The sequence below is a fragment of the Acinetobacter kookii genome (assembly GCF_900096895.1).
Classification (GTDB): domain Bacteria; phylum Pseudomonadota; class Gammaproteobacteria; order Pseudomonadales; family Moraxellaceae; genus Acinetobacter; species Acinetobacter kookii.
The window spans coordinates 57,672-153,812 of sequence record NZ_FMYO01000007.1; the positions used below are offsets into that span (position 1 = coordinate 57,672).

A 96,141-nucleotide genomic window follows, 5' to 3' on the forward strand; every position below is an offset into this window, starting at 1 on the left:
CTTATGCCGGCTGGGCAAGGCTCGCTTAATCACGGTACCTTGTCCAATTTCCGCACTACGCAAAGGAAACTCCTGAATAAACCGGTTTACATATTTTTCACAATCGTCCGAATTGGAAAGCTCCGTATAGCTGCTATTGGTCATATGCCTATCCCTGAATTTCATGAACGTGACTGTTCTTGACATTTTTTAATCTATTGTCATCAATCATATAGATTCTTCGTCATTCAGCCTATAGTTAAGTTAATACAGTGAATACTAGGGATAGGACAATATTATTTTTGAAATTTTCTTCATAAAACAAGGTTTAAGCGCGATAAATTATTGGCTATTTTTACCCTATTCATATGAATTTTATAGGAAAAAAATTTTTTGTCACAATTATAGCAACGACTTACCGAGTCTTCTGTATACAGATATTTTTCCTCAGCATACTATTTCCTCCTGACCAGTCTTGCTATAGAAGAGGATAATCATGTCCCAAGGACAGCAGGAAAATCCTCATTGCCCCGAAAATCAAGAACATAAGCATATTGGGGACAATGAAGACAAATATTCAAATATCGGAACTGCCATTTTACCCAAGCGGCTGTGTACGCTTGACAATAAAAAATTGATCAAACAACAATTAGAGCATCCTACAACCCGTATTCCAGAGCAGTTTCAACAATATTATCTGGACTATCAAAATAAGCACCAGCGCCAATTTTTGAAATGCGTCAATCTTATTGGTCAGCTGACGTTTTTAAGTTATTTCTTTGTCGACTGGGTTTTATTACCGGACATTGGCATGCTGTCCGGTATTGCACGGCTCAGTCTTGTCATTTTTGCCTTATTGGTCAACTGGCTGGCTTTCCGCTACTGCAAGAATATTAAAGTTCTGGACAGCCTGCTGCCGGCCTCTGTTGCAGCTGCAGCTGCAATCTGGCTTGAACTGCTGTATCTGTCGCATAGTCCCTTTGTGAGTACCTATCTCTACGCCAGCATCATTTTTATTTTATTGGGCAATTTATGCGTACAGGTGTCTTTTCGTAATTCCATTTTTAGTTCCCTGCTGATTAGCGCGGTAATTTTTAATGGCGTATTCAGGTTGGTCAGCGTCCAGGAACTAATTTTATTTTCACTCATTTACGCGCCGGTTTTATTGCTCAGCATGTATATCAGCTGGAATAACACCTTGAATTCTAAACGTAATTTTTTGCGGGTGTTACTCAACGACTGGAACTATTACACCTTAACTGAAATGGCGCATACAGATGAACTGACCCAGCTGTATAACCGCCGACAATTTTTGCAGCTGGCCGAACAGAACATACAGCAATGGCCCAAATATAATTTAACCTGTCTATTGATGTTTGATATCGATTTTTTTAAGAATATTAATGATACCTATGGCCACGATGTGGGGGATGAAGTGCTACGGGTACTGGCTGATATTACCCGCCGGGAAATGCGTCATAGCGATGTACTGGCCCGTTTTGGCGGTGAAGAATTTATTGCTTTGCTGCCCGATACTACACTGGAAGATGCGATGAACATTGCCAACCGTTTATGCCGAAAAATTGAAAGCCATCAAATTTGTGTGAAAGATAAGTGCTTCTTTAATTTCAGTGTGTCGATTGGGGTATCGCAACTGCAGCCGAATCAAAGTGATTTAAACCTACTGATTAAAAATGCCGATATTGCACTCTATCAAGCCAAGAAAAATGGACGCAATCAGGTGGCGATTTATACGCATGAATAATTAAAAATTATCTTCATCGAAACGGTCTTGGTCTATTTTATAAATATGAAAACTGCGCTCGACTTACATACTCAAGCCGAATTTAGTGGCTCAAAATATTTATTCCTATTCTTCAAAGATTAATTTTTTAAAATATAAAAAAGAGCGCCTAAGCGCTCTTTTTTATTTGAATAATTCTAGATTCCTAAACTGCCGCGCGCAGAGCGCTTGGCGTAATTTAGGCAGGAAGCAGTGCTTCCTGAAACCCTGAGAGGTGAAATAACAAAGCACTGCTTTGTCACCTCGCAAGACTTTCAGCTATGCTGAAAGTTACTCCCATTCAATCGTAGCTGGTGGTTTAGATGACACGTCATAAACTACACGTGAAACATCTTTAATTTCGTTCATGATACGCGTTGAAATCTTGTCTACCAGTTCATATGGAAGATGCGCAAAACGTGCAGTCATAAAGTCCACAGTTTCAACGGCACGAAGTGCAATCACCCATGCATAACGACGGCCATCACCTACCACACCTACCGATTTAACCGGCTGGAATACAGCAAAGGCTTGCGCAGTTTTGTCATACCAACCGCTGGCACGAAGTTCTTGCATGAAGATGTCATCCGCCAGACGAAGAATGTCGGCATATTCTTTTTTCACTTCACCCAAAATGCGCACGCCCAAACCTGGACCCGGGAACGGATGACGATAAAGCATCTCGTGCGGTAAACCTAAAGTGGTACCTAAACGGCGTACTTCATCTTTAAACAGGTCACGGATTGGCTCAACCAGTTCAAAGGCTAAATCATCTGGTAAACCGCCCACATTGTGGTGTGATTTAATTACGTGTGCCTTACCGTTTTTAGTTGCAGCTGATTCAATCACGTCCGGGTAAATTGTGCCTTGTGCAAGGAAATTTACGCCATCAAGTTTACGTGCTTCTTCAGCAAACACTTCAATGAATTCACGACCAATGATTTTACGTTTTTTCTCAGGGTCAACTTCACCTGCGAGAGCGGACAAGAAACGGTTTTCAGCATCGGCACGAATTACACGGATACCCATGTTTTTCGCAAACATATCCATCACTTGCTCGCCTTCGTTCAAACGAAGTAAGCCATTATCTACGAATACGCAAGTCAATTGATCGCCAATGGCTTTATGAAGAAGCGCAGCAACTACAGATGAATCTACGCCACCTGAAAGACCAAGCAATACTTTTTGATCGCCAATCTGTTCACGTAACTGTTCAACACGCAGGTCGATGATGTTTTCCGAGTTCCAAAGATTACGGCAACCACAAATGCTGTGTACAAAGTTAGACAATAACTCGGCACCTTTTGCAGTATGGGTCACTTCCGGGTGGAACTGCACGCCATAGAAACGGCGTTTTTCATCGCTTACTGCTGCAAATGGACAGCTTGGTGTACTGGCAGTCACCTGGAAACCTTCCGGAATTGCACTCACTTTATCACCATGGCTCATCCAAACATTGAGTTTGTTTTCACCATCGTCTAAATTGCCCAGAAGCTGGTCACGAACCAAAACGTCTACCGCAGCATAACCAAACTCATGCACGGTACCTGGCTCTACTTTACCACCAAGCTGTTCGGACATGGTTTGCAAGCCGTAGCAAATACCCAATACAGGTACGCCCAGGTTGAATACAATTTCAGGTGCACGTGGACTACCTTCTTCATGAACACTTTCCGGACCACCCGACAAGATGATACCGTTTGGTTTAAATGCGCGAATGTCTTCTTCAGACATGTCATAGGCATACATTTCAGAATATACGCCAGCTTCACGTACACGACGTGCAATCAGCTGACTGTATTGAGAACCGAAATCCAGAATCAGGATGCGGTCTTCAGTGATTTGAGTATTGGTAGTCATGACAAACAACTATGCAAGGCAAACGAAATAAGCGCTGCATTCTATCATTTTTCGGCGCATTAAGCACACTATTCGCACAAGGCTTTCAATTCGTTGATTGCATTATATTTCTGGCACAACAAGGCACCCGTCAGATGCCTTATTTATATTGCCATTTTTCTATTTTCACGATTTAGATATCCTTCAATTTCATCATGATGGATATCGACCTCATCTGTTTAGACCTTGTCGTATGCTCTCTAGGACTTTGGTGATTAAGTCAAATTTTGCAGCTTAGTTCTGATTATACCAAAGCCATTTATCCTTTGGATTTACCAGTTTTGCTATTTTAACAACATCGATGTTGGTGGATTGATCACTTTGAGTATCCACTTCACCCATGACCTTCACCTGATCACCGGCCTTTAAGCCCATCGGTTTCCAAAAATCATCATCGACATCAATGTCAATTGAACCGGAACCATCTTTGAGCTCAAAATGATCGCCCCGTATTCGTTTGACAATAACACCGGATAAGGTCACTGCAGTTTCATCCGCCAGCTGTTTTGCTTCTGCAATCGTGACCGTATTTTGGGCAGCTTCATTCACAATCATCTGATCACTTTTACCCGCCCAGGAGGCTGTAGAAAACATAACACCAGAGATAAAAATGACCCATAACATTTGCTTCATGATTGACTCCACTTTGCTAGCTTCATCAAGCTTTATTGAAGCAAAATTCCGGCAATTTGTACGCAGCTTTTATGTAGTGTGCACAGCTTTTATGTAATTACAAAAATCTGTACAAGCAAGAATCAACCTTCAATTTTTCTCAATGCTGGCGATAGTCTCTCTAGCATGTCATCTACACTGAATTTACCTGCACCGTGCAGCATCAGGAACAATAGTCCACCGGTCATGGCAATATTTTTCATCAGGTGAATGGCATCATCCGGAGTCCCGGTGCCATGGAAAATAAAGCCGCAAATAAAGGTAAAAATGGCTAAGCCCAATGCAGCCAGGCGGGCCTGGAAACCAAACAACAAGGCCAGACCGCCGCCAGCAACGACCAGGATACTCAAAGGCAGCAGGCTGCTTGGGACACCTTTAGATTCCATATACCCGGCCGTTGCAGCATAAGCATTGATTTTCATCCAGCCAGACATCAGAAAAATATAGGCTATCAATACACGTGCAACCAAAGCGATAAAGGCATCGGTTTGCAGGCCTTGCACCAGATTTTTTATAAAAGTATTCGGATTAAACATGAGGTCACTTTTTGATTTTTGTTTTAATGACCTCTACATCCTAAGCCTGTTTTTATCAGGGTCAATAAATAATTTGTAAGATAAATCGTTGCTCAAAAAGGGAAAGATGAAAATGCAATTAATTTTCTTTTTGGTACTGACTTTCATGCCCTAGACTGCTAGGATTTCAGCACATTTTTGCTATCTGTAGCGCCATGGAACTGCTTGATTTTATCTTACACGTTGATGCCCATCTGCTCGAATTTATCACCGATTACGGCGTGTGGATTTATGCCATTCTTTTCTTGATTATTTTTGTGGAAACCGGTCTGGTGGTGATGCCATTTCTGCCGGGTGACAGCCTGCTGTTTGCGGCAGGAGCCTTAGCGGCATCCACAGGCGCAATGAATCCTTATATTCTGGTCATCTTGCTGTTTATTGCCGCAGTATTGGGCGACACGCTGAATTATCATATTGGTAAATTTATTGGACCGCGTGTCTTTGAAATTGAATCCCGTTTCATTAATAAAAAGCATTTAATGTATACGCAAAAATTCTTTGAAAAACATGGTGGTAAAACCATTATTTTTGCCCGCTTTGTTCCTTTCGCCCGTACTTTTGCCCCGTTTGTCGCCGGTGCAGGTCACATGAATTATAAATATTTCCTGAGCTTTAATATCATTGGTGCCATTTGCTGGGTCGGTTCTTTTGTAATTTTGGGCTACTTATTTGGCAATATGCCGATTGTTAAAGATAATTTTACCCATCTAATTTTTGGCATCATTATTATTAGTGTCTTGCCGGGCATTATTGGTTTTATTCGCCAGAAACTCAAAAAGGCGCATTAAAAGAAGCGAATTACAACGGGCAACATACACATAATCAGTAACATGGCCGATCCTTTATATAAGAGATCGGCTTTTATTTGCCTGGACTGTCCGGCCAAAATGGCCCGCCCAAAAAACATCCAGAACACCACCGTAGGCAACAGGACCAGACTGAACAGCGCAAATACCAAAACAAAATTGGTGGGATTGCTCCAGGTTTCAATCGGTAAAACACCGGCAGCAAATAATAAGGCTTTAGGATTTTTGAAAGTAGAAAAGAACAGTTGGCGCGGCTGAATAGAACGATGATGTTGATTATGCTTTTCTAAATCTGACGCTTTCCACAAATGGAAGGCCAGCCATACCACATAAACAGCACTGCAAACATGCAGGATATGAATAAAGTTCGGCCACACAGGACTACATAAATGAATCAGTAATGCCCACAAATTAATGGCATAAAAATAGCCGAGCAATTTTGCCGGAATAAACAGACTGGTTCTGGCAATGCCTTGTTGATGCGCCGAGCTTGCAAGTAATGCATTGGTTGGACCCGGAATCATCAATACCGCAATCACCGCCAAGACAAAAAGCCAACTCTCGATCATACATACCCGACATTACCCTTAATTAGGGGCACACCTTATATGAAACAGATGAAAAGTGACAAGTATTTCTCGATAAAAAAACATCACCTGATGCGTTTAAAGATTCCATCGAAAAACAACAACCAATTGATATTAATAATATTTACATTGAAACATTTTGCTAATATTTTATCACCTCGCTGTCGGGCACAGCACCTCAACAGCGGGATAAATTGATGAATTATTGAACTTTATTGCGAACAATAATTGGGCAGTTTTTGAATTTTGCCGCCTGAACCACAGCTTCCTGTTCACCCAATAGACGTGCCAATTCAGTGTTTTTGGTATTGGAAGATTGTCCCATATTGACTGAAACACTCGGACCAATTCCCCAGCCGCCATGACTGTCCCAACCGCCGCCCACCCCGACACCCACACCGACGCCAGTGCGTTTAGGTGCCTGCACACCATTATCGATATATTGCTGAATACGGTTATATTCACTTTGCAACTGCTGGCAATTCAGCGCTTGATACTGGGTCGGAGAAACATAACTCGGTTTCACCGTCGTTGCACAAGCACCCAATAAAACCGTACTTCCCAAAAGGAAGCCTAGATAAATCGTTTTCATGAGAAATCTCAATACTTATATATGCTCAATTTCATTGAACAACGATTGATAGGCTTGCGTCAATTTATGATCCGTTGCCAAATGGATTAAAGGCTGATTTTTAAGATGCGATTCCTTCATTAAAATGGACGGCGGCAACATGCTGTCTAATACAGGCAAGCTTTCATCCTTCAGCTGTTGCACCACTTCACGCGGTAATTTGGCCTGTGCCTGGAACTGATTCACCACAATCCCTTCAATTTCCAGACGCTCATTATGGTCATCCTGAGTTTCAATGACATTTTCAATCAGGGTCTGCAAGGCACGTTTTGAAAATACGTCACAATCAAAAGGAATCAGTACGCGACTGGCTGCAATCAGCGCCGACAAGGTAAAGAAGTTAAAAGCCGGTGGCGTATCGATATACACCCTGTCATATTGCCCTTGCAGTTGCTGCAAGGCATCCCGCAATTTATAAATCTTATGTTTCGACTCCAAGGCATGTGCCAGCGCACCCAAAGTCGGACTTGCAGGAATCACATCCAGATTTTTAAAAGGGGATTGATGCACATAGAGCTCCAGACCTTTATCCCGGTTCTTTAAAATGGAACCAATGGCATTGCTTAAAAGTCCTTTGCTTTGGGTGGCCCCCAGCACTTCTTCAAAATAGTTTTCAATATTGGGTTCCAGCGCCGGTTTATCCACGGTATAGGTCGCATCATCCCCCAATAGATATTGACTGGAATTGGCTTGTGGGTCGAGATCAATCAGCAAGGTTTTCAACCCCTGATGTGCGCTAATTGCAGCCAAATTGACGGCAATACTGGATTTGCCTACTCCACCTTTTTGATTAAAAACCACACGTACCAGCATTGGAAGCCCCCTATCATTTATAGTTATCTATGAATTGCAGTTTAACTCACACGTCTTGGATCTAGAATAATCATGTCTAACAATTAGCCAAAATTCGGCTTAATGATGACTAATCCCATAATGGCGATCAGTGCGACCACTGCAATCATTAAACCTGCACGACGCTGCACCAGTAAAATACTGTCATCTTTTTTATAGGCTTTGATCAAGGAAGAAAATAACACCAGAAACAGGATGATCTTGGCATAAAACCAGGATTGTACTTCAAAATTCTTGATCACTAATGAAGTTAGCCCGGTCAAAACAATAACCGTCATGGCAAGATGTTGCCAGGCGACCAGAAATTTTCGTGCCACCGGATTGGGCTGATTGTCCTTGACTCCAACAAATAAAGTAAAAGCACGTGCAAGGATTGCCCCAATCAATAAGGTCACAGCAATCATATGCACAATTTTTACCGTCAGCTGCATATCCATTGTTTAATCTTCCTTATTATTCTGCTTTGGGCGCATGTGCACATTCAGGACTTGGCGTGTCTTGTCCTTGCCATTCTGATGGCAAAAAAGCATGAATGGCGAGGGCATGAATACGGCTTGGCGCAAGCAAGTCCCCTGCTGCTGCATAAATTTTTTGATGACGTTGCACTAAACGCAAGCCTTGGAAAATGTCACTGACCACAATCACCTTAAAATGCGATTCTTTACCCGGGAAATAGCCGCCATGACCGGAGGATTCGTTCACCACTTCCAAATGAACCGGTGATAACTCTTGCAGGCGTTGAATCAACTGTTGTTCTAAATTCATCAAGATGCTCCCAAATAGCTTAATCTCTGGTTTCAGTATAGCGTGTTCCGATTCAATCTTCGTGTCTGTCTACCCTATCATTCCTGCATTTCAAAATAAAAATTTCTTTTTAAATCTCAATTTTGTTTATAAAAGCAACAAATTTAAGCAAAATGGTTTTATTTTATGCAATCGACATAAGTTTTTTCACAAAATTATTGACCCTATTTTTGCATAATGTATTATACACGGCATGCGGGAATAGCTCAGTTGGTAGAGCATAACCTTGCCAAGGTTGGGGTCGGGAGTTCGAGTCTCCTTTCCCGCTCAAAATTTTTTCATTTAGTTTTTTCACTTAAAAAACTTTATAGACTCCGCGGGAATAGCTCAGTTGGTAGAGCATAACCTTGCCAAGGTTGGGGTCGGGAGTTCGAGTCTCCTTTCCCGCTCCAGATTCTAAAAAGCCCTGATCGAAAGATTGGGGCTTTTTTATTGTTGATTTTAAACAATATTTTCTTTCCAAACTTATAAACTTAAAATGCTTAAAGCTAGTAAAAAGTTAAGATAGATCACTTGAAAATGGGCTTACGTGACCAAAAGTGCCCTGCAACCATCACATATAGATCAATATATTAAAGATTTTGCATAAATTTTAGTGAACATAGGCTGAGTAATTCTAAAAACTTAAAATACTTCATTCTGGCTTTTATTGAAGTCTTTTTCACTACTTTATAAAAATGGTGACCAAATTTGGTCACCAAAAATATATAATTAAAAAAAATCTTAAGTTAAAAAATTATTAATTTATGGAATAGTTTTTATTAAAAAACTTATTCTTCCTGCTTGAACTGGACTGTTCCCAGTATCCTAGACACGAGACAGCCTCATTTTGAAGCTGCCGCAAATGCTTCTGGGCTCATTCCTTAAATGACCGGCATTGTGGTAGGTATCGGGCTTTCATCATTCAATTTAGGAAGTGAGCAAATTGCGCAAGACATAGTGCAAGATCCCACCGGCCTTAAAGTATTCCACCTCATTCAAGGTATCAATACGACACAACACTTGAAAATGACTACACGTACCATCGCCATGTTGCACCTCTACATCCAGCATTTGATGCGGATGAATATCATCCGACAAGCCTGAAATTGATAGGGTTTCATGTCCGGTCAGGTTCAATATCTGCCGGTTCTGACCTTCCACAAACTGTAAAGGTAACACCCCCATGCCGACCAGATTGGAACGGTGAATCCGCTCAAAACTTTCAGCAATCACCGCTTTCACCCCCAACAGGTTGGTGCCTTTGGCCGCCCAGTCACGTGAAGAACCGGTACCATATTCTTTCCCGGCAATAATCACGAGTGGGGTTTGTTCTGCCTGATAGCGCATTGCCGCATCATAAATCGAGAGTTTTTCTGCACTTGGAATATGCAGGGTATTGCCACCCTCCTCGCCACCCAGTATTTCGTTTTTAATGCGGATATTGGCAAAGGTACCTCGCATCATCACTTCATGGTTACCACGACGGGATCCGTAAGAGTTAAAGTCTTTTACATCAACACCCTGTTGCTGCAAATATCGTCCGGCCGGACTATCTTGTTTGATATTGCCCGCCGGGGAAATATGGTCCGTCGTGACTGAATCACCTAATACCGCCAAAATCCGTGCCTGGCTGATCTGCTGAATTGGTTGTAGCGGCTGATCAATTTCTGCAAAAAAGGGAGGATGCCGGATATAGGTGGATTGTTCATCCCAAGCATAGGTTTGACTTTGGGGAATCTGGATCGCTTTCCACTTGGCATCGCCTTCAAAAACTTCCGCATATTCTTTATGGAACATCTCGGTATTCACATTTTGCAGTGCGGCATCGATTTCCGTCTGTGTCGGCCAGATATCTTTTAAATAAACCGCTTGGCCATCAAAGCCCTCACCTATCGGTTCAGTCGTGAGATCAGTTCGAATATTCCCGACCAGACCATAGGCAACCACCAAAGGTGGTGAGGCGAGCCAGTTGGTTTTCACCAGAGGATGCACCCGTCCTTCAAAGTTACGGTTTCCGGAGAGCACTGAAGCTACATTCAAATCAAAACATTGCACAGCTTCTTCAATCACTTCAGGTAAAGGTCCCGAATTACCAATACAGGTAGTGCAACCATAACCCACCAGGTTATAACCCAGCTGATTCAAATAAGGCGTCAACCCTGCTGCATGCAGATAATCGCTGACCACTTTGGAACCTGGAGCCAGTGAACTTTTCACCCAGGGTTTCCGCTGTAAACCTTTTTCGATTGCCTTTTTGGCCAATAGCCCTGCTGCCAACATGACACTGGGATTCGAGGTATTGGTACAGGAGGTAATCGCTGAAATCACTACATCACCATGCTGCAACGGATATTTTGTACCATCAATTACACAAAAAGCATTTTCATGGGGCAGGTTGGCCTGTTTCGCTTCAACCGCTGTACCTCCCCCTCCTTCATTTTCCAGACGCTCTTTTTCTTCCTTGACCGGTTTTAAGGTCAAATCCATGAAGGCATGAAAGGTTTTTGGCACTTGTGACAAGAGTACACGATCCTGCGGGCGTTTCGGACCCGCCAGACTGGCTTCTACCGTCGACATATCTAAAGCCAGCGTGTCGGTGAAGACGGGCTCATCCCCCGGATTGCGCCATAATCCTTGCAACTTGCTATAGGCCTCTACCAAGGCAATTCTTTCCGGCTGACGTCCAGTTAAACGTAAATAGGAAAGCGTCACCTCATCAACCGGGAAAAAGCCACAGGTAGCACCATATTCAGGTGCCATATTGGCAATAGTGGCACGGTCAGCCAAGGGTAAGTCGGCCAGACCATCGCCATAAAATTCGACAAATTTTCCAACTACACCTTTTTGACGCAGCATCTGGGTAATGGTCAGCACCAGATCAGTTGCTGTAATACCTTCTTTGAGTTTACCGATGAGCTTAAACCCGATCACTTCCGGAATCAGCATGGAGATCGGTTGGCCCAGCATGGCCGCTTCCGCCTCGATACCACCTACCCCCCAGCCTAACACGCCTAAGCCATTGATCATGGTAGTATGTGAATCGGTACCGACCAAGGTATCAGGAAAGGCAAAGCGCTGACCATCGACCTCATTACTCCAGACCACTTGTGCTAGATATTCCAGATTGACCTGATGGCAAATCCCGGTTCCTGGCGGCACCACGCGAAACTGATTGAGCGCAGCCTGCCCCCAACGTAGAAACTGGTAGCGCTCGCCATTGCGTTGCATCTCAATTGCGACATTCTGCTCAAAAGCTTGCGGGCTGGCAAAGTAATCGACCATAACCGAGTGATCGATGACCAAATCCACCGGTGACAGCGGATTAATTTTTTCCGGGTCACCACCGGCTTTGGCCACTGCGGCACGCATCGCGGCAAGATCAACCACTGCGGGAACACCGGTAAAATCCTGCATCAGCACCCGTGCCGGACGATACTGGATTTCCTGTTCTGAGGTTCGGTTGTTTAGCCACCCTGCCAATGCATGAATATGTTCGGTTTTCACCGTGAGCTGATCTTCAAAACGTAGTAAATTTTCTAGCAAGACTTTTAAAGATTTTGGTAGTCGGGACAGGTCACCTAACTGCACTTGCAATTTGGACAGGTTGAAAATCTGATAGTGTTCTGAACCGACGGTTAATGTTTCTAAAGTATTAAAACTATTGATATTACTATACTTAGCCATCTAGTTTCCCTCCGGCTTGATATGCTATTTTTATGATCACAGTCAACCATTCCTTTACTTACTGTATGCTAACTACACGGCGGGTTTGTTATTATTTATTATCAGATTGCGCTAGGTAGTTAAATGCAGGACTGCCAAGAAATTTTGCCAGAGAGTTGCCGACAGTTAATATCTGGCATTGACAATCTTTCTGCCAATTCCGTAAGGAGATTAAGGTAAATTGAACCGCGTATTTAACTGTATTTTCAGAGTGATTTCAGATCACTACGTAGCTAGGGCTGTTTTACAGATCGAAATGATAAAGTCATAAATTGCTTTTCAAAAAAAGAAACTAATATGTTTCTTACAGGATCTAAAAGCAATAAATGTATCTACAATAAATAAGTCTTTACTTCAGCAAATCAAAAAAAAGACTAAAATTTCTCCAATAATTTCCTTCTTATTTAAAAATTACTCTTTTTTGTACTTCGACTGATAATCTAAGCCACTAAACTTTTATTCATCATCTTCCGCAAACATTGCTTCAATTTCATTCCACTGCGGAAATTTATACTTCTTTTTATCCACTTCAAATTGCAGGCCTACCGCATTAAGTACACTTTCAAATATGCTAAATGAACCTGTAAAATGGCCATTTTCTATCTCTGAAATTGTTGTTTTATTGACGTTGGTTTTGGCCTTCCACAAATTGTAAAACGGTTTCAAGCTCAGAAATATTTTGGATTTGATCCAACGGAATACCTTTCGTTATTTTATTCGGATATTTCATAAAATGTTGGATAGTTGAAATATTGCCGCCGGAGAGAGTATCTACGGCAACTGTGATACGTATAAGTTTGAGGGCAACTTCTTTTTGCGGTAATGAGAGTCTGCAACAATCTATATTGGTTATCGATAAATTTATATCAAGAATCATGGCAAGTTGATCATGTGTTAGCCCAATTTTTTGTGCTGCAGTTAAAACAGCTTTAGCTAAGACCTTTTCGCTGTTAGTCATTTGTTCGATTACCCGCATTACAAAAGGTCTTTAGGTTCTACTACATAATTCGTACTGATGGTAGTAAAAATAGTTTTGAATGTGGTATTTGTAGTTGAATTGGGCTTTGTTGCATAAAGACTCTAAAGATAGAGCTGCCCCAAGTTACTTAAATTTAAGCGACAACTTGGGTATGAAGTTGACCTAATTCTATAAATTTATTTATGGACTGCCCCACTTTCCTTACCAAATACGATTGATCCAATATGAACACATCCAATGACCCCTTACACGGCAAAAAGCTTGCTGACATTTTAGATGAGTTGCTAGATTACTATGGCGGCTTTGAAGGCTTGAGTCGTAAAATTGAAATTAGATGCTTTTGCATAGACCCAAGTGTTAAATCATCATTACGATTCTTGCGTACCACACCTTGGGCACGTGAAAAAGTAGAAAGCTTATATTTGTACGTCTTACGCCAAAAGGCAAAACAGAAACCGTAGCCCCAGGCAACACCCCTCTCATCATAAAATTTGAACCGTACCGGGTTTGTGGGAGACTTTTATTTAACTGATGTTACGTAGTAATTGCATTTTAAGCATCTTCGCTACTACATGTTGTAGTCGATTTATAAATTACTAATAATCATTATATTAAACAATATAATGTTATTATTAATATGAAAAATCAGGATCAAAACATAGGTGACTTTTACAAACTAAAATGTCTAAAATAAAGTGACCAAAATAACATTAAATGATCTAAATTCATCAAAAATTTACCCTACTAAAAACCAAATAATACCAATTAAATCATATACTTATAATTAGTGTCATTTAATGGAATAAATCTCGGTGACCTTGCCAAGGTTGGGATCGCGAGTTCGAGTCTCCTTTCCCGCTCCAGATTCTAAAAAGCCCTGATCGAAAGATTGGGGCTTTTTTTATTTCATTGGCATACCTCATGCTATAAATCAGCAGCATTTCGCATAAACTTGTCATTATTTATGTATTTCAACTGCTTAAAGATTCAGCATAATCGTGACTTTTTAAAATAAAGTCCCCTTTTCAAGTGTTCAGGCACTGTGTATAACAATGAACCAGGAATGGAAACCGATAAGCATAGGCAAACATCGTAAAAAAACGGTAGACTATGCAACAATCAATGCAAGTAAAATGTCATTTGAGACAAAAAGAAGGTGAAGGTTGATGCCGCTCAATACCGTTGAAGAGCTCGTAGCAGATATCCGTGCAGGAAAAATGGTCATCCTGATGGATGATGAAGACCGTGAAAATGAAGGCGATCTGGTGATTGCTGCGACACACGTACGTCCTGAAGACATCAACTTCATGATCACCCACGCCCGTGGTCTGGTTTGCCTCACATTAAGCCGCGACCGCTGCCAGCAGCTCAATCTTCCGCTCATGGTCGATGCCAACGGCGCACAGCACGGGACTAACTTTACGCTTTCAATTGAGGCTGCCAACGGTATTACCACCGGTATTTCCGCCGCTGAACGTGCACATACCATTCAGACGGCCGTGGCCGCACATGCCAAGCCTGCGGACATTGTACAACCGGGGCATATCTTCCCGCTGATGGCACAGCCCGGTGGCGTATTGCACCGTGCCGGTCATACCGAAGCCGGCTGTGATCTGGCCCGTCTTGCAGGACTCGAACCTGCTTCAGTGATTTGTGAAATCATTAAAGAAGATGGCACCATGGCGCGCCGTTCTGACCTTGAAATTTTTGCTGAAAAGCATGGTTTGAAAATCGGAACGATTGCGGATCTCATTCACTACCGCATGACCAATGAGCAAACGGTTGAACGTCTGGATCAACAAACGTTAGATACCGAATACGGTACGTTTGAATTGTTCCGTTACCGTGAAATTGGTAACCCGGATATTCATTTAGCCCTGGTCAAAGGTGAGCCTAAACAGGGGGTCACTACCGTTCGCGTACATGGCTTTAGTCCGGCACGTGACTTGCTGAAAATTAACAAGCAAAATGGCGAACCGGCCTGGAATCTCGACAAAGCACTGAAAGAGATCGCATCTAGCGAGCGCGGTGTTTTGGTCTGGATTGGTCAGCGTCATTTACAGGACCTCGGTCCAGCACTGGAAAGCTTGACTACACCTAAGCCATCCAAATCCAGTGCTGCATTGTCACAGCAATACCAAACCATTGGTGTCGGTGCACAGATTTTACGTGATTTAGGGGTTGAGAAAATGAAGCTGCTCAGCTCTCCATTACGTTTTAATGCATTATCAGGTTTTAATTTAGAAGTGGTGGAATACGTCGCCGCAAATCAAACAACAGAGAAATAATCGAGGTTGCTATGGCAGTTCGCCGTATTGAAGGTATGTTACATCTCGCGAGCGAAGGCCGTTACGCGATTTTAGTGGGTCGTTTTAATAGTTTTGTTGTCGAACATCTTTTAGAAGGTGCAATTGATACATTGAAACGTCATGGTGTATCAGAGGATAATATTACCGTTGTTCATGCACCTGGCGCCTGGGAACTTCCGGTGGTGGCTAAAAAACTGGCTGCTGCTGATCGTTTTGATGCCATTATTGCGCTTGGCGCAGTGATTCGTGGCAGCACGCCTCACTTTGATTTTGTTGCTGGTGAATGTGCCAAAGGTTTAGGCGTGGTTGGCCTGGACACTGGCTTACCAGTCATTAATGGTGTATTGACTACGGATAGTATTGAACAGGCGATTGAACGCTCGGGTACAAAAGCAGGTAATAAAGGCAGTGAAGCTGCCTTGACTGCAATTGAAATGGTTAACTTGTTAAAGGCTATTTAACGCTATGTCGCAAACACTTCAAGCAACTTATGCAGCAAAACGCAAAGCACGTCGTTTTGCTGTACAAGGAATTTATGAATGGCAGATGAGCCACAATCCGGTACATGAAATTGAAGCACGTACACGTGTGGAAAATGCCATGCACAAAGTGGATCTCGGCTATTATCATGAATTGTTGACTCAAGTGGTTGCCAATCATGAAGCATTGGATGCGCTCTTAATCCCTGTGCTTGACCGCGAAATTGATGCGCTTGACGGCGTTGAACTCGCTACTCTTCGTCTGGGTGCGTATGAATTGAAAGAACATCTTGAAATTCCATATCGCGTTGTTTTGGACGAAGCAATCGAGCTGGCTAAACATTTTGGCGGTGCAGACAGCCATAAATACATCAATGGTGTATTGGATCGTTTAGCAACAACTTTACGTGCAGCAGAAAAGCAACAAACCAACTAAATAAAGTAGATTTGTTGTATGGCTGAGTTCTCGATCATTGATACTTATTTTCATCGGCAGACTTCTGCGTCGGTCGATTTAGGTGTTGGTGACGACTCAGCCTTGCTCACCCCTCCTCCTCAGCAACAACTGGTCATCTGTGCCGATACATTGGTTGCCGGACGACATTTTCCCCTAGATACCTCTCCGCATGCCATCGGCTGGAAATCTGTCGCGGTGAATCTGTCTGACATTGCTGCAATGGGTGCCAAACCGCACAGCATCTTACTGGCATTGAGCCTACCCCAAATTGATCATGACTGGCTCAAAGGCTTTAGCCAGGGTTTATATGATTGCTGCGATCAATTTGGTGTGAGTTTAATTGGTGGCGATACCACCCAAAGTCCTCATCTCACTATTTCGGTCACCGCGCTTGGCTGGATAGAAACCGGCAAAGCCATCACACGTTCAGGCGCACAAGCCGGCGATTATGTCTGTGTCTCTGGTACAGTCGGCGATGCCGCATTTGCTCTGCACAATTTAGGACATCCGCTACAAAAGCGTCTGGATTATCCAACCCCACGTTGTCAGCTCGGTCAAAAGTTAAAAGGCCTGGCATCCAGCATGATTGATGTATCTGATGGATTGGCACAAGATTTAGGCCATATCTTAAAAGCTTCAAAGGTAGGGGCAACGCTTGAATTAAATCAGCTGCCGATCAGCCCAGATTTACAAAATTTAACTCAAGAACAGCAATGGCAATATGCCCTCGCGGGTGGCGATGACTATGAGTTATGCTTTACAATAAGCCCGCAAAATTATGAAAAGCTTTTGCAACAACAATTAGATGTCAACATTAGCAAGATTGGACAAATAACCCAACAAACTGAATTAACTTTTGTGCAGAATGGCGTAGATCATTCGCTGCAATTTCATGGATATCAACACTTTGCATAAACCTGCGATTCACTTTAAAGACATGTCCTGGTACAACCGCTTTATCGTTTTTTGCGGTGTCGGATTTGGTTCCGGGCTGTTACCTAAAGCGCCGGGCACTTTTGGTTCGGCCTTTGCATTGCTGTTTATTCCTGCCTGGCTTGCAATTGGCTTTACCGCTTCCATTATTGCCATGATTTTAATGTCACTTATTGGCATTTATATTTGCGGGCAAACCGCTAAAGTCATGGGCGTACATGACGATGGCCGCATTGTTTGGGATGAATTTGCTGGACAGTCAATTACGTTTCTGCCCCTGATTTACTTTGCACAAATGAGCTGGCTTTGGGTGTTCATTGGATTTGTCCTGTTCCGCTTATTCGATGTCTGGAAACCTTGGCCTATTCGTGTCATCGACCGTCAAGTCGGTGGCGGTTTCGGCATTATGTTTGACGATATTATTGCCGGCATTTGGGCCGCAATCTGTATTCTCGTGTACCTCAACATTTCAATGGCTTAAGCCAAGTTTTTAAGGTGTATTATGTCAACTTCTGTGATTATTCTTGCTGCCGGCAAAGGAACTCGAATGCGTTCGAGCCTACCCAAAGTATTGCAGCCGCTCGCAGGACGCCCTCTACTCGGTCATGTCATTGAAACTGCTAAAAAATTAAATGCCAAAAATATTATTACCATTTTTGGACACGGCGGTAATTTAGTTCAACAAGCCTTTGCACAGGAAAATGTACAGTGGGTGGAACAAGCTGAACAGCTGGGTACAGGCCATGCGGTTAAAGTGACTTTACCGGTACTTCCTACCGATGGCGTTTCACTCATTCTTTCCGGTGATGTACCTTGCATTAGTCAAGACACCCTGGAAAAGCTGCTGGCTGTTTCACGTGAAACAGGAATTGGTCTGGTGACATTAACCCTGGCCGATGCCACCGGTTATGGCCGTATCGTACGTGAAAACAATAAAATTCAGGCCATTGTTGAGCATAAAGATGCCAGCGATGCACAGCGTCAAATCAAGGAAATCAATACCGGTATTTACTGTGTCAGCAATGCCAAACTGCATCAATGGTTACCCAAATTAAGCAACAACAATGCCCAAGGTGAATATTACCTGACGGACATTGTGGCCATGGCGATTGCCGATGGTCTTGAAGTGTCTTCTGTAGAGCCGGAACGTGCCTTTGAAGTGGAAGGCGTGAATGACCGGATTCAGCTGGCCGCTTTGGAACGTGAATTCCAGGCCTATCAGGCCAAGCTCCTGATGCAGCAAGGCGTGCATATCATTGATCCAAGCCGCTTCGACCTGCGTGGCAAGCTTACCGTCGGTCAAGATGTTCGTATTGATATCAACGTGATTATCGAAGGTAACTGTGAACTCGGCGACAATGTCGAAATTGGTGCAGGCTGTGTAATTAAGAATAGTAAAATTGCTTCAGGCACCAAGGTCCAACCCTACAGTATTTTCGACAATGCCGTGGTCGGTGAAGATACGCAAATTGGACCCTTTGCCCGTTTACGCCCAGGTGCCAAGCTGGCCAATGAAGTGCATATTGGCAACTTTGTCGAAGTGAAAAATTCCACGATTGGCCTCGGTTCCAAAGCCAATCACTTTACCTATTTAGGGGATGCCGAAGTGGGCGCAGGTTCAAATATTGGTGCCGGTACCATTACCTGCAATTATGATGGGGCCAATAAATTTAAAACCATTATTGGTGATTCAGCCTTTATCGGCTCGAACAGTTCCCTGGTTGCCCCGGTCAGTATTGGCAATGGTGCAACTGTCGGCGCTGGCTCAGTCATCACACGTGATGTAGCAGAAAATAGTTTGGCCTTTGAACGATCTAAACAAGTGGCTAAAGAAAACTATCAACGCCCCCAAAAACTGAAAAAATAAGAGGATTATAAATATGTGCGGAATTGTCGGTGGCGTTGCAGAACGTAATATTAGCAATATTTTAATTGAAGGCCTGAAGCGCCTTGAATACCGTGGCTATGATTCAGCGGGTGTTGCGCTGATCAATGGCGGTCATGTCCTGCGCGAACGCCGTGTAGGTAAAGTGATCAACTTGGAACAGGCGGTAAGTGAATCGAATATTCAAGGTTCACTGGGGATTGCACATACCCGTTGGGCAACCCATGGTAAACCGACGGAAAACAATGCCCATCCGCATGTTTCTGGTACGGTGGCTGTGGTGCATAACGGCATTATCGAAAACTATCAAGAATTGAAAGACGATCTTGAAGCCCTGGGCTATGTGTTTACTTCACAAACGGATACCGAAGTTGTCGCACATCTGGTCAATGATGCATTGAAATCAACCTCCAGCCTTCTAGAAGCGGTTCAGCAGGTTGTTCCCCAGCTCAAAGGGGCTTATGCACTGGGTATCGTGCATACCGATCATCCGAATGAACTGATTACCGTTCGTGAAGGTTCACCTCTGGTCATTGGGGTCGGAATTGGCGAGAACTTTATCAGTTCGGATCAATTGGCCCTGCTGCCAATTACTAACCGTTTTATTTACCTGGAAGAAGGTGATATTGCACGTTTAACCCGCAACAGCATTGAAGTGTTTGTGGATGGGCAATTGGTGAACCGTCCAGTAAAAGAGCTGGATGCCACCGTCAGCAATGCATCTAAAGGTGAATATAAGCACTACATGCTCAAAGAAATTTATGAGCAGCCTGAAGCGATTCAGCAAACCATTTCCCAAGCCTTGAATGGCAACGATTTGCGCGAAGATTTCTTGCAAAATGCGGTGGGCGATTTTGAAAAGATTCAACAGGTGCAAATTATTGCCTGCGGAACCAGTTACCATGCCGGCATGATTGCAAAATACTGGTTTGAGCAGCTGATTGACCTGCCTTGTCAGGTGGAAATTGCCAGCGAATTCCGTTACCGCACGCCTGTGATTGTCAATAACACACTGTATGTCTGTATTTCTCAATCCGGTGAAACTGCCGATACTTTGGCTGCACTGCGCGATACCCAAAAACGCGCTGCTGCAAAAAGTTTAAACATTACCACCATGACCATTTGTAATGTGGCTACCTCTTCAATGGTGCGTGAAACCAATTATAGCCTGTTAACCCTGGCTGGACCTGAAATTGGCGTTGCGTCAACCAAAGCATTTACCACGCAGCTTGCCGCACTCATGCTGTTGGTACTGAAGATTGGTCAAGTCAAGCAAAGCATCTCGGCTGAACAAATTACTGCCATTACCACTGATTTATGGCATACGCCTAAAGTCATCCTAGATACCCTACAGCAAGATAAAGACATTCTGCGTTTATCTGAGCTGTTTGTAGAAAAACAGCACTGCCTGTTTTTAGGCCGTGGTACCGAGTTCCCGATTGCTCTTGAAGGCGCATTAAAACTGAAAGAAATTTCATATATTCATGCCGAAGGTTATGCCGCAGGTGAACTGAAACATGGTCCATTGGCACTGGTAGACAATGACATGCCGGTGGTGATTCTGGCTCCGCAAGACGACATGCTCGACAAGCTGAAATCCAATATGGAAGAAGTTCAGGCCCGTGGTGGCGAACTGTTTGTCTTTGCCGACGAAAACAGCGGCATTAAAGGCAAAGAGCGTCAGCATGTGGTTCATGTGCCAAGCATCGCTCCGCTTCTTGCGCCAATTGTTTACAGTATTCCTGTGCAGCTGCTGTCCTACCATGTGGCTGTCTTGCGTGGAACGGATGTCGATCAGCCACGTAACCTGGCAAAATCGGTCACGGTGGAATAATAAATTTTGATATAAGGCTGGGTAACCGGCCTTTTTCTTGCAAAGGAAAGAGTAAAAAACATGACGCTGAGTTGTTTTAAAGCTTACGATATTCGTGGAAAATTGGGTGAAGAATTAAATGAAGACATTGCCTATAAAATTGGCCGGGCTTATGGACAGATCTATCAACCTAAAACAGTGGTCATCGGTTGTGACATTCGTTTGAGCAGTGAAGGCCTGAAACAGGCGACCATTCGCGGTTTAAATGATGCAGGTGTCAAGGTACTCGATTTAGGCATGACGGGAACGGAAGAAGTCTACTTCGGTGCCTTCCACCTCGATGTTCAAGGCGGCCTTGAAGTGACTGCCAGTCATAATCCGATGGATTACAACGGCATGAAACTGGTGCGTGAAAATGCACGCCCAATCAGTGCAGATACAGGCCTTAAAGAGATTCAAGTTCTAGCTGAATCTGGCATATTTAATGACGTTGCCGTAAAAGGGACGACTGAAAAATACAATATCCTGCCTGAATTTGTAGATCACCTCATGACTTACATCGACGCTTCCAAGATCACACCGATGAAACTGGTGGTAAATGCGGGTAATGGTGCAGCAGGTCATGTGATTGATGCGATTGAAGAAAAATTCAAGGTTCTGAATGTACCGGTAGAATTTATTAAAATTCATCATGAGGCTGATGGCAGCTTCCCGAATGGCATTCCCAACCCGCTGCTGGTTGAAAACCGGGATAGCACGCGTCAAGCCGTTATTGAGCATGGGGCTGACATGGGACTTGCCTGGGATGGCGACTTTGACCGTTGCTTCCTGTTTGATGAAAAAGGCCAGTTCATTGAAGGCTATTATATTGTGGGTCTATTGGCACAAGCGTTCTTGCTGAAACAGTCGGGTGAGAAAATTGTGCATGACCCGCGCCTGGTCTGGAATACCTTTGACATTGTTGAACAATACCAAGGTGAAGCGATCCAGTCTAAATCCGGTCATTCTTTCATTAAAGAAAAAATGCGCGAGCATAATGCCGTATATGGCGGAGAAATGAGTGCACACCATTATTTCCGTGACTTTGCCTATTGCGATAGCGGCATGATTCCATGGCTGTTAGCGGTGTCGGTATTGTCAGAAACCCAAAAACCGTTGTCTGCCCTGGTAGAAGAAATGATTGAAAAATTCCCATGTTCAGGCGAAATCAACTTCAAAGTGGCAGATACCCAAACGACCATTCAAAAGATTTTTGATCACTATGCCGATCAAAATCCGGTCATTGATCGAACAGACGGCGTGAGCCTGGATTTTGGCGCATGGCGTTTAAACGTACGCGCTTCCAATACCGAGCCATTACTGCGCTTAAATATTGAAAGCCGTGCAGATAGGAATCCTGAACCGATACAGGATTATGTCGATGAATTGACCCAACTGATTCAAGGCTAAAATTGCTGCTATTAAAAAAGGAGCTTGATCGAAAGCTCCTTTTTTATACCTACTGGTTGCGATAACCATTCGGATTTTGCTTTTGCCAGTTCCAGCTGTCTGCCAGCATATCTTCCAAAGTATATTGCGGTTTCCAGCCTAACTCTTGCACAGCACGGCTATTGTCTGCAAATGAAGTCGCTACATCGCCTTCACGACGCGGCTCGATGCTATAGGCGACCGGCACATGGTTGACCCGTTCAAATGTTTTCACCACTTCTAAAACCGATGAGCCCTGACCGGTTCCAATATTCCAGGCACGACAGCCTTTTGCCATAAGGCGGTTATTCAAGGCACACAAATGCGCATTCGCCAAATCCACCACATGAATATAATCGCGCACGCCCGTCCCGTCAACGGTATCGTAATCATTGCCGAAGATCGCCAGTTTTTCACGACGGCCCACTGCGACTTGAGTGACAAATGGCATCAGGTTATTCGGAATGCCTTGCGGATCTTCTCCAATACGACCACTTTTATGCGCACCGACCGGGTTGAAATAACGCAGTAAGGCAATCGACCAGCGTTCATCTGCCAGGGACAATTTCTGTAAAAGCTGTTCAACCATCAGTTTGGTATAACCATAGTTATTACTTGGCATACCTGTAGGCATGTCTTCATTTAAAGGCGAGACATTGGCCTCATCATACACGGTGGCCGATGAACTGAAGACCAGATTAAATACCCCTGCGCGCTGCATGGCCTGTACCAGTTGAATCGAGCCAGAAATATTATTGTCAAAATAAGCCAGTGGAATTTGCTGGCTTTCCCCTACCGCTTTTAGCCCGGCAAAATGAATCACCGCATCAATGTGGTGCTGCTGAAAAACCTGATCTAGAACCTGTGCATCGCGAATGTCACCCTGCACAAAAGTCAGGGTTTTTCCGCAAATCTGTTGTACACGGTTTAAAGATTCTTCCGAACTATTGCAGAGATTATCCAGCACAATCACTTCATGCGCTGAATTTAAGAGTTCCACACAAGTATGCGAGCCAATATAGCCTGCACCGCCAGTCACTAAAATTTTAGCCATGGGTTTTTCCTAATAGTATCTTTAATAAACCTTGAGTCGAGGCATCCAGCTCTGAAATGTTCTGACTTTCACCACTTAAAATCGGCAGCAGCTGATTGGCAATTTCCTTGCCTTTTTCAACCCCCCACTGGTCAAAGGGATTGATATTCCAGAGGACAGACTGCACAAACACTTTATGTTCATACATGGCAATCAGCATCCCCAGACTATAGGGTGTCAGCTCTTTAAGTAAAATGGTGCTACTGGGCTGATTGCCTGCATATTGTTTATAGACAGGTAAATCATTCAGTTCAGCCTGATCCAAGGCCTGATTGCCAAATGCCAGCAAGCGCGACTGTGCCAGACAGTTGGACAGTGCCAAATGATGCTGCTCGATCAAGGCATCGGCATTGTCTACATAAGTAAATTGCTGGGCATTATAGCGTTTTACGGGTGCAATAAAATCACAGCTGACGGCTTGTGTGCCTTGATGCAATAACTGGTAGAAAGCATGCTGGGCATTCGGTCCAACCTCACCCCACACAATCGGACAAGTATTGGTTTCAACGTGCTCCCCTGTACGTTGAATCGATTTGCCATTCGATTCCATTTCCAGTTGCTGTAAATACGAAGCAAAATATTTTAAACGGCCATCATAAGGCAAAATGGCATGGGTCTGGATATCTAGAAAGTTGGTATTCCAGGCACCCAGCAAGCCCATCAACACTGGAATATTCTTTGCAAAAGGAGCATTCCGGAAATGCTGATCCATGGCATAAGCCCCGGCCAGCAGCTGCTTGAAGCCTTCAACCCCAATGGTTAATGCAATTGGCAAGCCAATACACGACCAGAGCGAATAACGCCCACCGACCCAGTCCCATAGCAACAACTGATTTTCAGGCGCAATGCCCCATTCGGTCATTTTCTCAGGTTTGGTGGATACTCCGATAAAATGGTGCTTGAGAATATACGGATGTTGACCAAGTGCTTTTTCCAGCCACAAACGCACGGTTTGCGCATTGGATAAAGTATCAATGGTGCCAAAAGACTTGGATGAAATGATGAATAATGTCGTTTCAGGGCGTAGCTGATGCAATAATGCTGAAAGCTGGCTGCCATCTATGGTCGAGACAAAGTGTACATCTAAAGGCTTGGTGGTCTGTTTTTTAAAATCTGATAAAGCATGACTAACCATTAATGGCCCAAGATCCGACCCTCCAACACCAATATTGACCACATCCTGAATCACTTCCCCGGTTGCACCGCGAAACTGACCGGCATGAATTTTTTCCACCAGGGCATACATGCGCTGAAGTTGCTGATGAACCTGCGCTGCAACGTCAGCATGCTGTTGATCATGCGGAGGCAAACGTAATGCCCAGTGCATCACTGCACGCTGTTCGGTATAGTTAATGGCTTCACGAGAAAACAGCCGTTTAATCCAGGGCTTGAGTTCTTGTGCATGGGCCCATTCAACCAAACGGTCAAGTACAGCCTGATTGATCCGATGCTTGCTAAAATCGAAGACAATGGTCTCTAAATTTACAGAGAATTTTTGAAAACGGTCATCTTCTTCTGCAAAAAAATCGCTTAAATGCCTGTTCTCGTATTCATTTTTCAAGTTCACCAGCTTGTTTAGAACAGTATCAATCTCTTCTACTGGATAAGGTTGTGCTTGAGTCATCATTTAACGTCCTACCCCCATATAGGCAAATCCCTGCGCTTTCACATAGTCGGGATCGTAAATATTTCGACCATCCAAAATCAGCGGATGCTGCATGATTTTTAATAAAGTCGGGTAATCCGGACTCCAATATTGTTTCCAGGCAGTTAACAGGCATAAGGCATGTGCGCCGTTTACGGCTTCATACTGGTCTGTACAATAAATCAGGTCCGCACGATGTCCATAGACTTTCTCAATTTCCGCCAATGCCTGCGGATCATGCAATTTGACCGTCACGCCTTGTGCCCATAAGGCTTTCAGCATGATATGAATCGGTGACTGCTGGATACGTGCCGTATTTTCTTTAAAAGAGGCACCCCAAATTGCCACCGTTTTAGCTTTTAAATCGCCATGGTAATAATTCCACAGTTTTCTAAACAGCAGCTCTTTTTGCTGTTCATTGATTTCCCAAACCTGCGCCAACAGCTGACTTTTAGCCCCTGTCCCGGACACGGTATTGGCTAAAGTAAGAATATCATGCGAGAAGTTTTCTCCGCCAAAACCCGCACCTGGATACAGATAGGACGACCCGATCCGGCTATCCGCTGCCATGCCCTGACGCACATGCTCGATATCAATGCCCAGTTTTTCAGCCACGACAGCCAAATCGTTGATATAGCTAATGCGTGTCGCCAACATGCCTGAAATGCTAAGCTTGGTAAATTCAGCATCCAAAATGGGCATAAATAAATATTGCTGATGGCGCGGAAATAATGGACGCAATAATTCCTGGATTTTGAGTTGAACCTTGCTTTGCTCACAGCCCACAATCAACTGTTCGGCTTGAGTCATGCTGGCCAAGGCATTCCCCTCCTGAATAATATCGGGTAAATACACCCAGTCATCTTCAGGTAAATACTTTTGTAATTTGTCCGTGCCATGCAAGCCTAGCGTAGATGCATTAATCATCAGTTTAGGATGAATAATTTGACGTTGACCGATTGCTTTTAATATTTCAATGCCTAAATTTTCTTCAGTCGGATTAAAACTAAAGAAATAGGCATCGATATCCAGGGCAATATCATTCAGGTGACAGTATTTTAAAAATCCATTTTTTTCCTGTTTATCCAGTAACTGTTTGACCGCATCATCTTGGGCATAGGCGTGTTCTAAAGTGCTTTTTTTTAGAAAATCACACCAATACACCTGATGGCCACATTCGGCCAGCAATGCTGACAGGACGCCTGAATACAGGGTTTGTCCAAATACTGCAACCTTCATCGTTCTACCGCCTTATAATACAAGTTCCTGGATAAGTGCTTTAAAGTTCTCACCCAATTTAGGATGATCTACGCCATACTGTAATAGGATTTTGAGATATCGGTTCTTCTATAATTTTTTACATCACAATACATTTACCTTCTGCAGGGGATGCAGTTACCTCCTCAATGCCATATTGATCGACCAGATGATCCGGCCCAGCTTTCACCATAATTTGTGAAGCTTGAGATGGGTTAAAACTTTGAATCATTAAGCTTAGGTCATTGACCGGATCAGAATCTTTCACCAATACATCAGGCAGTAATACAGCAAAGTCATCTTCTCCAATCACATCTTTGGCACAGAGCACGGCATGTCCCAAACCCAAGGGTTGTGACTGGCGTACACTCACCATACTGACATGAGGGGGGAGAATTTCAGTAATTTCTTTGAATAAATCAAATTTCTTTTTATTTTCTAAGGTCGTTTCCAGCTCAAAATTACGATCGAAATAATTTTCAATGGAGGCTTTGGAAGAGTGTGTCACTAAGATACTTTGTTCAATGCCTGCTGCGGCAGCTTCTTTAACCCCATATTCAATGGCAGGACGATTCACCACAGTCACCATTTCCTTAGGAATGGATTTACTTGCAGACAGAAAACGTGTGCCTAGACCTGCGACTGGGAGAATAGCTTTTTTGATCATATTAACTAAGCTTAACCTAACATACTTTTGAGTCATCTTTAGGTTCATTACCCTGGAACAATGAAGGTCCTACATGCCCAGGGGCATTAATACCATCACCCCTTGTCATTACGCCCACTGTTTTCCACATAATTTTAAAGTCTATCCTAATATTATGGTTGTCTACATACCAAACATCACATTTAAAACGATCTTCATAATCCAGTTCATTACGACCGCTTACTTGTGCCAAGCCGGTCATTCCCGGTCTAACCTCTAAACGTCGAGCTTGCTCAGGAGAATAAAGCTCAACAAATTCCTTAAGCATTGGTCGTGGACCAACCACGCTCATCTCACCTTTTAAAACATTTATAAGCTGTGGCATTTCGTCTAGGCTTGTGGAACGGAGTTTTTGTCCAAAAGCAGTAATCCGTTGCTCATCTGGTAACGGATTACCTTCTTTATCAAAGGCATCCTTCATAGAACGAAACTTAATCATTTTGAAAAGTTTACCATCTTTACCAGGTCGTTCTTGATAAAAAAAGACAGGCGAGCCAAGATTTTTTCGGACTTTAAGCGCCACAAAAACAAAGATAGGCGAAAGTACTATAAGAGCGATAGATGCAATAATAAAATCTATTAGTCTTTTCATAACAAATTCTCTACGGCCTTTTTTTTAATAAAGTTCATTTATTATTGAAATAATTTTTTTCATAGCTACCGGTTCAATATAATGCTCTATTAAAGTTTGCTTTGCAGAAATATGTTTCATATTATGAAATTCATCATTAATTTTAAAAACTTGTTAGCCAACTTTTGGAGTTTCTATCATGAACTACCAATCCAAACGATGCTTCTTAACCAAAGCAGATCTTTCAGATTCCTCATTCCATTTTATTAGCCGCCTTAGAATAAATGGTAGGCTTTTATTGCAACACCAAGTTCATACACTCCTTCAGTAAGAAACATCTCAAGCATTTAAGCCTTTAGACTCCCTTCTAGAATCAATCCTACCTATAAATTTAATATGATCAGCATTCACCGTTAGCCTCTCGAATCTAAAAACTTACTCATATGCTCCTCTTCTAAAAAGTTTCAGATAATAATTTCAAGGATTCCATAATATTATGAATACCTTGCACCCGCGTATATTATCAAAAAATTAAAGATTTATTTTAAATAATGCCAAGAAAAATGCGAATGTACCAAATTATGCAATTTATCTTCCACATTATTACCCTCTACATCAACCCACTTCTGAATTACCCAATCTCTTTCATGAATCAAGAATTGATCATTTTTTGATGAATATTTGTACTATATTTTTTTTAGCGTTCATGCATAATCTATGTATGAAATACATCAGCTCAAAGATGCTTCTTTTTACTCAATTCAAGTAATACAGGAGCTTCTTATGATCAATTTTTCATTTAATACTTGAACCATCGAAGAAGCATTTTCCGACTAAAGGTAGCCACCCCTAAACTATGCTTGAAAGATATCAAGTTCATTTTTTATATAAGTAATTGAAAAATATCTAACTTTATCTAAGTGCTCTAAACTACAGCTCAATGATTGATATAACCAATCCGTGTTGCAACCCTCCCGGAAATATGAAGTTTAGTCAATTCAGCATTTAAAACAGGCATAAATAGAAACTGCTGCTGACGGGAAATAAAAGATGTAACAATTTCCTGACTTTGTTTTAAACTTCAGATGGGTTACAGACTACGATTAACGGCTCGGTTTTTGCCATACTTTGTAGCGCATTGCCTTCCTGAATCGCATCTGGCAAATCAATCCAATGATCATCAACCAGCATTTTTCGAAATTTTTCAGTTACATCCATCACCTAAGTTGAAACATGAATAATTCAGCACTATTGTAATTATTCTAAAAGATCTAGCTCTAGTGTTCTTTAGTCGGATTGAAACTGGAAAAATAAGCATCAATCTCAAGACTCAAATCAGATAAGTTACAACATTTAAGCAACCCACTTTCAGCTTTTTTCAGTAAACGATTGACTGCTGAAATAGATCCCCCTATACCTGATGTCCACATTCGAAAAGCAGTACAGACATTACACAGGCATAACGTGTTTGGCCAAATATTGTAACTTTTATATTGTGGGCTTATAGAGCAAGTTCTTGAATTAAAGCTTTAAAGTCCTCACCCAATTTAGGATGATCTACGCCATAATGTAACACGGCTTTCAAATAACCCAGTTTGCTGCCGCAATCAAAAGTTTGACCTTTCATTCGATAGGCTTCAACCACTTCTGTCTTTTGTAATTCTGCAATCGCATCGGTGAGTTGAATTTCATTGCCTGCACCTTTCGGGGTATTTTCCAATAACTGCATAATCTTGGCAGGCAGGACATAACGTCCAACCACAGAAAGATTGGAGGGTGCCGTGCCGACTGCCGGTTTTTCTACAATCCCTTGCATTTTAATACTTTCACCCTCTAAAGGTGAACTTGCAACATCGACAATACCGTATTGATCGACCATATGATCCGGCACAGCTTCCACCATAATTTGTGAAGCTTGAGATGAATTAAAACGCTGAATAATCAAACTTAGGTCATTAACCGGATCAGAATCTTTCACCAATACATCAGGCAGTAAAACAGCAAAGTCATCTTCTCCAATCACTGCTTTGGCACAAAGTACGGCATGACCTAGACCGAGTGGTTGTGGCTGACGTACGCTGATCACACTCACATGCGGGGGTAAAATCTCGGTAATTTCTTTAAGCAAATCGAATTTCTTTTTACTTTCAAGTGTGGTTTCCAGCTCAAAATTACGGTCAAAGTAATTTTCAATCGATACTTTAGATGAATGGGTCACCAGAATAATCTGTTCAATTCCTGCCGCAACAGCCTCACGTACCACATACTCAATGGCCGGACGGTCGACCACCGTGACCATTTCTTTAGGAATGGATTTACTGGCAGGCAAGAAACGTGTACCGAGGCCTGCAACCGGAAGAATAGCTTTTTTAATCATTACATCACACTTCTAAGTTTAAAAATTATTAAAATAATTCTAATCATAAAACTATTTTAAAATTCCACTAATTACGAATAAAAAGACTACATATATTGATATTATACCGACCTAATATGCGGCTTTATTAATAAAGCCTTTAAATACGGTTAAGAATATAATTGTTAAATCAAGCAATAAGCTCCAAGTCCGTATATATTCCAAATCACATTCAACGCGCTTTTCCATTTTATCCAAAGTATCCGTTTCACCTCGCCAGCCGCGTATTTGAGCCAGTCCTGTTATCCCCGGTTTGACTTTGTGACGAAGCATATAGCCTGTAATGAGTTTACGGTATTCTTCATTATGCGCAACCGCATGCGGGCGTGGTCCCACTACAGACATATTGCCCTGAATCACATTAAGGAATTGTGGCAATTCATCAAGCGAAGTACGCCGTAAAATTTTACCGACTTTGGTTACTCGTGGGTCATCTTTTACGGCTTGTTTTATTTCGGTGCCATTTTCCATAACTGTCATGGTTCTAAACTTGAACACCTTAATTGGCTGGCCATTTAAACCATAACGAATCTGACGGAAAAATACCGGTCCTTTGGAAGTTAACTTAATCGCAATCGCAATCAACAGCAGCAATGGTGAAATCAGCAGAAGAATAGCCGATGCCACAAAAATATCCTCAATCCGTTTTAATAAGGTATTGATCCCATTAATACGAGTATCGAACAGTGGAATAATCGGGATGCCATTAATATCTTCGACCCGGGAATATAATAAGTTATAGGAAAATAATTCCGGTACAATAATCGTCGAACAGGTAGTATCAGCAAGAATTTCCAAGAGTGCTTCTGTCTGTTGCAAATTGCTCTTTTCAATCACAATATAAATTTTATTAACTTTGCCCTGCTTGACCGTCTCAATCACATCATTGAGATCACCATCATACTGTGCCTCCGGGTTTTGACTAGTGGTAAAAGCGAACAGACCTAAGGACGCTGCACCAGTCCAAGCGGAACGGGTTAAATCATCATATAATTTTCTGGCTTTGGCAGACTCACCGATGACCAGTATACGGTCAGCTTTATTAAATACTTTAAAGAACAGTGCATATACCAGCCGGATCAGCATACGGAAGCCGGTCATACACAGGATGACAAAGATAAAATATTTAAATGCGATACTTAATGAGATATAAGTAAAAAATAAAAGAATCAAGTAAGAAGTAATGAGTGTTATTGTTAAATTTTTTAAACAGGAAATCAGTTCATAACCAAGATTAATGCCTCTCCAAGACCGATAGAAGTCGGTCAGGCCACCTATTAATTGAAATACACTGATTACTGTTAAAAAAGCAAGTAAAGTCCGATGATCTACAGTCAAATTATTGATTTTTGAAACGATATATATTCCCCCATATATCGCTAAAACATCGCAAGACCGCTGCAATATCGAGACATAAGATGCATTTAATCTGGACGCCATCTTAAACCTTCAAGTTAACTGACCCCTTACCCCCAAGATTGAATTATCATCTTTAATCACCTAGTAGATGAAATTCAACTCTTTATGGATTATTGTGTCATAAAATATTAATGATATTATTAAAAAAATAGGCGAAAGTAATGTCGTCTACTGAAGTATGCTTGTATTCACCCCATTGCTGCGCTGAACCATCGCCTATTAACAGGGTATGATTATAGCCTGTTTTTACTGCATTCTTACAACACAAAATATAATATTAATTACGCAATATAAGTCTTAATAAGATTTATGAATTTAATCATATTTTTGTTAAATTTTTTTTAAATTCCAATAATAGATATAAGCTGTATTTTCACTATAATGCATATTTGAACTCCCAAGCTACTCAAGTTGGCATTAATAAATTTATAAAAATTTCCGATAGATGACTACCCGATATCAATAATTTTATCTAAAGGTTCGGGAAAAAGTTTATGGCCTATTTCATGTTCCAGTTTTTCCTTATCACCCCTATTCCAGTTAGCCTTAGAACATATTTCCCACCTGAATCACTTACTGATTAATTTTCACAATCCGATTATTTTAACCACAGCAATAACAACCATCACCTTATTGTAATTAAACCATTATACTAGAAAAATATTAATACCAAGCTTCTGTCTAGTTCCGTAGTTAAAAATATAATTAATAAAGATTTACAGTTTTTAGATAGAATAAACATGATTTAAATTTTAAAATCCAGACAAGAAATATTATTAATATTTACCTAAGAATTAATTGATTAAATTATAATAAATATACTTAAAAAGCAGTTCTTATTCACACCTATGCAAAAATAAAAATATTATCAAAATTTTGAAAAGTAAATGGAAGTTAGCTTTAAGAATTACAGAATTTAAATACCTAATTTTAGTCTACACATACCTTTGTAAAGATGATATTGAGTATTTTAAAGATTCCTATAGAGAAATATAAAAAAGAAGATTATTTTCCTATATTTTTTATACATAATGCATTTAATTTCTTTCGGCCTGAATCATAAAACCATCCCCATTTATTAAAGTATTGCCATGCACTTTTTAAGTGGGCTTTGAGCAAGACTTTATTTTTATAAGATCCTTGCTCATGTAAATGAATAACTTGAACTAATGGGTAATATATATTTCCGAATTTTTCCGCACAGCGACGTGATAAATCTACATCTTCCATATACATAAAATAACGCTCATCAAATCCACCTAGCTCAAGTAAAGCTTCGGAACGGAATAACATAAAGCAACCATGTAAATAAGGAACGAACACTGGCTTTGAAAGGTCAATCTTTTTAAGTAAATAATCTTCGTCCAAATTTTCAGCATATTTTGGTGAAAAACGACGAGCAAACAAATTTAATGGCGAGGGCAAAAGCCGAGCACCGTACTGATTTTCTCCATTTTCATAAACAATTTTTGGCAAATATAAACCTGCATCATGCGTAGATGCAAAATGTACTAATTTATCAAATTCAGTAGAATCAAACACAATATCTGGATTACAAATTAAGAAAAAATCACACTGCTTTGCAAATTGACGGATTGCTAAATTATGACCTGAACCAAAGCCAATATTACCCGGAGATTTTAAGTATTTAACTTTTTTATGCTCAAATTGATGTGCCCAATCAGTGTTATCATTATCAATTAAAATTACTTTAGAGATGTTTTCAGAACCCAAAAGGCTTTCTAATGTAAGCTTAAGATCAGAATAAGAGTGTTTATATATAACCAATGATGCAATAACTTTGCTCATAGACTTCCTTTTTTTCCTTTAAGACCATCTATGATAGATATAATAAAGTAATGTATATAAGAAAATTTATTTTTTTGAGTAAAAAATAAAATAATTTGCGCTATACAATTATTAATTAGCATAGAAAAAATCCAAGCTTTACTAATATGAGGCATATTTTTCATTAAAAAAAGATTACGCACCCTATAATATCTTCGATATGGAGAATGAACGGGGCAAGTTTTACCTAATAATGTAATAGTTGACTCCCCAACACTATGATACATTACAGCTTTGTTTGAAACATAAATTTTATAACCTTTTTGTAGTGCTCTAAAACACCATTCTGTATCTACATAATCTATAAAAAAATCTTCATTCATAAAACCAACATCTTGCAAGACACTTACAGGAATCAGTGAACCTGAAGAAATAATAATACCTACTTGTACAGGTTCAGCAATTTCACTAATATCAATTTTATTAATTAAACCATTATTCTTTACAATTAATCCTGGTGCATAAAAACCAAATTCTTTATCAATAAACTGCGGCCCTATAGCAGCAATTTTTCCTCCCATACCTTCAAGTTTATTATAATCTGAGACTAAATTTTTGATGAAATGTTCGTCAATTTCACTATCTTGATCAAAAAAAAATATTTTTTTTGCGCCCAACTCTAGAGCTTTTTTAATACCAGTGTTTTGTGCCCTTGCAATTCCATAATTTTCTCTTAGTGAAACAACTTCAGCATTAATTAATAAAGCCGATAGTTCATTGATATTTTTTGAAAAATTATCAACAATCACAACGTCGGTACACGATGCCGAAAGCATTTCTGTCAGTTTTGATAAGTTTTGAAGATTAGGGTTGTATGTTACTATTACACTTATTAATTTCATAAACTTTATCTCGAAAACTTACTTAAAAAACTAAATAATAAAGGAAAGAGGATTAAGATAGTTATTGCACCAGGAGAAAATATAGGCGCCTGAAAAAGACTTGTGTACAACATAAATGAAAAATATGCTATGTATTTAATTCTCATGTCATCTTTTAAAAAATATGATCCACAAAATATATAAGAACAAAATATAATAAAAAATACAGGAGTAAAATACCCAAAATCTATATAAAAATAACTATATAAAGTTCCATAAGCATTGTAATAATTATTAGTAGCATTTGAATACAAACTAAATTCACTTAATATTTTAGGGATATATATATATGGTATTTTATCTCCATTTAATCCAAATAAAAAAAGAAAAGGTGCAATTAAACTATTAATTATGACTTCAAATGGATAACCATCTGGATTTAATCTTTTAGTATCAATCTTTTGAGAAAATATAAATATTGGCAAAATATGGTATTCAAAAAGACTTAAAAACTCATTTGATAGATCCTCAATACTTCTGTTTTTTCTTGACAATAACATAATAATTGAAGAAACAAATAATACTAATAAAAGTATAAAATATTTCTTTATAAATTTAAAAAAATTTTCACCATTCAGAACACTTTTAATAAACAATACTAGCATACAAAAATAAATATTAAATCTCCCCCCATAAGAAAGATTAAATAAAATCAATAAAATCAATATAAAGTAAAAATTGAATTTAGCTATTTTTGTATTAGAATTCGAGACATAAATCAAATAAAACCAAAGTGAAGGTACAATATAAAAATTAGTAAGTGCATTTATAATATTTGATCCATAAGCTAACCTTTGGATAGAGTCATCCTCATAGTAGTTAATTCTTAAATATTCAAAACCATTTTCAAAGCCTATACCAAATAATACAATAGTTGGCCTTACTAAGAAAAATAGCGATATAAATAACATCGAATAATCAAAAAATCTTTTAGAAGAAAAGCTTATCACATGATTAGCTTTTTTCTCAAAAACAATACTTAAGTATATGATTATAAAAAAACTTGAAAAATATATAAGAATTAAAAAAAATTCACTACCACTTGAGGGTATATATGTAAAACCTCTATACAATAAAAAACAAAAGATTTGCAAGAAAATCAAAAATAAAAATGGAGTGAATAATTTTAAATACATACAACTACCAAGATTTAATAGAAAGCAGCATTTTTAAAAATAATATTTTTAAAAATAATACTATATTTTTATTATTTCTATAACTAATTCTATTTTTAAAAAAAATATTCTGTAATCCATTATTTATTAAAAATGGATATTTTTCAAAAATATTTTTATAGGCCTCTATAGGATCACTTTGCTTAGAAATACTCATGTCACCTATATTTTGATCCACTAAAACTTTATTCAAATGAAAAATATTATTTTTTCTTCTCAATCTTAAAATAAAGTCCCAATCCTGCAATCTTTTGATTTCTTCATCAAACATTACCTCCATAGCTATACAGCTTCTTACAAATATAGTTTGTGTACTAATAAAGCTATATTTTTCGATCTTATCATAAATTTTTTCAATACTAACTTTAGCCTTAGGGACAATTATCTTTCTATTCCATCTACCTGTAGTTTTCATTGAACAAAAACATAAATCTATTTTATCGTCATTTTTCAATATATTTAGCTGCTCAAATAATTTTTCTTCATACCAAATATCATCACTATCATGAAAAGCAATATACTCCCCCTGAGCCATTAAAATACCAGTATTTCTAGCACCATTTGCCCCTTTTTTTCTTTGATTTTTAACAAATTTAATTAATGGTGAATTAAATGAATTAACCACTTCCTCTGTGTTATCAGTTGAAAAATCATCTACAATTATAATTTCCTGAGGAAGCAAAGTCTGGTCTAATACACTTTGAATAGACTCTCTAATCAAATGAGCACGATTATAGGTCGGAATAACTACACTAATTGCATTTGGTATATAATTCATTCAATTCAATCTCTCAAAATAGTTCTGCAACTTTTAATATCGGCGCTAGACTATCTTTATCTGTCAAAAGTAATTTCAACCCTTCCTCAATTGGCCATTCAATACTTAAATCTTCATCATTCCACAAAATTGATCGCTCACACTCTTTAGAATAGTAATCTGTGGTCTTATATAAAAACTGTGTATTATCTTCCAAAGCAATGAACCCGTGTGCAAAACCAGCAGGAATCCAGAATTGCTTATGATTTTCTCCACTCAATTCCACCCCGACCCATTGACCAAAAGTTTCTGAGTCTTTACGTATATCTACAGCAACATCCCAAGCACGACCTTGTACCACACGCACCAATTTCCCTTGTGCATGTGGATTTAACTGGTAATGTAAGCCACGCAAAACCCCTTTTTTAGAAAATGAATGATTGTCCTGAACAAACTGTGGGATATCCAAACCACGTTCAGCTAATGCTTTTTCAAATACGTGCTGGTTAAAACTTTCCATAAACCAACCACGATCATCACCAAATACTCGTGGCTCAAAAATTAATAAATCTTTAATCTTCGTTTCTATAACATTCATTAGACTGACTCAAACTTGAAAATACATGACAAACGAAGTGCCCATTTGGGCACTTTCACTCTATTAGGCTTTAGCTACATGCTCATCATATAGTTTCAACAAATACTGACCATAACCAGTCTTTTTAAAAAACTCACCACGCTGTTTGAGTTGTTCAGGACTAATCCAGCCATTATTAAAAGCAATTTCTTCCAAACTTGCGACTTTTAAACCTTGGCGATTTTCAATAGTTTGAACAAAATGACTTGCTTCTAATAAAGAGTCATGTGTACCTGTATCTAGCCATGCGAAACCGCGACCTAACACCTCAACATTTAAGGCATTTTTTTCAAGATAGATATTATTCACGTCGGTAATTTCTAACTCACCACGGTGTGAAGGCTGAATATTTTTTGCAATTTCAATGACATCATTGTCATAGAAATATAGCCCAGTTACTGCATAGTTTGACTTCGGCTTTTCTGGTTTTTCTTCAATGCTGAGCGCTTTACCTTCAGCATCAAAATCAACCACGCCAAAACGCTCAGGGTCATTCACATAATAACCGAATACAGTTGCACCAGTCGCCTGCTGAGTCGCACGTTTGAGCTGATCGCTGAAATGCTGACCGTAGAAAATGTTATCACCTAAAATCAGGCAAACATTATCTTTGCCTATAAACTTTTCACCTAAAATGAAAGCTTGTGCCAAACCATCTGGGGAAGGCTGAACTTTATAGGACAACTGAATTCCTAGTTCTTCACCTGTACCCAATAATTTTTCAAAATTAGGCAAATCTTCAGGTGTAGAAATAATTAAAATTTCACGAATACCCGCTAACATTAAAACCGATAAAGGATAGTAAATCATCGGTTTATCGTAAATTGGAAGCAGTTGCTTGGATGTACCCATAGTAATTGGATACAAACGTGTCCCCGAACCACCGGCTAAGATAATCCCTTTACGTTTTATTGAAGTTGTCATGTTATAAAATCTCACTAATGACTTGAGCCACGCCTTGCTGCCACTCTGGCAAACGTAGCTTAAAAGACTGTTGTAATTTTTGCGTATTTAAACGCGAATTCAGTGGTCGACATGCTGGTGTTGGATAAGCTGAAGTTGCTATTGGATTTACTTTTTGAATAGCTAAAGTCATGCCACGTTGGCGTGCTTGTTCAAAAATATAATTCGCATACTCATACCATGTAGTTTCACCAGCTGGTGCCAAATGATAATGACCATGTAATTGTTTTTGCTGATCAAGCGTTTGTAAGGTGTAATAACGTAGCGATTGTGCTGTCACATCAGCAATTAAAGCTGCACCTGTTGGTACGCCCACTTGATCCTGAATAATTCCTAGCTCTTCTTTAGTTTGAGCCAATTTTAGCATCGTCTTAATAAAGTTATGACCATGTGTGCCATAGACCCAACAAGTGCGAAAGTTAATAAACCGAACTTGACTAGTTTCTAAAGCAATTTCACCATCACGTTTGCTACGCCCATAATAATTTACAGGCTGTTTGACAGCATCTTCCGTCCAAGCACTGGTCCCTGTACCGTCAAACACATAATCGGTTGAGTAATGTATTAACAATACATTCTGCTGTTTACATAAATCAGCCAAATGCGCCACTGCTGTATGATTAATTAAATCAGCAGCATGCTGTTCAGATTCGGCTTTATCTACAGCTGTATAAGCCGTCGCATTGATCACGATATCAGGTTGAATTTGATTAAATACTTGTGCTATTGCTGAGAAGTTTGCAACATCACCACATAATCCATTTTCATTGATAGAGCGATCTAAGGCTGTGACTTCACCTAATGGTTGTAATGCACGTTGAAGCTCCCATCCAACCTGACCATTTTTACCTAGAAGTAAAATTTTCATCTGATTGATTAAGCCTGTTCCGTTTGATATTGCTGTTGAATCCAGTTTTTATATTCACCACTTTGAATATGCTCAACCCATTCTTGGTTATTCAGATACCATTCAACAGTTTTACGAAGTCCAGTATCAAAGGTTTCTTGTGGTATCCAACCCAAATCTTTTTTGATTTTACTTGCATCAATTGCATAACGTAAGTCATGTCCAGGGCGATCTGTCACATAAGTAATGAGGTTTTGATAGTGTTCAATACCTGCTGGCTTGTTGGGTGCTAATTCTTCTAGCAACTCACAAATGGCTTTGACCACATCAATATTTTTCTGTTCGTTGTGTCCACCAATATTATAGGTTTCACCCACCGCAGCTTCTGTCACGACTTTATATAAAGCACGAGCATGATCTTCTACAAATAACCAATCACGGATTTGATGACCATTACCATAAACAGGTAAGGCTTTACCCGCCAATGCATTTTGAATAATTAGAGGAATAAGCTTCTCAGGGAAATGATAAGGTCCGTAATTATTTGAGCAGTTCGTCACCACAACAGGCAATCCATAGGTACGATGCCATGCACGGACTAGATGATCTGAACTTGCCTTACTTGCTGAATAAGGTGAACTCGGCGCATAGGGGGTTGTTTCAAGGAATAAATCTTCCGTGCCTTCTAAATCACCATAAACTTCATCGGTAGAAATATGATGAAAACGGAAGGCTTGTTTCCGAGGCTCAGCCAATGTATTCCAATATTGACGAGTCGCTTCTAAAAGCTGATACGTACCAATAATATTGGTTTCAATAAAATCTGCAGGACCAGAAATTGAGCGATCTACATGTGACTCAGCAGCTAAATGCATCACTGCATCTGGCTGAAAATTTGCAAATAATTGATCTAAAGCAGAACGATCACAAATATCTGTTTGCGAAAAAGTATAACGTTCATGATGATGAATGCTTTCTAGAGATTCCAAATTGCCAGCATACGTCAGTTTATCAACATTCAAAACACTATCTTGGGTATTCTGAATAATGTGACGCACTACCGCAGAACCAATAAAACCTGCACCACCTGTAATAAGTATGTTCATATATAACCCCAAGCTTAATTGTCCCCAAACAAATCACGTGTATACACTTTAGCTTTACAGTCATCCAAATCAGTATGCATGCGATTTGCTAAAATCAAATCCGTCGTTGCTAAAAACTCATTTAACGTATTGCGCAGCTTATAGCCTTCAAATACTTGTGTATTTAATGTCGGTTCATAAACCACAACATCAATATTGTACTCTTTTAACTCCCGCATAATATCTTGAATAGCAGAATCTCTAAAATTATCTGAACCTGCTTTCATAGTTAAACGATAAACTCCCACAACATTTGGGCGTTTCTTTAAAATTTCTTTCACAATAAATTGTTTACGGGTTTTATTGGAATGAATAATTGCTTGAATTAAGTTTTGTGGAACTTCTTTATAGTTGGCCAAAAGCTGCTTGGTGTCTTTTGGCAAACAGTAACCGCCATAACCAAATGATGGATTGTTATAATGCTGACCAATGCGTGGATCTAAACCAACCCCACGTACAATATCAAAACTGTCTAATTCATGTTTGGCACAGTAAGTGTCTAATTCATTAAAGTAAGCGACTCGCATAGCCAAATAAGTATTTGAAAACAATTTAACTGCTTCCGCTTCTGTCGACTCCATACATAAGGTTGGAGCATTTTTTTCTACAGTTGCATTTAAATAAAGCTTAGCAAGGGCTTCGCCACGCTCGGACTTTTCACCTATAATAATGCGTGATGGATATAAGTTGTCATATAGTGCCTTACCTTCACGTAAAAATTCTGGCGCAAATACAATTTGTTCACTGTTTAATTTTTTCTTTAGCTGTGCGGTATAACCAACAGGAATTGTAGATTTAATAATGATCGTGGCTTTAGGATTAAACGGTATAATTTGATCAATAACACTTTCAATTGATGAGGTATCAAAATAGTTAGTTTCTGAATCATAGTTGGTTGGGGTAGCCACAATAATATAATCAGCATCTTGATACGCATAATGCGCATCAAGTGTAGCAGTCAGGTTCAAATCCGGAGATTTTAATGTTTTTTCAATATATTCATCAACAATAGGAGATAAACGCTGATTAATCAGTTCCACACGTTTTTCGTCGATATCTAAGCTGATAACTTTATGTTGAAGCGCAAAAAGTACGGCATTTGATAAACCAACGTAACCTGTACCAACTACTGTAATATTCAACATTGTTCTTCCTGGAGTTTAAATTTTAATGAGTGTTTAAAAAAAGGGAAAAAATGAATTTTAAAAATTAGTCCATTTCGATAAAAATAGTTAAATATAGTAAGTGAAAGAAATTCAATCAGTAACACACTGTATGCTGCACCCTTCAGCCCATAAAGTGAAACCATAAAATATGAAACTGGAAGTGCAGAGCATGCTACGGCTAACATTTTTTTAGAAATATAAGAGTAACTTTCTTCTTTAATCATAAAACGTGCTGCAATAGTTCCCAACCCACTACATAATGTAGAAAGCCCAAGAACAATAATTAAATAATGTGCTTCTTGATATGCAGAACCATATAAAATGTTAATAATCCATTGACCAAATTGTGCCAAAAACATTATTACAAATGATGAGACAATTATAATAGTAAGATTAAGTTTTGCAATTATATAATAGGATTGATAATCATCTTTTTCTCTATATACTTTACTCAAGACTGATGTAATAATAGAAAAATTAATAAATGACCAAGCAGTACCTAGCGTAACAGCTACTGCATAAATTCCAAGATCTTTTAGAGATGTCAGTTTTGCTAACATTAGACTGGTGATTTGTGTATAGAAACTTATAGCTAAGGTTGAAATAACTAAAGAACCACCAGCTAAAAAATAATATTTTCTATACTTACTTTGATTAGAAAACTGTGCTTTGTGATCTCGATTAAACCAATATTGCTTTAGCAAATATGGAATCAACGTGACTAATACTATAGGAATAGAAAGATATGCGTATTCCATTTCAAATACAACAATCACATATCGTACTGCTAATGCAATTGACAAACCAACCATGTTCACAATTGCATTGATATATGAGTGAAGAACAGCATTATTATAAATTGCATAAATATCTTGCGTAATAAAATATGTTGCAAATGCTGTAGCTATACCAAAAATAAGTGTTAATAGGTCTGTAAAAATATATAATCCTAATAATATTGGTAAACTCATGAGCAAAAATAAATAAAATCTTATTTTTTGAGTATTAAATAAATAATTTAATCCCGATTGATGATTCTTACTAACACGTTTAAATAGAATTTCTTGATTACCAAACCAAGTTAGAGTTTGGACAAATGTAAACAATGTGGTTGCTAATGCTATTTTTCCGAAATTAGTTGGTCCAATATATTTTGCTACATAGGAAGTGACGAAAATCAACCCAAATATTGAGATAATTTTCTCAAGCATCATCCATAGGGAATTGGACACAATTTTTCTAGAAAAAACTTCCATAACTAAAATTAGACTCTAATATTCTTGGTTAATCATTACTTAATGATTAAAGATCTATTAAACTTCTTGCATAAATCATTTTTTAATCAATCTTTATTAGCAATGAAAATTCCCTCTCTTTTTTAAGGACAGGGTTAGGGAAAGGTTTCTATGGAAAAAATCCTCATCCTAGCCTTCACCCAATGGGAGAAGGAACTTCCCAATTTAATTTCATTACTTTCTAATGATCATTTTTTGATTTATGAAAGAGGTCTATTATATGTAATAGTATTAACATAAATTATGTACAATTATAGAGGGTACAAAAAATAAAGTCCCGTTTTTTTTGAAATTTACATATTTCCCTAAAATATAATAATTTAATTCATTGATTTTAAAATATATTTATAATCATCCACATATTGAGCTAATATACTTAATAATTCAGGTATTTGATTTTGATTTACACACGTTTTTATATCATTAAAAACATGAGATATTTCATTGTAACTATAGAACTTTTCAAAAGATTTTAAAATCCGTTCATGTTCAGTCTTCTCTACATTTTCCTGATCAATCAGCAATTCTTCATACAACTTCTCACCAGGACGAAGTCCAGTAAACTGAATTTCAATATCACCCAGGCCATTTTCATCAACAGGACGGAAACCGCTTAAACGAATCATCTGTTTGGCCAAATCGACAATTTTTACCGGCTCACCCATATCCAGTAAAAATACGTCACCGCCCGTACCCATGGCCCCTGCCTGAATCACCAACTGGGCTGCTTCAGGAATGGTCATAAAGTAACGTGTCACTTCCGGATGCGTCACCGTGACCGGTCCGCCTTGTGCAATCTGCTTTTTAAACAAGGGAACCACGGAACCTGATGAGCCCAATACATTGCCAAAACGCACTATACTGATTTGTGTTTGCGGTTTTGTTGCAGCCAAACCCTGACAGTACAGTTCCGCCATCCGTTTAGATGCCCCCATGACATTGGTCGGGCGCACGGCTTTATCGGTGGAAATTAAAACAAAGGTTTCCACACCCTGATTCACCGCCGCATCAACACTGCGTGCAGTACCAATTGAAGTATTATAAATGCCTTCAAACGGATTGGCTTCTACCAATGGCACATGTTTGTAGGCTGCGGCATGATAGACCGTTTGTACCTGATACTCGGCAATAATACGTTCTAATTTGGCCTGATTGGTGACAGAACCCAGAACAGGAACAACCTGGATACCCGAATTTTGCAGCTCACGGTCAATCGAATACAGCGCAAACTCTGACATTTCAAACAGAACCAATAGCTTGGGCTGATGTTTGACAATCTGGCGACACAGTTCCGAACCAATCGAGCCGCCTGCCCCGGTCACCATCACCACCTTATTTTTAATGTTTTTTTCTAGAAGTTCCGGCTTTGGCGGTACAGGGTCACGGCCCAGCAAGTCAATAATATCCACCTCACGGATATCGGAAACCTGCACCTGCCCCCCGACCAGTTGGGTCACGCCCGGCAATTCCATGATTTTGACATCAGCCAGCTCAAAGGATTCAATCATCTCTTTTTTACGCGCCCGGCTGACCGAGGGCATGGCCAGCAAGATTTCTTCAATATGAAATTTGCCTAATTTACCCAAGGCTTTTTTCGGCGCATAAATTTTTAAACCGCTGAGGGACTGACCGTGCAGCGAGGCTTTATCATCAATAAAACAAATCGGCAGATAATCATCAGATCGATGCAAGGCAGCCGCAATCTGTTGGCCTGCAAGCCCTGCGCCATAAATGGCCACCCGCTTACGGTTCTGTTTTTTGGCAAAAGTGCGCAGCGTGGCATAACGAATCACCGCGCGGCTCCACCACATGTAAGAGAACAGCACAAAGCCGTACATGAGTGGAATACTCATGGGAATAAACGCCAAGTTAAGTTTTTTTATGGCATATAAACCCACAATCTGGATAAAGGTCGCAATGGATAAACGCAGTAAATAGTCTTCGTTAAAGGAACGGACAATGGCGCTATAAATACCCAATAAGGTAAAAACCAGAACACCAAAAACGCCGACATAGACATACCAGAAATCAAACCCCTGCATGACTGCAACGTTTGGCGTTGCCAAACGGATGGCATAGACCAGCCACATGATCACAGGCAAAACACAGATATCCATCGCCACCAACACGATTTGTTTTTGGCGACGCGGCAAAGATGCTAAATATCGGATGATGTCTTTCACTAAGGGCTCTAAATCGGTAAAAGTCAGAAAACTGAATGGCGCATATTATACGCCCATTCCGCTTTAAATATCTGCCATCACCGTCTGAATTGCAGTCACGGTTTTTTGCATGCTCTGTTCAGACAAGGTGGGGTGTACCAGGAACATCAGGCTGCTTTCACCCAAAGCTTGCGCATTGTGCAAACGCTGTTCAGGACGCCAAGGCGTATGCTCAAATGCCTTTTCCAGATACACTTCCGAACATGAACCACTAAAACACGGCACCCCCAAGGCATTGATTTCCGCCATGATGCGGTCTCGTGACCAGCCTTCAGGCAATGCATCACTATTGACTTGCACATAACACTTATAAGCCGCATGCACATAGTCACTTGACGGTTGAGCAACGGTGAAATAGGGACTATTGGCAAAGGCACTTTGAATTTTATGCATATTTTCAAGGCGTTTTACTGTCCATTCCGGCATCTGTTTCAGCTGGAGTCGTCCAATCACTGCCTGCATTTCCATCATGCGCCAGTTGGTGCCAAAGGAGTCATGCAGCCAGCGGAATCCTGGCGGATGCTGCGTGTTGTAGACACTGTCAAAGTTCTTGCCGTGGTCTTTATAGGACCACATTTTTTTCCAAAGTGTTTCATCATTGGTGGTGACCATGCCACCTTCACCGCCCGTGGTCATGATCTTGTCCTGACAGAAGGACCATGCGCCAATATGACCGATGGAACCGGCAGATTTTCCTTTATACATTGCACCATGCGCCTGGGCGCAGTCTTCAATTACATAGAGGCCTTTTTCCTCGGCCAATTGCATGATCGGGTCCATATCGCACATCCAGCCGGCCAGATGTACGCAGATAATTGCTTTAGTATTTGGTGTAAGTACCGCTTCAATGCTACGGCGTGAAATGTTTTGCGAGTCCAGTTCAACATCGGCAAAAACCGGATTGGCCCCGGCTGTCACAATTGAACTTGCAGATGCCAGGAAAGTACGTGAGGTGACAATCACATCATCACCCTGACCAATGCCCAGTGCTTTTAAAGCCAGATCCAGCGCTACGGTGCCATTCGCCACAGCCACGGCATAATCCGTTCCGGCAAATTGTGCAAATTCCTTCTCAAATTCACGACATTCCTGACCGGTCCAGTAATTCACTTTATTGGACAAAAGGACTTTTGAAACCGCATCTGCCTCTGCTTGCGTGAAACTTGGCCACGGCTCAAATGCACTGTTTAACATGGAATTTTCCTAGCTTTAAATTCTATCTGGATTCAACGATACGTGCCGGATTACCCACCACGGTAACGCCAGCCGGTACACTTTTGGTCACCACGGCGCCCATACCAACAATCGCACCACGACCGATAACCAGAGGTTGTTCAGGTGTGCCCTGCTTGATCATGGCACCCGCACCAATGTAGGCGTGGTCTTGAATATGAATATTGCCGTTGCATTTTACCCCTGGCGCAAAGGTAACGAAATCCCCAATCACGCAATCATGCTCGACATAGCTGTATAAATTGGCGTGGAAGCATTTTCCAATTTTAATATTCGAGGTAATAGTCACAAATGGACTCAGGGCTGCACCAGCTGCAATCTGGGCATCATCCATCAGCACCACATTATCTGCCATAACTGACCAGAGCTGAATACCATCCGCTTCCAGGCGATTGGCGATTTTTTCACGCACCTGGCTATTGGCAATGGCAATCAGCACCTGTTTCTGCGCAGCAGGTTCAGCCAGAAAGCTGGCATAGTTCATGGCACGATGAGCATTGACCGTGGTGATGGCAGTCTGTGCATCATCAATAAACACAATTTCAGATGGGTCCTGTTCACGGGCCAGTTGCTGCCGCGCCACCGGCATCAGGCTACGCCCACAGCCCGAAGCCCCATATATGGCATAGAGTTTAGTCATTTTTCTGTTCCCGTGTGCCGGTAAATTTTGTCATGGTTGCCTCGCCTTCGGCACTGATGTCATCCTTGGCCAGCACTTTTTTTACGGTTTTCAGCATAATTTTAAAGTCCAGCCACAGCGACTGATTTTCCACATACCAGGTATCCAGCTTGAATTTTTCTTCCCAGCTGATGGCATTACGCCCATTCACCTGTGCATGTCCGGTCATGCCGGGACGCACATTATGGCGCTTGGCCTGCTGGCTATTGTATAAAGGCAGATATTCCATTAACAGTGGCCGTGGTCCAACGATACTCATCTCACCTTTAATTACATTCCACAGTTCCGGCATTTCATCCAGACTGCTTGAACGCAGCATTTGACCAAAGGGCGTTAAACGTTCACTGTCGGGTAATGGATTTCCGTTTTCATCCACTGCATCTTTCATGCTGCGAAACTTGATCATTTCAAAGGGTTTGCCATGCAGACCCGGACGCACCTGGCGGAACAGGACCGGTGAGCCTAAGTTTTTACGCACCTTATAGGCCACAAAAAAATAGACTGGAGACAGCAGCAGCAAGGCCGTCGAAGCAATCACCACATCCAGAACACGCTTTAACATTCATTTCACTCATTATATATATTAAAGATCAGTCCAACGTCTATTCACTAATCCACCCGGATTGTTCATATGCAACACTTTTGCATAATTGCCCGCAGCGGTGGCACCTTCTGGAATATCCTTGGTGACGACACTGCCCGCGCCAATCGTTGCATTGGAGCCAATTTTAACATGGTTCACAATACAGACCTGAGGACCGATATAAACATTATCGCCGATTTCGGCAGCCTGACGCCCCCCATTCGCACCAATGGTGCTAAATTGCGACAAATTTACATTATTCCCAATGACGGTTGAAGGATTGACTACCAATGGCCCACCATGACCGATATACAAGCCATAGCCAATCTTTGTGGTGATGTGAATATCAATGCCGTATTGCTTTTTCTTGTAATAATAAATGGGATAGGCAAATTTTGCCCAAATGGATTTTGCGCTGGCGAGTCGCAACCAGACTGAAAAGTTAAAACCACGATTAAACAAATAGTTTTTTAAAAAGAGTTTAAAGCTGATCTTTCCAGTATAGCGATACAAGTCACTTTTAATGTATTTCACGATCATAAGACCATCTCTGAATTATTTATCCTGTCCACCCGATTCATCTCGGTCATGGCTTAGCAATGATCTGCATTTCTGTCAGCATATGTCGGTTTACTTGATGCACATCATATTTATTGAGTGCCATTTCACGGGAACGCTGTCCCATATAGGCAATCAGCTGGGGATCTTCAATAAAGTACTGCATGCTCTGCACCAGATCTTCGACCGATTTGACCGCCACCAGATAGCCATTTACGCCATTGCTCACCGTTTCACGGCAGCCCGGGGCATCGGTGGTAATAATGGCTCGACCCATCGCCATGGCCTCCAGGACCGTACGCGGGGTTCCTTCCCGGTAAGAAGGCAATACATAGACCGAACTTGCCGCGATGGCCGGACGTACATCACTCAGTTTACCCCAAAACTTGAGGGTATGATCCGCTACCCAGCGATCCAGCTCGGCTTGTGAAATTGCAGAAGGATTGTCATCAATCCAGCCGACCAGATGAAATTCCGTTTCAGGATATTGCGCTTTGACAATGCGTGCCGCTTCGGCATATTCACGCACGCCTTTATCACCGAGCAATCGGGCAATCAGCAAGAAAGAAGCTTTCACCTGCCCGTCTTCATTGAGCGGTAAAGGCATGAGCTCAAAATCCTGCACATTCACCCCTGAACCATTGACCACCACAGTCGGCTTGCTTGAATCAAGCAAATGCATCTGCTGGAACAGCTTTAAATCATCCGGATTCTGGAAAAACACTTTATGGGCATGTTTCAGTGCCTGGGCATACAAGCCATGCACCAGTTTTTGAAAAAAACTGCGTTTGCCCGATTCTATATTTTGAAAGGCATAACCCAGTCCGGTGATTAAGGCAAAACGCTGCGGCACCCGAGCCAGCCATGCCGCCAAAGTGCCATAAATCACCGGTTTAATGGTATAGCTCAGCACCATATCCGGCTGAATCTGGCGGATCATCTGATACAGGGTTTGCAGCAGCTTAAGATCGGCCAATGGATTGGTGCCTGCGCGCTGCATGGGGATGCCATGCACCTGATAGCCCAACTGCTGCAACTGCTTTAATTCATCGGGAAAATCCGTCAGGTCCGGTGCAAACACATGAATTTCATAACCCTGAGCATGAATCGCTTCCAACAGTTTACCCCTAAAGTTCAGGGCTGAAGGCAGATAGCTACAAATCATCAAAAACTTCATGCACCTTGTCTCCACATGTCCAGATACTGCTGACTCACGCTTTCAATACTAAAATGTTGTTCCACCCGTGCACGGCTGGCTTGTTTCAACTGTAATTTTTCCGCCTGGCTGGAATGGACATAATCCAAAATGGCATTGGCCAACGCCTCCGGATCACGTGGCGGCACAATGGCACCCAGCTCATCAACTATATATTTAGCATCGCCGACATCGGTACTGATACAGGGCAGACCGGATGCCATCGCTTCGACCAGCACATTGGGAAAGCCTTCGGTAATCGAGGTCATCAAAAAGGCATCCACCGACTGATAAAATGCCGGCATGTCGGAAACCTGATCGAGCAGATGCACTTTGTTTTTATCTAACCCGAATTGTTCAAACAGGGCTTTGACTTCGGGATTCTCTAAGCTTGCCCCACTGCCGGCAATTTTAAAAATAATCGGCTGATCTTTTAGTTTTGCAAGGGTCGTAAATAAATACGGATAACCTTTTGCCGTATGATAACGTCCGGCAAAACCAATGCTGATCGGTTGATGCAGTTCAGGATTGGGCTGGAACTTGTCCAGAAACACGCCATTGGCAATCACCTGAGCATTGCTATTTTTCAGGCCAAAGCGTTGATGCTGTTGCAAGGATGAATGCGCGCAATAAATCACGCCTTGGGGCTGCGCAGCCAGAACTTTACTCATGACCAGGGCGACTTTGGTACTCAGTGATTCTTCTTTGGGAGAGGCCAGCGAATGATGAATGCCCCAAAAAATCTCGGGTTTGGGGCTGAGACCAATGCAACTTAAACTGGTCAATACATTGGCATGGTACATCCAGCACTGCACCGTTTTTGGCGCAATCGACTTAAGCAAATGCCGCAGCTTAGCAATCGTCCCCAGTGTATTCAGCCCATTCCAGCCCAATGCATAATAGGATTGGCATTGCACCAGGGTTTCGGCATACACTTTTGATGTTTTCATCAGTGCGATAATCACATGCGCATACTGGTCGCGGGTCTGCTGAATCAGGCGTGCCAGCATCATTTCGGCCCCGCCCACTCCGGCAAAGTTGGTAATCACATGTACCATGACTGGTTTCGGCTGATTCATGCGGAGGGCTCCATCAGCTGCAGATAGCGCTGTTGCACGGTACGTTTATGGAATTGCAGACAATGTGCAGCTAATTCAGTGTCATCATACGTGACATATTCACCGAAAATTGCCTGTTGCATTGCCGCAGTCATGCCCGCCTGATCATTACATTCCACCAGCAAGCCAAATTTAGCATCCGCCAAAATTTCCTTTGGACCGCTCGGGCAATTGGTGCTCACCACTTTAATTTTCGAGGCCAAAGCCTGAATCAGCACCCCGGGCAAGCCTTCCCAATTAGAACTCAAGACAAACAGTTCCGCATATTTAAAATAGGCATAGGGATTAGGATCAAAGCCGGGCAGGTCGACCACAACGCTTAGGCTTAAGTCATGAATCAATTGCTCTAGTTCACCGCGTAATTCCCCTTCTCCCAGAATAATCAAGCGGGTTTTCGGGTGCTGTTGATACAAGGCATGGAAAGAACGAATCAAAAAACCAAAATTTTTTGCTTCGGTTAAACGCCCGACTGCCAGAATGACTTTATGTTCTGGCTGAAAGAAACGATGCTCAACCGCGACCTGCAATTTTTCAGCATAGGTCTCGTCAATCACCGGGTTATAAATGGTGACTAAATTGTTCTTGGAATAGGCATAATATTCACGAAAATCATCCAGCACGCCATTGGACACACAGACCACCTGACTGGCAGTTGGATAGGTCATTTTGACCAGGGTTTTCAGCAGCCACTTTGCCAAGCCCTGCAATTTCAAATTTTTTGAAGGGGTGGAAACCTCGCGTAAAATCAACCGGACCTGACTTTTGGCTAAACGTCTGGCCAGGGCAGCAATGATATTCGTATGGGTCTGGGTCGCCACCAGCACATCATAATCCACCGCCTGCAACAGTTTTTTCAGTGGGAAAATGGCATTGGCAACACGGCCACAGTTTAAATCAATCAATTGAATCTGCGGATCAACCTCGGGCAGGAGTTTACCTTTTACTCCGCTGATGTCACAGACCACCACATCCACTTTGCGTCCCTGCTGGACCAGGTTGTTGGCCAACTGAATCACGGTACGTTCTGCCCCACCACCCCCTAAGCTCGGCAAAAAAAACATGATTTTATTGAGCATAACAATACCTAAAAATGGAAGAAATTAATCGGTGCTTTTAGAAGCTTGCAGAGCCATTGCACGTTGCACACGCTGCTGATAATCATGGATGCCGGCCAGTTCTGAATCGCTGGCACAGCTGGCTTGAATCTTGGCAGCGTAGTCCGCAAAACTTGAAACCACCTTGGCGGGCACACCTATCGCCACACTGTTGTCCGGAATATCTTTGGTCACTACCGAACCGGCACCAATCACCACATTGGAACCAATCTTCACCCCCGGCATAACAATCGTATTGACCCCGATAAACACATGCGAACCGACCTGAATCGGGGCAAAGCGTTGATAGCGTTTGCCGTGCTGGTCTTTGACCAGACAGGTACTGCCATCATGAGTGATGAATTTCACCCCGGAAGTTACCGTAACATGATCGCCAATAGCAATCAGAAAGGGTTCCGAGCCCCAGCTTTTAATATAAATTCGGCAATGTTCACCTACGCTGACCCCTTTTTTCCGCGCATAAGCCACACTGCCTTTGGCCATAAAATAGACCAGGTCAAAGAGTGTATTGAAGACGGATTTTATCAATGCCATGCGCATGACCTTTAGAGCAGCAAAACAAAAAATGCGAGAAGTGGGCTATTTTACGCCTAAATTGGCGTCAGGCATATAATTGCGTTGCCAGGCTTATTTGATTTTTCTGGCAGGAATGCCGACATATATTCCCGGCTCGGCAAGCGTTTTGGAAACCAGACTGCACGCTCCAATTACACTGTTGTCCGGAATCTCGACGCCATCTAGAACCGTCACCCGGGCACCCAGCCAGATATTTTCCCCCAGGCTGACCCCCTGCTTGGTAATCTGGTCTTTCACCAAGATATCCGGATCATCAAATTTATGGTTACTGGCAATAATGATACTTTGCGTGCCAATACGGGTATTGTCGCCAATGCTGACTCCACCACAGCCATTGATAAATGACTTGGAATTGATGCTGACATCCTGACCAATACTGATATTGCCACCAAAACATTTGATATAACAACTTTCACCAATAAAGCTGTTGTCGGCAATGCTGAGCGTTGCGCCTGATTCCACAATCAGGCTGACCTGATCGCCGATATAGACATTTTTACCCATACGCACCTGACCTGCAATTTCAAGCGTAGTGCCTTTGCCAAAATATTTAAACCGGGTAGCAAAGGCCTGATTATAAACAACCTTGCGGCATTGTGCAGTGAACCAGTTCATGAGTTTTAAAGCTTTAAAAAACATCACTTTTTGCTACTCCACACAGAGAATAAAATGGCAAAGTTATAAAAAATCAGGGCAACCGGCACGGCAAGCAGCATATAGATCTTATCTTCTACCAGTAGATACAGGCCGAAAAATAAAACGAATTTAATCAATAACTCAATAATCTGCAATCTAAACAGCACATGGCTACTACGCTGTGCAATCAGGAAGGCAGAACTGGGCGGATTACAAAAAATGGCCCAATAGCCCAAGGCCAAAATCTGGAAATAGGTAGAGATGCCGACCCAGTCTTTGCCAAATACCCATAAATACAGCGATTCTGGCAGCACAAAAAACACGGCAAACAGCGGCAAAGACAGCAGACTCAGCAGTACACTGCTTTTCAGGGCTTCCTGACTATTTTCCAGATGTTTAAATTTGCGGATAAAGAACTGGCGAATGGTTTGCGACATTAAATTAATCGGCACCCGCAAAGTCCGCTCCACAATGGCATAAAAGCCCATCGCCTGCACACCGACAAAATGCGAGACCACATAATAAGGCAAGTTATGCGAAAAGCTGTTCAGCAAGGCATGTGGCGTATTGGAATAAATAAAATCCTGATAGTGCTTAAATGCCTGCCAACTGACCTGATAAAGCTGATTTTTTACAATATAAATCAATATAAACAGCAGCATCAGCACTGAACTGACACTGTAACTGTTGACCAGGCTGATGCTCATCAACAAGGGCAAACCCAGCTGTACCAGCACCACAATCAGGCTACGCAAAATATTCAGTCCGGCACAGAAATATTCGGCATGCGCGGCAAATTTATAGTTATAGATAGTTTGAATCAGGGTATTGGCCAACACACCGCTACAAATGGCAACCACCACAGCCGCATTAAAAATAAAACTTAAGATGATGGCACTGACCGCCACAATAGCTGTGGAGAACATCGTCCCTTCAAAGATCAGGCTTTTTTTGTCCTGCTCTTCCGCGACCAGTAAGGCTTGATCGAGACGCAAATTGGCAATGGTCGATAAAACGCTGACCACAGCCAATGCGATGCCATATTCACCAAAATCCTGCACCGAATAAAGACGCGTTAAAAAAGGAAGTGCGATAAATGTAATTATCGCACCTACCAATAAACTCGACGTGATTAAGCCAATCGACTGATATTTGGCAAAAATACGCGCAATCATGTCAGATTTTTAACGTACCAGCGCATGGCCAGCTGAATACCGGCATCAATTCGAAACTCAGGTGCATAACCCAGGGCTTGTTCAATTTTGGCAATGCTGGCTTGGGAGTGACGTACATCTCCGGCACGGAAGTCACGGTATACGGCATCTTTCGTATAGTTCACGCCATTTTCAGCCAATGCAGCCTGAATCGCACGATACAAGTCATTCAAGGTGGTACGGTCACCCACTGCGACGTTATAGACCTGATTTTTTGCGGCATCATCGGCTGTGGTCGCTGCCAGAATATTGGCTTGGACCGTATTATCGATAAAGCAGAAATCACGGCTGGTTTCGCCATCACCATTAATGAATACATCATCACCGGCAATCATGGCTGCGGTCCATTTCGGAATCACCGCCGCATAGGCTCCGTTTGGATCCTGACGCTTGCCAAAGACATTAAAGTAGCGCAAACCAATCGCTTTAAAACCATAAGTTCGGGCAAAGACTTCAGCATACAGCTCATTTACATATTTGGTGACCGCATAAGGCGAAAGTGGCTTGCCGATATTTTCTTCAACTTTAGGTAGTGCCGGATGGTCACCATAAGTTGAACTACTGGCGGCATAGGTAAAGCTAGAGACTTTGGCATCACGTGCAGCCGTCAGCATGTTCAGGAAGCCGCTGATATTGGTGGCATTAGTGGTAATCGGATCAGCAATCGAACGTGGTACTGAACCCAGAGCGGCTTCATGCAAGACATAATCCACGCCGGCACAGGCTTTTTGGCAATCTTCCAAATTACGAATATCGCCTTCATAGAAGGTGAATTTTGCCCATTGCACCGCACTGACCAATGACTGTACTTCATCTAAGTTATATTGATGACCGGTAGCGAAGTTATCCAAACCAATAACAGTTTGATCAAGTTTTAACAGTGTTTCTAACAGATTGGAGCCAATAAAACCGGCAACCCCCGTGACCAGCCACGTTTTCGGTGCTTGCTTTAACTGTTCACAAACCAGCTGATATTGACTCATGACGATACTTCCTAACACTTTTTAAATTACAAACGAAGATCAGATTCAGACTGTGCAAGTACATATTTCAAATCATATAAAACATGTTCCGCTTTGCCCAAGGCACGAATTTTCTCTACGCCCATCTCTTTAAACTGATGATGTGCCACCGCCAGAATAATGGCGTCATAGCTGTTTTCTGTTAATGTCGAAACAGGATCAATCCCATATTCATGCTCGGCCTCGGCACGATCTACCCATGGGTCATAAACATCTACATTCACGTGATATTCTTTCAGTTCATTGACGATATCAATAATGCGGGTATTACGGATATCCGGACAGTTTTCTTTAAAACTTAAGCCTAAAATCAGCACCTTGGCATCTTCCACCTGAATGCGCTTTTTCAGCATGCCTTTCACTAACTGAGTCACCACATAGGCGCCCATACCATCATTCAAACGGCGGCCAGCCAAGATGATTTCAGGGTGATAACCAATCGCTTGCGCTTTATGGGTGAGATAGTACGGATCGACCCCGATACAGTGCCCGCCGACCAGACCCGGACGAAACGGCAGGAAGTTCCATTTCGTGCCTGCAGCCTCAAGTACCGCTTCAGTATCAATCTCCATTTTATTGAAGATCAAGGCCAGCTCATTAATCAGCGCAATATTGACATCCCGCTGGGTATTTTCAATCACCTTTGCCGCTTCAGCCACTTTAATGCTGGATGCCTTATGAGTGCCGGCTTCAATAATCAGGTTATAGACCTGATCGACAAAATCCGCGACTTCAGGCGTAGAACCTGAAGTGATTTTAAGAATATTGGTCACGCGGTGCAATTTGTCACCCGGATTAATGCGCTCTGGGCTATAACCCGCAAAGAAATCCTGATTGAATTTTAGACCGGATACTTTTTCCAATTCAGGAATGCAGACTTCTTCAGTGGCTCCCGGATAAACCGTTGACTCATAAACAACAATATCGCCTTTTTTCAGAACTTTACCAATACTTTGCGAGGCTTTGACCAGTGGCGTCAGATCCGGCTGTTTATATTCATCAATCGGGGTCGGCACCGTCACAATAAAGAAGTTGCAGTCGTTTAGATCTTCTAGATTTGCAGTATAGGTTAAATGAGTAGATTGTTTTAATTCTTCAGGCGAGACCTCTAAGGTATGGTCTTGACCGCTTTTTAATTCATCAATACGCTTTTGATGAATATCGAAACCAACAACAGAAACCTGTTTTCCAAACTCTACAGCTAAGGGTAAACCGACATAACCTAGCCCAATAATTGCTATTTTCAGTTCAGAGAGTTGTAACATATAGAAGCCTATGCGATCGATGAATTCTTGATCATCGTGACGTTGTAAATAGCATTATAATATAACAGAAATTGCAGTAATTTTAATTGTAAAATATTGTCTTTATAGGAGAGATCATTCAAACGGGCAATTTATGCCAATCTTAAAATCAGGGTTGATAAACGCCAAAAACATCACACAATAAATAAATTTAATTTTCTTGCTATTTCTTATTTAAAGATAACCCAGTAGTATTTCCACACCTATACCCAACATCTTACGATTCAACAACATCTTAAACTAGGTAACAAAACATTAATGGTATAAAATATTATTGTTCAAATTTCATTTATTGGACAAGTTACGCCCATATATTAATTTCAAATTATTTTTATAAACAGGATTTCGAGTGAGTTACTACCGTTATAGCGTTATGTTTGCACTGAGTTTAGGAATGACTGGTTGTGCAATCACTTCTGGTTTACAAACTTATGATTTACCTAGTGAAGGGGTTTATCAAACGGATTTGGGCACTCAAGTCAATGTAATCAAACTCACTCAAGAATCGCTGTTTGCCGTGCAGCCGGCTGAAATTAATATTCGTCAGGATTATGCCCATTTATTTCATACTTCCCATAAAAATTATAAATTGAGTCCCGGAGATATTCTTTCCATTTATCTTTGGGCCTATCCTGAAATTACTCCACCGACCAATACAATTAATAATGAACAAGCCGTTCAGGCCAACGGTTATCAAATTGACCAAAATGGCTACATCCAGTTTCCCATGATTGGACGTTATAAAGCCGCAGGAAAGTCATTGACTCAGGTCAACCAGGAGTTACGTAGCCAACTTTCCCATTATTTAAAAACCCCGGATGTGATTGCCCGGGTATTGTCTTATCAAGGTCAACGCTTTTCCGTGCAAGGCAATGTGATGAAAGGCGGACAATTTGCGCTTAGCGATCAACCTGTCAGCGTATATACGGCTTTAGGTATGGCAGGTGGGGTGAATTCCCAGCAAGGGGATAATGCTTCTATTACGCTGGTCAGACAAGGTCGTAGCTATCAGCTCAATAGTATTGAGCTGGAAAAAGCCGGACTGTCCTTACATAACCTGCTGCTCCAACCCAATGACACTTTATATGTCAATTCACGTGAAAACCAAAAAGTTTATGTGATGGGTGAATCGGGTAAAAACCAATCTCTGCCAATGCGCGATCAGGGCATGAGTTTAAGTGATGTTTTAGGTGAAAGTTTAGGTTTAAATCCGCTGTCTGCGAGCCGAAGTAAGATTTATGTGGTTCGCAGCAATGCCGGGGATAGCTCTACAGAAGTTTATCAATTGGATTTAACCAGTATTGCCGATTTTGGTTTAGCCAATAAGTTCAAGATGCGTAGCAATGATATTGTCTATGTCGATGCTTCTGGCCTGGCGCGTTGGCAACGTATAATTAACCAGATGGTGCCTTTTTCTAGCCTAGTTAATACAGCTAATAATTTGGGCAACTAATATGAATATTCAAAATATTCTTGTGGTTTGTGTAGGCAATATCTGTCGTAGTCCGATGGCTGAATATTTTTTAAAACAGCAGTATCAGCAACTACATATTGAGTCTGCAGGTATTTCCGGTTTAACCGGTCATGCGGCGGATCCAAAAGCCACCCTTTGTATGCAGCGCCTAGGCATTGATATGAGCGCGCATATTGCCAAAAAGCTGAACGCCAATCTGATTAAAAAGGCCGATCTGATTTTAGTCATGAGCCAAAATCAGCAAAAGCATATAGAGCAGACCTGGCCTTTTGCGAAAGGAAAAACTTTTCGCTTAGGGCATTGGCAAGGCAAAAACGTTCCTGACCCTTACCAGCATGAGCAATTGGTCTTTGATGAAACCTGTCAGTTAATACAGGATTGTATTAGTGACTGGACACAACATATTTAACTTTTTGATAGCAAAATTATGAGCCAAAATACCAATACTGAAGATACCATTGACTTAAAAGAACTCTTCTTTTCACTCATAGCTCAATGGAAACTTATCGCACTCTGCATCATTTTAAGTCTGGTTTCTGCACTGTTATATTTAAGAACAACACCGGATACCTATTCAGTGGATGCCTTGGTACAAGTCGAAGAAAGTAAAGGTACCTCTGCAGCTTTATTGGGTGATTTATCAAATTTGATTGAGCAGAAGCAACCTGCTCAAACTGAAATTGAACTGCTCAAATCACGTTTAGTACTTGGCTCTGTCATTAAAAACCTAAACCTGGATTTAAAGATTTCCGGGACAGAAAACGGTTTTTTTGATCGCTTGTTAAATCCACATGATTATCAAACCCAATATCAAAATAAATCTGTGTTATTTAAGGATGATGCCCAGTCATTTGAGGTTCGCAAGTTTGAAGTTCCAGCCGACTACTTAGACAAGGATCTGCTGCTTGATTTTAATGCCAATAAATTCATTCTAACGGATGCAGAAACCCAGCAAGTGGTTTTTACTGGACTCACCAATCAAGAGAACCACCATAGTTCAGAGTTTGGAACATGGAAAGTGGCTATTTATACTCAAGATCAACTCAAAGACACTTATAATATTGAAAAAATGTCTTTACCTGCAGCAATGCTTTCAATTACAGAGAATTATTCTGTGGCTGAAAAAGGTAAATTGACTGGCATCTTGGGTCTAAATTATCAAGGTCAGGACAAAGAACATATCACCAAAGTCCTCAACTCGATTCTGGTTGCCTATAGCCATCAAAACATTGAACGCCGTTCCGCTGAAACTGCACAAACACTTAAATTTCTTGAAGAACAGTTACCGGAATTAAAGCAGCAGCTTGATGGGGCTGAACGAGAATTCAACAAATTCCGTCAACAATATAATACTGTTGATGTAACCAAAGAATCCGAACTGTATTTGACCCAGAGCATTCAGCTTGAAACCTCTAAAGCTGAACTGGAACAGAAACTGGCGGAAGCTTCTGCAAAATACACCAGTGAACATCCAGTGATGGAACAGATGAATGCTCAACTGGGCGCAATCAACAAAAAAATTGGTGAGCTGAATGGCACCTTAAAACAGTTGCCTGATTTGCAGCGCCGCTATTTGCAGCTTTACCGTGAAGTTGAAGTCAAACAGCAGCTTTATACCGCCCTGCTTAACTCATACCAGCAATTGCGTATTGCCAAAGCAGGTGAAATTGGCAATGTTCGGGTTGTGGATACTGCGGTATTACCAATTGAACCGATTAAGCCTAAAAAACTAATTGTATTAATTCTTTCTGTTTTTGTGGGTGGTTTCCTGGGAACCTTACTGGCTTTATTACGCAATATGATGCACTCTGGGATTAAAGATTCCGATCAAATTGAAAATGAACTGGATTTGCCGGTCTATGCCACTGTTCCACGTTCACCGATTCAAGAAAGTCGGATTAAGCTTCTGAAAAAGAAAAAGCACATTCCTATCTTAGCCATTAAAAATAGCGATGATATTGCGATTGAAAGCTTACGCAGTATGCGTACCGCCATTCATTTTGCTTTAAGCGAAGCCAAAAACAATATCATCATGATTTCCGGCCCTGCCCCTGAAGTGGGTAAATCTTTTATTTCAGCCAATTTAGCGACAATTTTGGCGCAAAGCAATAAACGGGTCTTAATTATTGATGGCGATATGCGTCGTGGTTATTTACACAAATATTTCAACCAGGACAATCAATCCGGTTTGGCTGAATATTTAAATGGTCAACAAGCACTTGAGAGTATTGTTAAATCCACTGAAGTTCCCCATCTGGATGTGATCACTCGTGGCAAAAGCCCAGCCAATCCTTCAGAGCTTTTAAGTTCGGCAAAATTTTCGGAACTTTTAGAGCAAATTTCACCCCGCTATGATCATGTTATTATTGATACCCCACCTGTACTGGCAGTAACAGACGGTATTATCATTTCACAATATGCGGGTGTGAATTTAGTTATTGCACGATATGCAAAATCGCAGATGAAAGAACTGGAGTTAACGGTCAATCGTTTTGAACAGGTCAATGTGAAAGTGAATGGCTTTATTCTGAATGATATTCAACGTGGCTCGGGCGCTTATGGCTATGGATATGGCTATAACTATGCTTATAGTTATAAGGCTTCGAAAAATAATGATTAAATCTGTTTCATGAATATAATTTGAAGCGTTGTAGGCTAAAAGCCAGTGGAAATCACTGGCTTTTGTTTTTTATAATTATTTTTATAAAAATAAAAAACAGATATTTTATTGTATGAGAAATGTTTTATATATTCAGACTGTTATAGAATAGTTGGGTTGATAAGAATATATTGGGTTTCTATACACCACGATTCGCTCGAAACGTGCTGGATAGAAAAGTCTGCTAAAATTAATGCAACTTTTTTAATATAAAATGATTTTGGGAAAACCTATGAGTAAAGCCTTACCCATCGCTGTCGCTGTTCTTTTAGGCGGTGCTGCACTTGTACCTGTTTATTATGCAACTCAAAACCCGGCTACTGTGACATCAAAAGCATCAAAAAATGCCTCTGCTGTTGAAAAAATCAGTTATGCGCTCGGTTATGAAGTCGCACATCAAACCCCGCCTGAACTAGACATTAACAGCTTTGTTACAGGTGTGCGTGAAGGACATGCTCGTAATAAACCGGCTTATACAGAACAAGAACTTCAACAAGCCTATCAGCAGTTCCAGAAAGAGATGCAACAGAAACAGCTGGATCAAGCCAAAACAGCTCAATCCTCAAGTGACAATTTCTTGGCTGAAAATGCGAAAAAACCGGGTGTGAAAACCACGGCTTCAGGCTTGCAGTACAAAATCACCAAAGAAGGTACCGGTAAACAGCCGACCGCAACTTCTGTTGTTACCGTTCATTACAAAGGCCAACTGGTCGATGGCAAGGTATTTGACAGCTCGATTGAACGTGGACAACCGATTGAATTCCCGCTCAATCAGGTCATTCCGGGTTGGACTGAAGGTCTACAACTGATGAAGGAAGGCGGTAAAGCTACCCTTTATATTCCTTCACAATTGGGCTACGGCGAACAAGGTGTTCCGGGCATGATTCCTGCCAATAGCACCCTGATTTTTGATGTTGAACTGATTAAAGTAAAATAAAAATTTTAAGGAGAGCTTTTGCTCTCCTTATTTATCTTGAGATAAGAAAATGAAAACATCTATAACACTCCTTTGTTTATGCATGTGTACCACGGCAAGTTTTGCAAAAACGGTGACTAATAGCAGCAGTTTAAAGGAACAGGTTGGTTACAGTTTCGGTTACTTAATGGGACGTAGCAATGCTGACTCGTTTAAAGATTTAGACTTGGAGGCTTTCATCCTGGGTCTAAAGACAGCCACGCAAGGCGGTAAATCTGCCCTGACCGATGAAGAAATGGCTCGTGTTTTGAACCAGCATAAAAAGCAGAGTGAAGCAAAACAGCTGATTGAATTAAAACAAAAGGCCGAAACCAATGCCAAAATTGGGGCGGAATTTTTAGCAGCCAATGCCAAAAAAGAAGGTGTTCAAAGCACCAAATCCGGTTTGCAATATCAGATTTTAAAACAGGGTACAGGAAAATCACCGAAGGCCAATTCCGTGGTTAAAGTCAATTATGAAGGTCGGCTCATTGATGGAACCGTGTTTGACAGTTCAATCGCCCGGAACCAGCCAGCGGAATTTCAGGTCAGCCAGGTGATTCAAGGCTGGACGGAAGGCTTACAGCTGATGAAAGAAGGGGCCAAATACCGCTTTTTCATTCCGGCACAGCTGGGCTACGGTCAAATTGGTTCCGGCGATGTGATTGAACCGAATAGCACCTTGATTTTTGATGTCGAACTGCTTGAAGTATTGCCTAAATCCAGCAAGTAATCGATCAGCCCCTGTTTCATGTAAAAATAGCGAGTGAGTTAACCTGACCCCCCCACAGTTAGGGCTGCTCGCCATTTTTAACATGGATGAAATGCATTAGACCATTTGCACTTCATGCTGGCAGAGGTCATTCTTTTAAAATCCTGCCGATCTATTTTCTCTTTTGCCACACCCTAGAAATAAGATTAACCCTATATTTATTCAACATTTAGATACATATCCTGGTTAATTAAAAGCATGTTTCAATTTATGCAGAATAGTTGCTGCCAAAACTGAACGATCTTGTACAATCATTAAAGAAAATTCATTTCTATCTTTTTAATTTAGACATTTTTTATTTATTACAAGGATCAAATCCATGGCTCTCAGCATTAAAACTCGCGAAATTCAGTACACCGCGCCAGACGGAACCCAGTTGATTGGATATTTTGCCGCACCTGAATCAGAGAAACCGCTCGCGGGCATTATTGTTGCGCCAGAATGGTGGGGACGAAACGATTACACCGAACAACGCGCGCGTGAGCTGGCCGAACATGGTTATGCTGCTTTTGCCATTGATATGTACGGGGATAAAAAAGTCACTACAGCTGTGCCTCAAGCCAGCGAATGGATGATGCAAACCTTTCAAGATCCGGAAACAATTGTGACTCGTGCGTCCGCAGGTTTGGCCACATTAGCTGCGCAAGAAGAAGTAAATGCAGATAAACTGGCAGCTATAGGCTTCTGTTATGGCGGCAAGGTGGTGCTGGATCTGGCACGTTCCGGTGCCGATTTAAAAGCGGTCGTGACCTTCCATGGCAACTTGACCCCGAAAACTCCTGCACAACCCGGACAGGTGAAAGCAGAAATTCTGGTGCTCCACGGAGAACTGGACAGCATGGTCAGCCTGGATGATGTAGCTCGCTTTAAAGAAGAGATGCATGCTGCTCAAGTCGAGCATGAAGTGATCATTTTTGAAGGCTCCAAACATGGCTTTAGCAACCCGCTTGCAGATGAGCGTGCCAAAGCCAATGGTATTGATCTGGGCTATAACGCAGCAGCTGAGCAGCAAGGCTTATCTGCCATGTATGAATTATTTAAAACGCGACTTGGTGAATAACAATGAAGGTAAAGATGGCCCTGCTATTTTTACCCATCCAGTGATGGATCATTTAGAGAGGATACAATAATGACGACAAACAATTGTGTATATTGCAATTTTGATGAATATGACATCATTGATAAGAATGATTTCGGTGTAATTTTGCCCGAGCCAAATGCTTTATCTCAAGGTCACTCGGTTATTGTTCCCCTGCGCCATGTCAGCTCTTTTTTTGATATCACCGACAAAGAACGTAAAAGTCTGATGTCCCTGCTTGAGCTTGCCCGTAATGAGTTGAAGCTACGTTATCATCCTGCCGGCTTTCATATTGGCTTTAATGATGGTGCGGTGTTTGGTCAGGCTGATGAACATCTGCATATTCACATCATTCCACGCTATGAAGGTCAGACATTGAAGCTTGATGAGCGTTGGGGCATGATCAGCGATTAAAAATGGATTGTGCGTTATCACTCAAAAAATGATGCTTCGGCATCATTTTTTTTGCTTCGGACAACGCCGCAGTACTGGGCAATTTTCGTTATACTATTCATCTATTCCCACGCTACGGTTCACATGTCACAGTTTTCTTTTGCCGATGCCCTGCTTTCCTGGTTTGACGTTCATGGCCGTCATGATTTGCCCTGGCAAATCGCGGATGATCCCTACAAGGTCTGGGTTTCTGAAATTATGTTGCAGCAAACTCAAGTGAAAACCGTGCTGCAATATTTCGAGCGTTTTATCGAACGCTTTCCGACGGTAGCAGATTTAGGACAGGCCAGTTGGGATGATGTAGCCCCGTATTGGGCAGGTCTGGGGTATTATGCCCGCGCCCGACATTTGCATAAAGCGGCGGGAATGGTGGCTGGTCGAGGTCATTTTCCAGCGACATTAGAAGAATGGATTGAACTTCCCGGAATTGGCCCATCCACTGCCGGGGCACTGATGTCCCTCGGTTTGCGTCAGTACGGCGTAATTATGGATGGCAATGTCAAACGGGTATTGGCGCGTTTCTTTGCCATTGAAGATGACCTGTCCAAACCAGTGCATGAACGTGCCATGTGGCAACTGGCAGAACAGTTGTGCCCGGTTGAGCGCAATCATGACTATACCCAGGCGATTATGGATCTGGGGGCAACCATCTGTACACCGAAAAAACCCTTGTGTTTATATTGCCCGATGCAGCAGCACTGCAAGGCCCATCAACAGGGACTGAAAACCGAGCTGCCGTTTAAAAAAGCCAAAAAACCTGTTCCGCTAAAATCAGCGCAAGTTTTGCTGATTCAGTCTGATGATCAATGGTTATGGCAACAACGCCCCAATAGTGGCTTATGGGGTGGTTTGTGGTGCCTGCCGATTATCGAAGATCCTGCCGAATTTGAACGACTGTGCCAATCTTTAGGTTTAAAAAAAGTGATTCAACGTGCGCAAATCACGCATAGTTTTACTCATTTTACCTGGCAACTGGAAGCCTTGTGTTTTGAAGTCGATACTGACCAGCAAGAACATCTTGCGATTGAACTGAATGGCAGCTGGTTAAGCCCACAAAGCGCAACTGCAATGGGCCTGCCCACTGCGATGAAAAAATTGATCTCTGCAGTAAATTTATGAGATAGTCAGGCACTGTAGTTCGAATAATTTCATATAGATTAGAATGAAAAAAGGATGAACAGTGCTACGTTTTATTTCAACCTTATTGTTGGGTTTTAGCATTTTGTGGATTGCGGCATGTACCTCGACACCGCATAAACCTTCTACTTCCCCCCTCCCCCCGGCTCAGGTGCAAAAGCTGAAAAGTATGCAGCTGAACGCGTCATTACCTATTCCGGTAAAGAATATCAAAGCCAGACAGCTAAAGGATACCTGGGGAGCTTCGCGCAGTCATGGCCGCACCCATGAAGGCATTGATATTATGGCTCCACGTGGAACAAAAGTTCTGAGTGCAACAGAAGGTCTCATTGCCGACTTACGCAATAACAATTTGGGTGGTAAAGTGGTTTGGATTCTGGGACCGGGTGGAACCTGGCATTACTATGCCCATCTTGATGAGCATAAACGCGGCCTAAGTGTCGGCGATTATGTCAAAAAAGGTGATCTGATTGGTTATGTCGGCAATACCGGCAATGCACGCCATACGGCACCGCATTTACACTATGGCATTTACCTGGAGGGTAAGGGTCGTGGTGTGGTCAATCCCTATCCTTATTTACGTTAATTTTTTAGGAACTATTCATGTCAGAAGCGTTGATCAATCGTTTGGTCGAATTTGCTGAATCAGGCAATCAACAAAAAATTGTGTTGGCGGGACAAACCCATCAAGGCTGGGTGATGGAAATTACCGAAGAAGCGCTTTTGATCAGCACCGGTTTTGCAGAAAAAACGGGTAAAGACATGTGGATTCAGTTCACTGACTTACCGCAAGCCGAACTGTATTACTGGGATAACCAGCACGATCAATGGACTGAATTTAAGCTATAAGTGCTTAAGGAGTATCAGAAATGTCGATTCAACGCTGTGGCTGGTGCTCGAATGATCCACTGTATATGGCCTACCATGATCATGAGTGGGGCAAAGCCAGTCATGATGAGGCGCATTTATTTGAAATGCTGTGCCTGGAAGGACAGCAGGCCGGTTTGTCCTGGATTACCGTGCTGAGAAAGCGTGAAGCTTACCGTGAACATTTCTTTCAATTTCCGATAGCCAAGATCGCCCAGTTTAGTGATGCAGAGCTGGAAAGTAAGCTCCAGGATGCCAGCCTGATCCGGCACATCGGCAAGCTCAAAGCTATTCGTGAGAATGCCATGGCCTGGCAGTATTTAAGCCAAGAACTAAAACCACAACAAATGAATGTCAGAGACTGGTTATGGAGCTTTGTTGAATATCACACCCTATACAATGATGTGCCCAATTATCGTCAGGCACCGGCCCAAACCGACATCAGCCTTGCACTATCCAAAGCTTTAAAAAAGAAAGGCTTTAAATTTGTAGGACCCACTACTTGCTATGCTTTTATGCAGGCTGTGGGGATGGTCGATGATCATGAAAACCATTGCTCTTTTAAAACAGGTTCATCATTAAAATGATCAGGAAAGGATTTTTCCATGAGTAATAATATTATCCATGCTTATGCAGCCATGCAGGCAGGTGCAGCACTTGAACCCTATCAGTTTGATGCCGGAGAACTGCAGTCGCATCAGGTTGAAGTTAAAGTTGAATACTGCGGTTTATGCCATTCCGACATTTCAGTAATCAATAATGACTGGAAGTCTTCGGTTTATCCCGTGGTGGCCGGGCATGAAATTATCGGCACCATTGTACAGCTGGGTTCAGAAGCCAAAGGCCTGAAAGTGGGACAGCGCGTGGGCATCGGCTGGACAGCAGAAAGTTGCCAGTATTGCGATCCCTGCGTATCGGGTCAGCAAGTGCTGTGTAGCGGTGAAAAAAAAGCGACCATTGTAGGCCATGCCGGTGGATTTGCCGACAAAGTCCGTGCCGGCTGGCAATGGGTGATTCCCCTGCCCGAAGATCTGGATCCTGAAAGTGCTGGACCGCTACTCTGTGGTGGTATTACCGTATTTGATCCGATTCTAAAACATCAAATTCAAGCCATACATCATGTGGGTGTGATCGGGATTGGCGGCCTGGGTCATATGGCAATCAAACTGCTAAAAGCCTGGGGCTGTGAAATTACCGCCTTTACTTCAAATTTGGACAAAACTGAAGAGCTTAAGGCCATGGGTGCAGATCATGTGGTGAATAGCCGGGATCTTCAAGCCATTAAATCACAACGAGGCAAGTTTGATTTACTACTCAGCACAGTCAACGTGACCTTGGACTGGCAAGCTTACCTTGCTACTCTTGCGCCAAACGGTACCGTGCATATGCTGGGGCTTCCCCTGGAACCCATGCAGATCTCGGCCGGCACATTGATTGGTGGTGCAAAATCCGTGACCGGTTCCCCTACAGGCTCCCCTGCGGCACTACGCCAATTACTGAAGTTTGCAGCGCGTAAAAATATTGCACCGCAAACTGAAGTTTTTCCAATGTCACAGCTCAATCAAGCCATTGAACATCTCCATTCGGGTCAGGCCCGTTACCGGATTGTACTCAAAGCGGATTTCTAGTTCATTTTTCAATTTAATTTTCACTTAAATCCAATCTGCCAAGAGCAATCGTGCTTGGCAGATTTTTATTCATTCTGACAAATTAGTCGTTAAGTCACTTATAAATATACGGCCAGTTTTTGTGCCAGAAATTCGATAAATAAGCGCACCCTTTTCGGCAGATGTTCTTGTCGATAGTACACTGCATGGATGTTCTGATAATACAGACGAATTTGGTCTTCAAATAAGGCCTTCAGGTGACCAGCCTGTAAATCATCTTCGACCAAAAAACGCGACAAACAGGTTATGCCCAAGCCTTGTAAAGCCAGTTGCCGGACCGTTTCTCCATTTGAGGCTTTTATTTTGGGATGAACAATCAAATCTTCACCATTCAACTGAACCGGCCAGGTATTTAAATGCGTCGGCTGGCTAAAACCCAGTAAAGCATGCTGGGATAAATCTGCTGGAGATTGCGGTACTCCATGTTGTTCCAGGTAAACAGGGCTCGCCACAATATACAGGCGGCTGCGGCATAATAACTTGGCATGTAAACTTGAATCGTGCAGTTCTCCAAACCGGATCGCGACATCGGTTTTATGCTCCAGTAAATCAATCACCTGATCATGATTATTCAGTTCAATTTCGATGTTGGGATATTGCTGCATAAACTCCTGCATCAGCGGCACAATGACATGCAAGATAAAAGGGGTCGCAGAGTCTATCCGAATCCGTCCCGAAGTATCGCTATCAGATTTTAGCAAGGCATCTTCAGCTTCGGCCAAATCGTTTAAAATTTTACGGGCTTTTTCCAGAAATAGTTGCCCTTCCTGGGTCAATTTCAACTTGCGTGTGGTACGTTCCAGCAAGGTCACATTGAGCTTATTCTCCAGACGTTGCAAAGCTCGACTCACCCCGGATGTGGTTTGTCCCAGACGCTCGGCTGCCATCACAATCGAGCCACTATCGACAATAGTCACAAAAGCGTGGAGTTCTTCAATGGTCGATTTCATCTTCCACTCATGTATTGATTATTCATCAATAATATTGTGCAAAGTAATGTATTTTTTAACAACAATAAACCTTTAAAATCACGTTCATCTTCAAAATTTAAAGATTGTATACATCCAGCAATCCATCGCTTGCATTGGCATTCAATAGTTACGGACCAGCCACCTTTGCCCTAGCTCACTGCTGTAAAGCAGGAGATGATCCATCCTGTTCATAAAATATATTTAGAAAAAAGTCCGCACAATGCGGACTTTTTAGTTTTTTAATTAGCGTAATGCTTCAGGCAACAGCGGAATACTCGAGGGTTTGGCCAGTTCAGCTTTCATCTTTTGCAGCATCTGATAAGGCTGCTGCTGTACAAACATATTCACAAAGGTTAAAGGAATAGAACCTTCAGGGTTGGCATAACCATACGTGGAAACTTTGACTTTGTTATTGGCTAATTTCTGAAAAGTCCAATCGCCTTCATAATGGGTTAAACGTACATAATTCGGATTTTTGGCATACGCTTTATCAACCGCTTTATTTTTAATGGTGATCATGCCTTGAGCATCTTTCATCATTTTGCCTTGCACCACCAGATCACGATCTTTCAGCGGGAAAGGAAAATCCAGCACCATATACAATAAAAATTCGCCTTTTTTGTCATCCCGGGAAAGAACCTTAATACTGCCCATATACGGCACCCATTTCACCGCATGGTCGACATCCAGAATCAGACCAACGGCCTTTTCAAAAGGCGTATCGTAGGTGGTTTCAGCTTTATATAAAAATACCGGGTTCTGGCTGTTTTGATAGGTCCAGACCTTAATATTATTTTTGTTAATACTGAGTTTGGCATTATCCACAGGTTTAGCTTGCGCAGTAGCAAGCATTGCTACTGCACAGGCCATCAATATCACTTTTTTCATTCCATTGTGCTTCTTATTTTAATTTTGCTAGATATTGTTATAAATGATTTTAACGATTTTTTATACTTGAATATCGTTAAAACCCAGTACATCTTTCATGTCATATTTACGGGCTTCACGTCCCACTACCCAAGCTGCGGCACGAACCGCACCCGCGGCAAAGTTCATACGGTTGGTTGCTTTATGGGTAATTTCAACACGTTCGCCTTCGCCAATAAACATTACCGTATGTTCACCGACAATATCACCACCACGAATGGTTTCAAAACCAATGGTTTGGCGATCACGTGGGCCAGTATGACCTTCACGGCCATAAACTGCCACTTCTTTCAGATTGCGTCCCAAAGTATCAGCAATCGCTTCACCCATCATCAGTGCCGTACCTGATGGTGCATCGACTTTATGACGGTGATGCGCTTCAATCACTTCAATATCCACTGTGTCGCCAAACACTTTAGAAGCAAGTTCCAACAGCTTGATGGAAACGTTCACGCCAACCGAATAGTTGGCAGCATAAACAACAGGAGTTTGCGTTGCGCTGTCATCCAGATAGGCTTTTTGTTCATCATTCATGCCAGTGGTACCAATCACAATTGCCACCCCTGCTTCACGGCATAATTTTAAATGCTGAGCAGTTGCAACTGGTGCAGTAAAATCAATCACCACGTCACAGTCTTGCAAAACTTCTTGCAGACTACCTACCACTTTTACACCCACAGCACCAATACCGGCAAGCTCACCTGCATCTGCACCAATCAGGCTGCTTTCAGGGCGTTCAACTGCTGCTGCAAGCTGGTAACCTGCTTCTTTAACGGCCTGAATAAGGATGCGTCCCATACGACCGCCTGCACCCAATACACCAATGCGTGGAGCTGCTGACATAACATATTCCCAATGTTGATTTTAAATTGTTCTTACTATATCAAAACTATGTACCGAGACTAAGTTTCAGCCTGAAATTTTTTATTTAAAAAGAAATCGGTCATGACGAATGTTTATGCCAAAGTACGATGACGATGTAATGGCTCAACCCCGACCGGTTGCTATATTGAAAGTTCAGCATTAAAAATAAATGATTTTGCTGCTGATTTTCATCTCCCTGTAAACATCACTGCGCAGACTACGCAACACGAGTGATCAAAAGATGAATTATAAGGAAATCAACATGCATTCAAAAAAAATCGCGTTAACCGTTTTTATGGCAACCATCGTCAGCACAGCGTGGGCAGAACCGGCAATCCAAGCAGGAGATACTTTGGAAAGCCTGTCAAAAGTCAAAATAAATATTCGTACCCATAGCTCTACACCGGCTCAAGCTGAAACTAATCAGGCAGCGACCAAGCAAGAACCGGCTGGCGAAGCAGCAGCGCCATTGGTCGATGTCGAAGCTATTGACAAACCAATCACCGAATAAGCGCTTATAAAAAAAAGGGGGGAATATTCAATATTCCCCCCTTTTTTTAAACTGTGTCTGAAATTAATCAAACAGACCGAAGAACGATTTTTTCTTAGGCGATGATTTGCTGTCATCACCATCCATCGTTTCTTGCAATTCTTTTAACAACTCACGTTGACGTGCAGTCAAATTGACTGGTGTTTCTACCACTACGCGGCAAAGCAAGTCACCCTGCATGCTGGTACGTACCGGTTTCACCCCTTTACCACGCAAGCGGAACAGTTTGCCGGTTTGAGTTCCCTCAGGAATTTTCAGGCTGACACGGCCATCCAGGGTTGGAATCTGGATTTCTTTACCCAAGGCAGCATCGGCAATGCTGACTGGCACATCCATATACAGGTCTGCACCGTCACGCTGGAAAATTTCATGCTCGCGCACGACCACTTCTACGTATAAGTCACCGGACTGACCATCACGAATCGCCTCACCCTTACCGCTTAAACGTACGCGGTCGCCGTTATCCACCCCTGCAGGAATGGTCACTTCAAGGGTTTGCTGACGGTCTTTTACGCCTGAACCATGACAAGTGTTACACGGGTTCTTGATGATTTTGCCTTGACCGCGACAGGTGCTACAGGTTTGCTGAACAGAGAAGAAACCTTGCTGCATACGCACTTGACCTGCACCATGACAGGTTTTACAGGTTTCAACATCATTCGGGTTTTTAGAACCTTTACCATCACAAGTCTCACACGGTGCCGGTGCGGTAAAAGTAATGGTTTTTTTCACGCCTTTGACCGCTTCTTCAAGCGTCAATTCCATCACATAGCGCAGGTCTGATCCGCGGCGTGCACGTTGCTGGCCACGGCCACCACCGCCACCGAATGCGCCACCAAAGATGTCGCCAAACTGACTAAAGATGTCTTCTGCGCTGAAACCGCCACCGAAGCCACCACCGCCCATGCCGCCTTCAAAAGCGTTATGCCCCATACGGTCATACATGCTGCGTTTTTCGCTATCCGATAAAATTTCATAAGCTTCAGCAGCTTCTTTAAATTTTTCTTCAGCTTCAGGGCTGTCCGGGTTACGGTCTGGATGATATTTCATCGCCAACTTACGGTAGGCTTTTTTAATTTCATCATCACTAGCGGTTTTAGCGACGCCCAAAACCTCATAATAATCACGTTTAGCCATGTCTGGCGATGCTCCTCACGGAATTTTATTTAATACTTAACTGTGGAGTGAAATTGGGGACGGAAACAAATTTTACAAGGGAAACTGAGGAAAAAAGTTTATTCGGATTAAAATACGGCTTTATTTTTGAAAAACCGGGAAATTCCTTTTAGCCAGGCATTCAACAAAAATAAAAAGGCAATCAGGGCGAAAATCACGCCTGTAACAGTACAGCCTTTTACCCAGACTGCACTATCCCAATAAAAGAAAATCAGCGGAATAAACCAGAGAGCCGCAAAACACACCAGAATCATATAAATCACAATATTACGCATGATCCAGAGTGCTTGAGCCTGAAGCCAGACCTCCACTTCATTCACTTGTGTGACTTTGCGCGCAAACCAGTAAGCAAATATGCCGCTAATCACAGTAAACAAGGCCAAAAACATCAAGACATAGGAAATCGCAATAGAACGGCGAAGTCGGCTTAAGTTGTCTTGCTTCATGTGCGTTTTAACCCCATTTACCACATCTTTAGATTTTTAATATGCAGTAAATTGCTTTATAGAAATGTGTACGAATATTAGGTGCTACTATATTGAAATTTTCAATATTTCGCACCTGCTTATTGTCAAAAAATTACACCGTTTGGCTATTTTTTTTCACATTAAACCATTGGGCATACAATGCCGGTAAAAAGAACAAGGTGAGAACCGTGGCCACAATCAAACCGCCCATAATGGCGACAGCCATCGGACCAAAGAAAATACTGCGTGATAATGGAATCATCGCCAGTACTGCGGCCAGGGCAGTCAGCACAATCGGGCGGCAACGACGTACGGTTGCCTCAATAATGGCATTCCAGGGATCATGTCCAGCCTGAATGTCCTGTTCAATCTGGTCAATCAGGATTAAAGAATTGCGCATGATCATGCCCGACAGGGCAATGGTTCCCAGCATCGCGACAAAACCAAAGGGTTTATTCAACAACAACAGGAACAGGACCACCCCAATCAGGCCCAAAGGTGCGGTCAAAAACACAATAAATGCGCGGGACATACTTTTCAGCTGAATCATCAGCAAGGTCATCACCACCGCCAGGAAAAACGGCATACCGGCATTGACCGAGTTTTGTCCACGCGCCGACTCTTCGACCGTACCGCCTACTTCAACCAGATAACCGCCTGGCAATTCGGCACGCAGCTGATCCATTTTATCGGCCAGTTCCCCGACCACGGTTGCAGGCTGCAATTTGGTCCGTATATCGGCACGCACGGTAATGGTCGGCAAACGGTTACGATGCCAGATCAGGCCATCTTCAAATTTATATTCAATTTTGGCAATTTGCGCCAGAGGTACAGAACCGCCATTGGCCGTCGGTACGGCCAGACTGGATAAGGACTCTACATTGACCCGTTCGTTCCGATTTCCACGCAAACGGATTTCAATCAGTTCACGTTTTTCACGATACTGGTTAATCACGGCACCACTGATGGAGCTGTTCAGGAATTGCGACAAATCTAAAGTCGATACCCCCATTTGACGGGCACGATCCTGGTCAATCTTCAGCTGAATGACCTTGCTCGGTTCGCCCCAGTCCAGATGAACGTTGGTGGTATTCGGATTCTCTGCAATGACGGCGGAAACCTTATGTGCCCACTGACGCACCAGATTCAGGTCTTCCCCGGAAACACGGTACTGCAAGGGATAACCGACAGGCGGACCATTTTCCAGCAGCGAGACCCGGGTACGCACATCCGGCAGCAATTTACGGATTTCCTGATCCAGAGATTTGCGGATTTCATCGCGGTCATCCAAGGACGAAGCCAAGACCACAAACTGGGCAAAACTGGCCTGTGGCAGCTGCTGATCTAACGGCAAATAGAAACGGGTGGAACCCGTGCCGACATAGGCCACATAATTGTCGATGCCCTGTTTGGTCGACAGGAATTTTTCCACTTTCTTCACGGCATTTTCTGTGGCGGTGAGGGATGCACCTTCTTCCAGTTTTAAATCGACCAGAATTTCGGCACGGTTGGATGGTGGAAAAAATTGCTGCGGCACCAGTTTAAACATCAGCACCGACAACACAAAAATACCCACCGTGGTCGCAATCACGGTTTTACGGTAAGTAATACACTGACTCACCCAGCCTCTAAATTTTTGATAAAACTTGGTTTGATAAGGGTCATGATGCTCACCGGCATGATGCAGCACAGCTGGCGGTTCGGGTTGCCTGCGTAGGCGCGCCCATAAGCGCTGATACCACGGCGCTTTTTGCAGCAGGTCTTGATTAAAATCTGGCAGCAGTTTATCGCCCAGATAGGGGACAAAAAGGACCGCTGCAAACCATGACACCACCAGGGCAATCGTCACCACCTGGAAAATGGAACGGGTATATTCACCGGTACTGGACGCAGCAGTGGCAATCGGTAAAAAGCCGGCTGCGGTAATCAGGGTACCGGTCAGCATTGGAAAAGCCGTGGTTTTCCAGGCAAATCCTGCCGCCTCCAGCCGGCTATAGCCCTGCTCCATTTTTACGGCCATCATTTCAATGGCAATAATGGCGTCGTCTACCAATAAACCGAGCGCCAGAATTAAAGCGCCCAGTGAAATTTTATGCAGCCCGACATCAAACAGATTCATGCCGGCAAAAGTCATGGCCAGCACCAGCGGAATGGAAAATGCCACCACCAGACCGGTACGGAAACCCAGTGAAAAGAAGCTGACCAGCAGGACAATAATCACCGCTTCTGCCAGCACTTTCATGAATTCATTGACGCTGCGTTTCACCGCAACTGGTTGATCGGAAACTTTTTTCAGCTGCATACCCAAGGGCAAAGATTTTTGCAGATGGGCAAATTCAGCCTCTAAATTTTTACCTAAAGCCAGAATGTCGCCCCCTTTGCGCATCGAGACGGCAATGCCAATCCCGTTTTCGCCCATAAAGCGCATGCGTGGCTGGGCCGGCTCGCTGAAGCCGCGATAGATTTCGGCAACATCGCCCAGCTGAATGGTTTTTCCTGCCACCAACAGCGGCATCTGCTTGAGTTCATCGACACTTTGCAGCTGGCCGCTGACCCGCATTTGAATGCGGTCGGTCCCGGTTTCAAAGAAACCGGCACTGGCTACGGTATTTTGCTGTTGCAGGGCTTGCTGAATCGCCGTGACCGGAATGCCGAGTTGAGCCGCCTTGGTATTGGACAGTTCAATCCAGATTTTCTGGTCTTGCAGCCCCACCAGATTAACCTTGCCGACATCCTTGACCCGTTGCAGTTGCAGTTGCAGACGGTCGGCATATTCCTTCAATATGGCATAGTCATAATCTTTGCCAGTCAGGACATAGATATTTCCAAAGGTATCGCCAAATTCATCATTAAAAAACGGCCCCTGCACCCCACTCGGCAATTGATGCTGGATATCGCCCACTTTTTTACGCACCTGATACCAGACATCGGGAATCTGGTTGGAACGCAGAGAATCCTTGGCGACAAACGTCACCAGTGATTCACCGGGACGCGAATAGGCCATGATGCGTTCGTAATTGCCGGTACTCATCAGTTCTTTTTCGATGCGATCCGTCACCTGCAAAGACACTTCCTGTGCGGTTGCGCCCGGCCAGTAAGTCTGGATCACCATCACCTTAAAGGTAAACGGCGGATCTTCACTTTGCGCCAGCTTGGAATAGGAAACAATGCCGACAATGCCGAGCAGCAGCATGAAATAAAGGATCAGGCCCTTATTTTTCAGTGCCCATTCCGACAGGTTAAAGTTCGTGCCTAAATTCATGATGCAGCTCCTGACTGGATGTTCACGGCACGGTTTTCCCGGTCAATCGGCTGGATTTTCTGTTTTTCACGCAATAAGTGCACACCGCCAATCACCACATAATCTTGCGGATTCAGACCGGACAATACCGGCACACTGTCACGGCCATAGGCCCCCAGGGTCACCGCCACCTTATGGATGGTCTGATCCGGTTTCACCACCCAGACATAGGCCTGCTGGCCATTGGCCGAAACACTGGACAACGGCACGCTAAGTACATTGTTTTGGCTATTGTTAAAAAATACCCGAGCACTCTGGCCCAGCTGAATGGCAGCGTTGCCTTCACGCAAGGCCACCTTGACACTAAAGGTCCGGGACTGATCGGCTGCCGGAGAAATTTCACGCACATAGCCTGCAAATTTATCTTCCGGCTTGGACCATAAGGTCACCCACGCTGCCTGACCGACTTTAATCTCTGAAATGGCCTGTTCCGGCACCCCGATCACCACTTCACGATCACCGGCAATCGCTATCTGATAAGCCGACTGTCCTGCAGCGACCACCTGCCCCACTTCAATATTACGTGCGGTAATCACGCCATTTTTATTGGCAATCAGCTGGTTATAACCGGTTTGGTTACTCGTAACCTGATAATTGGACTGCGCCTGTTTCAGCGCGGACATCGCTGATTTATACTGGTTATCTACCGCATCATATTGCGAACGGCTCACGGCATTCATCGGCAGCAGTTGCTGAAAGCGCTGCAGTTCATCTGCGGCAATTTTTGCTGCCGACTGGGCACTTTCTAGTTGAGCTTTTGCTGCATTAAGCTGCAGCTGGGCATCTTTCACATCCAGTTTTGCCAGTACTTGCCCCACTTTGACCTGATCGCCCACATCGACATAACGTTCGATAATCTGTCCGCCCACCCGGAAAGCCAAAGCCGTTTGCTGGCGTGCCTGCACATCTCCAGCATAGCTTTTCTGTTCATTATGAGTACTGTTCGGCTGAGTCACCATCACAAACGGGACCTGTTCTGTTTCGGTTGCCTCCGTGCTGCAGCCCAATAAAGTCACACTGCAAATAATCATCATGCTGGCCAGGGCGGTTTTTACTGCAATCTTTACTGTGCTCATGAAGTTCGCTCTTATCTCAAAATGTTTTTTAGGGCAAAATAAGCAATATCTTAAATTGATCATTTTTTAATTAATATACTGCCTGGTACAGTAATTATAATAATCAGGTCAAAGCAATGACCTTTTTCATTTTTTTGGAAAAAATTGTGCAAATAAATGTTGGTCGTCCCAAGGACTTAGAAAAACGTCAGCGTATTTTAAATGCGGCGAAAAGCTTATTTTTGAAGTGTGGTTATCAGGGTTCCAGCATGAACCAGATTGCCCAGGAAGCCGGTGTCACCAAACTGACGGTCTACAATCACTTTCAGGATAAAGCCAATTTATTTGTTTGTGCCATTGTTGCCACATGCGAAGAATTACTCAGTGCTCGCCCCTTAAACCTGCAAGCCGACAGTAATTTTTATCAAGAATTTGTGCATGCCTGTGAGCTGGCCCTCAATATCACCAATTTGCCAGAAGCCATCAAACTGGAACGCTTATTGGTGGAACTGGCGGCGGAACAAAATCCACTGGCACAGACATTTTATAATGCCTGCCATCTGCGTATGAATGCACTGTGGGAAAACTTTTTTCAGCAGGCTATAGAATTGGGCTTTATTCAGCCAGAAGCTTTAAAAAACCTGACCTTACTGATCCTTTCTTTACTGTTGGGCCTGCGCCATCATGAAGTGCTGCTTGGGGTCCGGGAAGTTCCAACTGCTGAAGAGAAACAGCAGATTATCCTGAACAGTATTGAAATCTTTATGCTGAAATATCAAAAAAAACCTTAAAATCTGTAATTCCATTTTCCTGACTGCACAAACAGCACCTCAATTGCCAGTTTTAGCAACAAAAGATACCGACTTTTGTCTGCCCCCTACTTGGAATGTCATCGAATCGGGGTATATTCAAAAGAGTAGCCTAGGAGAATGAAAAAAATGATTCAACAAATTGATGCTCCACTGCGTGAGGATGTACGCTTACTTGGGAACCTACTGGGAGAAACCCTCAAGGAACATGCAGGACAAGATTTGTTTAATCAGGTGGAGCAGATTCGTGCGCTGTCCAAAGGTGCACGTGATGGGCAGGTGGAAGCCGAAAAACAGCTTGAACAACTTTTTTTAAGTCTGGAAGATGATGAAATTCTTCCGCTCACCCGGGCATTCACCCACTTTCTGAATTTTGCCAATATTGCCGAACAGTACAATGTGGTGCGCAGTCGCCGTAAGAGTGAATTCGATGAAAATGCGCCTTCCCCTAATCCGCTTGATCATCTGTTCCAGAAGTTTAAAGATCACGAAATTTCAGCCGACACGCTATTCCAGCAAATCTGTGAACTGAAAATTGAACTGGTGTTGACTGCGCATCCGACTGAAGTCAGCCGTCGTACCTTAATTCAAAAATATGACGATATTAATGACTGTCTGTTTAAGTCTGATCAACAAAAACTGACCCCACGTGAACGCAAGGCCGTACTGGCAGAACTCAAACAGCTGATTTGTTCCGCCTGGCAGACTGATGAAATCCGCCAGCACCGCCCGACCCCAGTCGATGAAGCGAAATGGGGCTTTACCACTATTGAGCAAACCCTGTGGAATGCAGTTCCCAAGTTTATTCGTGAACTGGATGAAATGGTTGAAGATCACTGTGGCCAGCGTTTACCCCTAACCGTTGCACCGGTGCGTTTTGCCTCCTGGATGGGCGGTGACCGTGATGGCAACCCGAATGTTACGCATAACATTACCCAGGAAGTACTGTGGCTGTCGCGCTGGAAAGCGGCGGATTTATATCTGCGTGATATGGAAGACCTGCGCTGGGAACTGTCGATTCAGAATGCCAGTGATGAACTGTTACAGGCACTGGGTCATAACCACCCCGAACCCTACCGTGAATATCTGCGTGACACTCGCGAACGCCTTAAAGCCACCCGTCACTGGCTGGCGCAAAAACTGCAAGGGCAAGATGCCGATGATAGCCAGGTCATTAAAAGCAAAGATGAACTATTACAGCCTTTATTGCTGTGCTACCGTTCACTGATTGCCTGCAACCTGCCTGAAATTGCCAATGGCAAACTGCTGGACTTTATCCATCGCGTCAACTGCTTTGGCATTGAACTGCTGAAACTGGATATCCGTCAGGAATCCGGTCGCCATCGTCAGGCCATTTCTGCCATCACTGAATATCTGGGTCTGGGCAATTTTGAAACCTGGACCGAACAGGCACGCCAAAACTTCCTGTTGCAGGAATTGCAAAGCAAACGTCCGTTGTTGCCTAAACATCTGAATGAACCGAAACAAAGCCTGATTGAACATCCGGATGTGCAGGAAGTGTTTGCCACCATGCGCACGCTGGCTGAACAGCCGGAAGAAAGCCTGGGCGCATATATTATTTCCATGGCGGAATATCCGAGTGATGTACTCGCGGTCTTACTGCTGCAAAAAGAAGCCGGCATCAAGCATCCGCTGCGTGTGGTGCCATTATTTGAAACCCTGAAAGACCTGGACGGCGCAGCCGCAACCATGAATACCCTGTTTAATATGCATTGGTACAAACAGCATATTCAGGGCAAGCATGAGGTAATGATTGGCTATTCGGATTCTGCCAAAGATGCCGGATTCATGTCAGCCAACTGGGCGCAATACCGTGCGCAGGAAGAACTGACGGCTGTTGCAAAAAAACATGCCGTGCAACTCACCCTGTTCCATGGGCGTGGCGGTTCGATCAGCCGGGGGGGCGCACCCACCCAGCAAGCGCTGTTTTCACAACCGCCAGGTTCGATTTCCGGTGCCATCCGCGTGACCGAACAGGGCGAAATGATTCGCTTCAAGTTTGGTCTGGAAGGCATTGCACTGCAAAACCTGGAAATTTATACCGCAGCCACATTAGAGGCAACCTTGTTGCCGCCACCGGTGCCTAAAGATGAATGGCGTCAGTTGATGCATACCATGACCGATTTATCGGTACAGGTCTACCGTCAAACCGTGCGTGAAAATCCACATTTTGTAAAATACCTGCGTACGGTTACACCGGAACTAGAATTGCAAATGTTGCCACTCGGTTCACGCCCGGCAAAACGCAAGGTCAGCGGTGGGATCGAATCTTTACGTGCCATTCCCTGGGTATTTGCCTGGACCCAAATCCGTTTGATGCTTCCGGCATGGCTCGGTACAGGTGCGGCAATTAACCAGATGATTGATCAGGGGCAAAAACAGCTGCTGGATGAGATGCTGCAACAATGGCCGTATTTCCAGACCCTGATTGACATGCTGGAAATGGTCCTTTCTAAAGCCGATAGCCATGTAGCGCTCTATTACGAATCACATTTGACCGATGATGAAGATTTAAAAGTTCTCGGCAACGAACTGCGTCAGCGCTTAAAAGATGCGGTACAAACCTTGCTGGCCCTGAAAGGTGAATCTCAACTGCTGAGTAGCAATGAAGTGCTGGACCAGTCTATGCGGGTACGTAAACCGTATTTATTGCCGCTGCATTTACTCCAGGCAGAACTGATGAAACGCCGCCGTCGCTATCTGGCAGAACGTCAGGCAGAACATACCCCAGTCGATCATGCCTTAATGGTAAGTATTGCCGGGATTGCGGCCGGACTGCGTAATACCGGTTAAATTCTGATTTTCCATAGAAAAAGCACATTTCCGCAATGTGCTTTTTTTAACCTTATGGTCAAAAGATTCCCATTATTTTTTATAAATAAAACAAAAAATATTTATGAATTGATCAAGACATCTTCATTCCTATTAACTGTTGATTTAGCATTATTTTTAAATGATTAAACTTTTACCACATGGTAAAAACACTTGAAAAGTCATGGCATTAGTTTAAACAAAATTTTGTTTCAATGATTAAATCTTCCAAAAAAGAAGCGTATGATGTGCACAATTTGTTTTTAGAGTGCTCAAAAAATGTCCAATTGGTTTCCCAAATGGCGCCCGTATGAAGGCAGCATCGATGCACGTCCTGTAGGTACCAATGAATATCTGCCACCTGCACAGAGTGTTGTATTAGGGGTACAGCATGCCTTTGCTATGTTTGGTGCGACGGTACTTGCACCCTTCCTGATGGGTTTTGATCCGAACCTGGCCATTTTAATGTCAGGGATCTGTACCATTCTGTTTTTCCTGATGACTGGGGGACGTGTACCGAGTTATCTGGGGTCCAGCTTTGCCTTTATTGGGGTGGTGATTGCGGCAACAGGTTATGCCGCTTCGGGTACGGGCGCACCCAATGCCAATCTGGCCCTGGCTGCTGGCGGTATTATGGCCTGTGGTGTGCTGTATGCGATTTTTGGCTTTATTGTGATGGCTACCGGCACCAAATGGATTGAAAAACTCATGCCTCCTGTAGTGACCGGCGCTGTGGTCATGATCATTGGCCTGAATTTGGCACCGGTGACGGTTAAAGGCGTGGCGGGGAATAACTTCAATATGTGGATGTCACTGGTCACCGTGATGTGCATGGGCTCGATTGCAGTATTTACCAAAGGCCTGCTGCAACGTCTGCTGTTATTGATCGGTTTATTACTGGCTTACCTGATTTACTATATTGTTTCCAATGTAATGGGACTTGGCACGCCCATTAATTTCGCTCCAATTCAGCAAGCAGCCTGGTTTGGTCTGCCAACTTTCCATTCGCCGGTATTTGATGCCAATGCCATGCTGATTATTGCGCCGATTGCCCTGATTTTAGTGGCTGAAAACCTGGGTCATATCAAGGCAGTAGGTGCCATGACCGGTGAAAACCTTGATCCGCATATTGGCAAAGCCTTTGTTGCCGATGGTCTTGCAACCACTTTATCGGGTGGTGTCGGTGCGCCGGGGATGACCACTTATGGTGAAAATATTGGCGTGATGGCAGTGACTCGTGTCTATTCCACCATCATCTTTGTTTTTGCCGGTGTATTTGCAGTTTTCCTGGGACTTTCACCAAAATTTGGTGCCATTATCCATACCATTCCGACTGCCATCTTAACCGGTGCATCGATTGTGGTGTTCGGTTTAATTACCATTGCCGGGGCAAAAATCTGGATTGAAAACAAGGTGGATTTCTCTAAAAACAAAAACCTGATGGTGGCTGCGGTAACCATTATTTTAGGCACCGGTGACTTTGCCCTGCAATTTGGCAGCTTTAATCTGGGGGGTATTGGTACCGCTACGTTTGCCGCCTTAATCCTGAACTGGTTCTTTAGCCTGGGCGATAAATCATAAAGATAACTACACATTTTCAGGCAGCCGCAAGGCTGCTTTTTTTATGTTTGCGGCTGAGGAAATTTTAGTATGATGGTTCAAATTTCACTGAGCAGACTCAGCAGATGCGTCTCGACTTTTTTGATTTGCAACTTTTCCTGAATATTGTAGATACGGGTAGTTTGACCAAGGGTGCAGAACGCTCCGCGATTTCCCTGCAAGCCGCCAGTGAGCGGATTAAAAAAATTGAACAGCAGTTTGCTGTGCATTTATTTACCCGACATGCTTCCGGAGTCAAGCTCACCCTTGCTGGACAGGTGTTTGCCTCGCAGGCGCAGATACTGGTTCACCAGGCTCAACAATTGCAACAGCAGATGCTGCCCTTCGCTACGGGCGCGCAAAGTGCAATGACGCTGTGGTGTAATTCCTCGGCTCAAAGTGAATATCTTCCCCTGCTTTTACCCTCTTATTTGCTTGAAAACCCCAATATCCAGATTGAGCTAAAAGAAGCGGAAAGTAACGACATTATTCAGGCACTGGAAAATGGAAGCGCACAGCTCGGCTTGATTTCAGGTTTTTTTAATTCAAAAAAGTTACAGACCTTGGAGTTTTCCGATGATCCGCTGGTATTGATTTGCCCCATGGATCATGAACTGCAGCAGCAAGCAGCCCTGCAATTAGCCGATGTGCTGAATTATCCCTTTGTCGGCCTGATGCAATATCATTCCTTGCAGCAATCAATCGAAACCCAAGCCAAATTACTGGGCTGTTCGATTCAGTACCGTTTACGCTTACCCAATTTTGCTGCGATTGCCCAGGTCGTTGCCAATGGCGTCGGGATTGCCATCATGCCGAAACGCGCAGCCAATCGTTTACAGTCAGTTTATTCTTTTCAGCAAATTGAACTGACTGGAGACTGGGCCAATCGCAAGCTGTTACTGGCAGCAAAAAACTTTGATGCTTTGCCCGTCGCTTATCAACATTTCAGCCAGTTTTTAGTTTCCCATACATCCAGATTGCCGAGTTAAAAACTTTTGCTCAGATGGCTTTATTGCTGACTTTAAAGCAGACCCAACTGATGCAGCACCATATAACCACCAAAAATGACCAGCCCGCAAAAGAATACTTTACGAAATTTTTGTTCGGGAATGCGATAGCGAATTTTGGTTCCCACCCACATTCCCACCAAGGCTGGAAGCAGGGCAATAAATGACATCTTATAGTCCATAGGAATATTTTCTACCGGATGCTGATGCAGAAATACCGCCAGACAAATCGTGGAGGTGGTAAAGGCCAAACCCAGCGACTGCACCAGGTCATCACGTTTAAGATGTAGCGATTGCAAGTAAGGCACCACAGGAATCACGACCACACCGGTAGCGACTGTGAGTGCCCCGCCCAAATACCCCATAATCGGAGATAACCATTTTTCATGCGCGGCCAGATTGGGCATGTTCTTGGCAAATAGACCGTACAAGCCATACAAGGCCAGCATTCCGCCGAGCAGCGCCTCACTCTGAAATTCTCCATGTCCTAGGGTAGGAAAAATACTCCAGATGGAACCAACCACAATGCCCAGCAACAACGGCCAAAAGCGACGAACCAGTTTCAGCACCTGACCTTCAGCAAACAGTTGCCAAAAATTGGTCACCATCGACGGTACGATCAACAAGGTGGCTGCTTGAAAGGGACTGATAAAAATCGTCAGCAAACCCATGGAAACCGCAGGCAAACCGAGTCCAATGGTGCCTTTAATCATGCCTGCAATGGCAAACACCCCAATCACAAAGCCAATCATATTCAACACCCGTTAAATTTTAAGCTGATCATAGGTGACGCAGAGCCCTTTAAAAATCACTATTTTCCAGAGTAAGCCTCAAGAAAAAGTTGAGGCTGTTGAGGCGAAGGAATATTAAAAAAGGGCTCTAAATATGACAAAATGTTAATTATTGATTAACAATTGAGCAATTAATTGCATGTTTACATAAAAATTCCATCAATTAATAACATATTATTAAGTTTTTCTTAACTGTATGATTTATGAACTATCTTGGGTTTATTTTTTGCCCCGATTGCAGCAATTTCAGCGCTTTTTTCAGCCTAAAACGGTCTTTTTTTAATCTAAAACGGGTGGATTTTTAAACAAAAGCTCTTTAAAGTACGCGCTTCGCATGAATGGGCTATGTAATAACATAGCATTTGTACCATTGAGAGAAAAAATATTCGGGTTTTAGTTCTGAAAATGCTGTCTATTTTTTCTAAAAGCAATTGAAGATAAGGTAGAGATTGAAGAATGATTTATGATGGACATCATAGCAATATGATTAACACTGCAGATCAGAATACTGCAGTAATCTCCCAAAATTTCCAGAAAAACCAGGCAGGTTCAGGCGCTAAAAATTCCAAAAATAAAGGCATTCCCTATCTGGATGTACGTAAATTCACACAGAAGCTACATAGCATGTCGTCAGCGACCAGTACCAAAAAATGTGCACGGAGTATCCGGATTGCATTGCAGTCTGCAGGTGCCCGAATTTTGAATCATCCGGTGGCAGCGGCAGATTGGGGACATACCCTCCAAACCATTGGCTATAAAAAAATCAATCCATCTTTTGATAATCCGAAAGAAGGCGATATTTATATTATCCACAGAACCCAAAAGCACATTTATGGCCATATTGCTGCCTATACCGGCCGTCAATGGGTGTCTGATTTCAGGCAAAAAAGCCATGCCGTCTATAAGAATGATCAGGTTCGCTATACTTATTACCGCCTGGCGTAATAGATAGACTTCAGCCCTAAGACACCTGTTCAGGTGTCTTATTTTTTTATAGACGTTAACAGGGGAAAATTAAGGGCGAAATTCTCGCAATTCACGCTGAATAAAACGCTGGATCATTTCACGATATAAGTGTTCCACCAGATCCGGATCGGTGCCCAGGTCCAGTGCCTGTGCTCGTACTTTCTGAATGACCTGTTCTACCCGCTCAGGTGATTGTACGTCCTGTACAGTTCGCTTAAAACGCGCAGCCTGATCGACATAAAATTGACGGGTGGCAATCATTTCAATGAGTGCGGTATCAATGGCATCAATCTGTGCACGGGCTTGTTCTAAAGACTCACATTTCTCTTTCTTCATCTTTGCTGTCATCATTTTCACTTTTATATTGGTCTTCTAAGACATTACTAAAAATACTTTCGATCATCCAGACCCGGTACAGGCTATTAAACACATAACTTTGACCATCAATGCGCAGTTCGAGCACAGGAAAATCGGGCTGAGACTTCATTTCACAGAGTATGTCATTTTGTTTTAATTTGGCAGCAATATCTTCAGTGCTCAGTTCATTGATCTCTAAATCACGCTTGATCTGGTCAAAATGCGACCTGAATGACAGGTCTTTGCCTTTGGTCCAGACTGCCTGCAAAATGCTGTACATGGCTTCCACACGCCGCTCTTCAGGCACGCTATAAAACAGTTTCGCCATCTCATAAGTTGCCTGCTGGGTAGGACGGCAAAATGGGGTAAATTTCACTTCGGTACGTTTGGACAAACGGGTCGCCAGCCCCCAGTCAAACAGGTCGCGTCCATGATAGGACAGTGGGTAAACATTCAGGTGAATATTATAAAAATTGGCCAGCTCTTCTTTAATATAGGCCAATAATAGCCAGGAGATCGGATCTTCCAGGGCAATATATAAATCCAGTTCCGGATCCAGCGCCTGAATTTCGTTCAGTTCTTCGGCATCACTAATCAGGTGTTCACGCCATTCAATATGGTTAATCAGGAAAATCGGATTGTCGGTCAGCAATTTTTGTTGTTTTAGACGGCGGGTCAGACGCAGCAGATCATCCACCGCATGATATTTGCGTCCACCAAATTCAAAGTAACTGACCAGCACTTCGGCATCGTTAAAAATCCGTTCCGGAAAGTTTTGCGCTGGATGATGGCGGCTGGCCATGGCGTGCAAGGTACGTAATTTTCCATACTGTTTTTGCCACAGCATGTGGAACACGTCTTCAAGTAAATACAGGAAATCTTGGCCGCGTAACGGCGTATTGCGAAGGATGGTTTCTGCTTGAGTGATGGCCTCAAGCGGCGGTTGTTCTGGGGTTTCATGGAAACTAAAGCGATGCTGTTTAGAGAGAATTTTGGCATCGTTGAGGCAGTAATTTTGCCACTCCATTTTTGACATGTTATTGGGAGGTTCTGCCGTTCGGCTGGAAATGATCACCTTTAAGGGTTTGATCTCATCACTCAAGATTTCTTCAAGTTCAGGTAACTGCTGTGCAGCCAGATAGCTATAGACATCATCCAGACGCAAGTGGATGGTTAAACCCTGCTCCGTAGATAATTCCACCTGACGGGTCGGCTTTTGGTAAAACCAACTCGATCGAAGTGGATCAAACCAACGGCGTAACAGTGACATGAGATCAGCCTCGAAAAAAAAACCCTTGTGTGCTACAAGGGTTTATAACAATTTGTTAGGTAATGATCAATTATACATCTAAATTTAGATCGGTCACTGCCCCTTTTTCCGCACCTGTGGTCAATTTGGCAAACTTCGCCAAAGCACCATAGCGATAATTCGGTTCAGGCTTGACCCAGGCCGCTTTACGCGCTGCTAGTTCTTCATCGGAAATATGCAGCGTCATCTCACGGGTTTCGGCATTAATGGAAATTTTATCGCCATTTTTCACCAGACCAATCGGTCCGCCTTCATAAGCTTCAGGAGTCACATGACCAATTACAAAGCCATGACTGCCTCCTGAAAAACGGCCATCGGTGAGTAATGCCACCGATTTTCCTAAACCTTTACCAATAATGGCCGAGGTCGGTTTCAGCATTTCCGGCATGCCGGGTCCACCTTTCGGCCCTTCACCACGAATCACCACCACTTCACCTTCCTGCACTTCACCATCCAGAATACCGCGCATGGCACCAATTTCACCTTCAAACACGCGTGCCGGACCTTCAAAATACAGCCCTTCTTTACCGGTAATTTTTGCTACCGCACCGGTCGGTGACAGGTTGCCTTTTAGCACCACCAGATGCGAGTCTTTTTTAATCGGGGCATCAAAGGGCAGAATAATTTGCTGACCTTCCGGATAATCCTCGACATCCGCCAGGTTTTCTGCCAGGGTTTTACCGGTGACAGTCATACAGGAACCGTCCAGCATGCCGGCATCCAGCATGCGTTTCATCAGCGGTTGAATCCCGCCAATCGCAATCAGTTCCGACATCAGGTATTTACCGGATGGACGCACATCGGCCACCACCGGAATGTCCTTGCCAATGCGCACAAAATCATCCAAGGACAGTTCCACCCCGGCCGTATGTGCCATGGCCAGTAAATGCAGCACGCCATTGGTCGAACCACCCAGTGCAATCAGCACTTTAATGGAATTTTCAAACGCTGCCTTGGTCATGATGTCACGCGGTTTAATGTCCAGACGTAACAGATTCATCACCGCTTCACCTGCACGCAGACAGTCGATTTTTTTCTCTTCAGATACCGCTTCCTGCGCCGATGAGCCCGGCAGGCTCATGCCAAGTGCTTCAATGGCAGATGCCATCGAGTTGGCGGTATACATGCCGCCACAGGAACCTGGACCCGGCAGTGCCACTTCTTCAATCTGCTTGACCTGAATTTCGTTGATTTCGCCTTTGGCATGCTGGCCCACCGCCTCAAACACGGAAATCATGTCGGTATGGCCAGCACCCGGTTTAATGGTTCCACCATAAATAAACAGCCCCGGGCGATTTAAACGCGCCAGTCCCATAATGCAGCCCGGCATGTTCTTGTCACAGCCGCCAATCGCAATCACGCCGTCATAGGCCTGACAACCCACCACCGCTTCAATGGAGTCGGCAATAATTTCACGTGACAGCAATGAGTATTTCATGCCTTCGGTACCATTCGAGATCCCGTCTGAAATGGTAATGGTATTGAAGATAATGCCCTTGCCATTTGCGGCATTCACGCCTTTTTCCACTTCACGCGCCAAGCCATCGATATGCATATTGCACGGCGTGACATTGGCCCAAGTTGAGGCAATGCCAATAAAAGGACGGCTAAAGTCGGCATCTTTAAAACCGGTGGCACGCATCATGGAACGTGCCGGTGCATTTTCAATCCCTTCATAAACGGGTGCTGAATGTTCGCGGATATTGTCTTTACTCATTGGTTTCTTCCTTGGCGATGACCGATTTTCAGCTTCAGTCTTTGGCAATTTATTCTAAGATCATTGTATAGAAATACCACTCGTGAAGAAAACATATACTCCAGATAAACTCATATCAGATTGAATATTCAAGAACTTAAAATATTAATCGTGACAGGTGACAGGATGTCACCTGTTGTGCTGTGGTATAGGGATATACCATCAGCACAACAAAGGCTTTTTGTTACTTTTGAGCCTTCAAAAGTAAAACATCGTCTACGCAATGCTATTGCAAGAGTACAAAGTAAAATGCGACCGTGCTATTTTCAATAATCAATAAAAAAGCACCCCATCTGGAGTGCTTTCTAAAATTTGTAAAAACTACAAATTAAATTTCACGTACCGCACCTTTCGCAGCACTTGTAGTATGCATGGCATAGGCTTTCAGGGCTTTGGAAATTTTACGTGGACGCTCTTCCACTGGATGCCAGCCTTTCGCTTCTTGCGCTTCACGGCGAGCTGCCATGGTGGCTTCATCTACAGCCAGGTTGATGGTACGGTTTGGAATATCGATTTCGATTAAATCGCCATCTTCAACCAGACCAATAGCACCGCCCTCAGCCGCTTCTGGAGACACGTGACCAATCGACAGACCTGATGAACCGCCAGAGAAACGGCCGTCAGTCAGCAAGGCACATTCCTTACCCAAACCTTTCGATTTCAGGTAACTGGTTGGGTACAGCATTTCCTGCATGCCCGGACCGCCACGTGGACCTTCATAACGAATCACCACCACATCGCCAGCTTTAATTTCGTTGCCTAAAATCGCCTCTACCGCAGAATCCTGGCTTTCAAACACACGGGCAGTACCATTGAATTTCAGAATCGAGTCATCTACACCGGCAGTTTTGACGATACAGCCATCCAGCGCAATGTTGCCGTAAAGCACAGCCAGACCACCGTCTTTCGAGAAAGCGTGTTCTGCATTACGGATCACGCCATTTTCACGGTCGCCATCTAAACGTGAGTAGTAACGGTCTTGCGAGAAAGCCGTTTGCGTTGGTACGCCGCCCGGTGCTGAACGGAAGAATTGATACACTTCTTCATTTTCAGTACGGATGATGTCCCATTTGTCCAAAGCATCTTTCAGGGTTGCTTCGTGGACTGTACCGACTGAGGTATCCAGCAAACCGGCACGATCCAATTCACCCAGAATCGACATAATGCCGCCGGCACGGTGCACATCTTCCATATGCACATCATTTTTCGCCGGAGCAACTTTACACAGTACCGGCACTTTACGAGACAAACGGTCGATATCATCCATGGTGAAATCAACGCCTGCTTCATTGGCAGCTGCCAGCAAGTGCAGCACGGTATTGGTTGAACCGCCCATGGCGATGTCCAGCGTCATGGCATTTTCATAGGATGCTTTGGTCACCATTGAACGTGGCAGTACGCTGTAATCGTCCTGTTCATAATGACGTTTAGCCAGCTCCACAATTAACGAGCCTGCACGTTCAAACAGTTTTTTACGGTTTGCGTGAGTTGCCAGTGTCGAACCATTACCCGGTAAAGACAGACCCAATGCTTCAGTCAAACAGTTCATCGAGTTGGCAGTGAACATGCCTGAACATGAACCACAGGTTGGGCAGGCAGAACGTTCGTATTCCGCCACTTCTTCGTCGGTATAGTTGTCATCTGCCGCCACGATCATGGCGTCGATCAGGTCGATGGCTTTGTCGTTACCACGGATTTTAACTTTACCCGCTTCCATTGGGCCACCAGACACGAATACTACCGGAATGTTCAGGCGCATCGCAGCCATCAGCATTCCCGGGGTGATTTTGTCACAGTTGGAAATACACACCATGGCATCGGCACAGTGCGCGCTGACCATGTATTCAACCGAGTCAGCAATCAGGTCACGTGAAGGCAGTGAATACAACATGCCGTCATGACCCATCGCAATGCCGTCATCGACGGCAATGGTATTAAATTCTTTGGCCACACCACCTGACGCTTCAATTTGACGAGCCACGAGTTGACCAAGGTCTTTTAAATGAACGTGACCTGGAACAAATTGCGTGAATGAGTTGACGACGGCAATAATCGGTTTACCGAAGTCTTCATCTTTCATCCCAGTTGCGCGCCATAAGCCACGCGCACCCGCCATGTTTCTTCCGTGTGTCGATGTTTTTGAACGATAGTCAGGCATTGTGTTATTCCAACAAAGTTTGTGCTTGAGTTGAATGAGCTCATTCACTCTGGCGAAATCTTACAGATCGAGAGCATGAAATCAGTCGAATTTCGAACCTATCATACACCAAGCCATTGTTTTTCAAGAGGGCATTTTCATCTTAGATATGGGCAGATGGGTCTATAAATTGAACTTCGTGATTTGACGACAAAAATCTTTAACTGAAATCTACTATACCGCCATCCCTGGTCAGACAATGCAAAACTTTCATGAATAATTTTTAAATTTTGCATAATTTTTTTTTATAAAAATAGGCTTCTTCGGTCTGTGTTAAGACTCAATTTAGGTGAATAAATGCTTTTGCCTTATAATAGGCATCACGTTTATTTGGAAGCTTTTGTGTGAAAATCATCTTTGCGGGTACACCAGAATTTGCAGCCACTGCATTGGCTGCACTGCTTAAAACCGAACATGACATTGTTGCGGTCTATACTCAACCGGACCGCAAAGCTGGACGAGGACAAAAACTCACGGCTTCTGCTGTAAAGCAGCTGGCTTTAGCCAATAATATTCCGGTCTACCAGCCTCTTCATTTTAAATCTTCGACTGAAGAAGGCTTGGCCGCACAGGCAGAACTGGCCGCTTTAAATGCCGACGTGATGGTGGTGGCCGCTTATGGCTTGATTCTGCCGCAAGTGGTACTTGATACACCTAAATATGGCTGCCTGAACATCCATGGTTCACTGTTGCCACGCTGGCGTGGTGCTGCGCCAATTCAGCGTGCCATTGCCACAGGCGATACTGAAACTGGCGTGACCATTATGAAAATGGCTGCAGGCTTAGATACTGGCGACATGATGTTTAAAACCATTTGCCCGATTGAAGCCGGCGATACCTCTGCAACGTTGCATGACAAACTGGCCGAACAGGGTGCAAGCGCAATTGCAGCTGTTTTAGCGTCGGAAGAAAAACTGCAACACTACCTGGCGACCCGTGAAGTGCAAGACGAAGCCTTGACTGTCTATGCGCACAAGCTTTCCAAAGCTGAAGCGGAAATTGACTGGTCTATGGATGCCGTACAGATTGACCGCAATATCCGTGCCTTCAATCCGTGGCCGGTGGCATTTATCATCCTCGACGAGAAAAACAACTTGCGGGTATGGAATTCCAAATTATCTCATGCCACTGCGGAAAATGCGCAACCGGGTGAGATCCTTGCTATTGATAAAGATGGCGTCCATGTTGCCTGTGCAAATAACACGGTCATCACGCTGACTGCTTTACAATGGCCGGGCGCTAAACCGCTTAACCCTGTACAAATTTTACAAACCCAAAAACTGACTATTGGACAAATTTTATAATGAAGCAATCTCCCAACGCCTCTACCCGAGATCTCAATTTACGTGCTCAGGTGGTGAAGACGTTATTGGCTGTCCAAAATGGTCAATCGCTGCAATCTGTGCTCGCGCAGCAGATGAACATCGTGTCAGACAAAGATCGTGCTTTGTTCCATGAATTGGTACTGGGTTGTTTACGTCAATGGCATGCATTGAAACAACTGACTTTACCATTACTCTCTAAACCACTGGACAATCAAGTGGTTGAAACTTGTTTGTACCTTGGTTTATATCAATTGCTTTGTACACGTGTGGCTGCCCATGCGGCCATTTCAGAAACCGTTGAAGCGACCAAACAATTGGGCATGGAAAGTTTAAGTGGCGTGGTCAATGCCATTTTACGTCGTGCTACCCGTGAAACTGAGCAGTTCTATGACGTGCTTGAACAAGCAACGAATTTACCAAGCTGGTTGTCTAAACGTCTGAAAAAAGACTGGGGCGATCAATTTGCTGAACTCAGCTATGAGCTGAAACAGGTTGCGCCACTGACTTTACGCGTCAATACTCGCCAGGTTAGCCGGGATGAATATCTGGATATTCTGGAAGATGAAGGCATCAATGCACATCGCTGCGAAATTTCTGAAGTCGGCATTGTCATGGACGAAAGCCTGCACATTCCAAGTCTGCCGGGCTTTGAAGCGGGCGGCTTTTCAGTACAGGATGAACATGCCCAGCTGTGTGCCACTTTATTGCCGAACTTGAATGGCAAAATGGTGATCGATGCCTGTGCGGCACCGGGCGGCAAAACTGCACACATTTTAGAAAAATATCAGCCGAAAAAACTGATTGCCCTTGATCAGGATGAAAAGCGCTTAAAGCGTGTGTCTGAAAACCTGGAACGTTTGGTTCTCGATGGCAAAAATGTCGAAATTGTCGCCGCAGATGCCGTGACGTGGACGGCCCCTGAACAAGCCGATTGTATCGTGCTGGATGCACCCTGTTCAGCCATTGGCGTGATGCGTCGTCATCCAGACATCCGTTTACTGCGTCAATCGGGTGATATTGCCAAAACAGTCCAGCTGCAAAAACAGATTTTGGACAATATGTGGCAGCAACTCAAAGTCGGTGGCACCTTGCTTTACATCACCTGCTCCATTTTAAAGGCAGAAAATGAACAGCAAATGGTTGAGTTCTTTGCTACGCATGCCGATGCCAAAGAAGTGAAAATTGAAGCCGATTGGGGCATTGAACAAATTCACGGTCGCCAATTATTGCCACAAGTGGGTCGTGGTGATGGTTTCTTCTATTGCCGTATCCAGAAAACGGCTTAACCGATGTAATGAAAACAGGTGGCTTAGAGCCACCTGTTTTTATTGGTGTGCCCATCCTGCCAGAAAGGTCATTGCACATGCGATACAGACCTCCTACTGCAAAATGGTATGCACCTCTGATGCTGTATTTTAAAAACAAGAAAGCCATTATCATCAATGATAATGGCTTTCTTTTGTAACAGTATGAACTGAAGTCTTTGCAGATTTAAAGAGTGTGCTGATCTTTGACTTCTTCCAACACTTCATCCAATTCCTCAGGATGTTTCATCAAGTGCAGAATGGACAAGACCAGTCCGCCCCACAAAAACAGCATGGAAATAATCATCATAACGATTGCAGAAGTATTCATCTTTATTCTCCTAGCGGTCTTTGACGCGAGCCAAAATAAAAGCAATGACAGCACAGAAAATCACGCAGCCCCAGCCAAACAGCCACTGCATGCTTACACTATAATCACCATAGCCTTTTAATAACAAGTTATAAATGGTCATGGTTAAGGTGACCAACAGAATCAACGAGGTAATCACGGTCAGGGTAAAGTCCCAGCCTTTGCCCAAATGTACCGTTGAAATGGCATTGACGTGATTCCGGATTTCAGCCAGTGCCGAACGCTTGAACCAGGCAATACAGATAATCGACAGCAACGCACCGCCGATAATGCCGATGTTATTAATGAAATGGTCAATAATATCCACCAGTTTAATCGAGTTCACACTGGAGAATAAAACAATCGATACCAAGGCACTACCGCCACCAACAATAGTGACCGCTTTCTTACGGCTCCATTTCAGCTTGTCCATCATGGCAGAAATCGGAACTTCCAAAATACTCACCATCGAGGAAATGCCGGCCACAAATAAGGACGAGAAGAACAGGATACCAAACAGGTCGGCACCCGCACCCAGGCTGGAAATAATTTTAGGGAATGCAATAAATGCCAGACCAATACCGCCACTCACCACATCCTGAACATTGCTGTTCGCAGCATAAGCCATAAAGCCCAGCGCAGAGAAAATCCCGATACCGGCCAAAATTTCCGTAGAGGCATTAGCAAAACCCACAATTAAACCCGAACCGGTTAAATTGGTTTTTGGCTTTAAGTAAGAAGCATAAGTCACCATGATCCCGAAACCGACGGACAGCGAGAAGAAGGTATGACCATAGGCAGCCAACCACACCTTGTAATCCATCATGGCAGACCAGTTTGGAGTGAAGAAGGCATTTAAGCCATCGACCGCTCCCGGTAAACGCAGTGCCTGAATCACCAGAATGGTGAATAAAACAAACAGTAATGGCATGAAAATCTTGTTGGAAAGTTCAACGCCCTTTTTCACCCCACCGTATAAAATGATTAAGGTGAGTGCCCAAATTCCTGCCAATGGCCAGAAAATATGGCTCACAAAACGCGGATCAAACCCGGTCGCTTCACTGGTTTGTAAATAGGTTTTAAAAAAGAAACCTTCCGGATCATTGCCCCACATCTGACCTATGGAGAAGTACACGTAACTGCCTGCCCAGGTCAAAACGCTGGCATAATACAAACCAATAATGATACATACACTGACTTGCCACCATCCCAAGGTTTCACCGCCACGAAACAGTTTACGGTAGGCTTTTGGCGGTGAGCTATTACTTCTATGCCCTACAGCATAATCGAGGAATAACAGCGGTAGGCCTGCCGTAATTAAAGCAATCAAATAAGGAATAAGAAACGCGCCGCCGCCATTTTCATAAGCCACGTAGGGGAAACGCCAAATATTACCTAAACCGACAGCCGATCCGACAGCTGCAATAATAAAGCCGGATCGTGATGACCAGTTTTCACGAGAATCTGTCATAAAACACCTAAACCTTAGGTATCTTTAAATGCTGCTTGTTATCGGGTTTATATCGCAAGCACAAAAAGTACCCTTCAAAAATAATTCTTGTGTTTGATTTAGAGGTCACCTTTTGGGTGCAGTATTCTAAATGGCAAACAGATCAGTAAGGTTCAAATTTTGCTTAAAAATGTTGATCAATACTCATCCTTTATATGAACTTAACAATACTCACTTTTATAAAAATTTTCTGTAATTTATTTACCAAACATTTCATTTTTATAATCTGTTGAGTTTGAATGCTCATTTAATCGGCTGAATTTTAATCCTGCTTTATTATTCACCTATAAACTTCTGGGAATACATAAATTACATATAAAAACCTAAAGTTATCTTAAGATGATTCAATCTGCTTATTTATGGTTGTGAAATAACAATTTAAAAATTAAATGCCACATGCCTTTTTCAACTCGTATGCTAAAGATGAGAGATAAACATTCTGTAATTTTGAGAAACAACAACAATGCAATTTTTAAGCATTCAATATATGATGCGCTATAAATTGGGTCTCAACTCATGCTATTTAACTCACAAAAAGATTTTTCAAAATAACGGATTAAACAATGTCAGGATTCTCATGCGATCATTCAAAATTCTTTGTCTAGCCCTTGGACTGGGCGCGTTCAGTTCCACTCAAGCCGATGTTATTGCGGTCAAAGGCAATATCGATTACTGGCACTACAGCACCGATTTAACCCAACCGGCATCTTCGCTACCACAAGCACAAATGGAAAATGATCAAGCGTTGACATTCTCGGTTGCGCTAGAACATCCGGTGCCATTGTTGCCCAATGCAAAAATCAAACATAGCCATTTACAGGCTGACAGCGATCAAAGTTTGGCGGGTGTAAAAAGCCATCAGGTCGACCTCACTTATACAGATTTCATTCTGTATTATGAAGTGCTGGACAATATTGTCGATGCAGATGTCGGCATTGGTGCCAAACGTTTAAGCGGAGATATTCTGCAAAACTATACCAACACCTTAGATGTGAGTAGCACGCTACCGATGCTTTATGCCCAGGCCGGGGTAAACCTGCCTTTTACCGGTTTAAGTGCAAGAGCTGAAGCCAGTTTTGCTGCACTGGATGATGAGCAAATTAGCGATGCTCAGGTGGAACTCAAATATAATTTCATTGATACCCTGTTACTCGACGTGGGTGCCAGAGTCGGTTATCGCATTTTAGACATCCAGTTAGAAGAAGGCTCAAATGCAGAAACCAAACTCAAATTTAAAGGCCCTTATCTTGGCATAGAAGCGCATTTCTAAAGCACTCCTGTACGCTTTTGCTTACATGAACTGCAGAAAATGAAGGCTATACATATGGCTGAGCTCAGATTATATTTAACTCATACAGAAACAGGATGTTTATAAAATAAGAAGAATAAAAGTAAAAACAGCAGGAAGCTGAGGTAGAACAGGAGTGATACCTTTAACCAATACGAAAAAGCCTCGACAGGATGCCGGGGCTTTTTTATGTCCGTATATATGTATATTTATCGCTTATAAAAATAAAATGCCTATCAATGGTTAAGGGAACCTAAAATCTTAGCCAATCTTCAGTTCACTAACTTCGTGTTGAATAAAATCACCGCTAAGCTCTATTAAACTGAGAGTTATAAAATCCCCGCACATAAAAAAAGCCCCCTGCTTATGCAGAGGGCTTTTTAGAATAATGAGCTGGCGATGACTTACTCTCACATGGGTAATCCCACACTACCATCAGCGCTAAGAGGTTTCACTTCTGAGTTCGGGAAGGGATCAG

Annotated in this window: 89 protein-coding genes, 2 tRNA genes, 1 rRNA gene and 1 pseudogene (1 of these 93 cut by a window edge); 35 read left to right on the forward strand and 58 right to left on the reverse strand. The window is 42.9% G+C overall.

Features of this window, described 5'->3' with window-relative positions:
- Positions 1-144, reverse strand: the start of a protein-coding gene (locus tag BLP85_RS10550) for a pirin family protein (protein ID WP_092820047.1). The gene continues 804 nt to the left of window position 1, outside the view; the window shows 144 of its 948 coding nt (coding positions 1-144); it begins with the start codon at positions 142-144; its stop codon lies beyond the left edge, outside the window.
- Between the two features lie 331 nt (positions 145-475).
- On the opposite strand from BLP85_RS10550, the gene BLP85_RS10555 reads away from it, so the two are divergent.
- Entirely contained in the window at positions 476-1,744 is a 1,269-nt protein-coding gene (locus BLP85_RS10555) for a GGDEF domain-containing protein (protein WP_092820048.1), read from the forward strand.
- 309 nt (positions 1,745-2,053) lie between these two features.
- Here BLP85_RS10555 and guaA read toward each other — a convergent pair whose 3' ends face one another.
- The 3 genes from guaA to BLP85_RS10570 all read right to left on the reverse strand — a co-directional run bounded on the left by guaA (position 2,054) and on the right by BLP85_RS10570 (position 4,869).
- Entirely contained in the window at positions 2,054-3,622 is a 1,569-nt protein-coding gene (gene guaA / locus BLP85_RS10560; RefSeq protein ID WP_092820049.1) for a glutamine-hydrolyzing GMP synthase, read from the reverse strand.
- A gap of 273 nt (positions 3,623-3,895) precedes the next feature.
- Positions 3,896-4,294 (reverse strand): NirD/YgiW/YdeI family stress tolerance protein, encoded by a 399-nt coding sequence (locus BLP85_RS10565; protein WP_092820050.1) that lies wholly within the window; start codon positions 4,292-4,294, stop codon positions 3,896-3,898.
- A 122-nt stretch (positions 4,295-4,416) separates the two neighbouring features.
- Positions 4,417-4,869 carry a DoxX family protein gene (locus tag BLP85_RS10570; RefSeq protein WP_092820051.1) on the reverse strand — a complete coding sequence of 151 codons (453 nt, stop codon included), beginning with the start codon at positions 4,867-4,869 and terminating at the stop codon, positions 4,417-4,419.
- Positions 4,870-5,063: 194 nt separating this feature from the next.
- Here BLP85_RS10570 and BLP85_RS10575 point away from each other — a divergent pair, with 194 nt between their 5' ends.
- Positions 5,064-5,696 (forward strand): DedA family protein, encoded by a 633-nt coding sequence (locus BLP85_RS10575; RefSeq protein ID WP_092820052.1) that lies wholly within the window; start codon positions 5,064-5,066, stop codon positions 5,694-5,696.
- Here the strand turns inward: BLP85_RS10575 and BLP85_RS10580 are convergent.
- The 5 genes from BLP85_RS10580 to BLP85_RS10600 form a co-directional block, all read right to left on the reverse strand.
- Positions 5,693-6,283 (reverse strand): LysE family translocator, encoded by a 591-nt coding sequence (locus tag BLP85_RS10580; protein WP_092820053.1) that lies wholly within the window; start codon positions 6,281-6,283, stop codon positions 5,693-5,695. The two genes, BLP85_RS10575 and BLP85_RS10580, sit on opposite strands and share 4 nt — an antisense overlap.
- Before the next feature lie 220 nt (positions 6,284-6,503).
- Positions 6,504-6,893 carry a hypothetical protein gene (locus BLP85_RS10585; RefSeq protein ID WP_092820054.1) on the reverse strand — a complete coding sequence of 130 codons (390 nt, stop codon included), beginning with the start codon at positions 6,891-6,893 and terminating at the stop codon, positions 6,504-6,506.
- Between the two features lie 15 nt (positions 6,894-6,908).
- Positions 6,909-7,745: a ParA family protein gene (locus tag BLP85_RS10590; RefSeq protein WP_092820055.1), complete on the reverse strand. Its 837-nt coding sequence runs from the start codon at positions 7,743-7,745 to the stop codon at positions 6,909-6,911.
- Positions 7,746-7,828: 83 nt separating this feature from the next.
- Positions 7,829-8,221, reverse strand: a complete 393-nt coding sequence (locus BLP85_RS10595) for a SirB2 family protein (RefSeq protein WP_092820056.1) — start codon at positions 8,219-8,221, stop codon at positions 7,829-7,831.
- A 16-nt stretch (positions 8,222-8,237) separates the two neighbouring features.
- Complete coding sequence (locus BLP85_RS10600; RefSeq protein WP_092820057.1) at positions 8,238-8,549, reverse strand: BolA family protein; 312 nt, start codon at positions 8,547-8,549, stop codon at positions 8,238-8,240.
- 234 nt (positions 8,550-8,783) lie between these two features.
- On the opposite strand from BLP85_RS10600, the gene BLP85_RS10605 reads away from it, so the two are divergent.
- Positions 8,784-8,856, forward strand: a tRNA-Gly gene (locus BLP85_RS10605).
- 48 nt (positions 8,857-8,904) lie between these two features.
- Positions 8,905-8,980, forward strand: a tRNA-Gly gene (locus tag BLP85_RS10610).
- Positions 8,981-9,497: 517 nt separating this feature from the next.
- Here the strand turns inward: BLP85_RS10610 and acnA are convergent.
- From acnA to BLP85_RS10625, 3 genes are all read right to left on the reverse strand, one after another.
- Positions 9,498-12,254: an aconitate hydratase AcnA gene (acnA, locus tag BLP85_RS10615; RefSeq protein WP_092820058.1), complete on the reverse strand. Its 2,757-nt coding sequence runs from the start codon at positions 12,252-12,254 to the stop codon at positions 9,498-9,500.
- A gap of 495 nt (positions 12,255-12,749) precedes the next feature.
- Positions 12,750-12,971, reverse strand: a complete 222-nt coding sequence (locus tag BLP85_RS15075; RefSeq protein ID WP_409449186.1) for a hypothetical protein — start codon at positions 12,969-12,971, stop codon at positions 12,750-12,752.
- On the reverse strand, positions 12,913-13,251 hold the full coding sequence (locus BLP85_RS10625; protein WP_228143292.1) for a DUF2384 domain-containing protein: 339 nt from the start codon (positions 13,249-13,251) through the stop codon (positions 12,913-12,915). Before BLP85_RS10625 ends, BLP85_RS15075 begins: the two co-directional genes overlap by 59 nt.
- Before the next feature lie 245 nt (positions 13,252-13,496).
- Here BLP85_RS10625 and BLP85_RS10630 point away from each other — a divergent pair, with 245 nt between their 5' ends.
- The 9 genes from BLP85_RS10630 to BLP85_RS10670 all read left to right on the forward strand — a co-directional run bounded on the left by BLP85_RS10630 (position 13,497) and on the right by BLP85_RS10670 (position 22,597).
- The gene (locus BLP85_RS10630; RefSeq protein WP_002058193.1) at positions 13,497-13,733 is read left to right on the forward strand and encodes a VF530 family protein; all 237 of its coding nucleotides are present in this window, start codon (positions 13,497-13,499) and stop codon (positions 13,731-13,733) included.
- A gap of 705 nt (positions 13,734-14,438) precedes the next feature.
- Positions 14,439-15,560 carry a bifunctional 3,4-dihydroxy-2-butanone-4-phosphate synthase/GTP cyclohydrolase II gene (gene ribBA, locus BLP85_RS10635; protein ID WP_092820060.1) on the forward strand — a complete coding sequence of 374 codons (1,122 nt, stop codon included), beginning with the start codon at positions 14,439-14,441 and terminating at the stop codon, positions 15,558-15,560.
- 11 nt (positions 15,561-15,571) lie between these two features.
- On the forward strand, positions 15,572-16,042 hold the full coding sequence (ribH, locus tag BLP85_RS10640) for a 6,7-dimethyl-8-ribityllumazine synthase (protein ID WP_092820061.1): 471 nt from the start codon (positions 15,572-15,574) through the stop codon (positions 16,040-16,042).
- Between the two features lie 4 nt (positions 16,043-16,046).
- A complete protein-coding gene (gene nusB, locus BLP85_RS10645; protein WP_092820062.1) occupies positions 16,047-16,496 on the forward strand; it encodes a transcription antitermination factor NusB in 450 nt (149 codons plus the stop codon).
- Between the two features lie 18 nt (positions 16,497-16,514).
- Complete coding sequence (thiL, locus tag BLP85_RS10650; protein WP_092820063.1) at positions 16,515-17,432, forward strand: thiamine-phosphate kinase; 918 nt, start codon at positions 16,515-16,517, stop codon at positions 17,430-17,432.
- Positions 17,410-17,931 (forward strand): phosphatidylglycerophosphatase A family protein, encoded by a 522-nt coding sequence (locus BLP85_RS10655; protein WP_092820064.1) that lies wholly within the window; start codon positions 17,410-17,412, stop codon positions 17,929-17,931. The genes thiL and BLP85_RS10655 overlap by 23 nt, the downstream gene beginning before the upstream one ends.
- Before the next feature lie 21 nt (positions 17,932-17,952).
- Positions 17,953-19,317, forward strand: coding sequence for a bifunctional UDP-N-acetylglucosamine diphosphorylase/glucosamine-1-phosphate N-acetyltransferase GlmU (glmU, locus tag BLP85_RS10660; protein WP_092820065.1), 1,365 nt, complete (start codon positions 17,953-17,955; stop codon positions 19,315-19,317).
- Between the two features lie 13 nt (positions 19,318-19,330).
- On the forward strand, positions 19,331-21,169 hold the full coding sequence (gene glmS / locus BLP85_RS10665; protein ID WP_092820066.1) for a glutamine--fructose-6-phosphate transaminase (isomerizing): 1,839 nt from the start codon (positions 19,331-19,333) through the stop codon (positions 21,167-21,169).
- 60 nt (positions 21,170-21,229) lie between these two features.
- Positions 21,230-22,597: a phosphohexomutase domain-containing protein gene (locus BLP85_RS10670; RefSeq protein ID WP_092820067.1), complete on the forward strand. Its 1,368-nt coding sequence runs from the start codon at positions 21,230-21,232 to the stop codon at positions 22,595-22,597.
- Between the two features lie 49 nt (positions 22,598-22,646).
- On the opposite strand, the gene galE is transcribed toward BLP85_RS10670, so the two are convergent.
- The 31 genes and pseudogenes from galE to tviB form a co-directional block, all read right to left on the reverse strand.
- The gene (gene galE, locus BLP85_RS10675; protein WP_092820068.1) at positions 22,647-23,669 is read right to left on the reverse strand and encodes a UDP-glucose 4-epimerase GalE; all 1,023 of its coding nucleotides are present in this window, start codon (positions 23,667-23,669) and stop codon (positions 22,647-22,649) included.
- Positions 23,662-25,335, reverse strand: a complete 1,674-nt coding sequence (pgi, locus tag BLP85_RS10680) for a glucose-6-phosphate isomerase (protein WP_092820069.1) — start codon at positions 25,333-25,335, stop codon at positions 23,662-23,664. Before pgi ends, galE begins: the two co-directional genes overlap by 8 nt.
- Complete coding sequence (locus BLP85_RS10685) at positions 25,336-26,592, reverse strand: nucleotide sugar dehydrogenase (RefSeq protein ID WP_092820070.1); 1,257 nt, start codon at positions 26,590-26,592, stop codon at positions 25,336-25,338.
- A gap of 121 nt (positions 26,593-26,713) precedes the next feature.
- Positions 26,714-27,277, reverse strand: a pseudogene (locus tag BLP85_RS10690) (UTP--glucose-1-phosphate uridylyltransferase); the annotation flags it as partial.
- Between the two features lie 16 nt (positions 27,278-27,293).
- Positions 27,294-27,908 carry a sugar transferase gene (locus BLP85_RS10695; protein WP_092820071.1) on the reverse strand — a complete coding sequence of 205 codons (615 nt, stop codon included), beginning with the start codon at positions 27,906-27,908 and terminating at the stop codon, positions 27,294-27,296.
- A 1,053-nt stretch (positions 27,909-28,961) separates the two neighbouring features.
- A complete protein-coding gene (locus BLP85_RS14965; protein ID WP_171259704.1) occupies positions 28,962-29,108 on the reverse strand; it encodes a hypothetical protein in 147 nt (48 codons plus the stop codon).
- 280 nt (positions 29,109-29,388) lie between these two features.
- Positions 29,389-30,264 carry a UTP--glucose-1-phosphate uridylyltransferase GalU gene (galU, locus tag BLP85_RS10700; RefSeq protein ID WP_092820072.1) on the reverse strand — a complete coding sequence of 292 codons (876 nt, stop codon included), beginning with the start codon at positions 30,262-30,264 and terminating at the stop codon, positions 29,389-29,391.
- 111 nt (positions 30,265-30,375) lie between these two features.
- Positions 30,376-31,743, reverse strand: coding sequence for an undecaprenyl-phosphate glucose phosphotransferase (locus BLP85_RS10705; RefSeq protein WP_092820073.1), 1,368 nt, complete (start codon positions 31,741-31,743; stop codon positions 30,376-30,378).
- Positions 31,744-32,727: 984 nt separating this feature from the next.
- Entirely contained in the window at positions 32,728-33,531 is an 804-nt protein-coding gene (locus tag BLP85_RS10710; RefSeq protein WP_092820074.1) for a glycosyltransferase, read from the reverse strand.
- Positions 33,528-34,412 carry a glycosyltransferase family 2 protein gene (locus BLP85_RS10715; protein ID WP_092820075.1) on the reverse strand — a complete coding sequence of 295 codons (885 nt, stop codon included), beginning with the start codon at positions 34,410-34,412 and terminating at the stop codon, positions 33,528-33,530. The genes BLP85_RS10710 and BLP85_RS10715 overlap by 4 nt, the downstream gene beginning before the upstream one ends.
- Before the next feature lie 5 nt (positions 34,413-34,417).
- A complete protein-coding gene (locus BLP85_RS10720) occupies positions 34,418-35,587 on the reverse strand; it encodes an O-antigen polymerase (RefSeq protein ID WP_143002189.1) in 1,170 nt (389 codons plus the stop codon).
- A gap of 4 nt (positions 35,588-35,591) precedes the next feature.
- The gene (locus tag BLP85_RS10730; RefSeq protein ID WP_092820078.1) at positions 35,592-36,404 is read right to left on the reverse strand and encodes a glycosyltransferase family 2 protein; all 813 of its coding nucleotides are present in this window, start codon (positions 36,402-36,404) and stop codon (positions 35,592-35,594) included.
- A 13-nt stretch (positions 36,405-36,417) separates the two neighbouring features.
- Positions 36,418-36,981 carry a dTDP-4-dehydrorhamnose 3,5-epimerase gene (gene rfbC / locus BLP85_RS10735; protein WP_092820079.1) on the reverse strand — a complete coding sequence of 188 codons (564 nt, stop codon included), beginning with the start codon at positions 36,979-36,981 and terminating at the stop codon, positions 36,418-36,420.
- A 63-nt stretch (positions 36,982-37,044) separates the two neighbouring features.
- Positions 37,045-37,944: a glucose-1-phosphate thymidylyltransferase RfbA gene (gene rfbA / locus BLP85_RS10740; protein ID WP_092820080.1), complete on the reverse strand. Its 900-nt coding sequence runs from the start codon at positions 37,942-37,944 to the stop codon at positions 37,045-37,047.
- A 1-nt stretch (position 37,945) separates the two neighbouring features.
- Entirely contained in the window at positions 37,946-38,851 is a 906-nt protein-coding gene (rfbD, locus tag BLP85_RS10745; RefSeq protein ID WP_092820081.1) for a dTDP-4-dehydrorhamnose reductase, read from the reverse strand.
- Positions 38,852-38,859: 8 nt separating this feature from the next.
- Positions 38,860-39,936 (reverse strand): dTDP-glucose 4,6-dehydratase, encoded by a 1,077-nt coding sequence (rfbB, locus tag BLP85_RS10750; protein ID WP_092820082.1) that lies wholly within the window; start codon positions 39,934-39,936, stop codon positions 38,860-38,862.
- 14 nt (positions 39,937-39,950) lie between these two features.
- A complete protein-coding gene (locus tag BLP85_RS10755) occupies positions 39,951-41,117 on the reverse strand; it encodes a nucleotide sugar dehydrogenase (protein WP_092820131.1) in 1,167 nt (388 codons plus the stop codon).
- Entirely contained in the window at positions 41,114-42,373 is a 1,260-nt protein-coding gene (locus BLP85_RS10760; RefSeq protein WP_228143293.1) for an oligosaccharide flippase family protein, read from the reverse strand. The genes BLP85_RS10755 and BLP85_RS10760 overlap by 4 nt, the downstream gene beginning before the upstream one ends.
- A 383-nt stretch (positions 42,374-42,756) precedes the next feature.
- A complete protein-coding gene (locus tag BLP85_RS10765; RefSeq protein WP_092820084.1) occupies positions 42,757-44,619 on the reverse strand; it encodes a polysaccharide biosynthesis protein in 1,863 nt (620 codons plus the stop codon).
- A gap of 63 nt (positions 44,620-44,682) precedes the next feature.
- On the reverse strand, positions 44,683-45,852 hold the full coding sequence (locus BLP85_RS10770) for a DegT/DnrJ/EryC1/StrS family aminotransferase (protein ID WP_092820085.1): 1,170 nt from the start codon (positions 45,850-45,852) through the stop codon (positions 44,683-44,685).
- Positions 45,853-45,874: 22 nt separating this feature from the next.
- Positions 45,875-46,531: a NeuD/PglB/VioB family sugar acetyltransferase gene (locus tag BLP85_RS10775; protein ID WP_092820086.1), complete on the reverse strand. Its 657-nt coding sequence runs from the start codon at positions 46,529-46,531 to the stop codon at positions 45,875-45,877.
- Entirely contained in the window at positions 46,524-47,132 is a 609-nt protein-coding gene (locus tag BLP85_RS10780; RefSeq protein ID WP_092820087.1) for a sugar transferase, read from the reverse strand. Before BLP85_RS10780 ends, BLP85_RS10775 begins: the two co-directional genes overlap by 8 nt.
- A 21-nt stretch (positions 47,133-47,153) precedes the next feature.
- Positions 47,154-47,693 carry a serine O-acetyltransferase gene (locus BLP85_RS10785; RefSeq protein WP_092820088.1) on the reverse strand — a complete coding sequence of 180 codons (540 nt, stop codon included), beginning with the start codon at positions 47,691-47,693 and terminating at the stop codon, positions 47,154-47,156.
- Between the two features lie 46 nt (positions 47,694-47,739).
- Positions 47,740-48,888 carry a glycosyltransferase family 4 protein gene (locus BLP85_RS10790; RefSeq protein WP_092820089.1) on the reverse strand — a complete coding sequence of 383 codons (1,149 nt, stop codon included), beginning with the start codon at positions 48,886-48,888 and terminating at the stop codon, positions 47,740-47,742.
- Complete coding sequence (locus tag BLP85_RS10795) at positions 48,885-49,985, reverse strand: glycosyltransferase (protein WP_092820090.1); 1,101 nt, start codon at positions 49,983-49,985, stop codon at positions 48,885-48,887. Before BLP85_RS10795 ends, BLP85_RS10790 begins: the two co-directional genes overlap by 4 nt.
- Positions 49,982-51,100: a glycosyltransferase gene (locus tag BLP85_RS10800; protein WP_092820091.1), complete on the reverse strand. Its 1,119-nt coding sequence runs from the start codon at positions 51,098-51,100 to the stop codon at positions 49,982-49,984. The genes BLP85_RS10795 and BLP85_RS10800 overlap by 4 nt, the downstream gene beginning before the upstream one ends.
- 24 nt (positions 51,101-51,124) lie before the next feature.
- A complete protein-coding gene (locus BLP85_RS10805) occupies positions 51,125-51,673 on the reverse strand; it encodes an acyltransferase (RefSeq protein ID WP_092820092.1) in 549 nt (182 codons plus the stop codon).
- Between the two features lie 93 nt (positions 51,674-51,766).
- Entirely contained in the window at positions 51,767-52,354 is a 588-nt protein-coding gene (locus BLP85_RS10810; RefSeq protein WP_092820093.1) for an acyltransferase, read from the reverse strand.
- Positions 52,354-53,526 carry a lipopolysaccharide biosynthesis protein gene (locus BLP85_RS10815; protein WP_092820094.1) on the reverse strand — a complete coding sequence of 391 codons (1,173 nt, stop codon included), beginning with the start codon at positions 53,524-53,526 and terminating at the stop codon, positions 52,354-52,356. The genes BLP85_RS10810 and BLP85_RS10815 overlap by 1 nt, the downstream gene beginning before the upstream one ends.
- Entirely contained in the window at positions 53,523-54,548 is a 1,026-nt protein-coding gene (locus BLP85_RS10820) for an NAD-dependent epimerase/dehydratase family protein (protein ID WP_092820095.1), read from the reverse strand. Before BLP85_RS10820 ends, BLP85_RS10815 begins: the two co-directional genes overlap by 4 nt.
- Before the next feature lie 26 nt (positions 54,549-54,574).
- Positions 54,575-55,852: a Vi polysaccharide biosynthesis UDP-N-acetylglucosamine C-6 dehydrogenase TviB gene (tviB, locus tag BLP85_RS10825; RefSeq protein ID WP_092820096.1), complete on the reverse strand. Its 1,278-nt coding sequence runs from the start codon at positions 55,850-55,852 to the stop codon at positions 54,575-54,577.
- A 412-nt stretch (positions 55,853-56,264) separates the two neighbouring features.
- Here tviB and BLP85_RS10830 point away from each other — a divergent pair, with 412 nt between their 5' ends.
- The 12 genes from BLP85_RS10830 (at position 56,265) to ahr (ending at position 66,914) form a co-directional block, all read left to right on the forward strand.
- A complete protein-coding gene (locus BLP85_RS10830) occupies positions 56,265-57,344 on the forward strand; it encodes a polysaccharide biosynthesis/export family protein (RefSeq protein WP_092820097.1) in 1,080 nt (359 codons plus the stop codon).
- 1 nt (position 57,345) lies between these two features.
- On the forward strand, positions 57,346-57,774 hold the full coding sequence (locus tag BLP85_RS10835; RefSeq protein ID WP_092820098.1) for a low molecular weight protein-tyrosine-phosphatase: 429 nt from the start codon (positions 57,346-57,348) through the stop codon (positions 57,772-57,774).
- Between the two features lie 18 nt (positions 57,775-57,792).
- Entirely contained in the window at positions 57,793-59,985 is a 2,193-nt protein-coding gene (locus tag BLP85_RS10840; protein ID WP_092820099.1) for a polysaccharide biosynthesis tyrosine autokinase, read from the forward strand.
- Positions 59,986-60,256: 271 nt separating this feature from the next.
- A complete protein-coding gene (locus BLP85_RS10845; protein ID WP_092820100.1) occupies positions 60,257-60,961 on the forward strand; it encodes an FKBP-type peptidyl-prolyl cis-trans isomerase in 705 nt (234 codons plus the stop codon).
- A gap of 49 nt (positions 60,962-61,010) precedes the next feature.
- Positions 61,011-61,712 carry an FKBP-type peptidyl-prolyl cis-trans isomerase gene (locus tag BLP85_RS10850; RefSeq protein ID WP_092820101.1) on the forward strand — a complete coding sequence of 234 codons (702 nt, stop codon included), beginning with the start codon at positions 61,011-61,013 and terminating at the stop codon, positions 61,710-61,712.
- Between the two features lie 358 nt (positions 61,713-62,070).
- Entirely contained in the window at positions 62,071-62,811 is a 741-nt protein-coding gene (locus tag BLP85_RS10855) for a dienelactone hydrolase family protein (protein ID WP_092820102.1), read from the forward strand.
- 69 nt (positions 62,812-62,880) lie between these two features.
- Complete coding sequence (locus tag BLP85_RS10860; RefSeq protein ID WP_092820103.1) at positions 62,881-63,243, forward strand: HIT family protein; 363 nt, start codon at positions 62,881-62,883, stop codon at positions 63,241-63,243.
- Between the two features lie 123 nt (positions 63,244-63,366).
- Positions 63,367-64,401 carry an A/G-specific adenine glycosylase gene (mutY, locus tag BLP85_RS10865; RefSeq protein WP_092820104.1) on the forward strand — a complete coding sequence of 345 codons (1,035 nt, stop codon included), beginning with the start codon at positions 63,367-63,369 and terminating at the stop codon, positions 64,399-64,401.
- 61 nt (positions 64,402-64,462) lie between these two features.
- Complete coding sequence (locus tag BLP85_RS10870) at positions 64,463-65,005, forward strand: M23 family metallopeptidase (protein WP_092820105.1); 543 nt, start codon at positions 64,463-64,465, stop codon at positions 65,003-65,005.
- A gap of 17 nt (positions 65,006-65,022) precedes the next feature.
- On the forward strand, positions 65,023-65,268 hold the full coding sequence (locus tag BLP85_RS10875) for a hypothetical protein (RefSeq protein WP_092820106.1): 246 nt from the start codon (positions 65,023-65,025) through the stop codon (positions 65,266-65,268).
- Positions 65,269-65,288: 20 nt separating this feature from the next.
- Positions 65,289-65,873, forward strand: coding sequence for a DNA-3-methyladenine glycosylase I (locus BLP85_RS10880; RefSeq protein ID WP_092820107.1), 585 nt, complete (start codon positions 65,289-65,291; stop codon positions 65,871-65,873).
- A gap of 18 nt (positions 65,874-65,891) precedes the next feature.
- Positions 65,892-66,914 carry an NADPH-dependent aldehyde reductase Ahr gene (gene ahr, locus BLP85_RS10885; protein ID WP_092820108.1) on the forward strand — a complete coding sequence of 341 codons (1,023 nt, stop codon included), beginning with the start codon at positions 65,892-65,894 and terminating at the stop codon, positions 66,912-66,914.
- Positions 66,915-67,012: 98 nt separating this feature from the next.
- Here ahr and BLP85_RS10890 read toward each other — a convergent pair whose 3' ends face one another.
- The 3 genes from BLP85_RS10890 to dapB all read right to left on the reverse strand — a co-directional run bounded on the left by BLP85_RS10890 (position 67,013) and on the right by dapB (position 69,694).
- Positions 67,013-67,903, reverse strand: a complete 891-nt coding sequence (locus tag BLP85_RS10890) for a LysR family transcriptional regulator (RefSeq protein ID WP_092820109.1) — start codon at positions 67,901-67,903, stop codon at positions 67,013-67,015.
- Positions 67,904-68,167: 264 nt separating this feature from the next.
- Positions 68,168-68,812, reverse strand: a complete 645-nt coding sequence (locus BLP85_RS10895) for an START domain-containing protein (RefSeq protein WP_092820110.1) — start codon at positions 68,810-68,812, stop codon at positions 68,168-68,170.
- Between the two features lie 60 nt (positions 68,813-68,872).
- Entirely contained in the window at positions 68,873-69,694 is an 822-nt protein-coding gene (gene dapB, locus BLP85_RS10900; protein ID WP_092820111.1) for a 4-hydroxy-tetrahydrodipicolinate reductase, read from the reverse strand.
- Positions 69,695-69,977: 283 nt separating this feature from the next.
- Between dapB and BLP85_RS10905 the strand changes: the two genes are divergently transcribed.
- Positions 69,978-70,226, forward strand: coding sequence for a hypothetical protein (locus BLP85_RS10905; protein WP_092820112.1), 249 nt, complete (start codon positions 69,978-69,980; stop codon positions 70,224-70,226).
- 63 nt (positions 70,227-70,289) lie between these two features.
- Here the strand turns inward: BLP85_RS10905 and dnaJ are convergent, their stop codons facing one another.
- The 4 genes from dnaJ to BLP85_RS10925 all read right to left on the reverse strand — a co-directional run bounded on the left by dnaJ (position 70,290) and on the right by BLP85_RS10925 (position 76,285).
- Complete coding sequence (gene dnaJ / locus BLP85_RS10910; protein WP_092820113.1) at positions 70,290-71,402, reverse strand: molecular chaperone DnaJ; 1,113 nt, start codon at positions 71,400-71,402, stop codon at positions 70,290-70,292.
- 107 nt (positions 71,403-71,509) lie between these two features.
- Positions 71,510-71,887: a hypothetical protein gene (locus BLP85_RS10915; RefSeq protein WP_092820114.1), complete on the reverse strand. Its 378-nt coding sequence runs from the start codon at positions 71,885-71,887 to the stop codon at positions 71,510-71,512.
- A gap of 133 nt (positions 71,888-72,020) precedes the next feature.
- Positions 72,021-75,170, reverse strand: a complete 3,150-nt coding sequence (locus BLP85_RS10920) for an efflux RND transporter permease subunit (RefSeq protein WP_092820115.1) — start codon at positions 75,168-75,170, stop codon at positions 72,021-72,023.
- Positions 75,167-76,285 carry an efflux RND transporter periplasmic adaptor subunit gene (locus BLP85_RS10925; RefSeq protein ID WP_092820116.1) on the reverse strand — a complete coding sequence of 373 codons (1,119 nt, stop codon included), beginning with the start codon at positions 76,283-76,285 and terminating at the stop codon, positions 75,167-75,169. Before BLP85_RS10925 ends, BLP85_RS10920 begins: the two co-directional genes overlap by 4 nt.
- A gap of 146 nt (positions 76,286-76,431) precedes the next feature.
- Here BLP85_RS10925 and BLP85_RS10930 point away from each other — a divergent pair, with 146 nt between their 5' ends.
- The 4 genes from BLP85_RS10930 (at position 76,432) to BLP85_RS10945 (ending at position 82,493) form a co-directional block, all read left to right on the forward strand.
- The gene (locus BLP85_RS10930; RefSeq protein WP_092820132.1) at positions 76,432-77,055 is read left to right on the forward strand and encodes a TetR/AcrR family transcriptional regulator; all 624 of its coding nucleotides are present in this window, start codon (positions 76,432-76,434) and stop codon (positions 77,053-77,055) included.
- Between the two features lie 147 nt (positions 77,056-77,202).
- Complete coding sequence (gene ppc / locus BLP85_RS10935) at positions 77,203-79,887, forward strand: phosphoenolpyruvate carboxylase (protein WP_092820133.1); 2,685 nt, start codon at positions 77,203-77,205, stop codon at positions 79,885-79,887.
- A gap of 297 nt (positions 79,888-80,184) precedes the next feature.
- A complete protein-coding gene (locus tag BLP85_RS10940) occupies positions 80,185-81,486 on the forward strand; it encodes a solute carrier family 23 protein (RefSeq protein ID WP_092820117.1) in 1,302 nt (433 codons plus the stop codon).
- Between the two features lie 104 nt (positions 81,487-81,590).
- Complete coding sequence (locus BLP85_RS10945) at positions 81,591-82,493, forward strand: LysR family transcriptional regulator (RefSeq protein ID WP_092820118.1); 903 nt, start codon at positions 81,591-81,593, stop codon at positions 82,491-82,493.
- A gap of 32 nt (positions 82,494-82,525) precedes the next feature.
- Here the strand turns inward: BLP85_RS10945 and BLP85_RS10950 are convergent, their stop codons facing one another.
- Positions 82,526-83,263, reverse strand: coding sequence for a sulfite exporter TauE/SafE family protein (locus BLP85_RS10950; protein ID WP_092820119.1), 738 nt, complete (start codon positions 83,261-83,263; stop codon positions 82,526-82,528).
- 495 nt (positions 83,264-83,758) lie between these two features.
- Here BLP85_RS10950 and BLP85_RS10955 point away from each other — a divergent pair, with 495 nt between their 5' ends.
- A complete protein-coding gene (locus BLP85_RS10955; RefSeq protein WP_092820120.1) occupies positions 83,759-84,247 on the forward strand; it encodes a hypothetical protein in 489 nt (162 codons plus the stop codon).
- Positions 84,248-84,316: 69 nt separating this feature from the next.
- Here BLP85_RS10955 and BLP85_RS10960 read toward each other — a convergent pair whose 3' ends face one another.
- The 4 genes from BLP85_RS10960 to ilvD (BLP85_RS10975) form a co-directional block, all read right to left on the reverse strand.
- Positions 84,317-84,604 carry a chorismate mutase gene (locus BLP85_RS10960; RefSeq protein WP_092820121.1) on the reverse strand — a complete coding sequence of 96 codons (288 nt, stop codon included), beginning with the start codon at positions 84,602-84,604 and terminating at the stop codon, positions 84,317-84,319.
- Positions 84,585-85,895, reverse strand: coding sequence for a hypothetical protein (locus BLP85_RS10965; RefSeq protein ID WP_092820122.1), 1,311 nt, complete (start codon positions 85,893-85,895; stop codon positions 84,585-84,587). The genes BLP85_RS10960 and BLP85_RS10965 overlap by 20 nt, the downstream gene beginning before the upstream one ends.
- Positions 85,896-85,965: 70 nt before the next feature.
- Complete coding sequence (gene ilvD / locus BLP85_RS10970; RefSeq protein ID WP_092820123.1) at positions 85,966-87,651, reverse strand: dihydroxy-acid dehydratase; 1,686 nt, start codon at positions 87,649-87,651, stop codon at positions 85,966-85,968.
- A 367-nt stretch (positions 87,652-88,018) separates the two neighbouring features.
- Positions 88,019-89,848, reverse strand: coding sequence for a dihydroxy-acid dehydratase (gene ilvD / locus BLP85_RS10975; RefSeq protein ID WP_092820124.1), 1,830 nt, complete (start codon positions 89,846-89,848; stop codon positions 88,019-88,021).
- Positions 89,849-90,231: 383 nt separating this feature from the next.
- Here ilvD (BLP85_RS10975) and fmt point away from each other — a divergent pair, with 383 nt between their 5' ends.
- The 3 genes from fmt to BLP85_RS14845 are packed head-to-tail and all read left to right on the forward strand — an operon-like array spanning position 90,232 to position 92,677.
- Positions 90,232-91,191, forward strand: a complete 960-nt coding sequence (gene fmt, locus BLP85_RS10980; RefSeq protein WP_092820125.1) for a methionyl-tRNA formyltransferase — start codon at positions 90,232-90,234, stop codon at positions 91,189-91,191.
- Entirely contained in the window at positions 91,191-92,498 is a 1,308-nt protein-coding gene (gene rsmB / locus BLP85_RS10985) for a 16S rRNA (cytosine(967)-C(5))-methyltransferase RsmB (protein WP_092820126.1), read from the forward strand. Before fmt ends, rsmB begins: the two co-directional genes overlap by 1 nt.
- Positions 92,474-92,677 (forward strand): hypothetical protein, encoded by a 204-nt coding sequence (locus tag BLP85_RS14845; RefSeq protein WP_143002190.1) that lies wholly within the window; start codon positions 92,474-92,476, stop codon positions 92,675-92,677. The genes rsmB and BLP85_RS14845 overlap by 25 nt, the downstream gene beginning before the upstream one ends.
- Before the next feature lie 26 nt (positions 92,678-92,703).
- Here BLP85_RS14845 and BLP85_RS10990 read toward each other — a convergent pair whose 3' ends face one another.
- Both BLP85_RS10990 and BLP85_RS10995 read right to left on the reverse strand, forming a co-directional pair.
- Positions 92,704-92,847, reverse strand: a complete 144-nt coding sequence (locus BLP85_RS10990) for a methionine/alanine import family NSS transporter small subunit (protein WP_086197760.1) — start codon at positions 92,845-92,847, stop codon at positions 92,704-92,706.
- Positions 92,848-92,857: 10 nt separating this feature from the next.
- Positions 92,858-94,336 carry a sodium-dependent transporter gene (locus BLP85_RS10995; RefSeq protein ID WP_092820127.1) on the reverse strand — a complete coding sequence of 493 codons (1,479 nt, stop codon included), beginning with the start codon at positions 94,334-94,336 and terminating at the stop codon, positions 92,858-92,860.
- Positions 94,337-94,952: 616 nt separating this feature from the next.
- Here BLP85_RS10995 and BLP85_RS11000 point away from each other — a divergent pair.
- Positions 94,953-95,645, forward strand: coding sequence for a TIGR04219 family outer membrane beta-barrel protein (locus BLP85_RS11000; RefSeq protein WP_092820134.1), 693 nt, complete (start codon positions 94,953-94,955; stop codon positions 95,643-95,645).
- Positions 95,646-96,054: 409 nt separating this feature from the next.
- Here the strand turns inward: BLP85_RS11000 and rrf are convergent.
- Positions 96,055-96,141, reverse strand: a 5S ribosomal RNA gene (gene rrf, locus BLP85_RS11005); the annotation flags it as partial.

Excerpts from the sequence above, each read along its gene's own strand:
- BLP85_RS10965 (WP_092820122.1), bottom strand. The coding sequence starts at position 85,895 with ATGTCACTGTTACGCCGTTGGTTTGATCCACTTCGATCGAGTTGGTTT.
- BLP85_RS10795 (WP_092820090.1), bottom strand. The coding sequence starts at position 49,985 with ATGAATCAGCCGAAACCAGTCATGGTACATGTGATTACCAACTTTGCC.
- acnA (WP_092820058.1), bottom strand. The coding sequence starts at position 12,254 with ATGGCTAAGTATAGTAATATCAATAGTTTTAATACTTTAGAAACATTA.
- BLP85_RS10695 (WP_092820071.1), bottom strand. The coding sequence starts at position 27,908 with ATGAAAAGACTAATAGATTTTATTATTGCATCTATCGCTCTTATAGTA.
- pgi (WP_092820069.1), bottom strand. The coding sequence starts at position 25,335 with ATGATGACTCAAGCACAACCTTATCCAGTAGAAGAGATTGATACTGTT.
- BLP85_RS10570 (WP_092820051.1), bottom strand. The coding sequence starts at position 4,869 with ATGTTTAATCCGAATACTTTTATAAAAAATCTGGTGCAAGGCCTGCAA.
- BLP85_RS10805 (WP_092820092.1), bottom strand. The coding sequence starts at position 51,673 with ATGGCATTGATAAAATCCGTCTTCAATACACTCTTTGACCTGGTCTAT.
- BLP85_RS10730 (WP_092820078.1), bottom strand. The coding sequence starts at position 36,404 with ATGAATTATATACCAAATGCAATTAGTGTAGTTATTCCGACCTATAAT.
- BLP85_RS10810 (WP_092820093.1), bottom strand. The coding sequence starts at position 52,354 with ATGTTTTTTAAAGCTTTAAAACTCATGAACTGGTTCACTGCACAATGC.
- ribBA (WP_092820060.1), top strand. The coding sequence starts at position 14,439 with ATGCCGCTCAATACCGTTGAAGAGCTCGTAGCAGATATCCGTGCAGGA.
- BLP85_RS10685 (WP_092820070.1), bottom strand. The coding sequence starts at position 26,592 with ATGAAGGTTGCAGTATTTGGACAAACCCTGTATTCAGGCGTCCTGTCA.
- BLP85_RS10895 (WP_092820110.1), bottom strand. The coding sequence starts at position 68,812 with ATGAAAAAAGTGATATTGATGGCCTGTGCAGTAGCAATGCTTGCTACT.
- mutY (WP_092820104.1), top strand. The coding sequence starts at position 63,367 with ATGTCACAGTTTTCTTTTGCCGATGCCCTGCTTTCCTGGTTTGACGTT.
- ilvD (WP_092820124.1), bottom strand. The coding sequence starts at position 89,848 with ATGCCTGACTATCGTTCAAAAACATCGACACACGGAAGAAACATGGCG.
- ahr (WP_092820108.1), top strand. The coding sequence starts at position 65,892 with ATGAGTAATAATATTATCCATGCTTATGCAGCCATGCAGGCAGGTGCA.
- ilvD (WP_092820123.1), bottom strand. The coding sequence starts at position 87,651 with ATGAGTAAAGACAATATCCGCGAACATTCAGCACCCGTTTATGAAGGG.
- rfbD (WP_092820081.1), bottom strand. The coding sequence starts at position 38,851 with ATGAAAATTTTACTTCTAGGTAAAAATGGTCAGGTTGGATGGGAGCTT.
- BLP85_RS10915 (WP_092820114.1), bottom strand. The coding sequence starts at position 71,887 with ATGAAGCAAGACAACTTAAGCCGACTTCGCCGTTCTATTGCGATTTCC.
- galU (WP_092820072.1), bottom strand. The coding sequence starts at position 30,264 with ATGATTAAAAAAGCTATTCTTCCGGTTGCAGGCCTCGGTACACGTTTC.
- BLP85_RS10580 (WP_092820053.1), bottom strand. The coding sequence starts at position 6,283 with ATGATCGAGAGTTGGCTTTTTGTCTTGGCGGTGATTGCGGTATTGATG.
- BLP85_RS10960 (WP_092820121.1), bottom strand. The coding sequence starts at position 84,604 with ATGAAGAAAGAGAAATGTGAGTCTTTAGAACAAGCCCGTGCACAGATT.
- BLP85_RS10955 (WP_092820120.1), top strand. The coding sequence starts at position 83,759 with ATGATTTATGATGGACATCATAGCAATATGATTAACACTGCAGATCAG.
- BLP85_RS10835 (WP_092820098.1), top strand. The coding sequence starts at position 57,346 with ATGAATATTCAAAATATTCTTGTGGTTTGTGTAGGCAATATCTGTCGT.
- BLP85_RS10950 (WP_092820119.1), bottom strand. The coding sequence starts at position 83,263 with ATGATTGGCTTTGTGATTGGGGTGTTTGCCATTGCAGGCATGATTAAA.
- BLP85_RS10565 (WP_092820050.1), bottom strand. The coding sequence starts at position 4,294 with ATGAAGCAAATGTTATGGGTCATTTTTATCTCTGGTGTTATGTTTTCT.
- BLP85_RS10625 (WP_228143292.1), bottom strand. The coding sequence starts at position 13,251 with ATGACTAACAGCGAAAAGGTCTTAGCTAAAGCTGTTTTAACTGCAGCA.
- BLP85_RS10595 (WP_092820056.1), bottom strand. The coding sequence starts at position 8,221 with ATGGATATGCAGCTGACGGTAAAAATTGTGCATATGATTGCTGTGACC.
- rfbB (WP_092820082.1), bottom strand. The coding sequence starts at position 39,936 with ATGAACATACTTATTACAGGTGGTGCAGGTTTTATTGGTTCTGCGGTA.
- BLP85_RS10670 (WP_092820067.1), top strand. The coding sequence starts at position 21,230 with ATGACGCTGAGTTGTTTTAAAGCTTACGATATTCGTGGAAAATTGGGT.
- BLP85_RS10945 (WP_092820118.1), top strand. The coding sequence starts at position 81,591 with ATGCGTCTCGACTTTTTTGATTTGCAACTTTTCCTGAATATTGTAGAT.
- BLP85_RS10585 (WP_092820054.1), bottom strand. The coding sequence starts at position 6,893 with ATGAAAACGATTTATCTAGGCTTCCTTTTGGGAAGTACGGTTTTATTG.
- BLP85_RS10710 (WP_092820074.1), bottom strand. The coding sequence starts at position 33,531 with ATGAGCAAAGTTATTGCATCATTGGTTATATATAAACACTCTTATTCT.
- BLP85_RS10575 (WP_092820052.1), top strand. The coding sequence starts at position 5,064 with ATGGAACTGCTTGATTTTATCTTACACGTTGATGCCCATCTGCTCGAA.
- BLP85_RS10940 (WP_092820117.1), top strand. The coding sequence starts at position 80,185 with ATGTCCAATTGGTTTCCCAAATGGCGCCCGTATGAAGGCAGCATCGAT.
- BLP85_RS10920 (WP_092820115.1), bottom strand. The coding sequence starts at position 75,170 with ATGAATTTAGGCACGAACTTTAACCTGTCGGAATGGGCACTGAAAAAT.
- rsmB (WP_092820126.1), top strand. The coding sequence starts at position 91,191 with ATGAAGCAATCTCCCAACGCCTCTACCCGAGATCTCAATTTACGTGCT.
- BLP85_RS11000 (WP_092820134.1), top strand. The coding sequence starts at position 94,953 with ATGCGATCATTCAAAATTCTTTGTCTAGCCCTTGGACTGGGCGCGTTC.
- BLP85_RS10770 (WP_092820085.1), bottom strand. The coding sequence starts at position 45,852 with ATGTTAAACAGTGCATTTGAGCCGTGGCCAAGTTTCACGCAAGCAGAG.
- BLP85_RS10630 (WP_002058193.1), top strand. The coding sequence starts at position 13,497 with ATGAACACATCCAATGACCCCTTACACGGCAAAAAGCTTGCTGACATT.
- glmU (WP_092820065.1), top strand. The coding sequence starts at position 17,953 with ATGTCAACTTCTGTGATTATTCTTGCTGCCGGCAAAGGAACTCGAATG.
- BLP85_RS10905 (WP_092820112.1), top strand. The coding sequence starts at position 69,978 with ATGCATTCAAAAAAAATCGCGTTAACCGTTTTTATGGCAACCATCGTC.
- BLP85_RS10890 (WP_092820109.1), bottom strand. The coding sequence starts at position 67,903 with ATGAAATCGACCATTGAAGAACTCCACGCTTTTGTGACTATTGTCGAT.
- BLP85_RS10720 (WP_143002189.1), bottom strand. The coding sequence starts at position 35,587 with ATGTATTTAAAATTATTCACTCCATTTTTATTTTTGATTTTCTTGCAA.
- BLP85_RS10855 (WP_092820102.1), top strand. The coding sequence starts at position 62,071 with ATGGCTCTCAGCATTAAAACTCGCGAAATTCAGTACACCGCGCCAGAC.
- nusB (WP_092820062.1), top strand. The coding sequence starts at position 16,047 with ATGTCGCAAACACTTCAAGCAACTTATGCAGCAAAACGCAAAGCACGT.
- BLP85_RS10775 (WP_092820086.1), bottom strand. The coding sequence starts at position 46,531 with ATGACTAAACTCTATGCCATATATGGGGCTTCGGGCTGTGGGCGTAGC.
- BLP85_RS10840 (WP_092820099.1), top strand. The coding sequence starts at position 57,793 with ATGAGCCAAAATACCAATACTGAAGATACCATTGACTTAAAAGAACTC.
- BLP85_RS10590 (WP_092820055.1), bottom strand. The coding sequence starts at position 7,745 with ATGCTGGTACGTGTGGTTTTTAATCAAAAAGGTGGAGTAGGCAAATCC.
- BLP85_RS10555 (WP_092820048.1), top strand. The coding sequence starts at position 476 with ATGTCCCAAGGACAGCAGGAAAATCCTCATTGCCCCGAAAATCAAGAA.
- BLP85_RS10705 (WP_092820073.1), bottom strand. The coding sequence starts at position 31,743 with ATGGCGTCCAGATTAAATGCATCTTATGTCTCGATATTGCAGCGGTCT.
- BLP85_RS10785 (WP_092820088.1), bottom strand. The coding sequence starts at position 47,693 with ATGATCGTGAAATACATTAAAAGTGACTTGTATCGCTATACTGGAAAG.
- BLP85_RS10875 (WP_092820106.1), top strand. The coding sequence starts at position 65,023 with ATGTCAGAAGCGTTGATCAATCGTTTGGTCGAATTTGCTGAATCAGGC.
- BLP85_RS10850 (WP_092820101.1), top strand. The coding sequence starts at position 61,011 with ATGAAAACATCTATAACACTCCTTTGTTTATGCATGTGTACCACGGCA.
- BLP85_RS10800 (WP_092820091.1), bottom strand. The coding sequence starts at position 51,100 with ATGCTCAATAAAATCATGTTTTTTTTGCCGAGCTTAGGGGGTGGTGGG.
- BLP85_RS10780 (WP_092820087.1), bottom strand. The coding sequence starts at position 47,132 with ATGTTAAAGCGTGTTCTGGATGTGGTGATTGCTTCGACGGCCTTGCTG.
- BLP85_RS10600 (WP_092820057.1), bottom strand. The coding sequence starts at position 8,549 with ATGAATTTAGAACAACAGTTGATTCAACGCCTGCAAGAGTTATCACCG.
- BLP85_RS10815 (WP_092820094.1), bottom strand. The coding sequence starts at position 53,526 with ATGATTGCGCGTATTTTTGCCAAATATCAGTCGATTGGCTTAATCACG.
- BLP85_RS10655 (WP_092820064.1), top strand. The coding sequence starts at position 17,410 with ATGGATATCAACACTTTGCATAAACCTGCGATTCACTTTAAAGACATG.
- guaA (WP_092820049.1), bottom strand. The coding sequence starts at position 3,622 with ATGACTACCAATACTCAAATCACTGAAGACCGCATCCTGATTCTGGAT.
- glmS (WP_092820066.1), top strand. The coding sequence starts at position 19,331 with ATGTGCGGAATTGTCGGTGGCGTTGCAGAACGTAATATTAGCAATATT.
- rfbA (WP_092820080.1), bottom strand. The coding sequence starts at position 37,944 with ATGACAACTTCAATAAAACGTAAAGGGATTATCTTAGCCGGTGGTTCG.
- BLP85_RS10990 (WP_086197760.1), bottom strand. The coding sequence starts at position 92,847 with ATGAATACTTCTGCAATCGTTATGATGATTATTTCCATGCTGTTTTTG.
- rfbC (WP_092820079.1), bottom strand. The coding sequence starts at position 36,981 with ATGAATGTTATAGAAACGAAGATTAAAGATTTATTAATTTTTGAGCCA.
- BLP85_RS10845 (WP_092820100.1), top strand. The coding sequence starts at position 60,257 with ATGAGTAAAGCCTTACCCATCGCTGTCGCTGTTCTTTTAGGCGGTGCT.
- BLP85_RS10830 (WP_092820097.1), top strand. The coding sequence starts at position 56,265 with ATGTTTGCACTGAGTTTAGGAATGACTGGTTGTGCAATCACTTCTGGT.
- dnaJ (WP_092820113.1), bottom strand. The coding sequence starts at position 71,402 with ATGGCTAAACGTGATTATTATGAGGTTTTGGGCGTCGCTAAAACCGCT.
- tviB (WP_092820096.1), bottom strand. The coding sequence starts at position 55,852 with ATGTTACAACTCTCTGAACTGAAAATAGCAATTATTGGGCTAGGTTAT.
- BLP85_RS10925 (WP_092820116.1), bottom strand. The coding sequence starts at position 76,285 with ATGAGCACAGTAAAGATTGCAGTAAAAACCGCCCTGGCCAGCATGATG.
- thiL (WP_092820063.1), top strand. The coding sequence starts at position 16,515 with ATGGCTGAGTTCTCGATCATTGATACTTATTTTCATCGGCAGACTTCT.
- ribH (WP_092820061.1), top strand. The coding sequence starts at position 15,572 with ATGGCAGTTCGCCGTATTGAAGGTATGTTACATCTCGCGAGCGAAGGC.
- BLP85_RS10790 (WP_092820089.1), bottom strand. The coding sequence starts at position 48,888 with ATGAAGTTTTTGATGATTTGTAGCTATCTGCCTTCAGCCCTGAACTTT.
- BLP85_RS10995 (WP_092820127.1), bottom strand. The coding sequence starts at position 94,336 with ATGACAGATTCTCGTGAAAACTGGTCATCACGATCCGGCTTTATTATT.
- galE (WP_092820068.1), bottom strand. The coding sequence starts at position 23,669 with ATGGCTAAAATTTTAGTGACTGGCGGTGCAGGCTATATTGGCTCGCAT.
- BLP85_RS10820 (WP_092820095.1), bottom strand. The coding sequence starts at position 54,548 with ATGAGTCAATATCAGCTGGTTTGTGAACAGTTAAAGCAAGCACCGAAA.
- BLP85_RS10715 (WP_092820075.1), bottom strand. The coding sequence starts at position 34,412 with ATGAAATTAATAAGTGTAATAGTAACATACAACCCTAATCTTCAAAAC.
- BLP85_RS10860 (WP_092820103.1), top strand. The coding sequence starts at position 62,881 with ATGACGACAAACAATTGTGTATATTGCAATTTTGATGAATATGACATC.
- dapB (WP_092820111.1), bottom strand. The coding sequence starts at position 69,694 with ATGTCAGCAGCTCCACGCATTGGTGTATTGGGTGCAGGCGGTCGTATG.
- ppc (WP_092820133.1), top strand. The coding sequence starts at position 77,203 with ATGATTCAACAAATTGATGCTCCACTGCGTGAGGATGTACGCTTACTT.
- BLP85_RS10880 (WP_092820107.1), top strand. The coding sequence starts at position 65,289 with ATGTCGATTCAACGCTGTGGCTGGTGCTCGAATGATCCACTGTATATG.